Consider the following 115,343-nt stretch of genomic DNA (forward strand, 5'->3'; position numbering starts at 1 on the left):
GACGGAGAGGCGTGTTTTCTACTAATTCTTGGATGGTATCTTGGCGGGATTTAATGCCTTTAATCTCTATTAATGGTTGTAACAACCATCTTCTTAAAGCTCTGCTACCCATAGCGGTGCTAGTTCTGTCTAAAGCCCATAGTAGAGAGCCGTGAAACGTACCATCGCGGACAGTTTGGGTAATTTCTAGGTTACGGCGAGTTTGATGATCTACTATTAAATAATCAGTGAGGGTATAGGTGCGTAATAATTGCAGGGAGACGGGATTGGCTTTTTGTGTGTCTTCAATATATTCTAAAAGACCACCAGCAGCGCGAACTGCGAGGGGAAGATGTTCGCAACCTAAACCTTCGAGCGATCGCACTTTGAATTTCTGCAATAATTTACTTCTAGCTTCTGCTTGGGAAAAGGGGACTTGCGATCGCAAACTATAACAAAATGATGGTGGTAAACATTGGGGAAGTGATGGAGAGGTTTCCCCTGGACGCAGTAAACTACCTAAATCGGGGGCGTTTGTGGGAAACAGGACTTCGGAAGGTTGCAGTCGCATTAACTCTTGGGTTAGGTGTTCTAAATCACTACCCTGAGATGTGAGAAATTCCCCTGTTGATATATCTGCATATGCTAATCCCCAATGATTGACGGCAATTACCACAGCCGCTATGTAGTTATTACGACTAGCTTTGAGCATTCCCTCTTCTAGCAATGTCCCTGGGGTGAGAATACGCGTTACTTCTCGCTTTACCAAACCAATCGCATCCGCAGAATCTTCCACTTGGTCACAAATTACCACAGCATAACCTTTTTCTACCAGTTGGGTTGTGTAGCGTTCCCAAGCGTGATGAGGTACACCCGTCATGGCGACACGACCAACTTCGCCACCGTGTTTACTGGTTAAGACTAATTCTAATTCTCTGGAGACAGTTACAGCGTCTTGGAAAAAGGTTTCAAAAAAATCTCCGACTCTATACAGCAGCAACGCATGAGGATGTTTATCTTTTACTTCTACATAATGCTGGTACATCTTACTCAGCTTACTACGATCTTCTACCAGATTCGTATCGGTAAGTGATGTGTTTGCTTGATTGGGTTCTGGTGTCGTCATGATAGATGCTGAGATTCTAGGCACTCTATTCGATGATAGCTTGATTTGTCAGGGGCGATCGCTTAAAGTTTATTTATTTTTAATCAGGGTTACTGGTTGATCCAGCCATTTTTGCTGTTAGTGTGGTAAAAAGGCGATCGCAATATGGAGAAGCTTGACAAACTTTATCTACATCTAACAATTCTAACAGTTTATAGGCGTGTTTGATTTTGTGATATTCTCCCTTGGTGGTATTAGCAGTAGCCGTTTTCAGAGTAGATTCTAAATTATCTTTGGCAATAGTTTCCACATTAGCATTTTTAGGAATAGCATTTTCTTTAAATCCTTGTCCATAAAACTTTTTCAGCGTTTCCAGATCAGCAATAAACCAAGCCTCCATTGTTTGTACCATTAAATGGCAGTTATTATCATTAACTCCTGCTGGTTTATCCCAATTATCCCTAAATTTCAAATGTTCCCAAGGCGAATTTTTCTTCACAGATGCTTCTGAATCAACCAACAATATATTAAAAGCTTCTGGATAATCTTGTAAAGCATTTTGAAAATCTCGGAAAGCGTTATTACGAGAACCACAAATAATAATATTCCAGCGAATTTTCTGACTACGAGCTAGATCAATCAAAGGCGTGAAAAATTTACTAAATCCTTGTCTAATAAAATCTTTTTGATCTTTTTTATCACCACCACCTTCTATATAAATCCGAATCTCCTTTACCATCTATTTCCTCCAATTTCTCCCATCCGCCAAAGTTCACCAAGAGTATAGTTTTCTAACCATTTTTTAAGTCTTCCTGGATCAAGCCGACGCAGGTGAGTTCCTGTATTATCTCTTTCACAAACTATCACTGATTCAGGATATTCACTCAATGCAGAAACTAAAGTATCAGAGTGAGTAGTTATAATTAATTGTGTTCTCTGAGATGCTTCTATTAACATTTCGGCAATGGTTGGTAAAATATCTGGATGTAAACCTATTTCTGGTTCTTCAATGCAAATTAGTGGTGGTGGATTTGGATCTAAAAGTAACGCCATTAAAAACAAATATCGCAATGTTCCATCTGATAACCGATTTGCAGGAATTGGTTTAATTAAACCTTCTTCACGAATGATTATCTGTACTGTACCACCATATATTTTTACATCTAATTCTTCCGCTGGTTCATAGAATTTTTTTAGCTTTTCAATAATTTTTCTACTACCTATTTTAGATTTTAAATCATTTAAAAATAGACCTAAATTACTTCCATCCTCTTCTAAAGGATGTGGAAGTAAGTCAGTAGGTTGAGATTTGCGGGGTTCTGAATATCGCCCAATTTGCCAATCACGATATAAACCTATTTTATAAAATTCTGTACTCAGATAATATAATTCAGGATATAATTCTGGATCTCTTCTTTGCGATAAAATTGACTGATCTTTTACGAGATTATCTGGATTAATTTCATAGTGTGGTACTATATCAGCATATTTCCCTTGATAACGTCTTAAAACTGGTTTTCCACTGTTATAACGGTAGTAGAAGTTATCATATATGTCCGATATATCATCGCTAGGGTATGTATATTTATTATCTATTACTTCATTTATCAAATCTAGTCTTAAACCATTATTAGAAAATACTAATTCATATAATAATGGATTAACGCCAGGGTTATCTACTATAGCCTCAATTTTTGCTAATGGATATATACTTTTTGATGTAGAACTAATTTCTTTTGTACCTTTCCATAAAAACTCATCAATACCTCCACCTTCACGAAATGGTTTTGATAAATCTGTTGGTGTCGCTTTTAAAATTCCCATTGCTTCAATAAGATTAGATTTACCAGATGTGTTAGCACCAATTAACACATTTAGCGGTTGTAATTCGATTTCTTCTCCCTCACTTCCATAGGAAAGAAAGTTTGTTAATTTAATTTTGTGAATAAATCTTTTACCTTCCATTTAATTCTCCTAATTATCAATTATTGATTTTATCATTGACGGCGACTACTACGACGGGTTGGTGGAACTATAATTGATTCATAAGCTTTTAATTCACTATCACCCGTAAAAATTTCCACAGGAGAACCTGTTTTAGCATAGAATAGAGCTACATTTTTGATTGTGGCATCTCCTAAAGAGATATTACGAGATGCTAGTACAGGCCATTCTAAGGCTAAATCTTTCAGCTTTTCTTTACTCCAAAGTTCATCTAATTCAGTAGTAAAAACAGCCCAAGGTATGATTCCCTCAGCTACTTTTATCAAAATGTCAGCAAAAGCTTGAGCAATTTCATATCGTTTTGAATTAGCTTGGGCAATATGATTGCCAGTCTCTATAATTGTTGCTAATGGCAATATAAAATCTGTCCCTTGTTTTTCTTCTTCTAGAAAACGAGCGTCAACTCTTTTTTTATCCCATTTATCATTATCATCACCACAGGTTTCTTTACCAGGAACACTTAGATAAACACAAAGTATTGATGTGTCAATAATCAGAACTTTTTTCATAATCTGCTTTATTTTTGATTAGAAAGACTTTTTTCAATTGCACCTTTAGTTGCTAATTTTCCTAAAGTTCCTGATGCTAGTAATAGGGGCAGATTTTCAATATCTTCTAAAAGTGTAAGTTTACTTTCTCCTGTTTCCGAATCTCGATGTGCAACAACTACAAAGGGAACAATTTCGGGACCAAAAGCATCCAATAAAGCTGGGTTATGGGTAGTGAGTAAAATATCAATTTTGCGTTTACTGCCAATTTCTTTTAATATTTTCACCAATAAAGCTGCACGGGAAGGATGTAAACCATTATCTATTTCTTCGATGACAATTTGACTACCTTCAGGACGAGTGAGTAATGCTGTAAGAATTCCTAAAAAGCGTAATGTTCCATCTGACATAGTTCTAGCGTCAATTTCTGTAATTTCTCCTGGTTTCCATTCTTCTTCACAATAAAGCATAGCATCTGTTTTAAGTCTACCAACTGGTTCTGCAAATACTTTTTTGATATCACCTTCTGGTAAATCTTTAATATAGGAAGATAGATTTGATTCAACTTCTGTTCTTTGTTCTTCTGGTAATGCTGCTAATACACCAGCTATATTTGAACCATCACTTTCTATATTGTCAGAAAGTCGTGAGTAATTACGCATTTTAGAAGGAAGGGGATTTAACACTAAAATATTGCATAAATTACCAATAGTAGACAATGTAGCTATTTTTGGTAAGGTCGAATATTTTCTATTTTCCTCTTCTACATCTGTTGTTTGTTTTATTATTTTTTCATCATTTTTTTGCGTTTTTGATAGTTTCCAAACTCTTTTATCTTTGAAGTGCAAACCACTCTTTGCTTGAGAAGATAAATCCATAAGTTTAATCTTTAGTATATCATTATCGTTCATATCTATAATTTCAATATATTCTTCACAAAGCTTGGACGAAGGTAATGTTTGTGTTTGTAAAACATATAAATAATCTGTTTCATCATCCTCACCTGAAACTAATACCTTTAACGTAAATTCATTTCCCGGTTTTCGTGCAGCCCATTCTACACCACCACGAATAGAAGAAAGTGTTTTATCTCCTGCTAAAGCAGTTTCAATATTTTCACCACTAGCGATTCTTTGCAAAAATTCCAAAGCTTCAACCACATTAGATTTACCACTTGCATTAGTTCCAATCAGCACGGTTAAAGGGTCAAGTGGAAGTTCAGCATAACGGAAACTTTTCCAATTTTCGAGAATGAGTTTTTTCAACATAATCAATTCCCAATTTTACTAAATCAATAACTCACTTAATAACACAAAACAGTGATTATATCCAATCGTAACTTGATAAAGTATAACTTAAGATTTAATCATCTCTTGATGAATTTGACAGAATCACTATCTTTTTTGCACAAAACAGCATTATGATCAATAGCAAGTAACTTGTGTAACCTGGAGATAAAATCGGCAGTAATGCAAAAATTCGCTCAATCTATAGCTTTTATGCCACAAGCAAAAATTGCTACTGCAAGATTATTTCAGTGGGGATTATCTTTTTCCCTGATAATGGGACTTCATGCTTGTGGTAAAGAGGGAAATTCTGGTATCAGTATGAAAAATTTCCATATTGGTGCTAATGTCACACCGATTCAAAAAATTACCAAAAAAAATCAAGATACTACAGTTTACATTCAAGGTAAAGTAGAAAAAATTGCTCCTTTAATTCAGAAAAAAGCATATCAAATTAATGACTCAACTGGAAAAATCTGGGTGATCACAAATCAAGGCAATTTCCAAATTGGAGAAGAAGTAGTATTAAAGGGTAATGTGCAGTACAAAAGCGTTCCTTTGGCTGGTAAAGAATACGGAGAAATTTATTTAGAGGAAAAGTAATTTATGAATAATCAATTAGTTCATGTAGCCGTTGCTATTCTCTATCGAGAAAATAAATTTTTGATGCAATTACGGGATAACATTCCTAATATTATCGCTCCTGGTTGCTGGGCTTTGTTTGGTGGACATATTGAACCGGGAGAAACTCCAGAAATAGCAGTTCAGCGAGAAGTTATGGAAGAAATTGCTTATGAGTTAACTGATTTTACTCAATTTGGCATTTATAGCGATGAAAAAGCTGTGCGTTATGTCTTTCAAGCCCCATTATTAGTACCAGTAAACCAACTCGTACTATCTGAAGGTTGGGATTTGGATTTATTAACAGCAGCAGATATTGAAAAAGGTGAATGTTATTCTGCAAAAGCCGGACAAGTAAGACCTTTAGCAACTTTACCTCAAAAAATTATGCTGGATTTTATCAAAACCCCATAGTCGCATTATTCGATTTACAAGCTTTGAAAATTTTCCAGCGATTTTGCAAAAATTATATTATTAATAAATTCCATGCAGCCAGTTACCAATCTACCAAATTTACCTAAATGGTTAAACATAGGATTAGCCTTTCCTGTGATTCTTCTTAATGGGTGGTTATTAATTCAATTTATTAACTATTTTCAACCTTTAGTTAGTGTTGTTTCTGTGGCTATTCTCTTAGCTTTTGTCCTAGATTATCCGATTAAACTTCTCCAGAAACGTGGAGTACCTCGCATTTTAGCAGTGATACTAGTATTACTATTATCTATTATTATTTTAGGTGCTATAGGTGTTATTTTAGTACCGCTAATTCTCGAACAATTAAATGAGTTAGCTAATCTTCTTCCCTATTGGATTGAATCGGGAACTCAACAAATAGAAGCTTTACAAAATTGGGCATCTACACAACAATTACTAGTAAATTTAAGTGGATTAGCTGGTGAAATATTAGGAAAAGTATCTAGTCAACTGCAATCCTTTACTGGAAAATTTTTAGGCTTTGCTTTCGATACTATTGGCAATTTATTGAACTTACTAATCACCATAGTTTTAACTATTTATTTAGTATTGAATGGTGAACGCTTATGGGATGGAATTTATCTGTGGTTTCCTGCTCAAATTTCTAAAAAAGTTAGAGAATTACTCCGGGAAGATTTTAATAATTATTTCATTGGTCAAGTTACATTAGGAGCTATTTTAGCTGTGTCTATTACATTGGCATTTGTAGTTTTACGAGTGCCTTTATCACTACTTTTTGGGCTGGTAATTGGCTTCTTTTCTCTATTTCCATTTGGGACTGGAATTGGTATTGGTATTGTGAGTTTATTAGTAGCTTTAAAAGATTTTGGACTAGGAATAGAAGTTGCAGCTATAGGTGTAGCTATTGACCAAATTAATTCTAATATAATTGCCCCACGGATTTTAGGAAATTTAACTGGCTTAAATCCTGTATGGGTGGTAATTTCTTTATTAATAGGAGCAAAATTAGGAGGTGTATTGGGTTTATTAGTTGCTATTCCTCTCGCTAGTTTTATTAAAGATACTGCTGATAGTTGGCGTAATGGTGAATTTAATAAAACCTCTGTTGATAGTGAGTCTCTACAAGAGTTTTAACTAGCATGGCAATTTAAGCACTAAAATATTTATATCACCCACAGGAGGCAATATGAGCCAGATATATGAGGGCGTACGCTGGACAAGCACAGACCTAGAATTATTGCCAGATAACGGCAATCGGTATGAAATAATTAATGGAGAATTATTTGTGACAAGAGCGCCGCATTGGAAACATCAAAAAGCTTGTACGAGAATTGCTAATGTACTCGATTCTTGGTCATTATCAACGGGATTAGGAGAAACTGTAATTACCCCCGGTATTATTTTTACTAATGCTGATAATGTGATTCCTGATGTAGTTTGGGTAAGTAATGAAAGATTAGCAACCTTATTAGATGATTCTGGACATTTAACAGGTGCGCCCGAATTAGTAATTGAAGTGCTTTCTGCGGGTGGAGATAATGAACGCCGCGATAAAGAAGTTAAATTAAAACTTTATGCTTCTAGAGGTGTACAGGAATATTGGATTATTGATTGGCGATTACAACAAATAGAAGTTTATCGGCGAGAAAGAGCAAATTTAATATTAGTAGAAACTTTGTTTGCTCATGATGAATTAATATCACCTTTATTACCTGATTTCAGTTGTATTGTTGAAAGTGTATTTGGTTAGATTGATCAAAATCATCTAAATAATATTCTCTAGATATAGGCAAAAAATTAAAAACCTGATTACAATACTCAAGGTGAAATCTAATTCCTTTGTGTAGTTAATCATGGAAAATTTTGTTTTTTACAATCCTGTTAAAATCTTGTTTGGTAAAGGTCAAATCGCCAATATTGCTCCAGAAATCCCCGCAGATGCTAAAATTCTCATTACCTACGGTGGTGGTAGTATTAAAGCCAATGGCGTATATGATCAAGTAAAATCGGCATTGGCTGGTAGGAATGTATTTGAGTTTGGTGGCATTGAACCCAACCCCCATTTTGAAACTTTGATGAAAGCGGTAGAATTAATCCGCAAAGAGGGTATTGATTTTCTCTTAGCTGTGGGTGGTGGTTCAGTTGCTGACGGGACTAAATTTATCGCCGCTGCTGTTCCTTTTGTCGGCGACCCTTGGGATATTTTAGCAAAAGCTGCTCCGGTAACTGCGGCTTTGCCAATGGGGGTGATTTTGACTTTACCCGCGACCGGTTCGGAAATGAATACAAACTCTGTTGTTACCAAATGGGAAACTAAGGAAAAGTTATTTTTCGCTAGTCCCTTTGTGTTTCCTAAATTTTCTGTTCTTGACCCAGAAACAACTTTCTCCCTGCCTCCTCGGCAAATTAGCAATGGGATTGTTGATGCTTTTACTCATGTAATGGAACAGTATTTAACCTATCCGGTAAATGCGCCATTACAAGACCGCATGGCTGAATCAATTTTAAAAACTTTGATTGCTGAAGGACCAAAAACTTTAGCAAATCCTACAGATTATGATGCCAGAGCAAATTTAGTTTGGTCGGCAACAATGGCATTAAATGGGTTAATTGCTGCTGGGGTTCCCCAAGATTGGACTACTCACATGATTGGTCATGAGTTAACAGCTTTGCATGGTTTAGATCATGCTCAAACTTTGGCGATTGTCTTACCTAACACTTTAACAATTAGACGCGATCGCAAATGGCAAAAACTTTTACAATATGCAGATAGAGTTTGGGAAATTGTTAGTGGTTCGGAAGAAGAACGGGTAAATGCAGCAATTACTAAAACTCGTGATTTCTTTGAATCAGTTGGTGTTCGCACTCACTTATCTGATTATGGTGTGGGAGTCGAAACTTTTCCCGCAATCATCAAGAATTTAGAAAAGCATGGAATGACATCTTTGGGAGAAAATAAAGATGTTAACCCGCAAGTTGTTGAGCAAATTTTAGCTCTTTGTGCTTAGGAATTAAAGGCTGATCACGGATTTAAAGGATTACGCGGATTACACTGATTTCGTAGGGTGGGCAATGCCCACCAAAATACCGCTTTGCCCATTAACCAAATGTTAAATTAATTAAGTTTCATGACTCGTTTTATCCATGACCAATTCGCTAAACAATATCTGACAGAACTATTAACACCTTATGGTCAAGTAGAAACTAGTCAAGATGTTATCTTGTGAGGTTAGACAAATTGATGTCCTATTTACTCCTGCATCACCATCTCCAGATAGAATAGAATCACTAGGACTATTAGGCAGAATGGCAGCATATTCAACTTATGCTCTATTTGAGCCATTCCGCAATCCTGTGGATAAAAGTGAAATTCGCAGTTGTATAGGTAAATTATTTGACTTCCATGCAGACCTAGAACGGCAAGCAAAACGTAATAATACCAGAATAAATGAAGATGAGTTACCATATTTATGGATATTGACTCCAACTGCATCAGTAGATATACTAGAGAGCTTTACTGATACTCTGGATGCAGAAAATTGGGGTCAAGGGATTTATTTTCTCAAGAAAGGATTAAAAACTGTAATTATTGTTATTCATCAATTACCCATTACACCAGAAACACTGTTTTTGAGGGTATTAGGTAGAGGAAGAGGACAACGACAAGCAGTGGAAGAATTAGAAGCACTAGCTAATAATAATCCATTTTTTGAGGATATTATCAAGTTAGTACATGACTTAATTACTCTGTTATCTGCACGTAACCGAAAAGAACAAGATATTGATCAAGATGATCGGGAGTTGATTATGAAACTGTCAGAAATGTATCAACAACTATTAGAAGAAATTAAACAAGAAGGAAGACAAGAAGGAGAACAAAAAGGAAGACAAGAAGGAGAACAAAAAGGAAGACAAGAAGGAGAATTGCTAGGAATTGATAGGGGTATCCAAACAGAACGTCGCGCTATGGTTGAAAGTATTCTACAAGTACGGTTTGGAGAAATTGATTCACAGTTAGCTACAATTATTGATCAAGTAATTGCTATGACTAGGGAAGAATTTACTCCTATGCTTCTACAATTATCTCGTGAAGAGCTATTGGTAAAATTTACACCCTAATATTGCAACTAGATCCCCGACTTCTTCAAGAAGTCGGGGATCTGAATATAGTAGGTCGCACAAAATCAGACTGTGATCACAAGAGCGATCGCACTAACTGCCCATCAATAAAATGTTAAATTAATTAAGTTTCATGACTCGTTTGATCCTGGATGCAGAAAATTGGGAGCAAGGGATTTATTTTCTCAAGAAAGGATTAAAACTGTAATTATTGTTATTCATCAATTACTCAGTACACCAGAAACACTGTTTTTGAGGGTATTTAGCACCATATATTTTTGCCTCACTGACACCAGAAAAAATTTGATTTTGAAAAATGTAGTCTGATAGTGGCTAAAATTGTTACGATAACTTCAGATTAGTTGTTGAAACCTTGATTCAATCTGAAACCTTAGAATTACTAGAGTGGCCCCGTCTGTGCCAGCACCTTTCCACCTTTGCGGCGACTAAGTTAGGGTCAATCGTTGCGCGTAACCTGCCGATTCCTGAAACTCAGGCAGAAAGTGAACAGTTATTAGCGCAAACCAAAGAAGTTTACGAACTGGAAATTCGTTTACATCCAGGATTATCCTTTGAAGGAATACAAGATATTGGTGATTCCCTAGAACGGGCAGCACTCCAAAGTATCTTACCTGGAGAGGAACTGTTAGCGATCGCTACCACCCTAGCAGGAACAAGAAATTTACGCCGTGTCATTGATAATCAGGAAAATGTCCCAGTTTTAGCCGATTTAGTGGCGCAATTGCGGACTTACCCAGAATTAGAACAGGAAATCCACCGTTGTATTGATGAACGCGGGCAAGTAACTGACCGCGCAAGTCAGAAAATGGGGGAAATTCGGGTAGAATTGCGGAAAGTCCGCAGCCAAATTACTCAAAAACTCCAAAATATTATCCAAGCCAAATCGGGGGCAATTCAAGAACAGTTAATTACCCAAAGAAGCGATCGCTTTGTCATCCCCGTGAAAGCCCCCCAAAAGGACGCAGTTCCCGGCATCGTTCACGACACCTCAACCAGTGGCGCAACCCTATATATAGAGCCAAACAGTGTCGTCCCCTTGGGTAATCAACTCCGGCAAATTATCAGAAAAGAACAAACTGAAGCCGAAGCAATTCGCCGGACTTTAACGGATAAAGTAGCAGAAGTTACCCCAGATTTAGAAAGGTTATTAGCCATTGTCACCACCTTAGATTTGGCAGTTGCGAAATCTCGTTATAGTCTGTGGATAGGTTCTAACCCCCCGCGTTTTGTCAATCGGGAAGACAATGAAATTATCACCTTGCGAAATCTGCGCCACCCGTTGTTAGTATGGCAACAGCAGCACGAACAAGGAAATCCCGTAATTCCCGTAGATTTATTAATCAGTCCCCAAATTCGGGTAGTCACAATTACCGGACCGAATACAGGGGGAAAAACTGTAACATTAAAAACCTTGGGATTAGCCGCTATCATGGCAAAAGTGGGTTTATTTGTTCCTGCCCGTGAACCCGTAGAAATGCCGTGGTTTTCGCAAGTTTTAGCTGATATTGGCGATGAACAATCTTTACAACAAAGTTTATCTACATTCTCAGGACATATTCGCCGCATTAGTCGAATATTAGAAGCATTGGAGGAGTCAGGAGGTAGGGGCGCAGGGCCTGCGCCCAGTCAAAAATCAGAGGAAGAGGGAACTCCTGAATCTTTCTCCCAGAAATTTCAGGGCGCAGGGCCTGCGCCCAGTCAAAAATCAGAGGAAGAGGGAATAAAACTACCAATTACCCATTCCCAATCCCTGGTATTACTGGATGAAGTTGGTGCAGGTACAGATCCGGTTGAAGGTAGTGCATTAGCGATCGCTCTACTTAAATACCTTGCCAACCATACCCAGCTAACAATGGCTAGTACCCACTTTGGCGAACTCAAAGCCCTCAAATACGAAGATACCCGCTTTGAAAATGCTTCCGTAGAATTTAACGAAACCACTCTTTCACCTACTTATCGGCTGTTGTGGGGGATTCCTGGTCGTTCTAATGCCTTGAGTATTGCCTTGCGTTTAGGGTTAAAACCAGAAGTAGTAGCCGAGGCAAAAACTCAAGTTGGAGAAGCCACAGACGAAGTAAACCAAGTCATTGCTGGTTTAGAAGCCCAACGCCGCAATCAAGAAACCAAAGCCGCTGAAGCCCAAAGTTTATTACGTCAAGCCGAAAAATTATATAAAGAAGTTTCTGACAAAGCCACCGCTTTAGAAGCCAGAGAAAAAGATTTACGCGCTTCTCAAGAAATCGCCGTTGCCCAAGCAATTACCCAAGCCAAAGGGGAAATTGCCCAAGTTATCCGCCGCTTGCAAAAAGGCACAGCCAACGCCCAAGATGCCCAACAAGCCACCGCATCTATTAATCAAATTGCCCAGAAATATGAACCTGCACCCCCAGCGAAACCTAGTCCTGGGTTTATGCCCAAAGTAGGTGATCGCGTGCGAATTCCCAAATTAGGGCAAACCGCTGAAGTTTTAACAATTCCCAATGCTGAAGGCAATTTTACCATTCGCTTTGGCATCATGAAAATGACGGTTCAACTCCAAGACATAGAATCACTAGATGGACAAAAACCCGAACCCATAGTTAAATCTAAACCAGCCCCAGCCGTAGTTCCACCCCCACCAGCCCCAGCAATTCGTACCTCTAAAAATACTGTAGATTTGCGCGGAAAAAGAGTATCTGATGCCGAATATATCTTAGATAAAGCCATCTCTGAAGCCGATGGACCCCTATGGATTATTCATGGACACGGTACTGGTAAACTTAAACAAGGGGTTCACGCTTTCTTACAACAACATCCCAGAGTTACAAACTACGAACCCGCAGAACAATCTGATGGTGGTACTGGTGTCACAATTGCTCATATTTAAAGGGAACAGGTAATAGGTAATAGGTAATAGGTAATAGGTAATAGGTAATAGGTAATAGGTCATAGGTCATAGGTCATAGGTCATAGGTAATAGGTAATAGGTCATAGGTAATAGGTAATAATTTTTTTATGACCACTGACCACTGACCACTGACCACTGACCACTGACCACTGACCACTGACCACTGACCACTGACCACTGACCACTGACTACTGACCACTGACCACTGACCACTGACCACTGACCACTGACCAATGACTAATAACTAATCTCGTTTCCAAATAAGTAACAGTCACAGCTTCTTTCAGCCTAATCATCTATGCTAAAAGTTATGCACTCAACCGCTAAATCCACTATACCAAAATCACCTTGGGAGGATTTAAGCCAAATCCCCGCCCCAAACACAATTCAATGGGAAAATATTAAAACTCAGTTAGATTTAGTGCTAATAGCCCTAGAAAGTCTAACTGGAATTGGTTCAGAAGCAATGCTGTCAGCCGCAGTTAATCTCAACCTAGAATCAAAAGTACCAGATCGGGTGGCTTTATGGCGATTGCGGCAATCGAATCCTCTTCGCAAAAGTCAAGGAGGACGAAAAAAGTTAGACGTAGAAGAAGCTCGATCTCTAGTTCTAATTATCTGTCATCTCGCCAAACAGCACCAAGAAATAATTCGCCGAGCTGTAGGTTTACTAGAACAAATGACAGCAAATAAACAGAAACCTCACCAAACTGCGTTATTGGGAGACTATATAGATGCTTTTTGTAATACTTACCAAGAACGTATGGAAGAAGAAGAAACAACCTCAACAGATTTACTTAGCCACTTAGCCCTAAAACTGTTAATAAATTTACTTTTTTATAGTGCCTCTGGTGGACACCGCCGTTTGTGGTTAGCGCTCATAGATCCTTCCGCAAAATAATTTTCGATTTTCGATTTCCATTCTCAATCTAAAATCCAAAATTCCCTATTTTTTTCTTTGCAATTGTTGTTATGTCTCCATCAAATTCTGTCATTCGTCGCTACACCCCCCCGACTTGCACACTAGAAATATCGGCGCAAAACTCCCCCTTGTCCCGCTGGACAGATACACCCATTATTAATGATCTCAGTTTTCGCCTGCAATTTGATGATCCACGACTAGCAGAAGAACAGAAAATTCTCATTGAAGGTGATCACCAGCAACTAGAAGTTTTATGTAATATCGTTACCACTTATATTCAAAAACTTCTGCAACAATCTGTTGAAGATTTTAGTATTACCTTATCAGAAAATAATCATCCCAATACAGAATCAGAAGCAGAATTACAAGACATTCCTCCTAGTGTCTTTCCTACCCAGAATTTATCATCCTTTAAAACTCAAACTGCCCAAACAAAAGTTTATTTAGAACCTAGTCATAATTTAACTCACAAACTCTATTTTGGTGATCTTGTTAACCAGACATCTGGACAGCTAATTGAACTGAGTTTGCTGCAACTATTTGATTTAGCAACAGCTTTAGATGAATACTCATCTGATATGCTTGTCCTACCAACTACCAGTCATCAAACTGTTAGTCCAAATCTACCTAAGTGGGCACCTATAGCTGCCGTTTTAGTATTAGCAGCAGGTTTAACACCATTTACCTGGCAATATGCCAGCAATATTCAGAAAAATCGGCAAAAAGTAGCAAAAAATACTCCTGAATCCCTAAAACCAATTGCGATAGCACCTTCTTTACAAGACGCTACACCAACACCGTCATTTAATTTAATCACTCCTCAACCCCAACTGACACCACCACTTCCTAACTTTAGTACCCCTGCACCACCGCTGTCCTTTCCTAATGCAACTATTCCTGCGGCACCAACAACAAAATCTCAGCCTCCCTTAACCATACCTGCCGATATTTCTGCCAATCCTCTGACTCCGCAAATTCCCCCATCCGGGACAATACTTAATTCTGATGGTACTATAGTCACAGGGCTTAAACCTAAGTCTCCCAAGATTCTGGCTAAAAAAGGGATTAATACCACTAAATCTCAGAATTTGCCATCTAATCCTTCCCAACCATCTCCGTCTATTGCTACTCTCCCCAACAACAATTTTAGTAATATTCCTAACCCAATGCCCACGCCTCCTGCCGTGGAATTACCGTCAGATATTATAGGAAATACCCTCCCCAATCAGGCATCTCCGGCGGAAAATCAAGATAATTCAGCGAGTAAATTAAGAACTGCAACTAAAACCACTTCAGGTACAGAAGTTCCTAATAATAATAAGACTTTATTTGATACTCCCCAAGTAGCAGAAGCCAGAGAATACCTCAACAAGCGTTGGCAACCACCAACTGGACTTTCTCAAACTCTAGAATATAGTTTAACATTGGGAGTTGATGGCACAATTGAAAGAATTTTGCCCTTAAATCAAGTTGCCAGACAATACATTGATAGTAGTGGCATTCCACAAATTGGTAAACCTTTTGTTTCTACTAATAAATCTGGGCAAAACGTAAGGGTACGAGTTATCCTTAGTCCTGATAGTAAGGTACAAACATTTCCAGAAACACCATAAAATATTAGTAGGGTGGGCATTGCCCACCATCAATAATATTCAATAAGTACCATCAATAAATAGGGCTTGCTGAAATAAATTTGAAGAAGGAGTCACCGAGTCAGTAGCCACCGAGTCAGAATCAATCAGTCGAGGATTCAGACCTGCGACTGATTAAAGACCACCAAATCTGCGATTTAGTGGGGGTGCAAAAACGCCGGTTATTCATCCGCCACTCGCACAGAATACCCAACTGAATTCTGACTCTGTGACTCCTGAATTCTGTTTGATAAAATAATATTTTTGACTATGGTGGGCTAGAAGTCCACCCCACAATAAGTATAATACAGCACTTCCTGCTGTTATGAGGTACATCATAGCCCCCTCCTTGTCTGCCAAGTCTAGCCCTATTATAAATCTCAATTTCAGAGGGAACAGGGAACAGGAAAAACTCATGTTTAAAAACATGAGATTGAAATAATGACACTGTTTTTTTTCGGGCTACGCATCTTAAAAAACATCTTTTTTTTGACTGAAGCTCTAAACTGGTGCAAATGAGTGTTTCTTATTTCCAGTTAAGAGTTCCCTTCTTTTGTAAAAAACCTACACCTGTCAGGGTTGGGGTTCATTTTTATACACAATTAATTAGAAACTTTTTAAGTATAGAAATATTATATTATGAAGGATAAAAAAGATTTAAAATATAAAAAATATTTTTAGGCAAAGTGACTCAAACAGTTGTCAATCACAATGCGATTATGCCACAAATCACGTATTATTCCCTCCTAGAACTGCATCCTTCAGCATCAGTAATTGATATCCGTCGGGCTTATCGAGAACTCAGTAAACTCTATCATCCAGATACGACAGAATTACCTGCTAATATCGCTACTAATCAATTTCGGCAAATCAACGAAGCCTATGCTACCCTTAGTAACCCAGAACAGCGGTTAAGCTATGATTTAAAAATTGGCTATTCCCGTTTTGGTATAATTCAAGTCCCACATGATTTAAACCACCCCGCGCATAAGCCCTACGATTTTTCCAAATCAATGTATCTAGATGCAAGCGAGCGCCCTCTATCTTCTGGGGAAATATTTGTATTATTTATTTTGGGGTTGACCATTGTTGGTTGTATGCTATTAGCGATAGCGATCGCTATCCTCCGTGGAGAAGCAATTAATTAAACTCAACTTCCCACCTCTAAAATAACCAATAATTTTGAATTACTTATGCTTCCCGCCGATAAACCCCTATATAGTCATCCTTTACCACAAATCGAAGAATGGCTAAAAAACCAAGGTTGTGAACAAGACGAAACCCAGCTACATTGTTGGCACATAGAACGATCTAGCTGGGAAGCAGAACTTTGGTTAGATACTGAACAAATTACCGTTCGGTATTCCCAATCAGGAGAAAATACTCAAGATATTCAACGTTCCTTTAAATATTCCCTGAGTCGGGAAGATATTGAACAAGCCGTTTTTGCTGGTCCCTAATCTAATTTTGGATTTTGGATTCATTACCAATTACCAATTACCAATCCCCTAAATTTTCCCAAAACGGCGTTCTCGTTGTTGATAAGTAGATAAAGCTCGATGAAACTCATGACGGTCAAAGTCAGGCCAGAGAGCATCAGTAATATAAATTTCTCCATAGGCCATTTGCCAAAGTAAGAAATTTGATAATCGCATTTCTCCACTGGTACGAATTAATAAATCTGGATCTGCCAATCCGGCTGTATATAAATGAGATTCAAATACTGCTTCTGAGATTTCTTCAGGCTTGAGTAAACCTGCTTTGACCTTTTGGGCGATCGCTCGACAAGCTTGTAAAATCTCTTGCCTACCGCCATAATTAGTAGCAATAGTAAACAGGATACTGCGATTATCCTGAGTTTCTGCCATAGAAAGAGAGATTTCTGCCTGAAGTGCCTGTGGCAAAGCTGACAAATTACCCACAAACTGAATTCGCACATTTTCTTCCATCATTTCCCGCAGTTCTTGCCGCAGAACTCGCTGGAATAGAGTCATTAAAAATTCTACTTCTTCCTCTGGTCTTTTCCAGTTTTCTGTAGAAAAAGCATAGGCAGTTAGTGCTTTAATTCCCCAATCTTTACAACATTGTAGTAAATCCTTAAGAGCATTTACACCGGCTTTATGACCCATAATCCGGGGTAAACCTTGACGTTTTGCCCATCGGCCATTGCCATCCATAATTACGGCAACGTGCTGTGGTAGTAATTCTGGTTTTAAATCAGGGGGTAAATATTGTAATTCAGTTTGTTGTGTTGTCATTTTTTATCTTGAGAAGCGGTCGTACCCCTACGGGTAGCGTGTCGAAGACAAGGTAATCCCAGTAACCGGGAAATTAATTTTAGTGATTGATCACGAAGTTGACGAACTAAACCTAAAAGACCAGGTGCATGAGCTTCCCGATCTACAGTTGGGGAAAATCGAGTCTCTAAAGACTCTTTGAGCTTTTTAATAGTTAGTGGTCTATATAGAGTTCCTTTTTCCGCTAAGGAAATAGAACCCGTTTCTTCAGATACAACAACACAAATACAATTTTCAACCCTTTCAGTAATTCCCATTGCTGCCCGATGGCGTGTTCCCAACTGGCGCGAGGCAGTACGTCCTGACAGTGGTAAAATTATACCAGATGATACAATCCGTGAACCACGAATTAACGTTGCTCCATCATGTAACAAAGTTTTCGGCTGAAAAATAGTTTGGATTAGTTCTTTAGAAACTTCAGCATTTAGCTTCACCCCTGGGACTGAGAAATCTTGTTCTTCAATGGGTCCTGTGGTTTCTAAAATTAGTAAAGCGCCAATACGATTTTTTGATAATTCTTTAACTGCATCAACAATTTCATCAATGACACTATCTGACTTAGGAATTGCACTAGCATTGTTACGAAACAACTGCCAAAATTCCCCGCGTCCCAATTGTTCCAAAAAGCGGCGAAATTCTGATTGTAGTGCTACAGCCATAGCCACCGCACAACCAATCACCAATTTTTCGAGAACAAAATTTAGCAAAGGTAATCCTAATTTGCCACTGAGTGCCGAGCAGAGCATTAAGACTATAAACCCTCGCACCATCCATAATGTGCGCCGTTCACTAATAATCACCAGGATCATGTATGTTAGTGCCAGCACCAACATCATGTCCAGAGTCCCAAGGAGCAAGGACTGCGACCAATCTCCCAGGTTTATCAGCCATTGCTTCCACCAATCTCTCATAAGACCTCACGGTATGCGGGAAACTCAGTGGCTTCAGCCCTGAGAGGGAAGCGACACGAGGGATTATAATCCCCGTGGTATTTTATGTTAAAATCGGATTGTGAGTAAGAACAAAAAACATCTACGCGTTGAAGCATCCTAGTCCAGAGAAATCCCAGATCCTGTGAAGCAACAGTGAGGTTTTAGTCCTAGCGCAGTATGACAAGAAAGAGCAGGCATTAGTCATTAGAGAACTCCACAAAAAAAATGAACTGCTTGCAGCAGCGCTAGTTCCATGCTATCCAATCTTGGGGGATGGGCATCTGGCCCCTCCTTGTATTATTAACAGGCAAGATGCCTGCAACACAAGAGAATTTGGGATATTTTTTTATTTGGAAGTCTCTTAGTCATTAGTTCTTAGTTCTTAGTTCTTAGCTAATCACTAATGACCAAGGATTAATAACTATTTCAGTCTTTCCGGTAGGCAGTCTTGTCGAATCAAGTCTTGATAAGTTTCGCGCTGCAAAATTAAATTTGCTTCGCCATTTGCCACTACAACTGCTGCCGGTCGAGGGAGGCGATTGTAATTAGATGCCATACTGTAATTGTATGCACCAGTTCCCATAACTACGAGAATATCATTTGCTTCAGTTTTTGGCAGTTGGGCATTTTTAATCAGAATATCTCCTGATTCGCAATGTTTACCAGCTAAAGTGACTATTTCGGTACAAGGATCAGATATTTTATTAGCAACTACCACCCGATAAACTGATTGGTAGGTAATAGGGCGGGGATTATCTGACATTCCGCCATCAATCGCTATGTAGGTACGAATTTCGGGAATAACCTTGGTAGCACCAACAGTATAAGCAGTGACGCAAGATGTGGCAATGAGCGATCGCCCTGGTTCACAAAGTAACTTTGGTAAAGGCAGATTTTCTGATATACAAGCAGCTTGTACAACTTCACAAATCGCCTTTGACCATTCAAGAATGCTTGGGGGATCATCAGATTCCGTATATTTAATCCCTAACCCACCACCAACATTTAATTCTGTCACCTTTAAGCCATGTTTAGCCGCATCTCTTAACCACTGCACCATCACAGCAGCTAAATCTCGATGTGGTTGACGTTCAAAAATTTGTGAACCAATATGAGCGTGTAACCCCACACAGTTTAAACTAGGCTGCTTACTAACAAAAGCAAACACTTCTTGTAAATCATGAGGATCAAAACCAAATTTACTATCTAAGTGTCCAGTCCGAATATATTCGTGAGTATGACATTCTATCCCTGGAGTTAAGCGTAGCATCAGCCGAATCGGTGAAAGAGAAGAATTTTCTGTTTTCTCCCCTGCTATCTTCACCAGCAGATCTAATTCGTGCCAGTTATCCGCTACAATAGTACATCCAGACTGGATTGCTAAAACTAACTCATCATAAGATTTGTTATTTCCATGTAAGTATATTTTGTCAGGACTCATACCCGCACTTAGCGCAGTATAAAGTTCGCCACCAGATACTACATCAATTCCTAACCCTTCTGAAGCCACAATGGCACAAACGGCTAGACAACTCCATGCCTTAGAAGCATAGAGTACCTGCGATTCTCCTTGGTAATATTCTTTGAATGTATCTCGATATTGCCTACAAGTTGTCCGCAGGGTTTCTTCATCTAAAATATATAAAGGTGAAGCAAACTGTTCAACTAAGGTTGTGACATCACAGCCACCGATTTCCAGATTGTCATGATCATTAACTCTTGCTGTCAAAGGTAAGAGTTGTTGGTTAGGAGAAATATCAGCACTGTCACCAGTTGTTGACGGTAAATATTGACGGCCAGAAAGTTGAACTTCGACGGGGTAAGTCGATACCATAACTAATAAGAGTTCTCTTTGTGAAAAATCAGGGCATGAGTATATGTCCTGATTTCCAGTTTACCCTCTCATTGGTAATTGGTAATTGGTAATTAACCGATACTTTTTTGCTAACAAAAGCTAACAAATACATAAGTTGAGATTTCTCTCAACCAAGGCGTATCAACCAATGCACGAAGCATTCTTCGCGCACTTAACTAGTGTTTACTGTGCTTGGTTTTCGCACTTAAAGCAAACTGAATTAAAGGCATTTTACTTTTTTGATGCAGTGACTATCTTGATTTACAGAGGAATAGTTTGCCAAAATGGTATTTCACCAGATACTTTTAATCCTGAACAGCTTAGAAGCTGTAAGCAAAGAATAGCACAAATTTTTATTTTGCTCACAAATAATGCGTTGGTATTTACGATCTTCGTATACCGTAGTATTTGTTAAGAAAAATAAGCAAATAAGCAAATAAGCAACTAGTTATCTACCTTCCTCAATCTTGAAAAATTGTGATTTCATCCAACTTAAAAATTCAATCTTTAACCACAGACAATTTAACTGAACTGTTGGAACTGGATAAAGCCTGTTTTGATGGCTTGTGGACTATGGAAGGCTACCTGCGGGAGTTAGAAAGTCCGAATAGTCATTTTTTGGGTTTATTTTCCCCTTTTAATCACGCCGATTTGTTAGGAATGGGGTGCTTTTGGTCAATTTTAGAAGAAGCACACATTACAATCTTAGCTGTTCATCCCCAATATCATGGTCAAGGGTTAGGAACAGCTTTATTGTATTCGTTGCTGCGAAGTGCTAGTGATCTTGGTTTGGAGAGAGCTACTCTCGAAGTCCGCGATTCTAATCACGTTGCTATTTCTTTGTATCAAAAGTTTGGTTTCAAAACTGCGGGAAAACGACGAGGTTATTACAAAGATAACAATGAGGATGCCTTGATTCTCTGGCTTTCTGAACTCCAACAGCCACATTTTCTCAAAAATCTAGATCAATGGGCAAGTGTAATTAATTCACCCTTCTAGATTCCAACTAACAACTGACAACTAACAACTAACAACTGACAACTAACAACTGACAACTGACAACTAACAACTGACAACTAACAACTGACAACTAACTAATCTTCCACTGATTGGGCTTGAACTTCAACCGCTGTCACATCAATTGTCCCTTCTGGTGTGAAGCGTTGAAATTGAAAGTTTTTAACTAATAGCTGTTCACCACAGTTAGCACATTGTACTTGGCTGTTATTTACCCCTGTTAATTCATATCCACATACAGGACAGTTATTAGTGACTAGATTTTTTTGTAACCACCAGCGAAACCCAAAGAACGCTACCACAGGTAAAAAAAACAATAACCCCAAAATAATTACTAAGGAATTAACTAACCAGCCCAAGCCCAATGATGCTAATAGCCAGGCAATTGCTAACAGGGTCAGCCAAGGGCGGATTTTTTCAAAATTGAATTGCAAGTTTTTAAAGCTCATGTCTCAAATTGGTGCTGCTGATTCTAGGATAGCGAGTTTAGTTCTTGATTATCCGCCAATAATACAGGTATTTCACAAGCCATTGCTTCTACATAGACAATCATCAAGCTTTTTCACGAAGTGATGATACAGGAATCAATTAGACAATCATAAAATATTAATTCTTCTTTAAATATTATTTTTAATGGGGTATAAAGTTACTTTCACATCACCTGATAATAACAACTATTAGATAATAGTGTAAATTAACCAATGATTAAAAATTGCCTAAAAAGCCCAATCTCTAATTATTTTGATTTTTGACTTCTACTCAGTAGTACTAGTACAGTACGGCGTAAGTTAATGAACCATTCCAAATCCGTGAAAAGCTTATGCTGTATTCATTCTAAATTCTAAATTCTAAATTCCGAGAAAGCGGTACTAGTCTCTAATGTTGTTGTTCTTCTAGACGATATTTAACAATTAACAGACAATTTCTAGTATCTGAATCGCGTTCATATACAACTCTATCTGCCAAGCGACGAAGTAAAAACCATCCATATCCACCTACTTGTAGAGTCCCTGGTTCTGGCTCAGTTATTACATCAGGATTAAATGGTTTTCCATAATCCCAAATTCTCATTTCCAGCCTATCTGTCCATAAACTTACTTGAATTTCTATAGTTGTTTCCGGTGGTAAAGAATGATGAGCATGACGAACTGCGTTGGTAAAGCCTTCTGCTAAAGCTAGATTGAGACGATAAAGTTGGCTGTCTGACCAGCCATATTTAGGTAAATATTGCTGACAGAATTCTTCAAACCATTGTTGTACTGGGACTAAGAGCTTAAGTTCGCTCCTCACCATTCTATGGTCTTGCTGCACTATGCTAAGCATTGACCGTGACTTGAATAGAAATTAATTGAACAGTATTTTTGACACTCTGCGGTCTAAAGACACACAGATTCTTTAAAACTTGCTTAAAAGGAATAGTCAATTATCCCGCTACACGCTCAAAACAACTACCAGTACGACAGGTATTGCAATTGCGCTGACTTTTATGTTTTTTGCTTTTGTGAGTCCATCAAATTTTGGCGGTATTACACTCCATATTTTACCTTTACTTGTTTACCCAGGCTACAGTCAAATGCTGAGACGAGATAAATCAGGGGTTTCTCCTTATTAAAATACTTCTTCGTGTAGATGGTTGTTCTTACTTGCAGTTCAATTGTATCATATTCTCGGCGAATAAATTCTAAGTTGGCACTTCCTCCACTGTCTGAAGCCAAGTGGCTTCCGTGCCGTTCGTTCTCTCTTGTGATTTTAGAGGGAAGTTATGTTTGTTTTAACTCTATCTTGATCACTAATCTCAAAACCTTTTTCCACAGTTCCAGAATAGTTAACGCCTGTTTATCTTCAAAAGCATATCTCTGTGGAAATATCAGGAACAAGTAGACTATCAAAGACTGATGGCTATTTATTTGTTAGATATTATCCCGTATACGCTCTTGAAGATCACAGACGTTATCTAGCTTTAGTATGAACTGGAAGTACCTTAGAACAATCCTAAAGTTAAGGATTTATCTAATGGAAGTGCCGCACCTATACCTAGCCATATAGTAACAAGAGTACCAAATAAAAATACTGTTGTTGCGACAGGACGACGGAAAGGGTTTTGGAACTTATTCACGTTTTCCAGGAAAGGAACGATAATTAGCCCCAAGGGTACAGCAGCCATTGCTAACACACCTAATAGTTTACTAGGTAGTGAGCGGAGAATTTGGAATACAGGATATAAGTACCACTCTGGCAAAATTTCCAAAGGGGTAGCAAAAGGATTGGCTGGTTCACCTATCATAGAGGGTTCTAGAACTGCTAGAGCCACAATACAGGCAAAAGAACCCATAATTACGACAGGGAATATATACAGCAAATCATTAGGCCAAGCAGGTTCACCATAGTAGTTGTGACCCATGCCTTGGGCAAGTTTAGCTCTTAACTGGGGATCGCTTAGATCCGGTAATTTTTGCGTTGACATTTTTAAATGCGCTCTCCGGCTGAAGTGAAGTTAAAGCATTGGTGAAAACTATCAGCTATACAGGCAATTTGTTGCTGGCAACTAGCTCAGGTTTCAGATATTAGTCGATGTTTAGAACTTACAAGTTATTTTCTCTTTAGTTTAAAACAAAGTCCGATGATCTGGAAACATAAGTTATGCCCTGTTTGCTAATAACTTGAATTACAAAGGTCCAGAAATACCTTGTTTGCGAATCATCAAGAAGTGGAACAACATGAAGACGGCAATTAACCAAGGCAGAACAAAGGTGTGAGCGCTATAGTAGCGGGTGAGTGTAGCTTGACCAACACTAGAACCACCACGGAGTAAATCGGAGATGAGAACGCCGACTACGGGAATTGCTTCTGGTACACCACTCACAATTTTTACAGCCCAGTAACCAACTTGATCCCAAGGTAGAGAGTAGCCTGTTACACCAAAAGAAACTGTGATAACTGCAAGAATAACACCACTAATCCAGGTCAGTTCACGGGGCTTTTTAAAGCCACCGGTGAGATAAACGCGGAAAGTGTGGAGAATCATCATCAATACCATCATGCTGGCTGACCAGCGGTGAATGGAGCGAATTAACCAACCGAAGTTGACTTCATTCATGATGTACTCTACGGAGGAGAAAGCTTCGGTTACGGTGGGTTTGTAGTAGAATGTCATCGCAAATCCAGTTGCAAATTGGATCAGGAAGCAAACTAAGGTAATTCCACCCAAGCAGTAGAAAATGTTAACGTGGGGAGGAACGTATTTGGTGGTGATATCATCAGCAATTTCTTGGAGATCCAAGCGTTCCTCAAACCAGTCATAAACGTTAGCCATACAATCTTAATGTCCTAAAAATAGATTGCGGTTGATAAGTTTTGTTATGCGAAGCTTAATCGTGGCTGACTATTCAACTAACCTCAGTTAGAGGGTTCGCTTCTCGCTTCTTCCAAAAGAATGGGCTTCTATTTGTCCACGAGCGTGAATTTGGGTGTAACTCACCCTATTTTTAGGAAATCTCCCTGTCTTGTCGTCTTTGCCAGCCAACGTTAACAATGTTGACCCCAAAGAAGATTTTATCGTTGATCACCGAAGAATAAACATCTCATAAATTTGGACTAGCAATTTTATGAGAAGAATGCACTTCTTCTATAAGAAAAGTAACATAGTCGAGAGATAGATTTCATCAGCAACTGAGCATTACAGAAAATTTTAGGAAATTTGAGTCTGAGATGACAATGAAATTAGGGTTCATTCACAAACGGGTTTGGCGGCTAGGATGCTTACTACTATTGCTTTTTTGCTTGGTGTTTGGCGGATATATTCCTCCGGCCTCAGCTTTCACCCCAGAACAGAAGCTAGTTTATGAAGTATGGCGAATTGTAAATCGCTCTTATCTGGATGGGACTTTTAACCATCAAAGCTGGGTTGATGTGCGACAAAAAGCTCTAAAGAGTCGTTTTCCTAACCAGGAAGCTGCTTATGCCACAATTGGGGATATGCTTAAGAGCCTGGATGATCCTTTTACCCGTTTTCTTGAACCTGAGAAATATCGCAGTTTGCAAGTTAGCACTTCTGGAGAATTAACAGGTGTGGGATTACAAATTATGCTCAATCCCCAAACTGGTGTTTTGGAAGTAATTACACCGATTGAAAATTCTCCAGCCGAGAAAGCGGGTTTAAAACCACGCGATCGCATTTTGAAGATTGAGGGCTTATCTACAGAGAATTTGACTCTTGATGAAGCTGCGGCGCAAATGCGGGGACGAATGGGCAGCGTTGTCACCCTTCTAATTGGCCGAGAAGGAGAACAGGACAAGGAAGTTATCTTGGTGCGCGATCGCATTTCTCTTAATCCTGTTGTCTCTGACTTGCGATTATCCCCCGCAGGAACCAAGATTGGCTATCTCACCTTGAGTCAATTTAGTGCCAATGCTGTTACTGACTTGGCACAAGCTATTTCTATTCTAGAAAAAAAAGGCGCGTCTGCCTATATTCTTGATTTGAGAAACAATCCCGGTGGACTCCTACAAGCTGGAATTGAAGTGGCTCGTTTGTGGTTAGACTCTGGCACAATCGTTTACACTGCCAATCGTCAAGGCATTCAGGGAACTTATGAAGCCTTTGGCCCTGCCCTCACAACAGATCCTTTAGTTATTCTAGTTAATCAAGGAACTGCCAGCGCCAGCGAAATTCTCGCAGGTGCATTACAAGATAATCATCGCGCCCAGTTGGTGGGAGAAACTACCTTTGGTAAGGGTTTAATTCAATCTTTGTTTGAATTATCAGACGGTTCTGGTTTGGCGGTGACAATTGCTAAATATGAAACTCCTAACCATCGAGATATTAATAAGTTGGGAATTAAGCCTGATCAAATTGTTCCCCAACCATCACTTAACCGGGAGCAAATCGGCACAAAGACAGATGTTCAATATCAAGCGGCTATCGAACTTTTGAGTAAAAATTTGGTAATGAATAATGAGTATTCAGGAAAAAAATAGGCATTGCTAAATTTAGGGTACAAATTAGACATCTGGTGAAAAAGAATGTAGGGACAATTCATGAATTGTCCCTACAAGGGTTTCAGGCTACGCATATTTAATTTTTGGAGATGTCTATTGAAAACGACACAACGGAAGCAGAATGTCTGGCATTATTGCGATCGCAAATTGCCGCAATGGTAGCCAAAGGTAACAGACAAATCTGGCGCAACCGACAAATAGCCGGACAATTAACAACCTATCTCAGTCAAATCTTGCAGATTGGAAAACAGGCGATCGCCGCAGTAAAAATGAGTGAAACTGAACGCCAACAAGCCTGGCAAAAAGCCAAAAAAAAATTGTCCAAAGCGCACCTAGACTGGGATGTGATTCAAAATCAATTAGAACGACGGCGGATTGAGTGCGATCACTCTTATTGCGTCAACAACAATTACAATGGGAAATTGAGAAACTGCAAGAAACTCAACAAAAACGCCGGGAAGACTTAACAGCACTACAAAACCAACTGCGAGATTTAGGTGCAGAATTACCCAGTCCCCTCCCAGAAGTTCCCAACAAAGTTAATTTAGAAGAATTACAAAAAGAATTGCGGAGTTTAGGCAAGCGCTTACAGGCAATGGAACCTGTAAATATGTTAGCACTGGAAGAATTTGATAAAGTCCAAGGTCGTCTCCAAGAACTTACCGAAAAATTAGAGACTTTGGAAGGGGAACGGACAGAATTATTATTAAGAATTGAAAACTTTACCACCTTACGTCAAAAAGCATTTAAAGAAGCCTTCGACGCAGTAAATGAAAATTTCCAATCAATTTTTGCTATTCTTTCCGATGGTGACGGTTATTTACAACTAGATAATCCTGAAGATCCTTTTAACAGTGGTTTAAACCTAGTCGCACACCCCAAAGGTAAACCTGTACAACGGCTTGCTTCTATGTCAGGGGGAGAGAAATCCTTAACTGCATTAAGTTTTATATTCTCCCTGCAACGTTATCGTCCCTCTCCATTTTACGCCTTTGATGAAGTGGATATGTTTTTAGATGGGTCAAATGTGGAACGATTAGCGAGAATGATTAAAAAACAAGCAGAACAGGCACAGTTTATTGTAGTGAGTTTACGCAGTCCGATGATAGAAGCAGCACAGCGGACAATTGGTGTAACTCAAGCTAGAGGTGCTTATACTCAAGTTTTGGGTATTAAATTGAAATCATCTGACCATTGATAGGTAAGAGCTAAGAAGGGTAATAAAAATTTATCTTTTCAATTACCCATTACCAATTGTCAAGTTTCTGTTAGAAATAGTGATATACATACATAAACCGGATTCAAAATTTCCTACGGCACAACGAACAGGACATATATGATGATACGATATACTTAATTTTTATGAGTTATTCAAATGCCCAATTTTACGTACAAATAACGCTATGCAAGTAAAAATCATTGGACAAGCAAAAGATTTACGGACAGATACAGATATTCTTTATGCTCAGTTATCCATACAAGACTATTTATGTTTAGTTGGGGATAACTTTGATGATTATGAACCTCAAAGAAAGCGCGAAAAATATAAAGCATATGAACGCATGAAAATTGACATCATGAATGGTGCTTTGTTACCTTCGATAACTCTCGCAGTAAAACCAGAATTAGTGAGTGATATCTTACCCATTGTACAAAAAGATAACTGGCAAGAACTTGAAAGGGCGTTAAGTAAACCAGGACAAGTAAATATTTTAGATGGATTACAACGGACGTTTATTTTAAATGACATAGCTAAGGAGAATATTGAATTTAAATCAGAACAGAAAGTTCTTGTTGAGTTCTGGCTTGAAAGTAACATCAAAAATCTTATTTACCGGATTATTGTCCTAAATGCGGGACAGAAACCTATGTCTATGAAACATCAGATCGGTCTTTTGTTCATCACTCTAAATGACACACTTAAAGCCGAAATACCAGATATTGAAATTTTCAAGGAAAAAGAATCTGCACGCCGAACAAAGGCTAGGAAGTACCCTCTCGATAGAATTGCCACCGCATATCAAAGTTTTATAACCAAAAGTCCAGAAACACAGAGACAAAATGTTGTCGCACAGAAATTAGTGGAAGAAGAAATTTTAGATTCTACAGAAGAACAACTTGGAGATCAGTTTGAAGCTTTCAAAAACTATCTGAAAATTTATGCTGATTTAGATGTTGAAGTATCTCGAATATATATAGGAAATGCTGATAAAGAAATACCAAATGGTATAAAATGGTTTGGGGAAGAAAGTGTTATAAACTCTTTTTTCGCCGCCCTTGCCCTTGTATCTAGCAATAATTCAGAGCGAGTACAAGAGGCTTTAGATACTCTTCTAAAATTACTTAGAGATGCAAAAGAAGATGATGATCCTCTCGCGTTAGAAAAATTACAGGAGTTAGAAAGTGGATTTAATGCCCGTAAGGTAAGTCTGGGCTTTGCAAAAAGGAAACTTCTGACAAATGGATTCAAAGAATACTTTCGTGAGGCAGGAAAAGAACGTTTTGTTAATTGTTGGATAACAGCAGCAGAGTAACTATGAAATATGATGATTTAAAAGAACTTGATGATAGTGATCTTCGCTATGATATAACTCAGTTTTCTGAGCATGATGGTATTTGCACTCTCAACGGAATGATACCGATACCAGTAGATGCAGTATCCTTTTCGTACGCAGGTGATGAGGATATTGAAATTTATGATGAGAGGGGTAATTATTTGGGAGTTCTCTGTATATGTAAAGCTATTACGTTAAATATATTGCTACAATGCAATATATGAAGGCCACTCTAATCGCCAAAGCAAAAGAAGTTCATGACGACGGATCAATCGTCGAAGTTGTTATATGGGAATTACCAGAACCAACAGCACCAAGCACACATAAATACAAATACAGATTATTTTACGGGCAGAATGGAAAATGTAGAATTCGATATGACAACGAACGCACAAAAAGGAGATCATAAACATATAAACTCACACGAAATAGATTACAAATTCACAAGCATTGATAAATTGCTTGACGATTTTGAAAAAGACATTGAAACCTGGAGTGAATCATGAAAGCAATTATTGAAGTAGCCAAGGGTGGTTCTGCAATCCGAGCCGCTCGTCAACAAATTAAAGACTCCGAAATTGGAAAGCCAGTAAATTTTAGACTTTCATTTGAATCTGCAAAATCACTTTTTAGCGAGCTAACACCTGCTAGACTTGATTTGCTTGATACTTTAAGCAAAATAGAGCCATGCAGTATTTACGCGCTGGCAAAAACAGCCGAAAGAAACTATTCAAACGTACACACAGACGTAAATCGCCTGGAAGAACTGGGATTAATTGAACGGACAGAAGAAGACAAAATATCTGTACCGTTTGAATCCGTTGAAATATTCATGCCACTAGCGAAAGCAGCGTGAGAAATTGACAAAGTGCGATAGCGAAGCGCGACCTAGGAATCGCTATTTATTGACGAAAGTGCGAATAGGTTAGATTGATAAAGTGCGATAGGGAACAGTGATGTTATGCTTTTCAAAGCAAGCTTTAGAGGATAAGACACGATGAAAAATCGCATCTTTACAGTTATTTTGTACAAAGAAGATGATGTTTACATTGCTGAATGTCCAGAAGTTGGCACAGTAGATCAAGGGGAAACGATTGAGCAGGCGATCGCTGGTTTGAAAGAAGCCACACGGCTTTACCTAGAGGAATTTTCTTTACCAGAAACATCTCCGAGATTTGTGACTAGTATTGAGATTAGTTATGCCTAAGCTGCCACGAATTTCAAGTAAAGAGGCAATTCGATCGCTTGAACGCTATCGCTTGAACGCTATCGCTTGTAGGTTGGATTGAGCAAGTGCGAAAAACTCAATAACACGCTAGAATTATCATATATCTACAAAATCTACTAGGTAATTAAACATGAGGTTAAAAGCAACTGAACAAGGCTTATTTATCCCTAAAGAACTATTAGGGGAAGCTCAAGAATTTGAAATTATTGCAGACCACGAAAAGCTGATAATTACTCGGATCAAAAAATCATCGTCAATCTGGGACTTAGGCAAAAATCCTGTAGAATGTGATGTACAAGATGGAGCGGTTAATCATGATCATTATTTGTATAACAAATGAAAAACATACATTTTTTAGATACAAGCTATATTCTAGCTTTAGAGATAAAAAATGAATATGCTCATCACCAAGTAATACAAAACTGGTCTACTTTAGCGATTTCAAAACCCATTTTAGTCACGACAACTTATGTTTTTGATGAAATAGTCACTTTTTTAAATAGCCGAAATCTTCATCATAAAGCTGTTGAAATTGGTAATCAGTTACTAGAGAGTCCAGACATAGAATTAGTCGAGATAGATCAGGTTTTATTCAACCAAGGATGGGAATATTTTCAAAAATATCAGGATAAGTCTTACTCTCTCACAGATTGTTTATCCTTTGTTGTAATGCAAGATCGAAAAATTTCTACAGCCTTGACCTTAGATAATCATTTTCGTCAAGCAGGATTTAAAATTTTACCATCATAATTTTATGTTTTCGATTCTTCGCCGATTTGTGCGATTAGTGCAGAAAGTGCGATAGCGAAGCGCTCCGCAGGAATCGCTTGTAGTTTAGATTGATAAAGTGCGATAGCGAAGCGCGACCTAGGAATCGCTTGTAGGTTAGATTAATAAAGTGCGTTCAATTGTACCGTTATACAGAAAAATTCTGGATAAAACCAAGGAAGAATTCTATCCGACTTTGAACGGAGAGACATCATGCAGGAATCCACTGTTTATCGTTCGATCGAAAGAGATGCTCGGAAAGAGGAGAAGCGGGCGATCGCGCTTAATCTTAAGATTCTTCCTGCTCCACGTATTTGATTCCGTATCGCTCACAGAGAGCTTTCAGTTTAAATCTAAAGCTGCTGTGGGGAATCTACACGAAGTTCTGATTATTGCGAGAACCAATATTAATAGATTGCTTCATCTCAATATTGAAGCCAACTACCAGCTTATCAATGCGATGCTCAATACAGTGGTTTACCATCCAAAATAAAGGATGCCCCATTGGTATCAATACAAGTCGCTAGATTATCAAGTCCCAAATCAATACTAATAGCACTTTCGGCTTTAGTCTCAATCGGTGTTTCTTCAGCTTCAATGTTTGTTGAGCAAGGTCTAAAGACACGCTCGTTTCCCACTTACCGAGAGGTGTTATGAAAATTTACTTTTAGCTCGGTTTTCCAGTTATTCTCAACAATTAAGATTTATTGAGAATATAGTCTCTCTAGCTAAAAGCCTCTAAACCTTTTGAAGACTCATTTATAGCTGATTTTCTTACACCGAACTCAGGTGGGCGCAAGCCCTGCGCCCCTACTTGTTTTGGATTTCCCGTAAAGCTGCTAAATTCAAGTTTGTAATTTTTTGGTAAACTTGATCTATACAGGGTTTACCTCGAAGGTAGCCTGTATTAGCACCGGGGCATAAATAAGTTAAAGTGTGTGGTGTAAAGCGATCGCTTAATAATTGAACGCTTTTGAGTTGTCGTGGCCAATGAAAAGTTTTAGAAGTGCGTAGTGGCACAGGTTCGCCATGCTGGTTAGGGAGTAAATGCCTTCCAGAAAATAACACGCCGTCAAATTCACGATAGTATAAACAAGAAGAGCCTGGAGAATGGCCTGGTGTCCAAATAATTTGTGTTGTGTCATTAAGAGTGAACTCGTCAGTAAAAGTGGTAACGGTTAAACCAGGCAATAAATAAGCTTCTTGTTCTTGAATCAGGATTTCGCAATTTAAGATTTGCTGATATTCTGCGGCTTTGCCAATAGCACCACGATGACTGATAAAAAACCACCTAACTCCCCCATGCAAGGACAAAAAATCCTGGTTTATTTGTTCTAAAGCTGGGCAATCTATCAGGATATTCCCTTCATTTGTGACAATGAAGTAAGATGTTGCTCCTAAAGTGTCCCGATTAGGTGGAAAGGCAGAAATACTGCTGGTTGTCAAAGTCTGGGAGTTTCCCTGTATTGACGTGCTTTGTGGAAATATGGAACGTGGTTGTTTAGTCTTATGACTGGACTCTTGAGCAAAAGAAGACATAAATGCAAAAAAGAAAACTGTAGGAGTGGTGAACAATCAGGTTACAGTGTATTTACTATGACTGTAAAATGTGATTGAGAAATCAAGGCGTGCAGTCTTGTTTGTGATCAAAGTCTGTAACAGAAATTATAGGTAAGGCATTCTATCAAAGATAGTGAAAATAATATGGCATTTTGGTTTCTCCTCCTTTTGGGGTCATTGACTTATTTAATGATGCAGTACAGTGTTGCACGGGCTACAAGAACCCCTGTATGGTTATTGTGGCTGGTTTTAATGACACCTGCATTTATATTAACTGGTTGGACGCTGGTATATGGTATCAAACAAACACCCCCTTCAGCGTTAATTCTTTGGGTGTCAGCGGGTTGTTTAATATTATATTGGTTATTGTTTAATAGGGGACGGCAATTACCCGTAGATCCACAAAATCAATTGGCAGAAAATCAAGAACAATCAAATAATAATTCTACAGTAGAAACGGCATCAGTCCGCCCCATTGACTCAGCAGAAGAGACCCAACTGCGAAATTGTTTTCCCTGGTCTGTATATTACGTTCAAAAGATAGAGTATCGTCCCCAATCAGTAATTTGTCGGGGACATTTACGAACTATGGCTAGTGCTGCTTATGAGCAAATTAAAGCTAATATTGAAAGCCAATTTGGCGATCGCTTTTTAGTCATATTTCAAGAAGGAATGAATAGTAAACCCTTCTTTGTTTTAGTTCCCAATCCTCAAGCAGTTAGACAAAATAATCAAAGGGATGCCGAAAATATTACTCAACCTGGTTTAGCACTGATATTGTTAGTAGCCACTTTATTCAGCACTACCTTTGTCGGGTTAAAAATCGCGGGTTTTAACATCACACAATTAGAATCAGATTTCACATTATTTTTTCAGGGTTTACCTTATGCTTTAGGGTTAATGACCATATTAGGGACTCATGAACTAGGTCATTATTTAACAGCAAGATTCTATAAAATTCGCGCCACATTACCTTATTTTATTCCTATACCTTTTTTCTTAGGAACATTTGGTGCATTTATTAAAATGCAGAGTCCCATACCTCACCGCAAAGCCTTATTTGATGTGAGTATTGCTGGCCCCCTGGCAGGATTTATTGCCACTATACCTTTATTAATCTGGGGTTTAGCTCATTCGGAAATAGTAGCTTTACCGGAAAAAACCGGAATGTTAAATCCCAATGCCCTTAATCCTAAATATTCGGTTTTATTAGCTTTACTGGCAAAATTAGCTTTAGGAAGTGAATTAACTGCAAAATCTGCCATTGATTTACATCCAGTTGCTGTAGCAGGTTTCTTAGGATTAATTGTCACAGCTTTGAATTTGATGCCCGTGGGACAACTAGATGGGGGTCACATTGTTCATGCTATGTTTGGACAACGTACCGCTGTAATCATTGGTCAAATTGCCAGATTATTATTACTAATGCTTTCGTTTATCAGAGAAGAATTTTTATTGTGGGCAATTATTTTATTATTTGTGCCGTTAGTTGATGAACCTGCTTTAAACGATGTCACAGAATTAGATAATAAACGGGATTTTATGGGATTAATATCAATGGCTTTATTATTGTTGATTGTTTTACCATTACCCCAATTTTTAGCTAATTTGTTGCAGATTTAAAAACGAGAAAGAGCTTATTTACCATTTTTGTGATCTTCAGATTAGTTAAATTCATACAGGAATATTCTATCTGCGTTCATCTGCGTTTATCCGCGTTTAATTATTAGTAAATATGTCCATAGGTGGGCATTGCCCACCCTACTATTAATTAGCGGCTTCCGTGGCCTTTTTAGAAGCCTCTGTGCTACCCATCCGAATTTCGGAAGTAAAGGAAGCCATACTAAAGCCACCAAACCGTTTAAGAACACTTACCCGCATCCGCAAATTAGGACTGGCAAACCATAGTCTTTCTTCAGACCACATGGTTTCATACTCAGTAATCAGCGTTAAAGCCCCATCATTACCGATTTTATAGCTACCAGCAACGGGGGCTTTTTCGGCATAACCCATTTCCCGGAGTAACTTACCTTCATCTGGGTTATCTGTATTGGGTACTGTGGCTAAAACAGTAGAACCTTCATGTTTTTCCTCGTCCCATTCCATTGTGCCATTCCAGGTAACTCGCGCCCCGCAGGAAGCTGTATTAGGCTCAATTTCATACTGTTGACACAGTTTAATGACTTCTGGATGATCAGCCGCTAACATCTCAATCACGATGTCTGATTTGCCGTCCTCTGACTGCTTAAACGCTAAATGGTGACTAGTCCGATGGGAAAACCATTTACCAGCACTTAATTCAAAAAATTCCTCAATATTCATAAATGAAGTTGTCCTGCATCACAATATCTCTTTTATTATTAAAAACTAGGAAGCGACTTTAAATTCAACTGAGGTTGTTGCTTTCTTCTAGTCTTTGCAGAGAAATCCTCGCTGCTTGGGCAACGTTGTTATGACTATCTTTCTCTAGATATTTTAAAGCTGAGACACTTTTAGGAGTCGGTAAATTGCCTAAAGCTTCCGCTAGACGTTGCCGCACTAACCAATCCTCTGATTGAGCAAAACGCAGAATATGTGTTACAGAATCTAGATCACGGATTTCTCCCAAAGCCGAAATAGCTGCTTGTTGGATGACTATTTCTTTACTATCTAACGCCTGGATCAGAATATCATGGGCGCGAGGGTCTTTAATATTACCTAAAGACACAGCAGCACTAAACCTAACTAGCCAATCTGTATCTTCATAAAATGCCCGTGATAACACTTCCACGGCTCTATTATCCTCCAGATATCCCAACGCCCCAGCAGCGTCAGCACGGATACCATAATCTGGATCTGTTTCTAAAATTTTTACCAGAATAGGATAGCAGTCTGGGGTTTTTTTGATGCCGAGAGCAAATATGGCCATTGAGCGCAGTTGCAGGGATTCATCATCTAACACCTTTTTAATTAAAGGAACTGCATCAGCAGCAGGTATATGACGCAAACTAGCAAGAGCTATCATGCGATCGCGCAAATTGGGACTTTCTAACTGAGCCGAAATTACTTCTAAACTTGGAGCAGCCATTTATTTGACAGCACTTTCTTAATTTATCTTTACTTTAACGTAATTATTGAGTCTGAACTGTGATTTTTGGGATTTTGATGATTTTGATGATTTTAGCGGCAACAAATCAGACAATCATCTAAATCAAATAAATCACATAAATCATAGTTCAGACAATCAAATAAATCAAATAAATCACATAAATCATAGTTCAGACAATCATCTAAATCAAATAAATCACATAAATCATAGTTCAGACAATCATCTAAATCAAATAAATCACATAAATCATAGTTCAGACAATCATCTAAATCAAATAAATCACATAAATCATAGTTCAGACAATCATCTAAATCAAATAAATCACATAAATCATAGTTCAGACAATCATCTAAATCAAATAAATCACATAAATCATAGTTCAGACAATCAAATAAATCAAATAAATCACATAAATCATAGTTCAGACAATCATCTAAATCAAATAAATCACATAAATCATAGTTCAGACAATCATCTAAATCAAATAAATCACATAAATCATAGTTCAGACAATCATCTAAATCAAATAAATCACATAAATCATAGTTCAGACAATCATCTAAATCAAATAAATCACATAAATCATAGTTCAGACAATCATCTAAATCAAATAAATCACATAAATCATAGTTCAGACAATCATCTAAATCAAATAAATCACATAAATCATAGTTCAGACAATCATCTAAATCAAATAAATCACATAAATCATAGTTCAGACAATCATCTAAATCAAATAAATCACATAAATCATAGTTCAGACAATCATCTAAATCAAATAAATCACATAAATCATAGTTCAGACAATCATCTAAATCAAATAAATCACATAAATCATAGTTCAGACAATCATCTAAATCAAATAAATCAGACAAATCATAGTTCAGACTTGGAATAAATCAGTGTGGACATAGGGTTAATGGAACGACTGTTAAAGACATAAAGACAGCGATATCCCATTAGGAGAATAATCATGGTTTTAAGTATTTTAGGAGAACTTTGTAGAGACGTTCCATGGAACGTCTCTACACGGTTTGCTGAAAATGTCTAATTAAAAAACTCAGTCTAAATATAATGTTTAAACTGAGTTTTTTTATATAGTAAAATTCTCAATTTTTAGAGAATTTGGGGACTTCGATATTCAGATTTTTACCAATCAAATACCAAAAACCTACAAACTAGGAGGCAGAATCAATACATCAATTTGATGGATAACTCCGTTACCACCCTGAATATCTGCCTTAGTTACCTTTGCATCATTGACTAGAACACCATTACTATCAACTTTGACAGTAATAGGGTCTCCTTGTAGGCTTTTTACTTCCCCAGATTTTAAATCACTTGAAAGTACCTTACCAGGGACTACATGATATGTTAGAACTTTCACTAATACTTCCTTATTTTCTGGCTTTAACAACTCTCGTAATGCGTCTTGTGGTAGTTTTTTGAATGCTTCATCTGTGGGGGCAAAAATGGTAAAAGGACCAGTCCCTTGTAAAGTTTTTGTAAGTCCCGCTGCATCTAAGGCTTTGAGAAGGGTCTTAAAAGATCCATTAGCTTGAGCCAAATCTACTATGTTTCTGGTTTCTTTTGTTTCAGTTATGGGTGTTGTTGGGGTGGATTGAATAGGGGGAACTTCTGTTTCTGACTCCGTGGGTTTGGTGACAGGTGGAGTTTCACTAGGTTTTTTGCTACGATTGTAAGGCGGTTCGTTGAAAATACTTGGCTTAGTATTGCGGACTTCTTTGGCTGGAGATGGGATAGCAGTCAAAAGACTGATACTAATTAATCCCATGATGGCAGTGATTCTGGTCAATAATTTGCTGTAATTAGCCTTCATAAATTTTGTTTGTACTGATTGCATACAAGTTATATCAAGATTTATAACATTTTGCCAAATAAAAAAATTTATTTACTTAGTGAACAAGAGCTTTATCAAAAATTAGGTAACACTATCGAAGAATTTAGGAATCAGTAGTCAGAATATTTGTAAAGTCTCGCAGTTTTATGATAAATTATAATTTGTACATTGGCTAAATTGACTAAAAATACTAAATACGGGTATTGATTTTATTTGTTATACATCCTTATTTGTTCGCTAGAAAACCCACGCCACAGATCATGTGCGTCATAAAGGCATAAAAAAAACAAAATTGAGACTGGGTTTGCACCGTGCATAAGTCCTATAAATTATTTTAAAAATACAAAACATCTTTTGTAGTGCTAAATCAATCTATCTATTGGTAGAAAAATCCTAGTTAATTAGGACAGAAATTAGAGTAATTTTTAACTTGATTGGCAGCAACTCAACCCAAAAAATGGTAAATTAATCGGAAAAATGCTAAGAATTAAAGATACAATCATAAAATTGACAACCAAGCAAGGTGCAAAATATACAATATGCTAGAACTATATCAGTGGGAACTATCTCAATTTTCCGAAAAAGTCCGACTCATTCTCGATTATAAAGGGCTAGAGTATCGCAAAATTGAAGTTGCACCAGGAATTGGACAGTTAGAATTATTTCGGATGACTGGACAGAAACAAGTCCCAGTGCTAAAAGATGGTAATAGATATATTGCTGATTCTACAGAAATCGCTAAGTATTTAGATTCAGAATACCCAGATCGGCCACTGATACCAACAGATCCCAAAAAACGCGCTTTGACTTTATTATTAGAAGATTGGGCAGATGAGTCAATAGGTGTTAAAGGTAGAAAGGCTCTATTTGCAGCCATTAGTCAAGATCAGAATTTCCGTAAGTCGTTGTTACCAGTTTCTACTCCAGATATTCTCAAAAGTTTTGTAGAAGGTGTTCCTGGTGATTTTCTGTCTGCGCTCGGTTTTGGTGTAGGTTTTACGCCCGATGCGGTAAATGCGGCTATTAGCAGCTTAAAACAAGATTTAGACATTATTACCCAATTGTTGGTAGGTAGTCCTTATTTAACAGGTGATGAACCAACGTTAGCTGATCTAACGGTAGCTAGTTTGTCAATACTTTTGAAGTTTCCTGATGGCGCTTACTTAGATTTACCAGTATCTCTCAGAGGAAAGGGGTTATCTAGCATAATTAATAATCCTGAGTATGAAGCATTTTTCGCCTGGCGCGATCGCATCTACTCACAATTTAGGAAACCATTACCAGGAATCACACCACCAACAGGAAATGCACCCACAAGCATTCAAATTGATTAAGTTATTAGTCATTAGTTCTTAGTTCTTAGTCATTGAAGAACGGACAAATGACAAATGACCAATGACAAATGACCAATGACAAATAACTAATGACAAAATTAACATGAATTTGGGACAACCATTAGGTTCAGTTATTCAAGGTTCTCTGACTGGAGGTTTGGAAGTCAGATTACACCCAGACATTTCTGTCGAAGATATGCGGGTGGGTAAATTTCTCGTGGTACAGGGAATGCGATCGCGTTTTTTCTGTATGCTAACAGATGTATCCTTAGGAATGGCAAATGACCGCATTACAGCTAGTCCTCCCAATTGGGAAGATAGTTTTTTGCGCGAAGTCTTAGCTGGTAGCGGTACTTATGGGATGATCAACCTAGCACCCATGTTGATGTTTACCCCTGAATCTCAAGAATCTGGTTTTTCCAGCAATGGTAAATCCCCTAATTCTTTTATACCATCGTCTACGGGTTTAGCCTCCTTTCAACCCCAAACTAGTACGACGATGGAATTATTGCCTGTTAAAACTATTCCTAGTCACTTCAGCCAAGTTTACGAAGCCAAGGAAGAGGATTTCCGTAAAGTGTTTGGTTGGGAAGATGATCCTCAACGCAACAACTTTTCTATCGGTAAACCATTAGATATGGATGTGCCGATTTGTATTGATTTAAACCGCTTTGTCGAACGAAGTAACGGGATTTTTGGTAAATCTGGGACTGGTAAATCTTTCCTGACTCGCTTAATTTTAGCTGGTGTAATTCGCAAAAATGCTGCTGTCAACTTGATTTTTGATATGCACTCAGAATATGGTTGGGAAGCGGTCGCAGAAGGAAAAAACGTCAGCACTGTTAAAGGCTTAAAACAGTTATTTCCCGGACAAGTAGAAGTATACACACTTGATCCAGATTCAACTAAGCGGCGAGGAGTTAGGGACGCGCAAGAACTCTATCTTAGTTATGAACAAATTGAAGTTGAAGATATTAAATTATGTAATCGTGATTTAGGACTTTCAGAAGCGGCTTTAGATAATGCCAATATTCTATTTAGTGAATTAGGTAAATCTTGGATTATTAAGTTACTAAATATGAGTAACGAAGATATTGAGATGTTTTGTGACGAAAAGCGAGGACACAAAGGCTCAATCATGGCATTACAGCGTAAACTATTACGTTTAGATAATTTAAAATATATGCGGAGCGCTTGTCCGCAAAATTATATTAAAAATATTGTCCAATGTCTGGAAGCTGGAAAAAACGTAGTTATTGAATTTGGTTCCCAGTCAAATATGCTTTCATATATGTTGGTAACAAATATGATCACCAGACGGATACATGAGCATTATGTCAAAAAAGCCGATAAATTTCTCCAAAGCAAAAATCCTTTAGATCGTCCCACACCATTAATGATTACAATCGAGGAAGCACACCGCTTTCTTGACCCAGGAGTAGTACAAAGTACAATTTTTGGAACTATTGCTAGGGAACTGCGAAAATATTTTGTCACACTTTTGGTAGTTGATCAACGTCCATCGGGGATAGATAATGAGGTTATGTCCCAGATCGGTACTCGCATTACGGCTTTGCTAAATGACGAGAAGGATATTGATGCTATTTTTACTGGTGTATCTGGTGCGGGTGGTTTACGCTCAGTCTTAGCTAAGTTAGACTCTAAGCAACAGGCTCTAATTTTAGGTCATGCTGTTCCTATGCCGGTGGTTGTGCGTACCCGTCCCTATGATTCCACCTTTTACGCCGAAATTGGTGCTATCGCTTGGGAAGAAAAGTCAGATGAGGAAGTATTCACCGCTGCTGAACTAGCAAAAGCAGACTTAGGATTTTAGTTCAATAAACAACCGTCAACCGTCAACTTCGTAACATCCCTCCTTTTACAAGTAACTCAAGTTCGGTTATCCGGCTACTTGAAAGCAACTTGAGAGGGTTCTTTCGCGTCACTATGAATATACCAGCACAGTTTTTTGGAAGTTAAAGAAAAATAGTTATCAACTTTTTAGATTGATTACTGAAATATTTATCATCTGGGAACTTTACTATTCGCTCTGTTTGTCGTAACATAAAACCAAAGTAAACTCATACTGACTCCGTTTTTTTAAACCGACTACTAGATAAATAAAAAAAACAATTCTAGAAAACAGTCCAATGTACTTTTGCTAAAACTCCAAAATTAAGGAAAGATAAGGAGACATATTTTTAGAGTACCAACACCTTAATAAAGGCTTGATCAATGTAATTATTGATGGTAGCTTTTTATATCCAGTAATGTATATTGTTAGGCTTCCGAATTGCCTTTGTTAAAAAAATATTGATTATGTTTAAGGAGTAGAGGAAAAGCGCCAATGCCTACAGCTAAAAATCATACAGAAAATGTCAATGCCAAATTCACAGCGGATATGGTGCGAACCTATCTGCGGGAAATTGGCCGTGTACCCTTGTTAAGCCGTGAGCAAGAGATTATTTACGGTAAACAAGTACAGCAAATGATGGCACTGCTAGAAGCTAAAGAAGCTTTAAGCAAAGAAATTGATCATGAACCTAGTCTATCAGAATGGGCTGCCCGTGTTGAGCAATCCGAAACAGAACTAAATCATTTGATGACGCAAGGTAAACGAGCCAAGCAAAAAATGATTGAAGCGAATTTACGCTTGGTTGTAGCTATTGCGAAAAAATATCAAAAGCGCAATATGGAGTTTCTGGATTTAATTCAGGAAGGAACTTTGGGCTTAGAACGGGGTGTGGAGAAATTTGATCCTATGCGGGGTTATAAGTTCTCAACCTATGCTTACTGGTGGATTCGTCAAGCAATTACCAGAGCGATCGCCCAACAAGGCCGAACAATCCGCTTACCAATTCATATTACCGAGAAATTGAACAAAATTAAAAAAGTTCAACGGGAATTAGCCCAAAAGTTAGGAAGATCACCCTCACCTACGGAAATCGCCAAAGAATTAGAGTTAGAACCTGCTCAGATTCGTGAATATCTGAATATGGCTCGTCAACCAGTCTCTCTAGATGTGCGTGTCGGTGAGAACCAGGATACTGAGTTGCAAGAAATGCTGGAAGATGATGGGCCATCACCAGAGTATTACACTACTCAGGAATTCTTACGTCAAGATTTGAATAGTCTGCTTGCAGAACTCACACCTCAACAGCGCCAAGTTGTAGCCTTACGTTTTGGGTTAGAAGATGGAAATGAACTGTCTTTGGCAAAAGTCGGTGAACGGTTAAACCTCAGCCGGGAACGAGTCCGTCAACTAGAACATCAAGCTCTTGCACATTTACGTCGCCGTCGAGCTAATGTCAAAGAATACATCGCCAGCTAGAAATGCTAACGCGCAACATTGTATCTCAAAGCATCTCCCTCGGTGATGCGCCTCCTGAGTCCAAAACAGGGGGCAATTTTTTTTGGGGAGAAAGCAGGAAGGGTTTTTAATTTATTTTGCGAAATCGGTGAATTAGCAGTTGTATGTACTTTTAGTTCCACACCAAAATTAAACAGATTAGATATATCCCAAAAATGCACATAAGAGACTTCCAAATAAAAAAATATCCCAAAATTTCTTGTGGTGCAGGCATACTTCGACAAGCTCAGTACAAGTCTTGCCTGCTAATAATATCAGGAGGGAACCAGATGCCCATCCCACAAGATTGGATAATCTTTTTTGTGGAGTCTTCTAATCACGATGACAAAGTATAAAAATTTTTAATCTTTATTTTACATCCCCCAATTGGATGATTTTGTTATGTGAAGTATAAATTTATTAACTAATGATAATCTGCAATTATTCCCTAAAATCACATAAACAGAGAGTTTTTGCTGAATTTGAAATTAAATATATAGATAAAACTTTTGAGGGAATCTTCTGTAATTACTATTTAGTTATTATTGCAGGAATCCAGGAAACAACCATACTTAACTTTATTGCGGGAGAAATCCGGTGCTTAATCATATTTCCAAATTAATGACTTCCAGTAAATTTCAATTTCCCGTCGTTGGCTTGATTATTTCTATTGGTGTTTTAGGTATTAATTATTCTAGTCAACAACATTACAAACTCCTCTCATCAACAGCTATGGCTGCTAATTATGTAGTACCTCACCATCAAAGTCAGATTAAATCTGATCCGGCTCTTTTATCACTAGTCCAAGAGATAAAACAGAAAAGTATTCAACAATCACCAGTTAATAGTTATTATCAGGTATCTACTGATAAATTGACAAAAAATATCACCACATTAGCTACAAATACAAGAGAACTAGGTAAAAAAGGAAAAGTTGAATTTCCAGAACAAGATGGGATTTATCTTTATGGACAATCAGCAACACCAAATCAATTAGGACAAGGTTACATTCTCTTTCAAAAACAGCAAAGTAAAATCATTGGGGCTTTATATGTTCCTCAATCCGAATTTAGTTGTTTTCAAGGAACTTTGGCTGAGTCAGGAGAATTAGCAATGACGGTGAAGAGTTCCCCCGGTGAAGTCGGTGCAATTGAGGTTTCTACAAGTAGCACAATACCTAAAATCAGTGATGATGAATCAACAAGTTATGCTCACTCAATCAGTTTGCAAGACTATCATCAATTAAATTTTTTGAGTCCTAATGATAGAGAAATATTGCAAATGTGTAAACAGGACGCTAATGGTGTTAGGTAAGCTTTTACAAGATTGCCAATATAGTTTAAAACATCTATAATAAGGATGGACAAAGTATTCTTTGTTAACAATGATATTGAACGAAATCTATCAGGATTTATCAAACTCATTCAAGAAGGTAATAGCTTGATTATTACTCAAGCGAATGAACCAATTGTGATAAATCAATCTCTGAAAAAAGCCTCGTCCTATTGGTCTATGTGCAGGTGAATTTGTTGTTCCTGATGATTTTAATGATCCTCTTCCTGAAGAGATTATTAATCTGTTTGAAAGTCCATGAAACTACTGTTAGATACTCATATTTTTCTGTGGTTTATTACTAATAATAACCGACTATCACAAAAATATTGTGATTCTATTAGTGATGCAGATAATGAAATTTATTTGAGTGTAGTTTCAGTTTGGGAAGCAATGATTAAATATCAATTAGGAAAATTAACTTTACCAGAATCTCCTGATACTTATCTTCCCAAACAACGTGAAAAGCATTTAATTTCTAGCTTATCTATTAATGAAACTACGATTGCTCAATTAGCCAAACTACCACCCTGACATCATGATCCCTTTGATCGTCTTTTAATTTGTCAATCTTTAGAGCATGATTTAATGATGATGACAGAAGATAAAGCAATTATTTCCTATCCAATGGCTAAAGGTTTTTGAATATTTACAAATCCCATTAATACTCAATTCCCGCTTGAGCTTTCACACCTTGATCCTTAAAAGGATGCTTAACTAATGTCATTTCCGTGACTAAATCTGCCTTTTCAATTAGTGGTGGTGGTGCGCCTCTTCCCGTGAGAATTACGTGCTTGTCTGCTGGTTTTTCGGCTAAACCTGCTAATACTTCTTCAACTTGTAAATAACCCAGTTTGAGAGCAATATTAATTTCATCTAAAAGAACTAATTTAAAATCGGGGTTTTTGATAAATTCTAGGGATTTTTCCCAAGCAGCAGCAGCTTTATCGAGATCACGATCACGATCTTGGGTTTCCCATGTAAAACCTTCACCCATTGCGTGAAATTCTAGTTGGTTTTCCCAATGACTAAAAGCGCGTTTCTCTGCTGGTTCCCATGAGCCTTTGATAAATTGAACTATTGCTACTTTATATCCATGTCCAAGCGATCGCAAAACCATTCCCAAAGCCGCAGTAGTTTTACCTTTACCATGACCAGTATTGACAATAATTAAGCCTTTTTCGGGTATGGCTTTAGCTATGCGTTGATCTTGGACTTCTTTCCGTCGCTGCATTTTTTGACGATACTTATCATCAGACTTATCATCAGGTTGAGATGATGATATTACCTCATCAATTAACCGAGAAATTTCTTGATCTGTGTTTAATTCTTCTGGAGTGTCGTTTTTCATAAACCCTGTTGATAAATAACTGTTAAGACTAAGAGAATGAAGTATAATTTCTCTGCTTCGACAAATTCATTAGTCATGATAAACCAGAAATCATATAAATTCTGTTAGCTGCGATCTTAATAATTTGTTTTATATTCTACTTCAAATCGTTGACATTCTTCTTGATATCGAGTGAATTCAATATCTAGTGATTCCTTATTAGCATAATAATAAGCCAACGCAGTGTAAATACCTGCAATTGTCAAATAAGGTTTATCTTCCATAATTTCTTCTGGAGTCATACCAGATTTAATCTCATTCATAATATACTGAACAGTAATGCGAGTGTCAGCAATTCGCGGACGACCACCACAAGTATCTGGTGTGCTAACAATCAAAGTGGAAATATCTGTGATGGTTGGCATCGGTTTCTGACTTAATCCTCTGGAATAATCTTATTGTAAACCGAAAAGAGCGATCGCTAATTGCTATTTAGTAATCACTTAAATTATTCCATTGAGCATTACCACTAATTTATATCGCTACAAAATATTTTAGTAACTTCCGTACATTTGAATACGATAACATTGTATTCGGCATATTTACTATTCAGGATTTCCCAAAAATGTCACAACAACAAGGTAAGAAAATTGCCCCTATCCCAATGTCTAACAATGTTAGCGTGGTTGACTTGATTGATACCTATTTTACCGCTTACAACTCAGCCCGGTTGCGGGAAGCCTGTCAACTGCTGACTCAGGAAGTGTTTCAAGAGGGTGTCACTGTGGGAGTTAGCCTTTCCGGGGCTATGACACCCGCAGGTTTTGGCGTTTCTGCCCTTGCACCCCTAATTCGCAATGGTTTTATTGATTGGATGATTAGCACTGGTGCGAATCTTTACCATGATATGCACTATGGTTTAGGTTTTGAACTATTTGCTGGTAGTCCCTTTTTAGATGATGTCAAATTGCGAGAAGAAGGGACAATCAGGATTTATGACATTATTTTTGGTTACGACGTACTGCTAGAAACTGACGCTTTTATTCGTAAAGTTCTCCAAGCAGAACCTTTCCAAAAACGCATGGGAACGGCTGAATTTCATTATTTACTGGGTAAGTGCGTCTGGGAAATAGAAAAGCAATTGGGTGTCAAAAATTCCTGTCTATTGGCGACAGCTTATGAATGTGGCGTACCTATTTATACTTCTTCTCCTGGAGATAGTTCCATAGGGATGAATGTCGCTGCTTTGGCTTTAGAAGGTTCAAAGTTGGTAATAGATCCCTCCATTGACGTAAATGAAACAGCAGCGATTGTGTATGGGGCGAGAGAAAACGACGGTACAAGTGCAGCGGTAATTATTGGTGGTGGTAGTCCTAAAAACTTTTTATTACAAACACAACCGCAACTTCACGAGGTTTTAGGATTGGAAGAACGGGGACATGATTTCTTTGTGCAGTTTACTGACGCACGTCCTGATACTGGTGGTTTGTCTGGGGCGACTCCCGCAGAAGCTGTGAGTTGGGGGAAAATTGATCCAGATGAGTTACCTAGTGCCATTGTTTGTTATACCGATAGTACAATTGCTTTGCCTTTGGTGACTGCTTATGTCCTGAATCAATGTCCACCTCGTCCCCTGAAGCGGTTGTATGATGGACGTGAGGCTTTACTAGATACATTGCAAAAAGACTATCTAGCAGCTAAAGATCAGCCTGTTGAGGGTACCAAAGAAAAAGTCGCTACTTATCCCTGCGGTACACCAGTTAAAAGTTAATCAGGTAAACCTTTTAGCCTTTTAATATTCCACTCTTGTGGTGCGGGCATCTTGCCCGCTTTTGACATAAAATACTAAGAGAACTACACAAAAAAGATGAACTGCTTGCAGCAGCGCTTCGCTATCCAATTTTGTGGGATGGGCATCTGGTCCCTCCCTGTATTATTAGGGAACCAGATGCCCGCACCACAAGAAATTTTGGATATTTTTTTAATTGAAAGTCTCTAAAGAAACAATAATACTTTTGAAAGCAACTTACCATAACCAATTAAATTATACAATAATACCCTTAGTGTTAACGCCAAAAAAGAAGAATAAGGGGGTTGACATCCGGTTAAAAATTTGTTATGGTAAACTTGATAAGGAAGAACTATCTGTCAATTCATAGAAGTTGAAAACGTAAACACAAAAATGGGCGTGCTTTTTTAATAGTGTCAGAATCAAGATCATTATAAATTAGAATCAGTTGATGTTCTACATAAATCCATTGATTAACGCACTTTTATCCGCGTTTATCTGCGTACCCTTCGGGAAGCAAGCTACATCCACGTTCCATTATTCTTATATTCTTTCCAAAGATTGATTTTTACATAAATTAACTAATTACAAATAAAAACCAATTATCTCTAAAGATTGATTCAATCAATGTTTAATTCAATTACCATGCAGTATTGAAGCAAGAAATAAACATAAAATATCAAATGAAAATTCTTGATTTTGCTATATCTAGATTACAGTTAGCATCCAGACTTTTATTTGTGGTCTTTGCCTGTGCCTTCCTATTTTTAACTACTGCTTTTCCGGCATTAGCTATCAGTAGTTATCAAAGTAACCCCAGGGAGGGAACAACACAACTATTAGAAACCCAACGCCAAACAGATAAAGCCGCTAAAGCTGCGCCGTTGGGACTGAAAGAAACTCAAGAAAAAACAAAAAAAGGACTTAATGAAGTTCAGGGAGATGCTGATATTGATAAAATGAAGAATCCCGAAAATTCACAACGTGCAACTTCAGCAACGGAGGAAGTAGAAGGCTTCTTGGAAAAAATTACAGGCAATAAAAAGTAAATATCATTTATAAAAGATAAGCACCATATCCCCATTTTCTTCAAGAATTTGGGGATATGAACGATTTTCACAGTCGGCTTGATTATAAAAGAAAATAATCAACATATTCCTAAATATATAAAAGTAATGAAACGTTAATCTTACCTTTGATTGATGTTAATTATATCAATATTAAGAAAACTTATATTAAGCTATTTACGTGCTAATCGGGATAAACAATTATGACCATACATAAAATAAACATTGGTTTGACAGAAGAACAGCGCCAGGGTGTCATGAATTTATTAAATCAAGATTTAGCAGATGCTTATGTACTGCTAGTGAAAACGAAAAAGTATCATTGGGATGTTGTCGGTCCTCAGTTTCGCACCCTGCACAAACTTTGGGAAGAACACTATCAAGAACTGACAAAAAATATTGATAAAATCGCGGAAAGGATTCGGACTTTGGGGTGTTATCCAACTGGCACAATGGAAGGATTTTTGAATCTTGCTACCCTCAAAGAACATAGCGGGGAAATTCCGACAGCAACGGGAATGGTAACTCAATTGGTGGAAGATCATGAGCAGGTTATTCGCAACTTAAGAAACCATATAGATCAGTGTAGTGAAGAATTTCATGATCAGGGTTCTGCTGACTTTTTAACTGGTTTGATGGAAAGACATGAAGAAATGGCTTGGATGTTGCGCTCATTTATTGAAGGAGAAGCAGTAGCACCAGATGGTAAAAAACAACCAGGAAAAACCAAAGTTCCGGTCGGTGTGTAATTGATAATTGTCCACACAAAATATGAGGATTAAAAAAGTGCCAGAAGTATATCAAGCAGAGCGTACCATCTCCGCCGTATTTAAAGAAGAGAAACAAATTGACAGTGTAATTCGGCGGTTACTAGATAGAAATGTTCCCAAAGATAATATTTCAGTAATGGGGCGAAATTTTCAGTCAGAAACGCGAATTTCTGGTTTTATTACGAAGCGAGATGTAATTTTAGGAGGTTTGCGAACAGGAGCAATTTTTGGTTCTTTGTTTGGTTCTTTCCTGAGTTTACTTACAGGTGTAGGTGTATTGTTTGTTCCCTTTGTTGGGCCAATTGTGGCAGCAGGTCCCATTGGGGCGATATTATTGGGGGCTGCAAGTGGAGCGCTCGCTGGTAGTGCTGGTGCAGGTTTAGTCTCAGTTCTCACGGCTTTGGGAATGTCAGAAGATAAAGCTACACTCTATCAAACCCGCTTAGAAGCTGGTGAATTTTTAGTCATGGTAGAAGTACCAAGCGATCGCACAGGTGAATTTCAATTAATCTTAGAAAGTGCAGGTGGTGAAGAAATTAATACAATTGGAAAAACACTACCTCACCCTTGTCCTGGAAAATGCAACAGTGCAGATGATTTATCTCCTGAAGTTCGCACCCATCTTTCCCCAGAAGCCCAGCGGGTATTCATGCAACGTTATAACACTGCACTAAATGAAAATATGGACGAACTTACATCTGAACAAATGGCTTGGGATGAAGTTCACAAGCGATTTGATGAAGATGAAAATGGAGTTTGGTCAAAAGAAAAAGTTTTGCGCTAGGAATATGCAAACAATAAATTGCACAATCTAGCAAAAAAATATTTACCCAGTCATTAATCTGGATAAATACTCTTGTGGTGCGGGCATCTTGCCCGCTATCTAGATATAGGAACAAGTTAATTGCCCCTATATATATTCATCAAATATCTATTTACTACTTTGCTTTTTGATTGCTTGTTTCACCACTTCGATATCTAACTCAAATATACGAGCAATTTGTTCTACAGTTAGCCCTTCATTTAACAGTCTAGGAATCGTTGTTAACTTAGTTTCTAACTCCGTCTCTTCTTTTACTTCTTGATAAAATCGGGTTTGCTGCCATTCTGTTAATCCAAACATTGCTTCTAACTCCTGACGGCTATAGGATGAAAATTTGTAAACCAGCATTCTTTCTACTAATTCTAAAAGATTTCGACTCTTGGCCGCATCTGCTTTTTCTACCAAATTGATCAAAGTTTTTGCTTGTTGGATAGCCTCATTTTCAGGCACAACTACTAATTTAATAATACCTAAACCAATTGAAGATGATGTATCGGTTAATTCATCTAAGTAAACGACATGAATTAGCCCAGCACTTAGTAAAGTTTGATATGCTAAGGGTATACCAGGATCAAGATCCCGATTTGCCCACAATACTACAGCTTGCCATGTTCTTTGAGGTTTATATTGGTTTAAGTAAAGAAATGCTTCTGTAATTAATCGCCAGTATAAATTATCATCGCTTTGAAATTGTACTTCCACAAAATAAATTGGGTCTTGTGGGTACTCTGGTTTTGGTAAAAATAAGCCATCTATCCGTCGGGCTAATTCTTTGATTTCCACAGAGGAAAATTCGTAGTGTAAGGCTAGTGTGGGGGGCTGTTCTAGCAGTTCAAATAACACACTGGGGAGATTTTGCAGTAATGTGTAAAATATCGTGTCTGTCTTCATATCTTGTTGCTAACTATTATTCTAACGGAAAACTGCCATATTTTTCAATAATTATATCAATATCTTCCATAATCTTAATCGTCTCTGATATGATAGAAATAATATTTTGATAATGATTAATATCATCAAAATTCAATTCTCTTCCTTTTCTATCTTTCAGCCATTTTTGACAAACTTGATAACCACCAATATAAAAATTCCATATTTGCGGAGGAACTTGATCAAAATATTGTTCAGAATTTATCCAAATTTGTTGATGATTTTCATTATATTTGACTTGTTCCACAATATCAGAACCAGGAATAGGATAAGTAGAAATTTCTGTTCCTGTTTCTTTCATTAAATGATATTTAACTAATTTATCACCTTTGATTACTAACTCCCAAAAAAGCGCGGAATTGGAAGTTAAGGGAACACGCGGAAAATCAATCTTTAAAAATTCGGCGTAACGTTGACGGTAGTTAGGAGAATGAAAGATAGCGTAAATGTAATTAAAAATATCCTCTGGTGCAAAGGTTTTAGTTTTATCTCCTTTTCCATCAGAAATAAATTCTAAACCTAGTTTTTGGGAAAATTCAGTAATAAATTCTGGGGATAAATTCGGTTTACGTCCTCCAGGTGCGTTAGTTGGTGGAGAATCAAATAAAGTTGGGGTATTTGTTGGGTAAAGATAAAGAGGGAAAATGTTTGTTCCACGATCATGAGAACAAGTTTTCATCTCAATTATATATTCGGTACAAAGTATATGAGAAAACGTTAAGCTAGTAATTTGACGAGTAGCTATTAAACCTAAGTTATCGCAATTAATTATATGCTGTATTACATCTTGTCGTGGTAATTCGACTACATCTTGATGGTGATAATATTCTCTAAAATCAAAAGGACGATATAAACATTTAGTAAAATATTTTTTCCACTCATTATTCTTAGATAAAGATTTTCTTGTATGATTTATTTGCCAATCTCTCGTATCTTTAAGATTATATTTTTCTTCAATTTCTTTATCCCTAATATCCAAATTCCTGAAATCTTCTATCCTTTTTTGTAAATCTCCTGAATCAAAACTGATGACAAAATGATCTCTGTGAGTTTTTACACCTGTAGAATTAGTTAACATAATTTCTGTTATTTTCCACCCCTGTTCATATTCTGGTAATAAATCGGTATTCTGAGGACTAAATAAATAAAATTCCTTTTGAGGATTTAAAATTTTCCAATCAGTTGAACTAATATCATTTTCCGATAACCAATGATATTTACCACCAACTAACTCTTTATTTTCATAAACCTCTCTCATACCCCATAAATCAGCATGATAAACAGATGCTAATTTTTGCTGACTATTTTCATATTTAATAAAAATACTAATTGCTACACCTTGCTGAATATCAAATACATTTTTATCCTGTGAACCGTCAGGACAAACTTCTTTTTTCTTACTATTACCATGTAAATCTAAAACATAAATTTCATCAAAAGTTTGCATCAAATTTTGACGCATACCTCGAAAAGTCGGATTATCTAAATAACCATGATTCGTAATTAAAGCCACAATACCATAACCAGTTTCCGAAACTCGATGTTGAGCAAAACGGATAAACTTTACATAATCATCTAATAATCCTTTCGGGTTTCTTTCTCCTAAAGGTTTCCCGTCCACTTGATAATAATCTCTAACTAATCCCACAATCCAAGGGTCAGTATTTATAGATTCATAAGAATAAGGAGGATTTCCTAAAATCACCATCACAGGAACATCTTGTTTTACATCCTTTGCTGCTTCTGCTTCATCTCGAATCCTATTCATAAAACCATCAGCAGCAGGAATCTGAAAAGCTTCTTGTAATGTATTAGTTAAATAAATCCTTAACCGCTCCTCAGAACTAAAATCATAACCCAATTCTTGCAACTGTAACCCCAGTTTCATGTGTGCTACAGTATAAGGTGCCATCAACAATTCAAACCCAAATAAACGGGGTAATAAATGTTGACTAACATAACTTGACCACATCCCTTTTTGAGATTTAAACTTATCATAAATAAAATCAATCACACTGTGCATAAAAGTCCCTGTTCCCACCGCAGGATCTAAAATCAAAACTTGATGGGTTTCTATAGTTCCTTCCCCTTTAGGATTAGGAATTTTAATTTTTTTAGAATCTGCTAAACCTTTACTAATATTAAACTTATGTTTGAGAATATAATCCACACTTTTAACAATATAATCAACCACAGGTTCAGGAGTATAATAAACCCCTCTTGATTCCCGCATTTTCGGATCATATTCTGCCAAAAACGTCTCATAAAAATGGACAACAGGATCTTCTCTGCGAGTCCGTTTACCAAAATCTTGGAGAATTTCTGCCATTTCCGTTTGTTGCAGAATATTCGCTAAATTATCCACAGCCCAACTAATTCTATCATCTAAATCAGGTCCGGCTATTTGTCCAAAAATACTCCTCAAAAATGGATTAGTTTTTGGTAATTTAAAAGCTGCTGTTTCCCGCGAAAAAGTATGAGGATTATCAGTATTACATCTGGCTGCAAATAATCCATAACAAATAGTTTGGGCGTACATATCTGCAAATTGTTCTACCGTCAAATCCTTAATTAATACTCGTTGAAATGACTCTAACTGCTGACGTAACATTCCCCCATTATCTACATCCTGTAAAGCACTTTTGATAGCATCTCTCATTAACTGCGCTAAACTAGCCATACGTTTAGCTAAATCCTTCGGTGTGGTGACTTGGGGAACTTTAGCTAATAAAAATTGCCGTAAAAGTTGGTCAACCTCTTGTATTCCTTCCTTATCAACTTTGATTTTTTTGTTTTTATCAATTGTTCCTAAAGAAGCAGATAATTTTAATTCTCCTTGAATATACCAACGAAATTCTAAATAATCAGTTAAAATCAAATTACCTAAAGCCTGAAAATAACGCCCCATTTGGGCAGTTTTTTCTACTTTCTTGAGAGAAATACCAATATCTTTAGCTTCAATATGTCCAACTTCCAAAATACCATTTTTCACCACAAAATCTGGCGCACCGCAAGCGATTCTTTTCGGTTCATTAATAGCTTGAATTTGAGAATCTAAAGAATCTATTAACTTCTTTAATGCTGGGCGATATGTATGTTCTGTGGCATTTTGTTGTTGATAAATTTGTGTAACTTCTTGGATGTAGGTTTGTAGATTATTCATATAATGTATAGGATTTGAAAACAATTTAGATTGAATTAAGTAATAAGTAACTTAACTTTAAAGGATTTTTGTAGGTTGGGTTGAACGATAGTGAAATCCAACAAATGCCCGTAAATGTTGGGTTTCGTTCCTCAACCCAACCTACGTATTTTCGTTTTTTAGCTTTAACCGAACAGTATTGACTAAGATATGATTAAGTTAGAATTGAATTCCCACCAGATCCAAGAGTAATATAATCATGGATAGACTAGAGTTTCCCGTAGAATACAGTTTTGATATTGATAGCAACATGGTAATTGCTACCATACCCCAACTCAATTATATTTCTTCCTTTGGTCAAGATTTTGCTGAAGCAGAAAAAAATGTTACTGAAGCAGTATTAGCTTATTTAGAAGCATTAGAAAAACAAGGTTTACCTATTCCCAAAATCAAGAAAAATTCTGGAACAGTTCTAATTGTCGAGTTAGTTTCATGAGTGATAAATTATCTGCTATTACTCCTAAAAAAGCATTACGTAAATTAAAGAAAGCCGGATTTATAGAAAATCATCAAAAAGGTAGTCATTTAGTTTTAGAACATTCCGATGGCAGAATGGTTGTATTACCAATGCACAGTAAAGATATTCCAATTGGCACATTACACGCTATTGTAATTCATCAAGCTAAATTGAGTTTAGAAGCATGGCAAAATCTCTAAAATGGGAGATCAAGGGGGTTGACATTTGCTTTTAAATTTGTTATCATAAAGTTGATAAGGAAGAACTATTTTAACCACCATAAAAAATACCCATCCAGTCATGGTGCTGGGTGGGTATTAATCAGTAGGGGCGGGGTTTCCCCGCCCTCAATAAGAATTTATGACTATTTGCTTTCAGTGAAATCAGCATCAATGACATCATCACCAGAGGGAGCAGAACCACCGCTTGGAGGTTCATTACCAGCAGCACCAGCATCACCACCAGCTTGTTGATAGATATTGCTACCAATCGCAAACAAAGCTTGTTGCAATTCTGGCATTAACTTCTCGATTTGAGCATCATTTTCTTGAGCAACAGCTTCTCGCACTTCCTTGATTAAACCTTCAACCTTAGTCTTATCAGCAGCGGGAACCTTATCACCCAACTCTTCCAACTGCTTTTCAGCTTGATAAGCTAAAGAATCAGCTTGGTTTTTGCGTTCAATCTTCTCACGACGTTCCTTATCAGAAGAAGCATTTTGTTCAGCTTCTCTAACCATGCGTTCTACATCATTCTTATCGAGAGTAGAAGCACCGGTAATACTGATAGATTGTTCCTTACCAGTCCCCTTATCCTTCGCCGCCACGTTGAGAATACCGTTAGCGTCAATATCAAAGGTCACTTCAATTTGAGGAACACCACGAGGAGCAGGAGGAATACCATCCAAACGGAAAGTTCCTAAACTCTTATTATCGTTAGCAAATTCTCTCTCACCTTGGAGAACATGAATTTCCACATTGCTTTGTCCGTCTACAGCCGTAGAGAAGACTTCTGATTTCTTAGTAGGAATTGTGGTGTTGCGAGGAATAATCTTAGTCATCACCCCACCCAAGGTTTCTACACCCAAGGATAATGGTGTTACGTCTAACAACAAGATACCTGTAACATCACCAGCCAAAACACCCGCTTGAATAGCCGCACCAACAGCTACAACTTCATCAGGGTTAACAGTTTGGTTAGGATCTTTACCTAACACCCGTTTGACCACATCTTGAACAGCGGGAATCCGGGTAGAACCACCAACGAGAACCACTTCATCAATATTGGTCTTATTTAATTTCGCACCTTTGAGCGCGTCTTCTACAGGAATGCGGCAACGGTCAATTAAATCAGAACAAAGTTCTTCAAACTTAGCGCGAGTGAGAGTTGTATCTAAATGCTTGGGACCCTCTTGGGTAGCGGTAATAAATGGCAGGTTAATTTCTGCCTGACTAACGCTAGAAAGTTCAATTTTAGCTTTTTCTGCCGCTTCAGTCAGTCGTTGTAAAGCTTGTTTATCTTTACGCAGGTCAATACCTTCGTCTTTTTTGAACTGTTCAGCTAAGAAATCAACGATTTTTTTATCAAAGTCGTCACCACCAAGGTGAGTATCACCGGATGTTGATAATACTTCAAATACACCGTCACCTACTTCTAGAACGGATACGTCGAAAGTACCACCACCCAAGTCAAATACCAGAATGGTTTCATTGCTCTTCTTATCAAAACCATAGGCTAGGGAAGCAGCAGTAGGTTCATTGATAATGCGGAGAACATCAATACCGGCGATTTTTCCAGCGTCTTTTGTCGCTTGGCGCTGAGAGTCATTGAAGTAAGCAGGAACGGTAATTACAGCTTGGGTAACAGTTTCACCCAGATATTTACTAGCATCTTCAACTAATTTGCGAAGAACTTTCGCTGAAATTTCTTCAGGAGCAAATTGTTTACCAGCACCGGGAGAATCTACCTTAACGTTACCGCCACTACTGAGAACTTTATAAGAAACTTCTGTAGCTTCATTGGTAATTTCCTCAAAACGACGACCAATAAAGCGTTTCACCGAATAAAAAGTATTTTCTGGGTTCATTACCGCTTGGCGTTTAGCGATTTGACCCACTAAATTGTCGCCATTTTTAGCAAACGCAACCACTGAGGGTGTTGTCCGAAAACCTTCCGCATTAGCGATAACAGTGGGTTTACCGCCTTCCATTACTGCCACGCAAGAGTTTGTCGTCCCTAAATCAATTCCAACTACTTTTGCCATTTTGGGTGTTTACTCCGTATAAAATTACTAAATGAATTCAGAGAGAATATAAAATTGCATTAACTAACTGCTAATAACAATCAGTTGGGTTAGGCTTTGCTGGGAATAAAATCTCCAACTTGGCTAATATCATAAAAACTCACTGGTAGCCATCCATGAAGGGTGGTTTACCGAACCGTTAGGGGAACGGTGAATTTTATAAATTATGTCTAGTGGTTTTATGGATGAATGTGCCTTCACATTGACTAATGTATGGGAATTAATACTTTCAGGAATTGGGGTGAACCGTAACTTTATAGTCGTATTTGCCGTCAAACCCTGTTGGGAATTAAAAATTAAGAATTAAAAATTAAAAATGATACTCCTTACTCCGTAATAAAGGCATTGGTGATTGGTGATTGGGAAACATAAGGTAGGGTGGGCAATGCCCACCAAAATTCATCTATTTTGAAGTTTGAATTTTTTAAGAAGCAGGTATACCAGAGCGTTCTCCTTGTTGAAACTTCAGCCATGCCTGTTCTAGAAATTTAGGGGCAGGATTAGTGGCATCATAAATAACAATTACATTAGTTAAAGGTCTACCAGCAGGAACTACAATATTAGTTTTGCTGGCTAAAGCTCTAGATGCTCCACCATCTAAATTCATAGCTTCGTAACAACCGATTGCTTTCATGGCTTCAGCCTCTTGCCGTAAAGAAAGATTAATTTCAAAGTTCGCTAGAATCAGTTTTGTGCGATCCTGAGTAAAACCAATGGCTGTTCGGGCGCTATTACCTAAAACATTGGGATCTTTAAACCCTTCAATACTGGGGTTTAGCCATATTTCCCCTTGTCGCAATAATCTCGGTCCACAAGTTAGAGAAAACCAATGTTTATGCCATTCTGGTTTGCCCTCTACTCTTGCTGTCACCATTTCTGGTTTGTTGCCAACTCCTAATCCCAAGGTAGTACCAAAGTTTTCCCAATGACTGTATTTGACAAATTTGCCCCCGGCTACCATATTACCCATAACTGTTTTTTGAGGATTTTTGGCAAAAAATGTGCCGTTAGCAACTACGGCAGCCTTATAACGCGCCACTAATTTACTAAATTCTTCATCACCACTGGTTTTTTGAATTGTGTTAGCAAAGGCGGCATTTTTGGCTAACCCCATTGTGATAAAAGTCTTTGGATCTGTGAGGTCAACTATGGTTTGATAAAAAGGGATACCATTAATTTGACTTTTGTTTACCTGTACAACTTGGGCATGACTAGGTAATGTTAGGGTTAACCCTTGTGCTAAGGTTGCTCCACCAAGAAATAAAAAGGATCTGCGGCTGATTTTGCTAATTGTCATAATAGATGTTTATCAAGTAGTCGAACAAAATTAAATTAATTCGTAAAGTCAGGGAACAGGGAACAGGGAACAGGGAACAGAGAACAGAAAAACAATGTGTGTCATTAATTATGTAGCTATAGATACAAGAGACGTTCACTCCTAACTCCTAACTCCTGACTCCTAACTCCTAACTCCTCCCATATTTTATGAATAATCGGTATATTATTTTTCACAAACCCTATGGCGTTTTAAGCCAATTTACCCAAGAAAGTCCTAAACATATTACTCTTAAAGAGTATATAGATGTTCCCGATGTTTATCCTGTAGGGCGTTTAGATTGGGATAGTGAAGGGTTGCTGTTATTAACAAATGATGGACAGTTGCAACATCGTCTGGCACATCCGCGTTTTGGTCATCAACGTACCTATTGGGCGCAGGTAGAACGTATCCCCGACGTTGATGCAATTCATAAGCTACAAACTGGGGTAGAAATTCAAGATTACCGGACTCGTCCTGCTCAAGTTAGGTTATTGTTAGAAGAACCATCGGTAGTCCAACGCATTCCACCCATTAGATTTCGGAAAAGTATTCCCACGGCTTGGTTAGAAATGACTCTGACTGAAGGTAAAAATCGCCAAGTCCGTCGGATGACGGCTACTGTGGGTTTTCCAACTTTGCGGTTAATCAGAGTCAGTATTGGTAATATTCAATTACACGATTTAGCACCAGGACAATGGCGAGAACTCAATCTCTTAGAAGTTACAAGGCTGAATTATGCGCCGGAGAGCTAAGTTAATGTACTGTAGTATCAGTATAGCGTAGAGTGTCAACTATGCCATCCAATTCCCATGTTACACAATTTTAATTCAGTCAGCTAATTGTGGCACTTGTAAATATTAATGACTAGAAAAGCACCTTAGCAGGAAAATCAAGGAAGTCCCACTATGCTGATCTGCCCCCAGTGTAAATTTGAAAACTCTAATAGTAATAAGTTTTGTCAAAGCTGTGGTATATCCCTAGCTCATAAAATCTGTCCTGAATGCAGTAATGATGTAGCTCTAAATGCACAATATTGTCATAAATGTGGTGCAGAATCTGGACCAGTTTGGTATGCTCTCATTACTCAGGTAGTACATAAGGTAGTTTCTGTTATGGCGGAAACTGCGGAATTCAGCCAAAATTTAGAAAATATAGCAAATGGGGGCGGTGATTCTGGTCTGTTCTCCAAGTTTGTTTTAGATTCTTATTTAGATTTCCAGCAGCGTTATCGTTTATTGGCATCTCCACTAACTCCAGAAGTGATTGGGAATCATAGTGAGATAAAAGTCAGGGTTTTAGATTGCCAACCTTACGAAATATCACTAATTGGGGCAATGCTTCTGTCTGAAACCAAGATGAATACGACTACAATTCCGGATCTAGCACAAGCTTATCTAAAATTGCAGATGGAGATGCACTTAGGAATACCCAAAATTCATGATGCTTGGCAGCAAGATCATCTTCAAGTAATCTTGTTGGCAGATAGATCCAATTGGCCAATGTTGCTTGATGTTTGGCAAAGAGACACAACCAGTACATTGGAAATTTTAGATTGGTTGTATCAGATGACTCAACTTTGGGAGTTGCTAGAAGGTGTGAGTTGTCGCCAAAGTTTGTTAGAGTTGTCAAATTTGCGGTTGGATGAAGACCAATCCGTGGTACTACAAAGGTTATATGTAGAGCCATTAATTACGGAATTACCACAAGATAAACAACAAACTTTAACTCTCAAAAGTTTGGGTCAGATGTGGCAAACTTTGTTCACAGAATCCCAACGCACTCAATTTGGCTATGTGCTACAGGTATTGGCGGATATAGAATCTGGGCATATTCAAACTCTGACACAGTTGCTATCACACTTAGAAAAAATAGCCACAGAAATAGAAGCAGTCTCTACTCAGGAAAAACCCAATTTTTCTGCAACTATCTTGCAACCAGGTAGTAAAATAGAAACCAAACATGATGATGCCCCAACTATGGTTCTATCCACATTCCTAAGTAGTTTGGAATATGCAGCATATACTAATGTTGGTCGTCAACGAGATCACAATGAAGACTATTTTGGTGTTGATAGTAAAGTCCACAAGCTAGAATTACCAAGAGATAGCACGGTGACAGCACAAGGTTTGTATATTCTTTGTGATGGTATGGGTGGTCATGCTGGAGGTGAAGTAGCCAGTGAATTAGCTGTGAAGACTATCCGTAAATATTTCCAAGAAACCTGGGTAGATACAGAATTACCTCGGAAGGAATCTATTCGTCATGCCGTTTACTTAGCTAATCAAGCTATTTATGAGCTTAATCAAAAGGAAGCTCGTTCCGGTATTGGTCGCATGGGTACTACTTTGGTCATGCTGTTACTTCAGAATAATCAAGCTGCAATTGCTCATGTGGGAGATAGTCGTCTTTATTGCCTGACTCGCAAGCAAGAACTAGAACAAATAACTATAGATCATGAAGTTGGTCAAAGAGAAATTGCTAGGGGTATAGAACCCAGTATCGCCTATGGACGTGCAGATGCTTACCAACTTACCCAAGCATTAGGTCCACGCAATGAAAATTTCCTTCATCCTGATGTGGAATTCTTTGATATTGATGAAGATATGCTTTTGATATTAGTATCAGATGGTTTATCAGATAATGACTGCCTAGAGACTCATTGGCAAACTCATCTTCAACCTTTACTGAGTTCTGCTAGTAACTTAGAAGTGGGTATTCAAAATTTAATTGAATTGGGCAATGAACATAACGGTCATGACAATCTTACAGCTATACTAGTACGAGTAAAAGTCCGGCCATCTCAGCAAAGTTGCTTCTAAAATTAGTTTTTGATCTTAAATTTTAGGTTGTATTGTGATTACTCTGACCCTATTAGAAAAAGCACAAAAAATACCGCTCAAACAGTGGTGCTTTGAGGGTTCTACCGTCATTCGCATCGGTCGGGCGGTAGATAATCACGTTATTTTGGCTGACAATTTAGTTTCTCGGTATCATTTAGAACTGAAATTAGTTACTAATGCCAGAGGAGATGATTGGGAATTAATTAGTCAAGGGACTAATGGCACTTTCCTCAATGGCTCGTTAGTTTCTAAATGTATCGTTGCTGATAATTCTTTACTGCAATTAGCTCAGGGTGGTCCTGTTCTCAAGGTACAAATTCAGGAATCATCTCCTCTAATTACCCAATCCTCACGGTCAGAGGGTGATGAAATTAGTTCAAAGATGATACCAGAACACTCCAGCACTAGTTGTACTCATGAAGGGAATCATCCCCAGAATGTATTTTGTGTTCACTGTGGTCAACCTGTTTTGGTACAAAAGACTATTCGCCATTATCAGGTATTACGCACTTTAGGCAAGGGTGGTATGGGTACTACCTATTTAGCTTGTGATGGTGCAAGTAAACTTACTGAAGTACCACAATTACTAGTCATCAAACAGATGAATGCTGACATGGTGAAAATTCCCAAGGCTCAAGAGTTATTCATTCGGGAAGCTAGTATTCTCAAGCATCTTAATCATGCTGGAGTTCCCAAATATTATGACTTTTTTGTAGAAGATGGTAAAAAATACTTGGCCATGGAATTAATTCACGGACAGGATTTAGACAAACGAATTCGCTCAACCGGACCTGTAACACCAAAACAGGCGATCGCTTGGATGGTGCAAACTTGTGATATTCTCGATTATCTTCATCACCAACAAACACCACTAATTCACCGGGATATTAAGCCGGCTAATTTAATGGTGCGGAGTGGTAATAATAGTATTGTGGTTTTGGATTTTGGTGCTGTTAAGGAAATTGGCACGAAACCAGGGACAAGAATCGGTGCAGAGGGTTTTTGCGCCCCTGAACAGGAACGGGGACAACCTCTTACCCAATCTGATTTGTATGCTATTGGTCCGACCTTGATTTTTTTATTAACTGGGGAAAATCCTTTAAAATTTTATCGGCAAAGGGGACGCAATTTTCGTTTTGAGATCAAAGGTATCCCGACAATTACTGATCAATTGAGACAGGTAATTGATTGTGTGACAGAACCTTTACCACGCGATCGCTATCATACTGCAAAAGAATTAGCTCAGGCATTAATGTCAGTCCGCAGTTAGCAAAATCTGGTTAGCGGTTAAGTTCAATTCAGGAAAAATATGGGAAGTTATTTGCTCATAACTTACTTACATTTATCAAAACCCTTGGTTAAGATAAGATACTGAATCCGAGATCATTATTGTGCTAAATCCATAACAGAATTATGGCGGAATTTCACCTACCATAAAAACAAGGACAAAGTTTTACCCTTGCTATTATAGGTGAAAGTAGGTTTATTCACGCCAATCTGTGCTAAAGATAGCCGATATAATTTAGATATTTAATCGTCATCCCAGTTTTCTACCGCCAGTAAATCGCTAATTGGATCTTGGGTGCTAAATCCAAAGTCTAGCAACTCTTGTTTCCAATGCTGCCATTCATCGCCGTAGAGTAAGGCAATTTTCCAAATTTTATCATTGGGTTTGATAATATTGGATTCTACGAGTGATTGCACGTTGCGCTGCAATTTCACCATTGGGTGAATTAATTGCTGAATCATAACCTCGGTGTATTTCAGATTTTGGTGTGTAAATTCTTGATTAAAACAGCTTTCCGTTGGCAATTATTACCTGTGCGTAGAGCAATTATGGTTTTGCAAAGCTAGTTCTAACTTCTTTACTATACCATAACTAACAATAGTAAGTTGCTTGGGAATTCGGTTTTGTTCGGTAATTACCACTACTAACCGCTATTGATGCTGAACAGTGGTGGCAAAATGCAGTTTACAAGGTTTTTAGGCTTGCCATCGCTATCATAACGCAACTAGAGAAGATTGACACAAATTTCTCAATTTTAATTTTGCGATTTTATTGCAAAGTGCTTATATCTAAAACATATAATATTGATACAAGTTAATGCATATAGTATTCATCTGGCAAGTTAAGACAGACAGTGATCATATAGCGGTATGCCTCAAGTTCTTTTTTTACGAACCGCAGAGGGAGGAAAAATTTATACTGTTCTTTTATGAACCTGCCGTTATGATCATGTTTAATTTTTAATTGCTATTAAGTGAATATCGTCTGTTTAGTTACAGTTATGATTTGACAAATTAAGTAAAAATAAAGATTCATAATTCAATTCTGACTCGGTGACTTCTGAATTCTTTCTTGATAACTGATATGTAGCCTTTTATATAAATATTATGTTGCGGTTTTATGAAACCTCGAATTATTGTTTGTGGACTAGGAAGAACTGGATATAAAATTTTTCGCTTACTCAGACAACAAGGGGCTTTAGTAGTAGGTATTCATCGCAAACCCGTTTCTGGTGAAACTGCGGCGAATGTCATTGTTGGTGAGTTACAAGCAGCTTCTACTTTGCAAGCAGCGGGAATTGCAGAGGCACATACTTTGGTAATTGCAACTTCTGATGATGCGGTAAATTTGTCAATTATGATGCAAGCACGGGTACTTAATCCCCAAATTCGGATTATTAATCGTTTTTATAATACGAATTTAGGTGAACGTCTTGATCAAACCTTATCAAATCATTTAAGTATGAGTGTTGTGGGTTTAGCAGCCCCAGTATTTACTTTTGCTGCTTTAGGAAATAAAGCTATTGGCCAAATTAAATTACTTGAACAAATTTGGCCAATTCAAGAAGAATATATTCACGAAAATCATCCTTGGAAAGGCAGAAAAATCAGCGATTTATGGGAAGATCCCACGCGGATGCTGATTTATTATGTAGCTGTGGAAGGAAAACTAAATTTAGTGTCTGCGGTACTATTAGAACAACAATTAAGAGTAGGTGATCGCTTAATTATTGGTACTCAACCCCGCATTCGTCCACAACGTAAATCATTAGTCAGAAAACTTCTCAAAGTCTTTGCCAATATTCGGGAGTTTCAGAAACACGCCCAATCAGTTGTCGGGATGGCGATCGCTTTATTCGTAATTATTTTACTATCTACATTTACATATCTTGCTAGTAAACATAGTATCTCTTTTATTGATGCTTTATATTTCGCTGTGGGGATGATTACCGGGGCTGGTGGTAATGATAAAGTTGTCGAAAATGCACCTGATAGCATTAAATTATTTACCGTTGTGATTATGCTCGTTGGGGCGGCAGTAATTGGGATTTGGTACGCTATGCTGACGGACTTTATCCTGGGTAGTCGCTTAAAACAATTTTTGGATGCTGCGAGAATTCCTCAACATCATCATTATATTGTTTGTGGTTTAAGTGGTATCGGCATTAGAATTGTTCAACAACTACATCTGAGTGGCCATGAAGTGGTAGTAATTGAAACAGATGCTAATAATAGATATGTGACTACTGCTAGAAGCATGAGTATTCCTGTGATACTTGCTGATGCCAGTTTTCGCGCTACTTTACAAGCTAGTAATATCAACACCGCTACCGCAGTTTTAGCTGTCACTGGTAATGATGCGACTAATTTGGAAATTGCCCTCAAAGCTAAGGCTTTAGCCCCAAAAATTCCTGTAATTGTCAACTATGCTGATCCCGATTTTGCTAGTATGGCACAGCAAGTATTTGACTTTGAAGCTGTATTTAGCCCTGCTGAACTCGCTGCTCCTGCTTTCGCTGCGGCTGCTCTCGGTGGTAGGATTATCGGTAATGGCATTATTGCTGATAATTTATGGGTAGCTTTTGCAACTACAATTACACCAATCCACCCTTTTTGTGATGAGTGGGTGAAAGATGTGGCTAAGTTTGCGGATTTTGTGCCTTTGTACGTGGAAATTAACCACGAAATTGTCCAAGGCTGGGATTTATTAGAAACTATTCTCACCCCTGGAGATGTTCTCTATTTAACTATGCCTGCTAACAGGTTAAATCAGTTATGGCGGGAAGAAGGAAAAGGCATTGGAGTGTGAATTACTGACTCCAAGCCTAGAGGCAGCGACCCTTGGTGGTACGTAATTTATTGACATCTCGTGTTTTTAAACTACTTCCTTCATATCACATAAAATGTCTAATATGTTGAATATGTCTAGCAAATTATTGTCCTATCTTTAACTCCTAGTTGCCTAAGTTTGAGGGTAATGAACAGACTATTTGCCATGCTTAGATTTAAATTTAGGAAATCCAGCACAGCACTTTACCACAATACATATTTGTGATAAAGTACCGAAATAAAATAATTGGGAATTATTCATCCATCCAAAATTTGTTTTTACTGTTGGTTTAAAATCAGTTCCAGATCCAATCCTCATTCCCCGCTCACAATCCCCACTTTATGAGTACATTTAGGGTGGGGAATTCCGCGATATGTTAAATGAATACCAAATTTTTTTCTCAATACGATTTTCTATATCGTTTTATAAAAGCTGCTACTGTCAACGCAGCGTCAAACATGATGATTCCCTTGGCAGGTGCAATTAGCGTAGCTTTCATGGGACATTTACCCAATATTAATTATTTAGCAGGGGTAGCATTAGGCGCGATTTTGTTTAGTTTTCTCTACGAAAGTTGTTCTTTCATCAAGTCAGGAACAACGGTTATGACATCTCAAGCAGTCGGTAGAGATGACAGAGAAGCAATGCTTTTAGCAGGGCTACAAAATGGTTTAATCGCTTTAGGATTAGGTCTACTTTTCCTGCTGTTGCAATATCCCCTAGGTAAGCTAGGCTTTATGTTATTGAGTGCTACAACTGATGTAAAACTTGCCGGAATTGCTTATTTTAATAGCCGGATTTGGGGAGCGCCTGCGGCTTTAGTTAACTTAGTCTTAATAGGATGGTTGCTGGCCAGAGAAAAAAATCGTCAAGTTTGGTTACTAACTATCATTGGTAATGTTGCTAATGTTGTTCTGGATTACCTTCTTATTATCCTTTGGGATTGGTCAAGTATGGGTGCGGGATTGTCCCAAGCTATCAGCCAATATCTAACTTTATTTGTAGGAATGGTAATGATTAGCCGTGAAGTTTCCTACCAAGAAATTGCTAATTTAATAGCAAAAGTTTGCAATTTTTCGGCTTTAAAAGCTATTTTTGTGATCAATGGTAATCTCTCTGTGAGGTCTACAGTTATAGTATCTATTTTTGTCCTGTTCACTGCTTTTAGCTCTACACTGGGAACCGATGTTTTGGCAGAAAATGTTTTACTGCTGCAAATAGTCGCATTGAGTATGTATATGTGTGATGGCGTAGAATATGCCACCGTAACTTTAACTGGTAACTTTCAAGGTCAAGAAGCAAAACATAAATTTGTGCCACTTTTGCAAATTGCCTTAGTTATTAATTTAGCGATCACTTTAGTAATTGGTTTGCTGGCTATCTTGTTTCCTGACCCTATATTTCAGATATTCACTAATCATGCTGAATTAATAGCAACAATTAAAGTTTATATCCCTTGGGTAATCCTGGTTATAGTTGGATCTGGATTTGCTTATATTCTTGATGGATATTTCGCCGGTTTGGGTGAGGGAACTATTATTCGGAATACTTATTTGATCAGTGGCTCTCTGGGATTTATTTCTCTAACTTTATCAACATTTTATTTTCATAGTAATCATGGTTTATGGTTATCTTTATCCATATTTATGATATCTTCTGCTTTAATTCTGGGAATACAAATACCCATGACTTTGCCATCAAATGAAGATAAGGAAGCTGTAACAACGAATGAAATACAGACAATTGGGTAATAGCAAACTACATATTTCTGAAATTAGTCTTGGTTCTTGGGGCGTTGATGAAGGTGTAGCTAAGGAAAATGCCAAGGCTTGTATTTACAAAGCCCTTGATCTGGGAATTAACTTCATTGATACTTCTAATTCTTACGCTGCCGGTGGTGCTGAGTCATTTTTAGGGGAAGTATTAACAGGAATTGAGCGATCATCTTATCTCTTAGCTACCAAGGTCTTCTATCCCACTTCACCCACTGATCAAGGATTATCAGCAGCCCAGATTAAAAAACAAATTGATGCTTCCTTAAAGCGATTGCGTACCGATTATGTTGACCTGTATCAATGCCATAACTACGATCTCAATACACCCTTAGAGGAAACCATGACAGCACTGACTGAGGTGGTACGTCAGGGAAAAGCTCGTTATATCGGCTTTAGTTGCTGGAGTTCTGAGCAAATTCAAGCCGCGTTTAATATTGCTGATGTGGAATATTTTGTTTCTAGTCAACCTCAGTATTCTCTACTGTGGCGCGAACCAGAAACGGCAGTTTTTCCACTGTGTGCAGCTAATGGCGTTGGTCAAATTGTTTGGTCGCCATTAGCTCAAGGTGTACTTACGGGCAAATACCAGCCAGGACAAGTTCCACCTGAGAATTCTCGCGCTGCTAATGCCAAAATGAATTGGTATATGCTGGAGGAGTTGTTTAGCGATCGCATTCTCACAGCAGTACAAAAACTCAAACCCATTGCTGAAGATTTGGGCTTGACTATGGCACAGTTAGCTCTGGCTTGGGTACTCCGTTCTGAATACGTATCTTCAGCCATTATCGGGGCTAGTCGTCCTCAACAAATTATTGATAATGCTACAGCATCAGGAGTAAAACTGAATACAGAGGTATTAGCAACAATTGACCAAATACTAATACAGCACTTCCTGCTATTATGAGGTATATCATAACCCCCTCATCGCTTGCCTACGGTGTACACACAAGTGATCTAATTATCCAAAAAAAGCCCTGGCGACTAGAAGTCGCGGAACCACACAAACAAAGTCCACCTCCGTGGACTAAGAAAAACTATTTGTTTTCAACCCACGCAGGTGGGTTTTGCCTGTGTAGATGAGGTTTCTAACCGCCGATTTAATATTAATAAGACTTGTGTGTACACCGTAGCATTGCTTGCGAGGAGGGGGTTGGGGGCTGACAGGTGTAGGTTTTTTACATTGAGATTTATAATAGGGGCCAGACTTGGCAGACAAGGAGGGAAAGTGGACAAGGAAGAAGAACAAAGAAGAATTAAAACCCATGAAGATTTAGTGATATATCAAAAAGCGTTTAATGCAGCGATGAAAATCTTTGAGTTATCAAAACAGTTTCCGGTGGAAGAAAGATATTCACTGACTGACCAAATACGTCGTTCCTCCCGTTCAGTTTGTGCAAATTTCGCAGAGGCGTGGAGAAAAAGAAGATATCAAGCATCATTTATAGCTAAATTGAATGACTGTGAATCAGAAGCAGCAGAAACTCAAGTGTGGCTGAAATTTGCCGTAAAATGTCAATATATTTCTGTAGAGGAAGGAAGGGATTTATATAGTACATATAATCAAGTTTTAAGTGGATTAGTAAAAATGATTAATCATCCAGAAAGTTGGCTAATTGGTAACAAGTGATTATTGCTGCCACAGGGAACATATCGAGCAGAATTTTCCGGTTCTTTCTCTTCAAACTCCCTTGTCTACTTTCCTTCCTTGTCTTCCAAGTCCTGCCTTCACCCAATTGTAAAAAACCTACACCTGTCAGGGGGGTTGGGGGTGGGGTTCATGTACCTCACTCAATCAAAAACCGCTGTATCAGTTATTCGCTAGTAAGGAAAGTATTTATCAATGCAACTTAATCCATTTTTTCAAAAAGTTTTTAAATTTCTGATCGGTGGCGGTATCACCACCTGTTTTAATTTATTATTGATTTTTCTGCTAGTTGATTGGTGGGGATGGAATACTCCTTTATTGCACAATATAGCCAATGCTATTTCCATTGAACTCTCTGTATTATTAAGTTTTTTCATTTATCGCATTTGGGTATGGACTGATGGCGAATGGAATATTAAAGAAGTTTTATTTAAACAACTTCCTCTGTTTCATTTAGCAGCAGGAAGTGCAGTAGTTGTGCGAATTTTTTTCCTATTTCCCCTGCTAGATTATTTGAGTATTGATTTTATACTGAATACCTTGGCTGGAGGTTTATTTGGAGCAGGAATCAATTATATTATGAGCGATCGCCTGGTTTTTAAAAGTAACAATGATCAACAAACAGACTTAATATAACTTTTGAACAAATCGTTAACATCTATCAGGTATTAATACAAATGGAATCTCAAATGTACCAGGAAATGATGGAAGTCGAAGACAAACATTGGTGGTTTGTGGCCCGACGATCAATCATTGAACAAGTTATTAAAAAGTTGAATTTACCCGCAAATGCAGAAATATTTGAAGCGGGTTGTGGAACTGGAGGTAACTTAGCTATGCTTAGTCATCATGGAAAAGTCTATGGTATGGAGTTAGATGAAACAGCACAAAATTTTGCTAATGACCTGAAAATAGGAGAAATTCAGCCCGGTTTTTTACCAAATAATATTCCATTTCCTGAACAAAAGTTCGACCTCATAGTATTATTAGATGTCTTGGAACATCTGGAAGAAGATACTGCATCTTTGCAAGCTTTGTCTGCAAAACTGAAGCCGTCTGGATGGTTGTTAATTACTGTTCCTGCTTATCCTTGGCTTTGGTCTAAACATGATGAGCTTCTTCATCATCAACGGAGATATTTACTCAATAACTTGCGGCAAATTGTTGGTAGTGCTGACTATAATATAAATTTCGCCAGTTATTTTAATTCTGTATTATTTCCTGTAATTGCAGTTGCTCTCCTATTACAAAAACTATTTAATAAAGGAGGTAATGAACAAAATATACCACCGAAGTTAATTAATCAAATCTTAACCTTCCTGTTTGGAATTGAGCGTTATTTGATAGGACGTTTATCTATCCCCTTTGGTGTATCAATCTTACTCTTAGCGCAAAAAAATGAAATAGTATCTGTAGGGTGCGTTAATGAAATGTAACGCACCATTAATCAAATTTACTCAAAATCAATCAGGGAATTATTTATTTATGGTATTACCAAATCAGTTAGTTAGAAATATTGTAATTTTAGCCATTATTACTTTTATCGCTCATTTTTGGCATTATCAAAACTTAGGATTATATGAAGATGATTATTTTTTAATCGCTCAACCAATGTCCATGAACTTTCATGATTTTGGTGATTTCTTTAAATGGCATATTCTTCATTATGATGCTACAGAAGGTCGTCCTTTACTCTACATTATTGAGTTTTCAGTGGGTTTTTTAGGTAAATTAATTGGAAATTTCCAATCTCTTTATTTAATCAATTATTTAGTTCTTTTAATCAACAATATTCTAGTATATCTATTTCTCAGTTCTCTTTGGAGACAACCCATTTTTATCATCACGGGAACTCTAGCTTTTACTCTATTTCCAGCAGACACTAATCATGCCTATTTAACTCATATATTTCTATATTCATCTTTTACATTTCTATTGTTAGCTTTTCTCTCCTATTTATCTGGTAGACAATTATTATCATACTTACTGATTTTCGCATCTCTTTTATGTTACGAAACAATGTTACCTCTATTTATTACCGCTCCATTATTTAAAAATCAGTGGAACAAAAACTTAGTTAAGGAAATGCTCAGACATACTCTAATTTTAGCAGCTATGTTAGGGACGATTGCAATTATACGCAAGATAACAGGTGAAGCTAGAGTTGATGGTTTAGATATTATCAAACTTATGCTGATTCCCATTCGCCAAATGCTAATCGGACCCTTTGTGAGTTTAAGTATGTTTTTCTATCGTCCTGCTCAAACTCTGCTAAATTTGAAAGGAGAATTATTAGTTTTTATACCTCTATGTATTTTAGGTTTTACATTACTTTTGTCTAATCTAAAAATTGAAGCAGAAGACAATAAAACTGAAGATGATTTGCCTATTTTATCACCGATTAAAAAGTTAGCATTTTTGGGGTTAGCGTTATTAATTTTATCTTATCCTTTATTTTTTACCGTTGCAGCCACTGAAATTAATGGCCGTAATTCGCGGGTTCATATGACAGCAGCATTAGGAGCTTCAATCCTCATTGGTTTGTTCTGTTATCTAATTATTAATCTCTGCCATAATAATAACTTGGCAAAAAATCTCGCTAATACAAGTTTAGCTGTATTGTTCTCCTTAATATTAGGATTTGGCTTAATCGTACAGCAAGAAAATCAGAAAACCTGGGAATACCAACGAGCTTTTTGGACTGATATTGTACATCTTGCTCCAGATATTGAACCAGACACAATAATTTTAGTTGATAGCCCTCATTTAAACACTGGGAAACATCTACACTCTTTTATTGAGTGGGGTGTACCTATGACATTGAGACAAATTTATCAATTTCCAAAAACATGGGAACGTCTGGATGAATTACCTCAAAGTGAAGATAAACCTAGATGGTATTTTTGGCAGAAGTACACACTTTATCCTAAAGTATATAGGTTGAGTGTTAACTGGCAGGACACAATAGTAAATCAAGGTAAATTTGATTTTAACCCTAATAGCAAAGCATTTGATTATTTTCTACAATGGGAATTACCTCGCCTTATTGACAGTCATAATATTATTTTGTTGCAGGAACAGAATGGAAAATTATTCCGTAGAACTGAGCCTTTGAAAATTGCCAATCAAATCTTTAATTTTAAACCCATTTCTGAGTCAACACTTGATTTTGAAAAAGGTGCTTTATATAGTTCCTTGATTAAACCAGATGATGAACTTTCTCCTAGTTATTTTGATAGTAAGATTGTGCTGACTCCCAAAGAAAAGAAATTAGAAGAATTGGGAATAACAACAAATTTTTTGAATTGATGTTGTTATAGAAATTTATTAAAAGTGGGAAATCAATATGACCAAAGAAACAATAATTATGCTAAATTAATAGAAATCAATCATTTAGGGATGTAACAATGTTGAATTTTTTCAGTGATTCTGAAGCTAAGAATGACTTAGATAAGTCATTTTATGCGGTTACTACACCATTTTTATTTTTGATTCTTGGGATATTTGCTATATCTTCCACTGCTATTTTTATCAAACTTGCACTTAATGAACTAAGCGTAGAAGCTATAATTTTTGATCGTTTATTGATTGCTACAATCACATTTGTTTGTGGGAATTTAGTTTCACATCTTTGGAAATCTCCAACGGATAATGATAATGATACTATTTCTCCAACAGCAAAGGAAGCTAATCAAATAAATTGGATTATTGTCGGTTTGATGATACTAGAGAGTATCACTCATTTAACAGGACGCTATATATGTGGGCATTACAAAACACTACTGCGGTGAATGCTCTGACTTTATCCAACTTCACACCAATTTTCACATTCTTAGTGGCTTGGTTATTTATTGGTAAGCAGTTTGATCGCCGTTTTTTGATGGGATTAGCGATTGCTGTAGGAGGAAGCATTTGCTTAACCCTAGAAGATTGGTTACATTCAGAAAATCAATTATTTGAAATAAAGGCAATACTAGGAGATGGAGCAGCCTTATTGTCTGCTATGGTTTATGCTTTAGCTATGTTACAGATGGAAAAATTGCTAAGATATTTACCAAATATCACTTTTTTAACATGGCGTTGTATTATTAGTTTGATTTTGATTACACCATTTGTATGGATTAAAGGTGATTCAATTTTTCCTAGCACTACTACAGGATGGTTAGCAATTTTAGGTTTAGGATTAATTTGTGAAGTAATTGCCCGTAGTTTAATTACTTATAGTTTTAAACATTTTTCTTCTACTTTTTTGACTATCTTTTTTTTGATAGAACCTTTCCCAGTTGCTTTTTTTGCTTGGATTTTCGTAGGGGAATTTCTCTCACCATTCAATGTCATGGGATTTGTTCTAATTGCTGTGGGTATTTATTTAGCTAAAACTGGGAAAGGTTCTGATCGTGACAATGACTAACTCTCTTTTACTTTATTGAGGACTATTAACTATTTCGACCATTCATTATTAGAAAGTGTTTTTGCTAATACATATCTTTGTTTTTCTAATGGATTCACAAAAAAATGAATAATAACCACAGAAGCTAATATTGTTATTAGTGCAGATATTTTACCTAGCCAAGATTCTGATATACTACAATAGGGAATTATAATCTGTGAAATTTTAATAACTATTGTATGGATTAAATAGATTGGATATGACAAATTTCCAATGTATCTATCTAATTTATTATTAGCTGTTAGTTGAAATAATATAGGAATGATTGCCATCCAAATTAAGTAGGAAATTAAATAAGCATAATTCATCTTAATTATGCTCCCTAGTTGCTGGGTTGCAAATTTTGTGAGAAAGAAGAAAAGCAAAATAAAACCACAATAAAAAATATAGTATTTGTTACTAATCTGCAAGTTTATAGGCAATTTTTTGGTTAAATTAATTAACCAATTTGAATACAACCTAAAGCTGAAAATTCCCATTACAAATAAAGCGATCGCACATACAAAAAACCTATGAATCCAACCATTATACTTCACTCCAATCATTTCGTAAAAGAAAATACGGATTGTCAATGAAGATAGCAAGATTAAAAGTAATTTTTTGTTGGTAAATTTCACTATAACTGGAGCGAAAAAATAAAAAATTAATTCAACACTAATTGACCAAGCTGGTGGATCGAGTAGATATTTATAAAAAGGATATTGTCCCTCTGAAAGATCAATACTAAAATTTAATGCCGAAGGTAAATCATAGCTTAAAATAAAAACTAAATCCTGAAAAAAGATTGTTAAGTTAGAAAAGGTTGCAAATATCATTAAGAAAGTCGCATACAAGCTATTTTTTGCTACAGAGAAATTAATAAATGGCTCTAATTCTAACCATTCTCCCCACACAATGCCAAATATTAGACTCAGCGTTAAAATCATTCCACATATTAAGAAATAGGGAATAAAAATTCGGAGGAATCTGTTGAAGTAAAATTCCATTACATTAGAGTATTTTGGCAAAATCATAGCCATATAAAAACCAGAAATCATAAAAAATATTTCTACTGATTCTAAACCATCATGGACAAGCCACGGAAGTACAGAATTTGAGTGTTCTGCAATCACACATAATGCTAAATAAAACCTTAATATTCCCATGTCGTTTAATCTGTATTTTTTATTTTTTTAAACCCAGGAGATTGCTTATAAAATAGTTAAATTTTATTTCCGTCAGAGGATGCTTAAAAAATTTTTGGCGCATATAATAGAGCCTCCAGCACACTCCGCAAACGCTACTACATAAGTCCATGAGATATAATATCATTAAATAATGTGACTTTATCAGATGACTTAATGATAAAATATTCGTATAAAATTTTTATACCTAAAACAAAAATGAACCGAAAAATAAAACTGACCTATATCTTTACTCATCAAATCCGTTGGGTTCAGTTTGAGTGGGTTGCCCAATATACCGATAATTCTAAGTTTGACATTGATTATCTGATTTTAAATGAAGGTGATCCCATAGTTGATTTTTTACAACAGATGGAAATTCCTTATAAAACAACCTTTTACAACGATTATAGAAATACCCCTGAAGTTGTTAAATTTATTTATGATCATTTAGTAGAAAACAAAACAGATATAGTACATACCCATTGGTTTGCTGGCCATTTAGCAGGATTACAAGCTGCTTACTATGCCAAAGTTCCAGTCAGGGTTTATACGACAGAAAATACAGGTATAAAATGGACAAGACACGCTCGCAGTAAATATGAGTTAATTTGGCAATTTGCCACTAATGCGATCGCCGTTACAAATCAGGTAAAAGCGGGTATGATTGCCGATGGTGTGCCAGAAGATCAAATAACAGTCATTCCCAGTGGATTTGATCTCACACAGTATGAAAATATAGATCCCCAAAGAATTAAACAACTTCAAGACAAATATCTCAAAAATCACACTGGACCAGTTATTGGTGTATCGGCAAGGTATGTTAAATGGAAAGGAGTTGAATATATAATTGAAGCATTTAAAAAGGTACTAGAAACTCATCCTAATGCCCTTTTACTGTTATCAGGAACTCATACAGATACAAAGAATATACAAGAGCAATTCCAAAACATCACAAAAGATAGTACCAATAAACCTAACTATGCAGAGGCTTTGAGTGTAGTAGATAAATTGGCAGAATTACCTGCTGATAGCTATGTTGAAATCTATTTTGAAGAGGATCTTTTTGCCTTATTTCGTCTCTTTGATATCTTTGTTCATGTTTCTGATCCCATGATCGAAGCATTTGGACAATCTCCTATTGATGCAATGTTATCGGAAGTTCCTTCTGTGATTACAGCAACGGGTATTGCTCAGGATTTTGCGATCCACAAAGAACACGCTTGGATTGTTGATTATCAAAATAGTCAACAAATTGCTGAGGGAATTTTAACCTTATTAGAGGATAAGTCATTGAGGGAAAAAATCAAACAAAATGCTCTTATTTCTGCAAAAAATTATAGTATTCAAAATAAAATGCTCAAATTGGAAGAACTATATCTAAGAGGATGTTTTAAAAGTTCTTGATGATGTATCAAATATTTATTACCCCCCTTAATCCCCCCTTATCAAGGGGAGAAACAAGAAAATGAAAAAATGGCACAATGAACCACCAGATTGGAAACATCAGGAACAAACACTATCAGTCACTTCGGGACTGAAAACAGACTTTTGGCGCAAAACTCATTACGGTTTTATCCGTGATAACGGACACTTTTACTATCAAGAAGTCACAGGTAATTTTAGGGCTGATCTGAAAATTATCGGCAAGTATGAGGTGCTTTATGACCAAGCAGGATTAATGATCCGCGAAAACGATTTAACATGGTTAAAGTGTGGAATTGAATTTGTAAACGATGTACAATATGCCAGTGCTGTAGTTACACGGGATTATTCTGATTGGTCTGTAGTGCAGCTACCTCAAAACACAGCTTACTTGTGGCTAAGATTGGAACGATTTGAAGGTGCTGTGGAGGTGAAATATTCCCTTGACGGTGAACAATATACAATGCTCAGACTAGCGTATTTGAGTGAAGCACAAACTTTACAGGTTGGCCCTATGTGTGCATCACCTGAACGGGAAGGTTTTCAAGTAATTTTTGAAGATTTCCAAATTACACCATTAACTAATGTATAACTTATTCTTTATCCGCTCCTTTGCCTGTTTTTGCCAGATATATACCTTGTAAGATGAAACTAAGCGCTAAAAGGTTAACCAAACTTAGGCTTTCTGAAAAGATGAACCAAGCTAAAATTGCAGTCATGACTGGTTCAAGTAGCAGAAATATTGTCACGAAGGATGATGATAAATACTTGAGACTGTAGACTACTAATCCATGTCCTAGAACTTCGCAAATAGCAGCTAATCCAAATACCGTGAGCCAACCAAACCAGGAAATAGGAAAAATTTGCTCTTCAAAGGTTAGCACCACTGGGAGGATAAACAAAGTACCTAAAAAGCAGCGCCATACAAGTATATTTTGTACAGGTAATCTAGTTCGCAGTCGTTCGATCATCAGGAAACTAGCTGCATAAAACACAGACGATAACAAAGCAGCCGCGTCACCAATAATAGCTTTTTGGCTGATTACCAGATTTTCAGACCAGAAGAAGTCATCTAATCCTAAAGTAAATGCCCCCGCAAGGGCAATTACCATCCCAATCACGAATCTGCGGTTAAAAGTTTTACCTAATATCAACCAAGCCCCTAACGTGGTGAATAATGGGGGGAGATTCGACAGTACAGTAGCATTAGCAGCCGTGGTTTGAGTCAAAGACCAACTCCAGAGAACTCGACCCACGACATGAACAACAGCTACTGCGACTAAAAGTATGATGTCTCTTAATTGGTAAGGTTCTTTGGGTATAATCTGATCATCTAATTTTTGGTCGGTTAATTTTTTGGTGCGTAATTCATTAATTCCATTCCATAACCCAAAAATAATTGTTGCTATCCACAGACGATTAAATACTGTGGCGTTAGCACTAATTTCGCGGACTGATAGCTTAATAAAGATTGCTGTAAAGGATAGAGCAATTAAGGCAACAGATAATAAAATAAATGCCATCACATTTGATGACTTCTCTATATTTAACTCTGTTGATTCCGGCTTTGTTAATTCGAGTTTATTCGTTGTCATTGATTCTCAATTATATTATTAAAATCATTAAAATAGGACTTACGTATTGATAGAAAATACTAAATATGGATTATGATAAAAATATGTCTCTACTGAAACAAGCTATTTCGGTAAAAGTATAGCATGATTAATTTGTAAAGTGAGTAAGTTCTCAAGAAATTCAATGAAAAAAGATTCAAAGCCTTTATTACCGCCCGTGTCGTTTCCCTCTCACCGGCTTTAGCCGCTGAGTTTCCCACTTACCGGGTATTCTTATGAAGAAAGATAAGATTTAGTTATTAGTGATATAATTAAAAATCATTTATCATTATCAATGACTATTTGTTGCAGGAGTATGATTATGATATTGTATAATCCTGAACAGACTAACAATAGTTTATTTTGAAAAAATAAGTTAAATATTAATTATAAACTCAGAAGTCAGAACTAGTTAGCTTTCAATTAAGATACACCAATCAACTAAATTGTTCTGCACTAAGTTTTCAATTTGATGCAGGCTTTAAAGTTGTTTATTTATTACCAGTTGTAAATTATCAAACTAACCATGATTATTCAAGTTGAACCTTGGATTGATGAAAAAGAGTTCGAGCAAGTTAAGCGCGTTATGGACTCTACATACCTCACAGAAAACAAAGTTACTGCTGAATTTGAAGCAGGAATCCAACAATTAACCCAGTCTAAACATAGCATAGCTACTTCCAACGGAACTACGGCTTTATACTGTGGATTAAAAGCCTTAAATATTGGTAATGGTGATGAAGTAATTGTTCCGAATTTTACATTTGTTGCTTCATCTAATGCTGTAATTATGACTGGAGCTAAACCTGTATTTTGTGAAGTAAAACCAGGTACACTTTGTATTGATGTTGAGGCAGCAGCAGAATTAGTAACAGAACGAACTAAAGCGATAATGCCAGTCCATTTATATGGGCAAAGTGCTGATATGGTTGCAGTGATGGAATTTGCTCAACAGTATAATCTGAAAGTAATTGAAGATGCTGCTCAAGGAATTGGCGTTAAGTTTAAGGGAGAACACGTAGGATTAAAAGCTGATGTCAGTGCGATTTCATTCTATGGTAATAAAACCATTACCTGTGGTGAAGGAGGAATCATACTCACCCAAAGTGATACAATTGCCCAAGCTTGTCGGCGCTTAAAAAATCACGGCCGCGATACCAGAGGTACATTTGTCCACGAACATATAGGCTTTAACTTCTCCATTACCGAACTACAATCAGCAATTGGTGTGGCACAACTCCAGAAACTGCCAGAAATTATTCGTCGTAAGCAGGAGATTTGTGACATTTATAGTCAAGCATTAGCAGATATACCTCAACTACAAATACTGCCAATAGATGAACGCTGTGAACCTGTGTATTGGTTTACTTCCTATTATGCCCAAAATCGAGCCGAATTAGCAAACTTTTTGTTAACTAATGAAATTCAAACACGGCGCTTTTTCTGTCCTCTGCATTTACAGCCTTGTTACCAAGATATAGTTGATCCCAATCTCAAATATCCTATTAGCGAAAAGGCTTATGAACAAGGAATTTCTTTACCCTCAGCTTATGGATTAAAGCCAGAAGATCAAGCTTATGTAATTGAAAAAATTAGAGAATTTTATTTAGGTTAATGAGCAATTTTGAATTTACTCAATGCCTAAAAAAACTTGTTGCCCAACTAGTAAATTTACCTAATGGTGAAGTTTTAGCTGAAGCTTTGGCAATGGGAAAAGACTATATCACACTACTTGATTACCAAGAAATTCAAGGCATCACAGATATTAGTATTATTAGCGGACAAGCTCCTCAAAATATTGGAGGAGAACCTGTAAATACTAACTTTCATGAGTACCTAAACAACATTATTCAACCGCAAATTGTATCAGGAGAAATTTCTGATGGCACACAAAGTAAATATGATGATAGAAAAGTCAGATGGTCTGGAGCAGGTATCAGAGGAAATTGGTTTTGTAGAAATGAAGTTTTATATTTAGAAGTTGGACCGGCAACCTATCCTAGATATCGTCAAGATATTGAAAGAACTAAAATTGAGTCTTTAGCATTAATGCTCAAAGGGTTAGAGAAATATCATGATCCCTTTGTGTATTTTGCTAGGACAATGGGTGTAACTGTAATTCCTATAACTAAACAAGGTAGCATTTACATTGGAGAACGATCTGCAAATGTTGATTGTCCTGGATTACTCAATTTTGTAGCTGGTTTGGCTACATTTAATAAAATTCCGGAAAATATTAACTTTTATGCTGATGCTCAACAAGAGTTAAAAGAAGAAGTTGGTATTTGTATGAAACTGAATAATTCTAATGCTCGATTGATTGGCATTGCGGGAAATCCTTTTACTAGTGAAAATGATTTAGTTTTTGTCGTGCAAAGTTCTGTTAATGAAGACCATTTTGAATCACAAAGATTGAGTGAACACTCTCGACTTGTACGTTTAAATAATAAATCTGATGCTCAGAAATTACTTGAGCAAGAATTGCTACCGGGAGAAAAGACCAAAAAAGCGATCGCTTATGGTTCTAGAATAGGATTAGAATACTGGGTTAAAAATATATTGTGAAATTATGTTTTTAAACAATCTATAGCGATATGCACTTGCATGAGATACATCCTAAGCCCCCTCTCGAAGAGCGGGGTGGGGGTTGCTGACAAGTGTAGGTTTTTTACATTGTCTTGAGGACAAGACTTGGTGGACAAGGTAGACAAGGTGACAAGGGAGGAAAACCGGACAAATGAATGTATAATTAGTAACAAAACAACCCATGAATTGAGTATTTTGTGGATAAAATCCTCCTTGTCTACTTTCCTTCCTTGTCTTCCCGGTCTGGCCTTTACAGAGAATATTAAAAACCTACACCTGTCAGGGTGGGGGTTGGGGGTTGGGTTCTTGTATCTCACTCAACAAAAGAACCGTTATAGTATAAATCAACTTAATTGTAAATAATACGATGATCACAATTGAAGCTATTGCCAATATAACAAAAGATTCTCAAGTGACAATTACAGTTCCCGATAATATTCCTCCAGGTATTCACAAAATGGTACTAACTATTGATGAGCAATCAATAGATAATCAAAGACATCCAATTAAATCAAACTTGGATTTTGTAGAGTTGTCTATAGTAGTACCTTTACACAATGAAGAAGATAATATTGATCACTTATTTGAGCGGATTACTTCAGTTTTGAATAAATTAAATATTACCTATGAAATCATCTGTATAGACGATGGTAGTAAAGACAATACTTTGAAATATTTGATCGATCACTGCGATCGCAATCCAGCTATTAAAGTAGTGAGTTTCTCCCGTAATTTTGGGAAAGAAATTGCCTTAACAGCAGGAATTGACTACGCACAGGGAAAAGCGGTTATTCCCATTGATGCCGATCTTCAAGATCCCCCAGAACTGATTGAGCAACTTATAAATAAATGGCGTGAAGGGTATAATGTGGTTTATGCTCAACGGCGTTTACGATTAGATGATAGTTGGATAAAAAAATTAACAGCATCATCATTTTATTGGACTATATCCAAACTAAGTCCTGTGGATATTCCTGCAAATGTAGGTGATTTTCGATTATTAGATCGACGAGTTGTAGAAGCATTAAAACAGATGCCAGAAAGAACTCGGTTTATGAAAGGTTTATTTGCTTGGGTTGGCTTTAAACAATGCCTAATTTCCTATGATCGTCAACCGCGTTACCAAGGACAAACCAAGTGGAATTATTGGAAACTGTGGAATTTTGCCCTGGATGGAATTATTTCTTTTAGTCTGATTCCTTTAAAGATTTGGACTTACTTGGGATTAACTATCTCAGTTTTGTCATTCTTATATGCAGCTTATTTAATTATTTTGACGATCATAGAAGGAATTACAGTTCCAGGTTATGTTTCATTAATGGTTGTTTTACTTTTTCTCGGTGGTATCCAGTTGATAGGATTAGGTGTAATTGGAGAATACTTGGGACGAATTTATGAAGAAGCTAAACAGCGCCCATTGTATTTAGTTCAAGAATCTCATGGCTTTAATAATAATTCTCTAGATATAGAATCCAAAAAAACAAATTTACAATGTACTAGCTTTCATGTATGATTTACCTATCCTCTTAAAATTTGCATAAAATCCTATGAATAATTTAACTAATAAGGAAGTTGTGAGACTATTTTTTGAAATCTATAATCATCAAGATTACGAAGCCGCATATAAGTATATTGCGCCAAATTATATAGATCATGGATTACCTCAAGTGCGAAGCGTCGAGGATGCAATTGAGATATTGAAAAGTACACATAAATCCTTTCCAGATATTAAAGTTGTGATTGATGATCTGATCGAAGAAAATGACAAAGTTGTATTTCGGGGTCACTTTACAGCTACGCATTTAGGTGAGTTTGTTAGTATCGCTCCCACTGGAGTAAAAGTAGAATTTGAGGCGTTAGAAATCTTCAAGATTGAGAATCAGAAAATTACAGAATCTTGGGGATATTGGCCAATGTTAGCCATTTTAGATCAGATTCAGGCTTGTTGAGAAGCTTCATCTGTAATCCTATTTTTAAACATCCTCTAATGATAATGTCAAGAAAGATAGTCCTGATTTCAGAGGTTGTTTTAAAAGTATTATTCTGTAATTTTTATCACAGTTATACCCCACCCCAACCCTCCCCTTTTGAACTACGGTGTACACACAAGTCTTCTAGAGTTGCCCCACAACGTTTAGATCCCCCCAACCCCCCTTAAAAAGGCTACGGTGTACACACAAGTCTTCTAGAGTTGCCCCACAACGTTTAGATCCCCCCAACCCCCCTTAAAAAGGGGGGCTAAATTCTTCAAAGTCCCCCTTTTTAAGCTATCCATTACCCACATCTTTCTTAACAATCTTGAAACATTTATGTGGCAACGGTTTCAACGCTTGAAAATTTCCCTACTCTTGACAAAATGTACCTTATTCTTCTTGATAAAACCCTGATTTTATTGAGAATCATCAACGGAGGATTAAGGTTTGGGGTTTGAGAGCGATCGCTCTTATCGAATGTTAAGAAAGATCCCGGTAATGGATAGCTTTTTAAGGGGGGCTAAATTCTTCAAAGTCCCCCTTTTTAAGGGGGATTTAGGGGGATCGGATCACGTTTAGCATCCTGTCTAGAGATGTGTGTACACCGTAGCTTAAAAAGGGGGGCTAAATTCTTCAAAGTCCCCCTTTTTAAGGGGGATTTAGGGGGATCGGATCACGTTTAGCATCCTGTCTAGAGATGTGTGTACACCGTAGCCCCTTTTGAAGGGGAGGGGACTAGATTTTCTTGTTTCCCCCCTTCACAAGGGGGGATTAAGGGGGGTAATAAATATTTGATACATCATCAGGGACTTTTAAAACATCCTCTCAGGTTGTCCCCGTTTCTTGTTAAAATTTTTTAATTGGCAGAAATTGTTTTTGAATTTTAAAGTTTGAATTTTTATCTGCTGTTGTATTCCCAAATAAAAAATAAAAAATAGCGTGTCAATTCAAGAACATAAAATTACAGTAAATTCCCTAGAATGGTTTTATCGGGAAGCTGAACCGATTGGTAGAACTGATTTAATTCCTGTATTATGCTTACATGGGATAGTTTCTCAAAGTTATAGTTGGAGAAATGTTATTCCCAGTTTAGCAGCACAGGGAAATAGAGCGATCGCACCTGACTGGATTGGTTACGGATTTTCCAGTAAACCAGAAAAACAGGATTTTGCTTATACTCCCGACGCATTTATTACAGCTTTGGAAGGATTTGTTAAAGCCTTAGAATTAGAAAGATTTTCCTTAGTTGTCCAAGGCTTTTTAGGTTCAGTTGGGTTACAATACGCCTTACGTCATCCTGAACAGGTTGCTAATATAGCTATTTTAAATACACCAATTTCTACTTCTGCAAAAATCCCTTGGAAAATCAAACAAATGGGTTTACCTTTAGCTGGAGATATCATTACCCAAGATCCTTTATTGGTTGATAGAACCTTGGAAGGGGGTAGTCGTTACCGCATTGAAGATGAAGATTTAGATATTTATAGAAAACCATTTTTGAAAAGTTCTGCTTCTGGAAGAAGTCTATTAGCAACAATTCGCAATTTCCAACTAGAAAAAGCGATGATAGAAATAGAAAATGGCTTTAAAGGATGGCAACAACCTATTTTAGCACAATGGGGAATGATTGATCCTTGGTTATCTGTAGATATGGCGGAAAGTTTTGTAAAATCTGTAGCTAATGGTGAATTAATCAAACTTAATAATGTGGGACATTATCCCCAAGAACATTATTATGAAGTGATTTTACAAGATTTACTCCCATTTGTCCGGCGTTCCCAATCGAATTAGTTATAAACCTGTGTTTCTTACTATCCCTTTTTTAACAAATAGGAATATTGTTTAGAGGTTGTTTGATAGCGAAGCGTGGCGTTAGCCATAAAGTATTATATGAAACCGATAATCTCCAAAAACCTAACCCCCCTACCCCCCTTCCCTACGAGGGAAGGGGGGTTTCAAAGCCTCTCCCTGCTTCGGGGAGAGGTTTACAAGAGGGGTTTGTTTATACATTAAAAACTTGTTCATTCATCCTCTTAGAAGAAGGATAGTAAATTTAAAACCATATATTATTTCTTGAATTTGTTTTATTTATTCATCAAAAATAATGATTGAACATTATAAAAATCGACAACATACTATCTTTCATGGTGATGCTATTAGCATTTTATCAAATCATATTCCTTCAGAATCAGTAGATTTAATTTTTATCGATCCTCCCTATAATATAGGTAAGAAATTTAGTAATTTCCATGATAAATGGGAATCAGAGGAAGAATATATTAATTGGTCATATCAATGGCTTGATGAATGTATTCGCATTCTTAAACAAAATGGTACAATTTATGTGATGACAAGTACCCAAGCAATTCCTTATTTTGATATTTACTTAAGAAAAAAATTAACTATTCTCAGTCGCATAATATGGCATTATGATAGTTCTGGAGTTCAAGCCACAAAATACTTTGGTTCAATGTATGAACCTATTCTTCATTGTGTGAAAGATAAAAACAATTATATTTTTAATGCAGATGATATTAAAGTTGAAGCCAAAACAGGTTCACAACGTAAATTAATTGATTACAGAAAATCAGTTCCTACTCCCTATAATACAGAAAAAGTACCTGGGAATGCTTGGTATTTTTCCCGTGTGAGATATCGCATGGAAGAATACGAAAACCATCCTTCACAAAAACCAGAGTCATTACTAGAAAGAATCATTTTAGCAAGTAGTCATGAAGGAAGTTTAATACTTGACCCTTTTGCTGGAACTTTTACAACTGCTGCTGTAGCTAAACGTTTAGGTAGAAAATCTATCAGTATTGAATTAGAAGAAGAATATCTAAAAATTGGCTTGAGAAGAGTTTTAGAGTGGACAGAATATCAAGGAGAAAAACTTTTACCAGAACAGAAAAACCATAATATCAAAAATAAAAATGGTAAAAAAGTAGATTTAGATTTTATCCAAGGGAGTATCTTTGATGAAAATACTACAGCATGATTTCACGAAAACAATAATTAATATTCTTAATAACTATTTTCCTGGATATGGAAATATTATTTTAAGTAACAGTCAATTATTAGAGTATATTAAAACTAAATATAAGATTTACACTTCTTAACCCACCGACATCCTTGCTGTGAAATCACCTTAACCCGATAATGAGAGTAGATGCAATCATTTGTAAATTGATTAAAGTAGGTTAAAATTCATGGCGTATTCGTGGTTTAAAGCATTTCACATTATTGGCTTTGTGGTTTGGTTTGCGGGGTTATTTTACCTTGTCCGTCTGTTTATCTACCACGTTGAAGCTAACCTTGAACCAGAACCAGCAAAAACGATACTGAAAAATCAGTATCAACTCATGGAAAAGCGTCTTTACGATATTATTACCACTCCAGGTATGTTCGTAACCGTAGCAATGGCTATTGGTATTTTATCAACCAATATGGAACTGTTAAAAGAACCCTGGTTACATTTTAAATTAGGGTTTGTAGCTGTTTTAATTGGCTATCATTATTACTGCGGTAGATTAATGAAGCAGTTAGCAGCGGACGAATGTAAATGGAGTGGTCAAAGTTTACGCGCTTTAAATGAAGCCCCAACACTTCTATTAGTTGTAATTGTCATGTTGGCTATCTTCAAGAATAATTTACCAACTGACCTCACTGCTTGGTTAATTTTTGGTTTAGTGATTTTTATGGCTGTGAGTATTCAACTTTACGCCAAAATCCGCAGACGCAACAAAGAAAAGCTGACAGCAGAATTAAATCAAATTCCCCAAGCGTAATCATGTATTTCTTCCTTTGCGTCTTTGCGCGAAACAAAAATAATGATCCGGTTATCGAACACTTCCAGCTTCACAATCTCGTAACCATAGTTTAACACCTTGAGCGATCGCACCATTACTACTATCTCTAGGTGGGGCAATAGGTGGTTTAACTGGATAGGCGCTAGTTTGGGTAAACATCATTACCACAGTCCAGCCTATATTAGTTTTTGTCAAAAATAGCCTGTGGAATTCTTGCAATTCTACAGCTTTTTTATGAATATATTTTCTTTCTAAGGTAGTAAAAAAAACTTGTTTTACTCCTTCTGCATTATATTTATCTCCATTATCAATACCGGGATTTAATGGTAAAGATTGAAACTCTGGTTTACCAGCAGCCAATATGTAGGAAAAAGTATCAACACTCCGTTTCAGACGACGCGCACGTTGAATAGAACGATTTGCATAGCTAGGCAAATCTAACATTAACTGAGTTGTTAATGTTTCTAAACTTTGCTCAGAACAAGAATTACTAATCTCTGGATTTACAGGTTTGGGAGGAATATTGTTAGCATAAGCAGCATAGTGAAATCCAGGAGAGATAAATAGCCAGCAATTATAGGCTATTAAATATAAGCACCAAAAAGCAGGAGAGAAATTTACTTTCTTCTTCCTGCTTCTTTTTTCCTCTTGAATTCCTAAACTACAGTCAGGGTTTAGCATTGCTCATTTTTACTACAATTGGTGTTTAACTAACATAAACGTAAAACCGATTTGATTTGAATAATTTATTTGCTCGTTATTAAATTACCTCCAACAAAAGCAAAAAAATAGTATTAAGGGGGGTTGACAATTGATTTTGAATTTGTTAGGATGAAACCGACGAGGAAGAACTATCTTGATAATTAATTTTAGGTACTTAATAGAGAAGAGTCTTTAGACCAGGGAATAAATTCCCTGTCTCAGAAGTAAAGCCCGTTAAAAGCGACTAGTTGTAGTCTATTTCATGCAACTATTTCTAACTCCTGAACAATTTGATTCCAAGCTAACTCAGGTTCAGCCGCAGCGGTAATAGGACGACCAATAACTAGATAATTTGCACCCGCTGTGATAGCTTGGGAGGGAGTAAGCGATCGCTTTTGATCTCCTTTATCAGCCCAACTAGGACGCACTCCTGGACAAACTAGCAAAAAGTCATTTTCACAACTTGTTCTTAATTGTCGCACCTCTTGGGGAGAACATACCGCCCCATTTAAACCTGAGTTTTGGGCTAAAAGTGCCATTTCTAAAGCAAATTCTGGCAATTCTAAGGGAATTTTTAAATCAAACGCCAATTGTCGCGCCGAAATACTGGTTAACAAGGTAATAGCAATTAATTTTGGTGGTTTTGTTCCAACTTTTTCCGCTCCAACTTGTACTGCCTCCGCAGCAGCCTTGAGAGCATCAGTACCACAAGTTGCGTGAATTGTCAATAAATCTACTCCATAACCAGCCGCAGCCCGACAAGCACCAGCAACAGTGTTGGGGATATCGTGAAACTTCAAATCGAGGAAAATTCGCTTTTCTTGAGATTTGAGGATTTCCAAAATCTTTGGACCAGAGCTGGTAAACAACTCCAAACCAACCTTCCAAAAAGTAACTTGGGGAAGTTTTTCAATTAGAGCGATCGCACTATCTAAATCTGGTACATCTAAAGGAACGATAATTTTATCAACAGTCATGATGAAAAAGGAGATCGAGGAGTGAGGATATCAATAAATTTTCAAAAAAGATCTTAAACATAGTCGGTTTTAACCGACTTTAGCTATTAGACAGGGAATTTATTCCCTGGCTTGAGGCTGGCTTGAGGCTGGCTTGAGGCTGACGGCTGATAGCTACTTTACTAAACGCACAAAATTCTTCTTACCAACCTGTAACACCTGATCATATAAATCACTAGGTTCAGCAAAAGTCAAATCCACATCAGTAACTTTATCACCATCTAGGCGAACACCACCTTCTTGAATTTTCCGCTTACCTTCAGCATTACTTTTACACAAACCAGTAACACCGAGGATATAAGCTAATTTAACGGGAAATTGCAAAACAGCAGCTAGAGAAAATTCCGGCAATGCTCCCTCCTTCCCACCACTTTTTGCCGCTTCCTTCGCCTCATTAGCCGCTTGTTCACCGTGATACTGACGGACAATTTCCCAAGCCAAACATTCTTGGCGATCGCGGGGGTTTTCTGGCAAACTATCTAAAGGTAAATCTGTGAGCAGTTCAAAATACTGTGACAGTAAATTATCTGGTACAGCTTGTAGTTTTTGATACTTTTGGGAAGGATGTTCACCCAATCCCACATAATTACCTAAAGACTTAGACATTTTTTGTACACCATCAGTCCCAATCAAAATTGGTAACAACAGCCCAAACTGAGGTTTTAGACCAAAATGGCGTTGTAGATCTCGTCCCACAGCAATATTAAATTTTTGATCAGTCCCCCCCAATTCCACATCAGCTTCCACAGCTACAGAATCATAACCTTGCATCAGTGGATACAGGAACTCATGGAGAAAAATGGGACTCTCTTGTTTATAACGTTCTGCAAAACCTTCCTTAGCTAACATTTGGCCTACTGTCATAGTCGAAAGTAACTCCAAAGTTTTCCCCAAATCTAGAGAAGAAAGCCATTCCGAATTATAACGTACCTCTAACCGACCAGGAGTATCAAAATCTAAAATAGGACGCACTTGGTCAAGATAAGTTTGGGCATTTTGTGCTACATCAGCTTCTGTTAACTGACGACGAACCTCTGATTTACCAGTAGGATCACCAATACGGGCTGTAAAATCACCAATAATGAGAACCGCTGTATGACCAGCATCTTGAAAAGCTCGCAATTTTCGGACAGGTATGCTATGACCGAGATGAATATCTGCTCCAGTAGGGTCAATACCGAGCTTGATCCGTAACGGACGGTCAGAATTGAGTAACTGCTTTTCCAGACTTTCCGTGTCATTACCAACATCATGGGGTTGTGGAAAAATTTCTGCCACACCACGATGCAACCAAAAGAAATTTTGCGTCATACTAAGAAATTCACTATTAACTATACTTTCCACTCTAAAAGTTAAATCTGTTATGTTCACCAACCTATTATCTGTTCTTTGCTCTGTCAGACTACTATAATTGCAAAAAATTAACTGTCTTTTTCCATTTAATGAATTACATTTAAATTTACAAGTGAGGAAGTGAGATCGCCGTGTCGTCTAGGACTTTTGCAAACAAACAACCACAAGAGCAGGATTCATCTGGATTTGAGTTTTTTAAAGGAGTAGGTCAGATAACTGGTGGTACTCTACTATCCATGACACTCCTAACCAGCTCTATTGTCGCGGGAACACTAGTGGGTTTAGCCATTAGTTTCCGTAATTTACCAGATGTTAGACAAATAAAAAACTTTTTCCCCTCGGAAACAACTTACATTTATGATATAAAAGGCAAACTTTTAACTGGTATTCACGGAGAAGCTAACCGAGAAGTAGTCCCCCTGAATAAAGTTTCCCCTAACCTGAAACGCGCAGTTTTAGCCAGTGAAGATGGTCATTTTTACGATCATCATGGCATTAACCCGACGGGTGTAGGCCGTGCTATCGTCGTCAACATGGTAGCAGGTGGCGTGAAAGAAGGTGGTTCTACTATTACCATGCAGTTGGTAAAAAACCTATTCTTATCTCAGAAACGGGCGTTTACGCGGAAATTAGCAGAGGCTGTACTAGCAATTCGTTTAGAACAAATTCTTAGTAAAGACGAAATTTTAGAAATGTACCTCAATCAAGTGTATTGGGGTCATAACAATTACGGTGTACAAACAGCAGCACGCAGTTATTTTAATAAATCAGCAGAATATTTAACTTTGGGTGAATCAGCAATGATGGCGGGTTTAATCCAAGCACCAGAAGAGTTTAGCCCTTTTGCCAGTATGAAATTGGCCAAACAGAAACAAAAGGAAGTTCTGGGGCGAATGATCGAGTTGAATTGGATTACCCAAAAAGAATATGATGATGCCCTAAAACAACCAATTAAACTGGGTAAAATCAGGTCTTTTCAAGGTAGTGCCTCACCTTATATTACCAATACTGTAGCTCAAGAGTTGGCGAAAAAATTTGGACGTGATGCCCTGACCAAAGGGGGAATGCGTGTACAGACTACGGTTGATGCTAAATTCCAAATCATGGCTGAAGAAACTGTCAAAGAATGGCATGAAAAGCTTCAGTCTCAAGGGTTATCTAAAAATCAAATGGCCTTGGTAGCAATTGATCCTCGCACCCATTTTGTCAAAGCCCTAGTTGGTGGTGTAGATTATAAAGTCAGTGAATTTAACCGCGCTACCCAAGCTCAACGGCAACCAGGTTCTTCATTCAAGCCTTTTGTTTATTATACTGCCTTTGCTACTGGCAAATATGCACCAGATAGTACAGTTGTCGATGCGCCAGTGAGTTATCAAGATGGTAATGGTTGGTACTACCCAAGAAACTACGATGGTGGCTTTTCGGGAGCAATGTCAATTCGCAAAGCCCTCGCCCAATCTCGCAACATCCCAGTGATTAAACTTGGTAAAGCGGTGGGAATGAATAAAGTGATTGAAACCTGCCGCACTTTAGGGATTATGAGTCCCATGGAACCCGTTACCTCTTTACCTTTGGGTGCTATTGGTGTCACTCCTTTAGAAATGGCTAGTGCCTATGCTACCTTTGCTAATTATGGCTGGCAGTCACCACCGACTGTAATTGTCCGCATTACTGACAGTGCTGGTAATGTAATTCTCGATAATACACCCAAACCTAAACAAGTTCTTGATCCTTGGGCATCAGCAGCGACCATTGATATCATGACTTCGGTAATGACTGAAGGTACAGGTAAAGGTGCTGCAATAGATCGTCCTGCTGCTGGGAAGACAGGAACTACATCCTCTGAAAAAGATATTTGGTTTGTCGGTACTGTGCCGCAGCTAACCACTGCTGTCTGGGTAGGCAGAGACGACAGCAAACAACTAGCTAGTGGGGCAACTGGTGGTGTTATGGTAGCTCCTATTTGGCGGGACTTTATGATGAAAGCACTCAAGGATGTCCCTGTAGAGAAGTTTAAGCCTACTTCCCAGTTCACACGTCCTAAATCAAATTAATGGGTAATTGGTAATTGGTAATGGATAATTGGTAAGATTCAAGCCAGTCACCAATTCCCAATCCCTAATCATTTTGTTTTTTCCAATTCCGCTTTCATCCTTTCTAAGGTTACGTTCATTTGCTCAAACATTTGTTGTGGAGTTACGCCAAACTGATCTAGTTGAGTTTTTAGTTGCTGTATGGTCATTTGGGCCATGAAATCCTCTGATAGCTCGAAACGCTTCATAAAGATGCGATATCTATCCATCATGGATTCCATTTGCTCAATAAACAGCTTCTTGCCCTCGCGGTCAAATTTGCCGTAGCTGTTGCCAAGCTGAATTAGTGCTTGATAATCTTCAAACAACTGCTTGGCTTCTTGCTGCACTATTTCAGAGTCGAAGAATCCCATTTTGCTTCTCTTTAACTGAGCGCTATTACTTCAGGAGCTTTAATTTTTGTATCCATATCCTATTTTAGTCTAGAGCATTCATCTGGGGAAACTACTTCGGTTAAAGTGGGGGTTTTTACCGAAATTTCACTACTTGACCTTAAGTGTATGGAGTTAGGGTAAATGTCAGTAAAGTTTCTGCGATAAAAACTTACTTAATAAAGAAGCAATACCCACGGCTTTTGACATTGATTGAGACGTAACTGGTTCATTAACTTTAATTTGCAAGAGGGCGGCATATTTCAAAGCCAGTTGTTGTTGAGGATTAATTTTTAATGCTTGACGAATATAGACTTTAGCCATACCTAAAAATTTCTGTTGAAAATGTACTACGCCTAATAGTGCATAGTAATCAGCATTGGTTAAGTCTAATTTAATAGCATCTCGCAGTTCTTGTACTGCTAAACTCCAGTTTTCTTGGTTATAATAGTCTACAGCTCTCTCATAGTACTGTTGAGCATAGTTTATTGGCTCTGATTTTGACTCTGTTTGCAGAATTGTGTTTGGAGATGAGGTGTCTGGAAGTACCTGGTTTTCTTCTGCGGGGATGACAGGTTTATATTCATTAGTCAGTTGTTGATATGATAAGTAGACTATATTTAGAGCCCTTAACTGTTGTATCATCTGATATGATTGATGCAGTGAATAATATTGAGAAGACGCATAGGATGCAACTACGTCTTCATAAAATAATTCTGCTTCTCCAGCAGACATTGTTGATATTGACTGAATGATAGAAATTTGGATGCCAACTGCTGTCTGTGGATCTAAAACTTGGGCTTCTGAACGCAGTAATGCTATAGTATTTAGACGTTTTTGTGTTTGCTTAAGTTTTTCATAAGCTGGGTTAATCAATTGTGTAAATACTATTTGAGCTAATTCTTGTTTCGGTTCGTTCTTATTTATATAGTTGTCAGGGTGTAACTGTTTGGTCAGAATATAATACCGCTTACTAATCTGACGATCATCAGCATTAACAGAAACCCCTAGTACTGCATAAGGATCAATAAGCAGATTTAGCCATTCTGTTGATAAGGAATTAAGTGACATTGTATGATTATTGATGAAATTTTTGACTGCTACTGGGTTTTATATTGAAATTTAAGTCAGTATGGTAATCATGATTTTTGAGTATTTACTAATATAGTTTTAGTAAACATGAATGTATGAAAGTAGATTTAATCAATTCCTGGTAAGTAAAATATTTTGATTAATTTTACTATATGAGTAATATATCCGTTATAAAGTATTCTTTTTAATATCTTTGATTTTATGAGTTTATTGTGATGTAACATTTCAATCAGATGAACTACCCACAGTTGGCTTCGCCTGAACTGTGAGTTTCTATATCCGTTCTATAAAACTTACCCAAAATTACCAAAGTCTGTTTCGCCTTAGTCCCTGACTCTAAATAAAAAGAATCGTGCTGTCCTTTTTTCTTGAATCGGGGTGGTTTCGATGTTTTGGAAAAACACCTATTCCATGCTTGGCGTAAGTCAAGCTAAAACATTAACTGTAATAGATGCGTACCATTTACCATTACGGAAAACGATGGTACAAGTAGTTGGTTTTCCCCAATATTTAGCTTGCCCACAGTGTTTTTATCTCCTGCGATTATGTTATATATTCTATAATATTGAGATCCTCTAATTAATTAAATATGGATTAGTTATTTCCGCTTCGCTGCAATAAACCTCTCTAACCCCTAGCATATCAGTACATTAAGAGTAGGGACTGCCGCGAGTAGTTCAAAATCCAGTAGAACGGCTATGAATAAAATGATATTAACTAAACGAAAAAGCCGTGCCATTGCTACTGTTTTGGCCTTTTCGGGGATACTTCCAATTTCGGGTTTACATAAATTTTACTTGGGACAGCCACTTTGGGGAATAGTCTATGTTTTGTTATCTGTATCCGGTACACCTATTGCCATGATAGCTAGTGCTATTGAGGGGGTTTGGTATTTAACTCAAGAGGAAGAAACTTTTGATCGGTATTTTAATTTAGGTGAGTCACCAACAAAGGTATCTCCTCAAGTTGGTAATCAGGTAGAATCAGTGGCTAATGCTTTGCGTGAGTTAGAAGCACTCCGTCAAGATGGATTAATCTCTGAGTATGAGTTTGAGCAAAAACGTCGTCAGATGTTGGATCAGATTTAGGAAATTCGTAATTGCTAAAAGGATCGGTGTGAGAATGAATAAGTGGCTACCTTTAAATCTGAAATTGCAAAAGCTGCGTGCCAAGTTGCTAAGTGACCCCTATTATCGTTTACAATCTGGGGAAGAAATTCAAATGGCTGCTGAATTGGGTTTGGGTATTGATGCTAATCAAGCAACAGTGGATGATTGGCTACGTTTACCTGGGTTATCAATTCATCAAGGGCGATCGCTTGTGGAACTTTCCCGCGCTGGTGTGGTATTCTACTCTATTGAAGATGTAGCTGCGGCTTTGGGTTTGCCTTTACAGAGATTAGAACCGCTAAAACCCATGTTAAATTTTAATTATTATGATGATAGTTCTTTAGATAAACCTCAACCAGTTAATCCTAATACGGCTTCGGTAGAGAGTTTATCGAAAATTCCTTTTATAGATTTATCTCTAGCGCAAAAAGTTGTAGAAAATCGTTTAGCTGTTGGTTATTATAAAAATTTAGTAGATTTTCAACAAAGATTAGAATTATCAGGGGATGCGATCGCTCAGTTAATGTATTATCTAAGATTCTAGTTAAAGATTTATGCTTTTCCCATAAAATTTCATAATATAAATAATGATCTAAATACAAACTTTATATTATTGTTTTGCTACTAGTCGAAGTGTGGAACACACTTTTGCTTGGTTGATGGGGTATTGCCCTTTGGTCAGAGATTATGAGTTATAGCGGTTTTCAGTCGGATAAAGAAGGAGTCAGGAGTCAGTAGCCACTGAGTCAGAATCAATCAGTCGAGGATTCAGACCTGCGACTGATTAAAGACCACCAAATCGCAGATTTGGTGGGGGTCTTAAACCCAGTTATTCATCCGCCACTCGCACAGAATACCCAACTGAATTCTGACTCTGTGACTCCTGAATTCTGTTTGATAAAATACAATCTAGGTCGCGGAGACACCGTCTCTAAAGGGTTTCACCTAAATGTATACCACTATATTGCCGGAAACATCAAAGACTTGCGTATATTGTGCTATAATCTGTATTTTAGTGAAACAACTTACTCAATTTTTAACTCTATCAAACTTTTCAAATAGCCTCTGAGACTTATTCTGCATAATTAATTACTTCATTTGTCTCTAAACGATGAAACTCTACACACCAACTGAAATAGAAAAAATCCAGCAAGATCTTCCTTACTTAATTGAAATTACAGCATGGGTAAATGCTTTTTTAGCAAGAGATCATCCCGACTTAGGTAGATCTGGAGCAGTTTGCCCTTATATACCTCATGCGCTCAAGTGTAATAACATTCAAATGTCAGTTATTCGGACTCAAAATTTAGATTTAGCGCAAATAGAAGATATTGTCGAAAACTACCGATCTGTTTTTTTAGAAACAGCCGCTACAGCAAAAGAAATAGCAGTATATAAAGCTTTCTTGCTGATTTTTCCTGATGTTGATATAGAAGCAGCAACTCAAATAATTGATCCTATTCAACAAAAACTGAAACCTTTATTTGTGGAATCAGGATTAATGATTGGGGAATTTCATAGACGGACTGAAAGTCCTGGATTACATAACTCTAACTTCCGTCCCCTCCGCAGTCCTACTCCGTTATTAGCTATCCGGTTCATGAATGAATTGGATTTACCATTTTTGCAAAGTCCAGATAATCCACATTTACGCATTAGATATCTTGAGGCTTATTTAAAGCAGTTTCATAATCAAATTCAAGATCAAACAAAGTTACAAAAGATTTATGAAAATTTAGCTTTAGCCAAAGCAGAAGTTCAAGCAGAAAACTTAGTGAATTATTAATTTATCAAAGATGAAAATAAATACCACAATTTCAACATTGAGCGAACTTGAAATATTGAATTTTCAGATAAATAATCAGGTTCTGTGCATTCATCAAATGTTTGAGATGCAGGTAAATTTAACTCCTGATGCTATTGCTGTAATATTTGAAAAAAGCCAACTTACCTATGAGCAATTAAATCAAAGAGCCAATCAATTAGCAAACTATCTGCGTGGATTAGGTGTAGGTAAAGATGTATTGGTGGGTGTTTGTTTAGAACGCTCTTTAGAGATGATTGTGGGACTATTGGCAATTCTCAAAGCAGGAGGAGCTTATGTACCTTTAGATCCTGCATATCCCGCAGATAGATTAGCCTTTATTTTGGAAGATACCCAGACACCAATTTTACTTACCCAAGAGAAATTTTTTCGGACTTTACCACCTCATCAAGCGCAAGTAGTTTGTTTAGATGTAGATTGGGAAATAATTGCTAAAAACAGTCAAGAAAATCCAGTTTTTGAAACTAATCCTGATCACCTAATTTATGCAATTTATACCTCTGGTTCGACAGGTCAACCTAAAGGTGTAATGATTACTCATCGAGGTATTTACAATCAACTTTCATGGCGACAAACAACTTTTCAACTAACATCAAATGATAAAGTTTTACAAAACATTTCTTTTAGTTTCGATCCTTCTGTCTGGCAAATATTTTGGCCTTTGTGCTATGGTGCAAAATTAGTTTTGGCTAAACCAGGAGGACATCAAGATACTGGCTATCTCATTAAACTTATAGACAAAGAGCAAATTACCGTCATTGCGTTAGTACCTTCCTTATTGCGGGTTTTATTAGAAGAACCAGACATTGAAAAATGTCAATATTTGCGACACATTACCTGTGGTGGTGAAGCATTATCAGTAGAACTCATAGAACGTTTCTTTGTACGTCTGAATTTAGATAATGTTTTGCATAATTGTTATGGACCAACAGAATATTCTATTGATACCACTTTTTGGACTTGTCAACGCCAAACTAATCACACAATTGCACCAATTGGTCGCCCTATAGCAAATACACAAATTTATATTCTCGATGAAAATTTAAAACTTTTACCTATTGGTGAAGCAGGTGAATTATACATTGGTGGTGCAGGGTTAGCACGGGGTTATTTAAACCGTCCTCAACTCACACAAGAAAAATTTATTTCTAATCCATTTGAGAGTTCAAAGTTATATAAAACCGGAGATTTAGCACGTTATTTACCAGATGGAAATATTGAATTTTTAGGTCGTATTGACTATCAAGTTAAAATTCGTGGGTTTCGGATTGAATTGGGAGAAATTGAAACTTTACTTCATCAACATTCAGGATTACAACAGAGTATTGTAATTGCGAGTGAAGATGTTCCAGGTAATAAACAACTAATTGCATATCTTGTCGCTAACCCAGAACAAATTCTCAGTTCAGGAGAATTGCGCGACTTTTTACGAAAGCAATTACCTGATTATATGATTCCTGCGGCTTTTGTTTTCTTGGATAGTTTACCATTAAATCCTAACGGAAAAATAGATCGTCGTGCTTTACCTGTACCAAATTTATTTGATTTTGGTGATTCAACTAATTTTGTAGCGCCAAGTAATCCTACAGAAGAGTTATTAGCAAATATTTGGAAAGAAGTTTTATCTTTAGAAAAAGTAGGCATCCATGACAATTTTTTTGCCTTGGGTGGACATTCTCTATTAGCAACAAAAGTGATTTCTCGGTGTCGTCAAACCTTCGCTGTGGAAATGCCTTTACAAATTTTGTTTGAAAATCCTACTATAGCTGATTTAGCTGCCGCCATAACTGCAAGTCAAATTCAACATCATCAAACTATTCCCCAAATACCTAATCGTCACTCAGCACCGTTATCTTTTGCCCAATATCGGTTATGGTTTTTAGAACAATTAGAACCCAATAATCCGGCTTATATTATTTCTAAAGCTTTACGCTTGAAAGGACAGTTAAATGTCAGTGTTTTGCAAGAATCTTTGAATGAAATTTCTGTCCATCATGAAGCACTAAGAACTAATTTTATCTCCTCCTCTGATGGTAGCCCCATTCAGATTATTAATTCACCCCGTCCAGTCGAACTCACAATAGTTGATTTAACACAAGAATCAGAAAATCAAGAGCAAATCCAAAATATTTTACATCAAGCCGCACAACGACCTTTTAACCTCAAATCTGACTTGATGTTGCGAGTTACTTTACTGCAAATAAACCAGGAAGAATATATACTTTTGCTAGTTGTACATCATATTGCTGCTGATGGTTGGTCATTAGGGATATTGTGGCAACAATTAGCCGCAGTTTATGACGCATTTCTGCATGAAAAGCCTTCACCTTTGTCAAAACTTCCGATCCAATATGCAGATTTTGCAATATGGCAACGCCAACATTTATCTGGTGAGGTACTCGAAAAACAACTTACATATTGGAAAACTCAATTAGCAGATGCTACCACGGTACTAGAACTACCTACAGACTATCCACGGTTACCCAGTCAAACTTATCGAGGAGCAGCCGAATGTCTTTTATTATCGCCCACTTTGGCCACATCTTTGACGACCCTTTCACGTCAAACAGGTGCAACTCTTTTCATGACATTGTTAGCAGCTTTTGGCACTCTATTACATCGTCATACAGGACAAGAAGATATTTTAATTGGTTCTCCTGTAGCTGGACGCGATCGCACTGAAATTGAAGGATTGATTGGATTTTTTATTAATACTGTAGTTTTACGAACTAACTTTTCTAAACATCCCAATTTTCAATCATTGCTAAGTCAAGTTCGACAAATGGCTTTAGCAGCTTATGCTCATCAAGATACACCCTTTGAAAAATTAGTAGAAGAACTACACTGTCAAAGAGATTTAAGTCGTAACCCACTATTTCAAGTCTGGTTTAATATGTTGAACTTGGGGGACATTCAACTAGAACTATCGGGGATGTCTGTAGAACATTTCCCCCTCTTAGAAACTACAGCAAAATTTGATTTAACCCTGTATGTTACTGAACAAAATCAGGGTATCCAACTGGAATTAGTTTATAATGCTGACCTGTTTCACGCCGATACAATGCAGCAAATGTTGATCCATTATCAAACATTGCTTGAAAGTATTGTTGCCAACCCAGAACAGTGTATTTCAACTTTACCACTACTACCAAAAACAGCAGATAATGATTTATTAAATTCATCAAATCGGCGAAATTTAGTTAGTCCAACCAACTCGTTTATTGAATTTAGAAAACAAGATATTGAACAATCAATTTCTGCAAGATTTGTTGAACAAGTTAGGAAATATCCTCAAAATATTGCTGTCAAAACCAAAAATTATCAGTGGACTTATCAAGAATTAGATCACCAAAGTAATTGTATAGCCAAAGAACTTCTCAAATATAGTGCATCTCAAGGAGAAAGAATCGCTCTTTTATTTGAACATGATGCCCCAATGATTGCAGCAATTTTAGGAGTTCTTAAAGCTGGTAAGATATACATTCCTTTAGATCCTGAATATCCCCGTGATCGAGTAGAATATATTCTCGAAGATGCTCTATCTAGTGCAGTTATTACCAATAATAAAAATCTCATTCGCGCTCAAGAATTAATTCAAGATAGTTTGCCATTGATTAATATTGATGAGATTAACTTAACTGAAAATTCTGCTGATATTAAACTAGAAATTTTACCAGATACTATTGCCTATATTCTCTATACATCAGGTTCAACAGGTCAACCAAAAGGGGTAATTCAAAATCATCGCCATGTTTTGCATTTCATTAGAAACTATACTAATAATTTGCATATTAATGATCAAGATAGCTTGACTCTGTTATCATCCTATAGTTTTGATGCTGCCATCATGGATATTTTTGGTGCAATCTTAAATGGTGCTACTCTCTACCCCATAAATATTAGGGAAGACGGTCTAACTTATTTAGCTCAGTGTCTACTTAAAGAAAACATCACTATTTATCATTCTACACCAACGTTATATCGCCACTTCGTTAGTGTTTTAAGTAGCAGTCAACAATTACCAGAAATTCGTCTAATCGTCTTAGGAGGAGAAGAAGTAGTTCATAGAGATGTGCATTTATATCAAGAATATTTTGCAGATAAATGTATCTTTGTGAATGGTTTGGGTCCAACAGAATCTACAGTTACCTTACAGTATTTTATCAACAAAGAAACGAAAATTACTCGTAATTCTGTTTCAGTTGGTTATCCTGTAGAAGAAACTGAAATCTTATTGTTGAATGAATTTGGTGAAAAGACTGATATCTATGGGGAAATTGCCATTAGAAGTCCCTATATTGCTTTAGGATACTGGCAAAAACCTGAATTAACAACAGCGGTTTTCCTTCCTGATTCAGCAGGTGGTTCAAGACGAATTTACCGCACAGGAGATATGGGTCGTTTAAACTCAGATGGTAGTATTGAATTTTTAGGAAGAAAAGATTTTCAAGTCAAAATTCGTGGTTTTAGAATTGAGTTAGGTGAGGTAGAATCAGTTATCAATCAATATCCTAATATTGCTGAAAATGTAGTCATAGCTAGAGAAGATATACCCGGAGATAAGCAGCTAGTAGCCTATATTGTACCTGAATCAAAACAGGTATTAACTGTTGAAGAATTACGACGGTTCATAAAAAAGAAACTACCTGACTACATGATACCGACAAATTTTGTAATTCTCAACAGTTTGCCTCTTACTCCTAGCGGTAAAATTAACCGTCTAGCTTTACCCATACCGGAAACAAATCCAGAATTAACAAAAAATTTTATTGTTCCTCGTGATGAATTGGAACGCAAATTAATCCAAGTTTGGCAGAAAATTTTGGGGTTAGATTCTATTAGTATTCAAGATAATTTCTTTGAATTAGGGGGACATTCCTTACTAGCAGTTAAACTGTTTTGGCAAATTGAACAAATATTTGGTCAACGTTTGCCTTTAGCAACTCTTTTTCAATCAGGAACTGTCGAAGATTTAGCGCAAATTATCCGCGAAACAAGCAATAATCAATCAGGAATTGAACAACAGAATCAATTAAACAATTCTTGGACATCTTTGGTAGAAATTCAACCATTGGGTTCTAAACCACCATTCTTTTGTATTCATGGATTAGGTGGAGAAGTCCTATGTTTCCGTGATTTGTCCAAGCATTTAGGGACAGATCAACCATTTTATGCACTACAAGCACAAGGACTGAATGGAAATCAACCTTTTAATACCAAGGTTGAAGATATGGCATCTCACTATATTCAAGAAATCAAGACCATTCAGCCCCAAGGCCCTTATTTTTTAGGAGGTTATTCCTTTGGTGGTCTGGTTGTTTTCGAGATGGCTAGACAACTCCATGAACAAGGAGAAAAAATTGCTTTTCTGGCGGTTTTGGATACTTGTCTCGTTAATCATATTCAACGAGATTCTTTCTTGAAAAGAATATTATTGCATTTTCATAATATCCAGCAAAAAGGACTTAGCTACCTTTTCCATAAAATTATTGACTGGAGTAAACTCGGTAAAGACCAAATCGAAAATAGTTATATGCTTTATTTGGAATCAATAAATGCTTTACCTGACAACGATAAGCATTTATTGATTACTAGCATAAATATAGAAGTTGCTAGTAAATATATAGTCCCTGTTTATCCTGGGCAAATGACTCTACTTCGCACTGAAGATCAGAGTCGTACATCGGCTGTAGGTTTTCGATACGATCCTCAATATGGCTGGGGTGATTTAGTTATGGGAGGATTAAATATCCAATATGTTCCTGGATCTCACCATTCGCTATTGGAAGAACCCCATGTACAAGTGGTAGCTGAAAAATTGAAGGATTGCTTAGAGACTTACAAATAAAAAAATATTCCAAAATTTCTTGTGGTGCAGTCATAAACAGCTTGTTAATAATACCAGGACGGGCAGGATGCCCATCCCACAATATTGGATAATTTATTTTTTGGAGTTCTCTTAGATTAAGCCAATGCGGTCGAGTGGCCAAAAGCGAAATGTAGCCCGACCGATGAGATTTTTACTAGGGACAAAACCCCAGTAGCGCGAATCATTACTATCATTGCGATTGTCTCCCATGACGAAAAATGAGCCTTCTGGAACTTTTATTTCTGGAAATGCGCTGTTTGGTGGTTCGGCAATATAGTCTTCTGTTAAGGCTTTACCGTTGAGGTAAACTTTGCCTTGAGTGATGCTAATTACTGATCCTGGTTCACCAATTACCCGTTTAATAAAGGCTTGGTTTTGAGAATATCCGCGTCTTTGTAATTCTGGTGGTGAGTTAAAAACGACGATATCACCTATTTTGGGAGGGTGAAGACGATATGATACTTTTTCTATAACTAAGCGATCGCTTGTGTGCAAGGTAGGATACATTGATTCTGATGGAATCAAACGTGGTTCAGCAATAAATGTCCGAATTAGGAGAGCTAAACACAGGGCAATAGTTATTAAAACTAAATTTTCCTGCCAACTACTCCATATTTTTGTTTGCCCAGAAGTATCTTTAATATCACTTTCGTGAGGAGTCATAATTAACAGTGTAAGTAGGAGTTCAGGAGTCAGGAGTGGGAATAGTCGTAACATCACCATTATCTGACTTAGCGGTAATAACTTCTGCGGGACGGAGGACTTTTTCACCCCATTGAAATCCGCGACGGACAATTTTAGTAATTGTTTGGTCTGGGATATCGGTTCTTTCTTCTCGATCAATGACGCAACACAAGTTAAAATCTGGTTCTGTGCCTTCCTGTAATTCTATAGGTAAAAGTTGGCGTTTTCCTAATACACTCAGAAACTTGCGATTAACTGCACCAATGGATTTGGGTAAGCGGTCTATAAATTCTGGACTAGGACTAGGATTGTTTTCTAAATAGTCTAATAAAGCTTCTAAGGCATCAGCAACTTCTAAAAGTTCTAAGAATAAATCTTCTGTTTGGGCTGTGGTTTGGATTTGCTGTTCTCTTAAAGACTGTTGTAATATCACATTGTCTTTTTGCAGAACGCCAAGTTTTTGTACGAGTAATTCTCGTAATTCTGAGCTAATGAGATAGTTTGGGGATGAGTCAGGCACGGGAAATCTCTTTAGATAACATAATTAAAATTTTGTTAGCCCAAGTGTTGACTTGGGAATGGGGATGATTACTTAAAAGCTGACAACAGAGCAATGCCTAAGGATATTAAAGCGATAGCGAAGCACTGCTGCAAGCAGTTCGCGCTTTGCAATTGTCCACCCATTCGATAGGCTTTAATTAGCAACATTTGGGCTTGAATATAATTTTTCTTGGTTATTGCCCTCTTGACAACCGTAACAGTAATTTTTTAACTATTTATTTTAGTTTTCAGCTTTTTCATTAGCTTGTTGGAAGTTGTCAACTATACTCATGAAGTTTTTCCTTTACAGCTACTAGGAATTTTTAACACCTGATCTATATCTAATTTATTTTCCCGTTTTTGTAATTCGGAGTTAGCTGCAACGATTAATTGCCAATCAGTAGGTTTACTACAAAACTTTTTGGCAATACTACTCAGAGTATCTCCTGATTTAACGGTATAAGTAGCTAGTAATGGGGCTGGTTTGGGGATAACAGGGGTAATAACCTGTGGAGTCAGATTAGGATTAGTAGTAACTGTAGGCTTAGGGACAGTTGCGGTATATATAGCTGTTTGCAGAGCAAAAATACTACCTGCTGCACCGATAGTCAGTCCGATGATCAGCATTAAGATGGCAATTCCTGTTGTCCAAGATTTTGGCCGCTGAGGCAATTCTTCTAAGGAGCGAATTAAAGAAACATCCGTATCACAATTAGGACAGGTATTGCTCTCAATTCCTTGATAGCCGCAAACAGGACAGTCAATTTTAGTTTTAGTGTTCATCGTGTAAGTCCCAAAGTTCTCGTCTGGTTTCTTTACTGTGATACTCCACAGAGGAGATATTATTAGTATTAATAGCAAATTGTAATTCTTGACTCAACTTTTGTAATCGTTCTTGCTGAAGTTGGGGAATTATCACACCGCAAAAATTGATCAGGCGATCGCTTTGCTTACATTAAGCATCATATCAACCAAATACTCTGCTTCTAAGCGTTCAGGCGACAAAAATTTACCTAATTCAGTTGCTACTACTGAGCGTGTAAGTTTTCTATCTGGGGGTGTGTTGTCATTAACTGTGACTACAGAATTTTTTTAATTAGAGTGCTGATTCTTTTCAAGAGTTTTTTATCAGTTTCCTGAAACCACAAATAATCCTTCCATGCAGCTTCTGTAAATGTGAGTTTCATTCTTCAATTAAGTCTCTCTCAATAAACTCACCCACTTTTGATGATTGAATTGAGCCAAGAAGATGCTTGGCGTTAAAAGGATTTGACAATAAATACAATGTTTCTTGCCATGATGAAAACTCGTCTAGAGAAATTAAAATAGCCTTGTTGCCCTTATCATTACAAATGATAGTCGGTTCTACGTCTGCAATCACGCGATCTATCAAACCATCCAAGTCATAACTTGCTTGCTGAGTAGTTATTGCATCCATTTTATCCTCCTTTATTTGTTAAGTAATTAGTTAAATTTTAGCTTAGAAATTTTAGGATTAAAATAAAAGTGAGGAAGAAATAGTGTTAGGTTTCTTTATAGCAAACCAACCAAAAATATCAGCAATCACTCTGAAAATTCCTATATTTTCTTTTAATTATTGGTGATTGGTATTTAGAAAGCTTTGCAACACAAGCTTCCTCTTCGGCACTTGTTTCGTTTTCTGTTTGAATTTTCCAAGCATTGAGTATACCTAAAAACAACAAATGAACTTCTTTAGACTCGTTATGGAGTTTGGTTAAGAAAGCATCCGCAGCCATGCACCCTTCTCTTGTTTTCAAGTTCCATTCTGGAACTTCTTCGAGATTGTGGACGAAAGCATTCCGGTGGTTCAAAAACCTTTCAAGCAATTCATCAACATCTGAATTTAAATCCGCTCTGAGTCGACGTGCTTTCAAAAAGTGGCCTAATGGCTTCTTTCGCTCCTTCTCGTTCAATCTATCAAGTACATTTATAAAAAAGTCTTGTTCATCAGGTAAAGCAATTTGTATACAAACCTTGATTGTTTTTTCTGTCGATTGCAGGTGAAGGAGTAAATACCCAATTTTTCGTAAGATACTGCTGGCTGCTTGTGATATATCCATATACACTTATATGCTATGTGCCTAACCATCTTAGCTAATTTATGGGAAATTATGCGTATTATTTATACTAAGAATTTCCATTGATTAGACATGAATAACTCAGGTAGTTAAAGAATTACAACTATTTTATCTTTTAACGATACTATAAATTTTCCAGATAATTATGAAGCCATTGGCAAACACTTGAGAATAGAGAGTCTAAAATAAAACCTATCATTTCTCGACAAGCGATCGCGGAGCGCTGTTGTGGATGGAAGCCAAGAAGATTAATCCTCTACTTCCGGTTCACCGATTGTCTTCTGTGCTGCATGACGAATGTGGAGAATTCTCACCGTGGCAATAGTCTGGTCTTCAAGAACCGTGAATAGAATGCGATAGGTTTGTTTTCCTTGACGGTAAAGAAGCTGGCGAATTTCTTGGGTAAAGAAGGCATCCTCACGGGCGATCGCACAGCGCTGAGGCATTTTTTGCAGGGAGACGATTGCATCAATCAGTCCTTGATACCAGGTTTGGGCGCGTTCTCCTGTCGTAAACTGAGAAAGAATTAAGAAGGCAGCATCCGCTTCAGCTTTCGCAACACTAGAGAAATCAATATGGTACGTCATGCTTCCAGAGACAGTCCATATTTTTGGTTTTGTTCGGCAATAAAATCCTCTAAACTCGAAAATTGCCCTCTTTCAAAATCATCAAGCCCGTGTTGGATTCCCTTTAAAGCCTCAAAAAAATCATTATCATCCAAACTCAGCCCCAAAGTCAGAACCGCGATCGCCATTTGCGAAATATCTTGTCCGGTGCTTTCAGCCCGCTGTCGCAGCAGCCCCTCAATTTTCGGTGGCAGATCGAGTGTAATGGACATTGTTGATTTTTCCTCAGTGATACTGGTTTTATTATAGCGATCAGCTTCTTTAGGTGTTTTAGATGGGATATATTGCAGATTAAGTTAATTAACGTAAAGTTAAATTAATAATTATTGACAAAATTAAGAGATAGTGCTTTGTACTATATTCCAAATTGCTTTAAAGTAACGGCGATCGCCCAGTAAAACCCCAACTATAGAAACGCTTGCAAAGCGTTCCATCAATAGTTACAATTTTTAAAATATTCTCATTTTTGTTTAGCGATCGCCCCAACACTCAAATAGCTAATTCTTGACAAAAGAACTTAAACTATGGTAGTGCGTCGGTATTGCCAAACTCAAAATCAGCAATAATAAAACTCACAAGATACCTCTCATTAGCGGTTTCCGTTTTTTGGGAATCTCAGTAAGAAAATTGCTTTGTAAACATAACTATCCAGGAGGCTTGTAGTCAATGGGACTACCTTGGTATCGAGTACATACAGTCGTTCTCAACGATCCAGGTCGGCTGATTTCTGTCCACTTAATGCACACCGCTTTAGTAGCTGGCTGGGCAGGTTCAATGGCACTGTACGAACTAGCCATTTATAACCCTAGTGATCCAGTTCTCAACCCCATGTGGCGACAAGGGATGTTCGTACTTCCCTTCATGGCCCGTTTAGGTGTTACCGAATCTTGGGGCGGTTGGAGCGTAACTGGTGGCACAGCAGTAGACCCCGGCTTTTGGTCATTTGAAGGCGTTGCTGCTGCTCACATTGTTCTTTCCGGTTTATTATTCTTGGCTGCCGTTTGGCACTGGGTTTTCTGGGATTTGGAACTCTTTAGAGATCCTCGCACTGGTGAACCTGCGCTAGATTTGCCAAAAATGTTTGGTATTCACCTGTTCTTATCCGGTTTACTTTGTTTTGGCTTTGGTGCTTTCCACCTGACTGGACTATTTGGACCAGGAATGTGGGTGTCTGATGCCTTTGGTGTCACTGGCAGCATTCAACCAGTAGCTCCCGAATGGGGTCCGGCTGGGTTTAACCCCTTTAACCCCGGTGGTGTGGTTGCTCACCACATTGCGGCTGGTATCGTCGGTATTATCGCTGGTTTATTCCACCTGACAGTTAGACCTCCTGAAAGGCTCTACAAAGCCCTACGGATGGGTAATATTGAAACCGTACTTTCTAGCAGTATCGCTGCTGTATTCTTCGCTGCTTTCATCGTAGCTGGAACTATGTGGTACGGTAACGCTACTACCCCAATTGAACTGTTTGGACCTACTCGCTACCAGTGGGATCAAAGCTACTTCGCGCAAGAAATTGAGCGTCGTGTGCAAACGAGTGTTGCCGAAGGTGCAACTCTTACCGAAGCTTGGGCGAAGATTCCTGAAAAGCTGGCTTTCTACGATTACGTTGGTAATAGCCCCGCTAAAGGTGGTTTATTCCGGACAGGGGCAATGGTGAATGGTGATGGTATTGCTGAATCTTGGCAAGGTCACGCTGTGTTCACAGATGCCGAAGGACGGGAATTAACGGTTCGTCGTCTGCCTAACTTCTTTGAAACTTTCCCAGTTATTTTGACCGATAAAGATGGTGTTGTCCGTGCTGACATCCCCTTCCGTCGGGCAGAATCTAGGTATAGTTTTGAACAAACTGGCGTAACTGTCAGTTTCTACGGTGGTAATCTGAATGGTAAAACCTTTACAGATCCCGCTGATGTCAAAAAGTATGCCCGTAAGGCTCAAGGTGGAGAAATCTTTGAATTTGACAGAGAAACCTTGAAGTCTGACGGTGTATTCCGGACATCTCCCAGAGGTTGGTTTACCTTTGGTCATGCTGTATTCGCTCTATTATTCTTCTTTGGTCACTTGTGGCATGGTTCACGGACAATCTACCGTGATGTATTTGCCGGTGTGGAAATTGAAGAAGAACAAGTTGAATGGGGTCTTTTCCAGAAGCTGGGTGACAAGACAACTCGCCGCAGAAAGGAAGCTTAAAACTGGGATGAGGTGTGAAGTAGAAACATCTACTTCATGCTTTTTCTCTGGTTTGGTAAACTAAAATTACTGGCTCAATAGGCACAGATCTGAAAAATATGGAAAGTGTTGCTTACATCTTGATTTTAGCCCTAGCAATAGGTGTACTCTTTTTTTCGATTGCCTTCCGCGAACCCCCTCGGTTTGAGAAAAAAGAGAAGTAGGTTATTTATTCCCACTTTACTAGGGAATATATGCTAATAATATCCGTTGTTACTGATGATAGTAGCAACGGATATTTTAGTTTCAGTAGGGCTTGCATAAAAGAAAGCAATAGCGTTGATAGATAAAGGTTTACAGAGTTTTATCAGCAAACAGGTGCCAGATTATTGACAATAGATGTTTAAAACCCTTGCATTTTCACTCTTCAATAACCAGGTAAATTTGAGGACTCATTAACGGACCCGTGTCTTCCTTCTTCTTCCTTCTTCTTCCTTCTTCTTCCTTCTTCTTCCTTCTTCTTCCTTCTTCTTCCTTTCTTCTTCCTTTCTCCTGACTCGGTGACTCCTGACTCGGTGACTCCTAACCCATGGCTTACGCCACGCTACGCTATCACGAAAAGACCTATTTCTTATTGACTGCTATATATGATATAATTTTATGTCTGGAAGTTGATATGTGTTAAGACTAGCTATTTTAAGCTAGGATAAGACAGCAGTGTAAGTGGAAATTGTCCTCCCACTACTTACATATAAACTGAATTTATGACAAAACCTTTACGGAGACTAGACCCAGGAATACATTAGCATGGTCAATCAGAACTTAACCGCTACAGAAATTGGATTTACCCACGAAGATTTCGCTGCTCTACTAGATAAATACGACTATCACTTCAGCCCTGGTGATGTCGTACCGGGTACAGTTTTCAGTATAGAGCCGCGCGGCGCTCTGATTGACATAGGTGCGAAAACCGCAGCATATATACCCATACAAGAAATGTCTATTAACCGGGTCGATGCCCCGGAAGAAGTCTTACAATCAAACGAAACACGGGAATTTTTCATCCTTACCGATGAAAATGAAGATGGTCAGCTCACCCTTTCAATTCGTCGGATTGAGTATATGCGGGCTTGGGAGCGAGTACGTCAGTTGCAAGCAGAAGATGCTACTGTTCGTTCTGGTGTTTTCGCAACCAACCGTGGTGGTGCATTAGTGCGAATTGAAGGATTACGCGGCTTTATCCCCGGTTCTCATATTAGCACTCGCAAACCCAAGGAAGATTTGGTAGGTGAAGACCTGCCTTTGAAATTCCTAGAAGTAGATGAAGAGCGTAACCGCTTAGTTCTTTCCCATCGTCGAGCGCTCGTTGAGCGGAAGATGAACCGTTTGGAAGTTGGCGAAGTGGTCATTGGTACTGTTCGCGGTATCAAACCTTACGGTGCTTTCATTGATATCGGCGGCGTAAGCGGACTACTGCATATTTCCGAAATTTCCCACGAGCATATTGACACTCCTCATAGTGTATTCAATGTCAATGATGAAGTGAAAGTCATGATCATTGACTTGGATGCAGAAAGAGGACGGATTTCGCTGTCTACTAAACAGTTGGAACCCGAACCTGGTGACATGATCAAGAACCGTGATTTGGTTTATGATAAGGCTGAAGAAATGGCAGCTAAGTATCGGGAACAATTGCTTGCTAAACAGCAAGGTATTACTACACCTGTGGAAGCTACAGATGTGGAAGCTACAGATGTAGAAGCTACAAATGTGGAAGCCGTTGCTGAAGAAGTTGCACCTGTGGAAGCTGTAGTTGAGGAAGAAATTCCCGCAGCCACAGAGATTGAAGAAGAGATTCCCGCAGCTATTGAATAATAGATTGATAATTGTAAGTAATTACAACTCAGATTGTTAAAGTATATTAGGAAGAGGGAAAGCCCTCTTTTTTTTTACTTACAATCTAATATCTGCAATTAATATGAGGAGGGTGAGATATTTTGGTAACTATTAAATGTAAAAACATTGCATTTTCTAATATTGAAGCAATTTTATTTGATAAAAACGGGACTTTAGAAGATTCTGAGTCATATTTAAGAACATTAGGACAAAAAGGGGCGCGGATGATAGACGCGCAAGTTCCCGGTATTGGTGAACCTTTGTTAATGGCTTTTGGTATTAATGGCGATTTTTTAGATCCAGCAGGTTTAATATCTGTAGCGAGTCGCAAAGAAACGGAAGTTGCAGCAGCAGCCTATATTGCGGAAACTGGGAGAGGATGGTTTGAATCTTTAAAAATTGCCCGTCACGCTTTAGAAGAAGCAGATCAATATGTTGGTAAAACTCCTTCACCTTTATTTGTGGGGAGTTTGGAGGTATTAAAGTCTTTGTCAGTAGCGGGGTTAAAATTGGGGATTCTGTCAGCAGCGACGACTGAAGAGGTCAAGAAATTTGTGACTATTCACGAGTTAGGCGCTTATTTGCAACTGGAAAAGGGAGTTGATGAAGGTCCAAGTAAACCAGATCCAGCACTGTTTTTAGAAGCTTGTGAAGCCTTGGGAGTAGCGCCAGAGAGAACTTTAATGGTGGGCGATTCTGTGGGTGATATGCAAATGGCACGTGATGCTAAAGCCGCTGGATGTATTGGGATTACTTGGATTGGTAGGGCAGATCATGTTAAAGGTGCAGATGTGGTGATTAATCAACTTGATGAAATTCAGATAATTGGGGATTGAATTATTGTCTAATTTCACGTTGATGGAAATGAAAATATAAAAGAGGAGTGCTACATGATTCAATGGATAATACCGTGGATTATACCTGTGGTATTTATTCTAGCTGGCTTACTTGCTGGGATAATTGGCGAAAAAGTTATTTTCATAAAATTGAAAATATTTGTTGCTAATCAAAAAATTCCTGGTAGTGAAATTATATTTGAATCACTGCACAGAATGACCTTTATTTGGTTTGTTTTGGTAGGGTTTTTCTGGGCTATTCTCAGTTCTCCTATCAAGCCAGATATCACTAATGTCCTCCAAAAAATTCTCACTATAGTTTTACTGTATTCAGTAACTTTAGTCTTGGCTAGATTGACATCCGGTTTTGTACATTTATTTCTTTGCAGAACGGAAGGAGTTTCTACATCATTAATTTCTAATTTAGCTAAAGCTGCTGTTTTGGTTTTGGGAACATTAATTCTCTTACAAACTGTGGGTATTGAAATTACACCCATTATTACGACCTTAGGAATTGGAGGTTTAGCGGTAGGTTTAGCACTACAAGATACTTTAGCCAATTTATTTTCTGGTTTTTATTTAATTGTTTCTCAACAGGTAAGAAGTGGAGATTATATAAAATTAGATGATGGTAATCAAGGTTATGTCACAGATATTACCTGGCGTAATACTACGATCAAAGAAATTTCTAACAATGTCATTATTGTCCCTAATTCTAAGTTGGCTTCGGCAATTTTCACTAATTATCATCTTCCGGCTAAGGAAATTACTTTAACAATGAATGTGGGTGTAAGCTACGATAGTGATTTGGAATTAGTGGAAAGGGTAACGGTAGAAGTTGCGAAAGAAGTTATGCGGGAAATTGCACCGGAATTAATTGCAAATGAACCGTATATGAGATTTCATACTTTTAATGCTTATAGTATTGATTTTACTCTTTATATGCGTGTCAGTGAATTTTTTGATCAACGAATTGGTAAACATCTGTTTGTGAAGAAATTACACAAACGTTTTCAGAGAGAAGGGATTCAAATTCCTTTTCCTGTTAGAGATATTAGACATATTGCATAATTGTTTCTATGGTACGATAGAGGGTTTTATCTATTTTTGGTGCTCTTGGCGATCGCTTTTTTAGCTATTCTGATCAATTAACAATACTTGAAATCCTGGTTCTAAAGTATCATCTTCACAGACTTCATAACCAAGAGTTTGAAATGCTTGCCGAAAAGCGTTAATACTCTCCTCTCTAGGAACATCTGGTGGCCAATATTCTTCGTTTTGAGCATCTGGCCACCACCATGCTTGATCATATTCTGCTGCCCAAGCTATACAGTTATAGTCAATCGTATCTGGACTTGTAAGTTTATATCCGTAGACAATTAGGTTAGGAAAATCGCGCTCAACAAGTGTTCTTACATACCTAACCCAAGCATTATTACTTACCACTCATAGCCCCTTTGCTTACCCCATTCTAGCCATGCTTTAGTCATTTCTTTTGTATTTCCCCTATAATTTGGAGGTACAGGATCTTCTCGGGAAATAGATTTTAATGCCCAAAACCAACGTCCAGATTTTTTCTCTAATTCTCTGAGTAGTAAAGGTATTACAGCTTCATCCATGCCTATAATCTGTTGATATGCAGGGTGCATACACATTTGATTAGTTGATGATACACCACGATTTTCTTCACGCCACTGGTTAACAAGTGTAGTGAAAGTTGCTTCTATTTCCGCTTGTCTGGAAGAGGTTTGTAGTTTTTCCATATTATTTAGTTTTAAGCTACTCTCTTGGGCGACTACCTAACCAAAAGTTTACCATTTCTTCTTGCTGCGGAGATCGCATTATGATTAGCGGTAAAAACTTGAATACCAGAAACAGTTAAATAATCACTATCGTCTGTAATTATTTGCTTCACTCCAGCTTTATCCATAGCTTCTAATATGAGCAAGTCATAACCATCAAGTGGATGTGTTTGGAATCTTCTTCGTGATGTATTTGTAGTAGTTTCATCAACTATGATTTCCGTACAGGCTGCAATTGATATAACTTGACTCCAAGCAGTTTCAACCTCAGTTACAACTTTAGTCCTTTCTACTGGATAGTTATGGCGGTATTCTTTGGGTTTTAATGTAGGAGAAAAAATTACCCTTTCAGTTTGTTCAATCTGGTGTGCTAACTCTGCTAAAGAAAGACCACAATATAAAAGTAGTGATTCTGTAGATATGGCTTGTGCCAAATAAGAAGGATAATCCGTAATCTGATATGCTAGAGCTGATCTACTCGCATTAGTATAACTGTACCAATACCAGACGTTACTATCAACTAAAAAAAGGTCGTCCTGTTTAGGAGTGTCAGAACAGATATCAACTACTTCAGCTTGAACTATATAATTCACTGACATTAGAGGTTATTAGCCTGTTCACTTATTACTTGGTCTAATCTATCACGAAACTTAGGGTCAGAGTAATAGCGTTTTGAATTTTCAATCACCAGCTTGAGTGTTTGCCTACCAACTGGTTTAAGGTCAGAAAATTTTAATAAGCGGTTAAGATTGTCCGGTGAAATATCTCGCAATAGTTGTCCAATAGCAAAATTGAAAAACGGAGAAGCAAAAATTTCCACTCCGTTAAAGTCTAATTCTACAGGTTGATCAGCTTGTAATTCTGGATGAACTAAGTCATACACCTTTTGTCCATCAATAGGTGTAATACAGTTTTTACCTACTAGGGTTAGGATTTCGTGTTTCATCGTCTCAACCTCTCCCTTAAAAGAAAAGTTCATCGTCTGCTTCAAAGTCTAAAGTATAATATGATTCGTCACAAAGGAGTGTGATGTTTACCAGGGTTCCTGCAAAAAAAGTTTCTCGATTTTCGTAAACTTCTTGGTTTTCATTAATTATCGCATATCCATCATGACTGAAAATTTGAAGTTTTCCTTTATTTATTTGTACGAACTGTTTTAAAAAGTCAAGACCCATTCCACCTGTTACACTTCCAAGTCTTGTACTTGCCCCTGCTTGAAAAGCCCATTGTAAAGCTTGATCTGCTTGTAAGTTGGGGTTTTGTTGAAATTCACGTACATTGTGAGGTATTCCTAACCCAAAGTCTACTACAGTCAGTTTTAATTCCCCTAACTTGGGGTAATGTTGTCCACAGCTAAATATACCAATATCTGTTTTGCTATGCTCAAAAGCATTGGCGTAAATTTCCCAAGCTGTTCCTACAATACTTTGTTTCAACAAATCACTGATGCGAACCCAGCCTCTACCTAACCATTCTTCGGCTAGATAGTGAACTAAACTATCTCTATTTTGATATTTGTCTTCTCTGTAAGGAATAGAATTGCCTATCCAAGCTTCTTCCCCACTATTGAAAGCGTGTTTGAAGCCATTTTGACGCAAATTCATGCCAACATGATTTTTTACTGTGTCCCAATTAAAAATTACTGTACAGCCTTCAGACTCTATCAGTCTAGCTAAACCACCAATGAAGGCAACAGCGTTTTGTTGTAAAAAATAACACTTTGAAAAATCAAAAATTACTTCTTTTTCACCTGTTTGAATTTGCTGCCAAAGTCTAAACAAGTTATCAAAGTCTCTTGGACTATCGTTAATAGTGGGAACTTTGAGAATGAGACTCACAAATTTTTTTGAAAATTTTCAATTAAAATTATACCTCATAAAATCTTTAGGGGCAATTCAAGAATTACCATTACCTTTGAATCACGATAAAAAATCCCCCACCTTGCGGCAGGGGATTTTTAATTACTTACAACCAGTAGTTAGGATCAACCGAACTTACCAGCAGTAGAGGCAATGAGGAAGGCTGCGTAAGTGAGGATGTAGCCAACAGTGAAGTGAGCTAAACCAACCACACGAGCTTGAACAATGGAGAGAGCAACGGGCTTGTCCTTCCAGCGAACCAAGTTAGCAAGAGGAGTGCGTTCGTGCGCCCAAACCAAGGTTTCAATTAACTCTTGCCAGTAACCTCTCCAAGAGATGAGGAACATGAAACCGGTTGCCCAAACTAGGTGTCCAAATAAGAACATCCAAGCCCAAACAGACAGGTTATTCATACCGTAGGGGTTGTAACCGTTAATCAACTGAGCAGAGTTTGCCCAGAGGTAATCACGGAACCAGCCCATCAGGTAGGTAGAGTTTTCGTTGAACTGAGCAACGTTACCTTGCCAAATCCCTAAATGTTTCCAGTGCCAGTAGAAGGTTACCCAACCAATGGTATTCAACATCCAGAACATGGATAGGTAGAATGAGTCCCATGCGGAGATATCGCAAGTACCGCCACGGCCGGGACCGTCGCAGGGGAACGCATAACCGAAGTCCTTTTTATCGGGCATCAGTTTAGAACCACGAGCATCCAAAGCACCCTTAACGAGTACCAAGGTGGTGGTGTGGATAGCCAAAGCGAAAGCGTGGTGAACCAAGAAATCGCCAGGTCCAATTGTCAAGAACAAAGAATTTGTTCCTGAGTTGATAGCTTCTAACCAGCCAGACAACCAAACGTTACCAGCATTGGGGTAAGCGGTGTAAGCAATACTGTCGGGGTTAGACAACAGTACATTCAAGCCATACAGAGCTTTACCTTGAGCAGCTTGGATGAATTGAGCAAATACTGGCTCAATCAAAATTTGTTTTTCAGGAGTACCGAACGCAACAACTACGTCGTTGTGAACATATAAACCTAGGGTGTGGAAACCCAAGAAGAGAGATACCCAGCTCAGGTGGGAAATGATCGCTTCTTTGTGTTGTAACATCCGGTCAAGGACGTTACCTTTGTTTTGTTCGGGGTCGTAGTCACGAACCCAGAAAATTGCTGCGTGAGCAAAAGCACCAACCATCAAGAAACCAGCGATGTACTGGTGGTGGGTGTAGAGCGCTGCCTGTGTTGTGTAATCCTTAGCGATGAACGCGTAAGGAGGCAGAGCGTACATATGCTGCGCTACCAAGGAACAAACAGTTCCCAAAGATGCCAAAGCTAATGACAACTGGAAGTGCAGGGAGTTGTTGATGGTGTCGTAAAGACCTTGGTGAGGCAGGTTAAACTGACCTTCGCTTTTGCTACCAGGGATTAAACCGGCTTTGGAGTTGAGCATTTCTTTGATGCTGTGACCAATTCCGAAGTTAGTCCGGTACATATGACCAGCGATGATGAACAAAACTGCGATCGCCAAGTGGTGGTGAGCCATGTCAGTCAACCACAAGGATTCTGTTTGGGGGTGGAAACCGCCCAAGAAGGTAAGAATCGCAGTTCCTGCACCGGTGGAAGTTCCAAATAATTGGCCAGCGGTGTCAGGGTTCTGAGCGTAAACGCCCCAGTTACCTGTGAAGAAGGGGGTTAAACCTTCTGGATGAGGAGCTACAGTCAAGAAGTTATCCCAGCCCACGTGAATACCACGAGATTCAGGAATAGCAACGTGAACCAAGTGACCAGCCCAAGCTAGAGAACTAACACCGAATAAAGCCGATAAGTGGTGGTTTAAACGGGGTTCAGCACTCTTGAACCAAGAGAGGCTAGGACGGAACTTGGGTTGTAAATGTAACCAGCCAGCAAACAGGAACAATGCTGACAACAGGAGCAAACCAACAGAACCAGTATATAGTTCGGTGTTTGTCCGCATCCCGATTGTGTACCACCAGTGATAAACACCGGAGTAAGCAATGTTTACAGGGTTGCTTGCACCAGCTTGGGTGAAAGCTTCAATTGCAGGTTGACCGAAGTGAGGGTCCCAAATTGCATGGGCAATAGGACGGACGTGCAGGGGATCTTTAATCCACTGTTCAAAGTTACCTTGCCAGGCCACGTGAAACAGGAGGCTGGATGCCCACAGGAAGATGATTGCCAAGTGACCGAAGTGCGTAGCGAAAATCTTTTGGTAAAGATTTTCCTCCGTCATGCCATCGTGGCTTTCAAAGTCGTTGCCTGTAGCGATCGCATACCAAATCCGACGAGTAGTCGGGTCCTGTGCGAGATCCTGGCTAAATTTGGGA

General features: G+C 37.6%; 105 protein-coding genes and 6 pseudogenes (2 of these 111 only partly in view). 64 read left to right on the top strand and 47 right to left on the bottom strand.

Annotated elements, in window-relative coordinates:
• From mutS to EZY12_25695, 5 genes are all read right to left on the bottom strand, one after another.
• On the bottom strand, positions 1-1,105 hold the beginning of the coding sequence (gene mutS / locus EZY12_25675; GenBank protein QSX67969.1) for a DNA mismatch repair protein MutS. 1,481 nt of this gene lie to the left of the window's left edge; 1,105 of the gene's 2,586 nt are visible here — the first part of the coding sequence; it begins with the start codon at positions 1,103-1,105; its stop codon lies beyond the left edge, outside the window.
• Between the two features lie 79 nt (positions 1,106-1,184).
• A complete protein-coding gene (locus EZY12_25680; protein QSX67970.1) occupies positions 1,185-1,823 on the bottom strand; it encodes a DUF4276 family protein in 639 nt (212 codons plus the stop codon).
• Positions 1,817-3,049, bottom strand: a complete 1,233-nt coding sequence (locus EZY12_25685; protein QSX67971.1) for an AAA family ATPase — start codon at positions 3,047-3,049, stop codon at positions 1,817-1,819. Before EZY12_25685 ends, EZY12_25680 begins: the two co-directional genes overlap by 7 nt.
• A gap of 32 nt (positions 3,050-3,081) precedes the next feature.
• Positions 3,082-3,597 (bottom strand): hypothetical protein, encoded by a 516-nt coding sequence (locus tag EZY12_25690; GenBank protein ID QSX67972.1) that lies wholly within the window; start codon positions 3,595-3,597, stop codon positions 3,082-3,084.
• Between the two features lie 8 nt (positions 3,598-3,605).
• Positions 3,606-4,844 carry an AAA family ATPase gene (locus EZY12_25695; GenBank protein QSX67973.1) on the bottom strand — a complete coding sequence of 413 codons (1,239 nt, stop codon included), beginning with the start codon at positions 4,842-4,844 and terminating at the stop codon, positions 3,606-3,608.
• 231 nt (positions 4,845-5,075) lie between these two features.
• Between EZY12_25695 and EZY12_25700 the strand changes: the two genes are divergently transcribed.
• The 11 genes and pseudogenes from EZY12_25700 (at position 5,076) to EZY12_25750 (ending at position 16,958) form a co-directional block, all read left to right on the top strand.
• Entirely contained in the window at positions 5,076-5,465 is a 390-nt protein-coding gene (locus EZY12_25700; protein QSX70838.1) for a hypothetical protein, read from the top strand.
• Between the two features lie 3 nt (positions 5,466-5,468).
• Complete coding sequence (locus EZY12_25705; GenBank protein QSX67974.1) at positions 5,469-5,897, top strand: NUDIX hydrolase; 429 nt, start codon at positions 5,469-5,471, stop codon at positions 5,895-5,897.
• 72 nt (positions 5,898-5,969) lie between these two features.
• On the top strand, positions 5,970-7,052 hold the full coding sequence (locus EZY12_25710; protein ID QSX67975.1) for an AI-2E family transporter: 1,083 nt from the start codon (positions 5,970-5,972) through the stop codon (positions 7,050-7,052).
• A gap of 52 nt (positions 7,053-7,104) precedes the next feature.
• Positions 7,105-7,668 carry a Uma2 family endonuclease gene (locus EZY12_25715; GenBank protein QSX67976.1) on the top strand — a complete coding sequence of 188 codons (564 nt, stop codon included), beginning with the start codon at positions 7,105-7,107 and terminating at the stop codon, positions 7,666-7,668.
• Positions 7,669-7,771: 103 nt separating this feature from the next.
• Positions 7,772-8,926: an iron-containing alcohol dehydrogenase gene (locus EZY12_25720; protein QSX67977.1), complete on the top strand. Its 1,155-nt coding sequence runs from the start codon at positions 7,772-7,774 to the stop codon at positions 8,924-8,926.
• 120 nt (positions 8,927-9,046) lie between these two features.
• A pseudogene (locus EZY12_25725) lies at positions 9,047-10,037 on the top strand (hypothetical protein).
• A 373-nt stretch (positions 10,038-10,410) separates the two neighbouring features.
• A complete protein-coding gene (locus tag EZY12_25730; protein QSX67978.1) occupies positions 10,411-12,924 on the top strand; it encodes an endonuclease MutS2 in 2,514 nt (837 codons plus the stop codon).
• A gap of 319 nt (positions 12,925-13,243) precedes the next feature.
• Positions 13,244-13,846: a DUF3038 domain-containing protein gene (locus tag EZY12_25735; protein ID QSX67979.1), complete on the top strand. Its 603-nt coding sequence runs from the start codon at positions 13,244-13,246 to the stop codon at positions 13,844-13,846.
• A gap of 71 nt (positions 13,847-13,917) precedes the next feature.
• Complete coding sequence (locus EZY12_25740) at positions 13,918-15,480, top strand: DUF4335 domain-containing protein (protein ID QSX67980.1); 1,563 nt, start codon at positions 13,918-13,920, stop codon at positions 15,478-15,480.
• A 737-nt stretch (positions 15,481-16,217) separates the two neighbouring features.
• Positions 16,218-16,646: a J domain-containing protein gene (locus EZY12_25745; GenBank protein ID QSX70839.1), complete on the top strand. Its 429-nt coding sequence runs from the start codon at positions 16,218-16,220 to the stop codon at positions 16,644-16,646.
• Positions 16,647-16,691: 45 nt separating this feature from the next.
• Positions 16,692-16,958 (top strand): DUF3143 domain-containing protein, encoded by a 267-nt coding sequence (locus tag EZY12_25750; protein QSX67981.1) that lies wholly within the window; start codon positions 16,692-16,694, stop codon positions 16,956-16,958.
• A gap of 48 nt (positions 16,959-17,006) precedes the next feature.
• Here the strand turns inward: EZY12_25750 and EZY12_25755 are convergent, their stop codons facing one another.
• From EZY12_25755 to lysA, 3 genes are all read right to left on the bottom strand, one after another.
• On the bottom strand, positions 17,007-17,756 hold the full coding sequence (locus EZY12_25755; protein QSX67982.1) for an isoprenyl transferase: 750 nt from the start codon (positions 17,754-17,756) through the stop codon (positions 17,007-17,009).
• A complete protein-coding gene (cdaA, locus tag EZY12_25760) occupies positions 17,753-18,706 on the bottom strand; it encodes a diadenylate cyclase CdaA (protein ID QSX67983.1) in 954 nt (317 codons plus the stop codon). The genes EZY12_25755 and cdaA overlap by 4 nt, the downstream gene beginning before the upstream one ends.
• Before the next feature lie 442 nt (positions 18,707-19,148).
• Positions 19,149-20,561, bottom strand: a complete 1,413-nt coding sequence (gene lysA / locus EZY12_25765) for a diaminopimelate decarboxylase (protein QSX67984.1) — start codon at positions 20,559-20,561, stop codon at positions 19,149-19,151.
• A gap of 498 nt (positions 20,562-21,059) precedes the next feature.
• Here lysA and rimI point away from each other — a divergent pair, with 498 nt between their 5' ends.
• Positions 21,060-21,581, top strand: a complete 522-nt coding sequence (rimI, locus tag EZY12_25770) for a ribosomal protein S18-alanine N-acetyltransferase (GenBank protein QSX67985.1) — start codon at positions 21,060-21,062, stop codon at positions 21,579-21,581.
• Positions 21,582-21,676: 95 nt separating this feature from the next.
• On the opposite strand, the gene EZY12_25775 is transcribed toward rimI, so the two are convergent.
• The 4 genes from EZY12_25775 to EZY12_25790 form a co-directional block, all read right to left on the bottom strand.
• The gene (locus EZY12_25775) at positions 21,677-22,048 is read right to left on the bottom strand and encodes a hypothetical protein (protein QSX67986.1); all 372 of its coding nucleotides are present in this window, start codon (positions 22,046-22,048) and stop codon (positions 21,677-21,679) included.
• Positions 22,049-22,475: 427 nt separating this feature from the next.
• Positions 22,476-22,922, bottom strand: a complete 447-nt coding sequence (locus EZY12_25780) for an anti-sigma regulatory factor (GenBank protein QSX67987.1) — start codon at positions 22,920-22,922, stop codon at positions 22,476-22,478.
• A gap of 658 nt (positions 22,923-23,580) precedes the next feature.
• Positions 23,581-24,063 (bottom strand): cytochrome b6-f complex subunit IV, encoded by a 483-nt coding sequence (petD, locus tag EZY12_25785; protein ID QSX67988.1) that lies wholly within the window; start codon positions 24,061-24,063, stop codon positions 23,581-23,583.
• Between the two features lie 201 nt (positions 24,064-24,264).
• Entirely contained in the window at positions 24,265-24,912 is a 648-nt protein-coding gene (locus EZY12_25790) for a cytochrome b6 (protein QSX67989.1), read from the bottom strand.
• Positions 24,913-25,307: 395 nt separating this feature from the next.
• Between EZY12_25790 and EZY12_25795 the strand changes: the two genes are divergently transcribed.
• The 9 genes and pseudogenes from EZY12_25795 (at position 25,308) to EZY12_25835 (ending at position 31,130) form a co-directional block, all read left to right on the top strand.
• Positions 25,308-26,576, top strand: a complete 1,269-nt coding sequence (locus tag EZY12_25795; protein QSX67990.1) for a PDZ domain-containing protein — start codon at positions 25,308-25,310, stop codon at positions 26,574-26,576.
• 110 nt (positions 26,577-26,686) lie between these two features.
• Positions 26,687-27,064: a hypothetical protein gene (locus EZY12_25800; protein QSX67991.1), complete on the top strand. Its 378-nt coding sequence runs from the start codon at positions 26,687-26,689 to the stop codon at positions 27,062-27,064.
• Positions 26,977-27,795: pseudogene (locus EZY12_25805) on the top strand (AAA family ATPase). The gene EZY12_25800 and the pseudogene EZY12_25805 overlap by 88 nt, the downstream one beginning before the upstream one ends.
• A gap of 205 nt (positions 27,796-28,000) precedes the next feature.
• Positions 28,001-29,131: a hypothetical protein gene (locus EZY12_25810; GenBank protein ID QSX67992.1), complete on the top strand. Its 1,131-nt coding sequence runs from the start codon at positions 28,001-28,003 to the stop codon at positions 29,129-29,131.
• Positions 29,132-29,133: 2 nt separating this feature from the next.
• Positions 29,134-29,376 carry a hypothetical protein gene (locus EZY12_25815; protein ID QSX67993.1) on the top strand — a complete coding sequence of 81 codons (243 nt, stop codon included), beginning with the start codon at positions 29,134-29,136 and terminating at the stop codon, positions 29,374-29,376.
• Between the two features lie 278 nt (positions 29,377-29,654).
• Entirely contained in the window at positions 29,655-30,008 is a 354-nt protein-coding gene (locus EZY12_25820) for a MarR family transcriptional regulator (GenBank protein QSX67994.1), read from the top strand.
• A gap of 141 nt (positions 30,009-30,149) precedes the next feature.
• A complete protein-coding gene (locus tag EZY12_25825) occupies positions 30,150-30,359 on the top strand; it encodes a type II toxin-antitoxin system HicB family antitoxin (GenBank protein ID QSX67995.1) in 210 nt (69 codons plus the stop codon).
• Between the two features lie 151 nt (positions 30,360-30,510).
• Positions 30,511-30,720, top strand: a complete 210-nt coding sequence (locus tag EZY12_25830) for a hypothetical protein (protein ID QSX67996.1) — start codon at positions 30,511-30,513, stop codon at positions 30,718-30,720.
• Positions 30,717-31,130, top strand: coding sequence for a PIN domain-containing protein (locus tag EZY12_25835; GenBank protein QSX67997.1), 414 nt, complete (start codon positions 30,717-30,719; stop codon positions 31,128-31,130). The genes EZY12_25830 and EZY12_25835 overlap by 4 nt, the downstream gene beginning before the upstream one ends.
• A gap of 310 nt (positions 31,131-31,440) precedes the next feature.
• Here EZY12_25835 and EZY12_25840 read toward each other — a convergent pair.
• Positions 31,441-31,744 (bottom strand): annotated as a pseudogene (locus EZY12_25840) (transposase).
• Positions 31,745-31,958: 214 nt separating this feature from the next.
• Positions 31,959-32,687, bottom strand: coding sequence for an MBL fold metallo-hydrolase (locus EZY12_25845; protein ID QSX67998.1), 729 nt, complete (start codon positions 32,685-32,687; stop codon positions 31,959-31,961).
• 165 nt (positions 32,688-32,852) lie between these two features.
• On the opposite strand from EZY12_25845, the gene EZY12_25850 reads away from it, so the two are divergent.
• The gene (locus EZY12_25850; GenBank protein ID QSX67999.1) at positions 32,853-34,331 is read left to right on the top strand and encodes a site-2 protease family protein; all 1,479 of its coding nucleotides are present in this window, start codon (positions 32,853-32,855) and stop codon (positions 34,329-34,331) included.
• A gap of 144 nt (positions 34,332-34,475) precedes the next feature.
• Here EZY12_25850 and EZY12_25855 read toward each other — a convergent pair whose 3' ends face one another.
• The 4 genes from EZY12_25855 to EZY12_25870 form a co-directional block, all read right to left on the bottom strand.
• Positions 34,476-35,030, bottom strand: a complete 555-nt coding sequence (locus tag EZY12_25855) for a phycobiliprotein lyase (protein ID QSX68000.1) — start codon at positions 35,028-35,030, stop codon at positions 34,476-34,478.
• 64 nt (positions 35,031-35,094) lie between these two features.
• A complete protein-coding gene (locus tag EZY12_25860) occupies positions 35,095-35,775 on the bottom strand; it encodes a HEAT repeat domain-containing protein (protein ID QSX68001.1) in 681 nt (226 codons plus the stop codon).
• A gap of 92 nt (positions 35,776-35,867) precedes the next feature.
• Positions 35,868-36,671: a hypothetical protein gene (locus EZY12_25865; protein ID QSX68002.1), complete on the bottom strand. Its 804-nt coding sequence runs from the start codon at positions 36,669-36,671 to the stop codon at positions 35,868-35,870.
• Between the two features lie 296 nt (positions 36,672-36,967).
• Positions 36,968-37,636, bottom strand: coding sequence for a fasciclin domain-containing protein (locus EZY12_25870; protein ID QSX68003.1), 669 nt, complete (start codon positions 37,634-37,636; stop codon positions 36,968-36,970).
• 560 nt (positions 37,637-38,196) lie between these two features.
• On the opposite strand from EZY12_25870, the gene EZY12_25875 reads away from it, so the two are divergent.
• The 5 genes and pseudogenes from EZY12_25875 (at position 38,197) to EZY12_25895 (ending at position 44,317) form a co-directional block, all read left to right on the top strand.
• Positions 38,197-38,991 (top strand): glutathione S-transferase family protein, encoded by a 795-nt coding sequence (locus tag EZY12_25875; GenBank protein ID QSX68004.1) that lies wholly within the window; start codon positions 38,197-38,199, stop codon positions 38,989-38,991.
• Between the two features lie 103 nt (positions 38,992-39,094).
• Positions 39,095-40,825: an ATP-binding protein gene (locus tag EZY12_25880; GenBank protein QSX68005.1), complete on the top strand. Its 1,731-nt coding sequence runs from the start codon at positions 39,095-39,097 to the stop codon at positions 40,823-40,825.
• Positions 40,826-41,338: 513 nt separating this feature from the next.
• A complete protein-coding gene (locus EZY12_25885; protein ID QSX68006.1) occupies positions 41,339-42,322 on the top strand; it encodes an RNA polymerase sigma factor, RpoD/SigA family in 984 nt (327 codons plus the stop codon).
• A 615-nt stretch (positions 42,323-42,937) separates the two neighbouring features.
• Positions 42,938-43,654: a hypothetical protein gene (locus EZY12_25890; GenBank protein ID QSX68007.1), complete on the top strand. Its 717-nt coding sequence runs from the start codon at positions 42,938-42,940 to the stop codon at positions 43,652-43,654.
• A gap of 276 nt (positions 43,655-43,930) precedes the next feature.
• Positions 43,931-44,317, top strand: a pseudogene (locus EZY12_25895) (type II toxin-antitoxin system VapC family toxin).
• Between the two features lie 16 nt (positions 44,318-44,333).
• Here EZY12_25895 and cobO read toward each other — a convergent pair.
• Together cobO and EZY12_25905 are read right to left on the bottom strand one after the other, a co-directional pair.
• Positions 44,334-45,023: a cob(I)yrinic acid a,c-diamide adenosyltransferase gene (gene cobO / locus EZY12_25900; GenBank protein QSX68008.1), complete on the bottom strand. Its 690-nt coding sequence runs from the start codon at positions 45,021-45,023 to the stop codon at positions 44,334-44,336.
• Between the two features lie 116 nt (positions 45,024-45,139).
• Complete coding sequence (locus tag EZY12_25905; GenBank protein ID QSX68009.1) at positions 45,140-45,427, bottom strand: DUF433 domain-containing protein; 288 nt, start codon at positions 45,425-45,427, stop codon at positions 45,140-45,142.
• A 200-nt stretch (positions 45,428-45,627) separates the two neighbouring features.
• Here EZY12_25905 and EZY12_25910 point away from each other — a divergent pair, with 200 nt between their 5' ends.
• The 4 genes from EZY12_25910 (at position 45,628) to EZY12_25925 (ending at position 49,412) form a co-directional block, all read left to right on the top strand.
• Entirely contained in the window at positions 45,628-46,773 is a 1,146-nt protein-coding gene (locus tag EZY12_25910; protein QSX68010.1) for a deoxyhypusine synthase, read from the top strand.
• Between the two features lie 701 nt (positions 46,774-47,474).
• Complete coding sequence (locus EZY12_25915; GenBank protein ID QSX68011.1) at positions 47,475-47,840, top strand: hypothetical protein; 366 nt, start codon at positions 47,475-47,477, stop codon at positions 47,838-47,840.
• Positions 47,841-48,067: 227 nt separating this feature from the next.
• On the top strand, positions 48,068-48,607 hold the full coding sequence (locus EZY12_25920; GenBank protein QSX70840.1) for a DNA starvation/stationary phase protection protein: 540 nt from the start codon (positions 48,068-48,070) through the stop codon (positions 48,605-48,607).
• 37 nt (positions 48,608-48,644) lie between these two features.
• Positions 48,645-49,412 carry a ChaB family protein gene (locus EZY12_25925; GenBank protein QSX68012.1) on the top strand — a complete coding sequence of 256 codons (768 nt, stop codon included), beginning with the start codon at positions 48,645-48,647 and terminating at the stop codon, positions 49,410-49,412.
• A 147-nt stretch (positions 49,413-49,559) separates the two neighbouring features.
• Here the strand turns inward: EZY12_25925 and EZY12_25930 are convergent, their stop codons facing one another.
• Both EZY12_25930 and EZY12_25935 read right to left on the bottom strand, forming a co-directional pair.
• Positions 49,560-50,342 carry an Rpn family recombination-promoting nuclease/putative transposase gene (locus EZY12_25930; GenBank protein ID QSX68013.1) on the bottom strand — a complete coding sequence of 261 codons (783 nt, stop codon included), beginning with the start codon at positions 50,340-50,342 and terminating at the stop codon, positions 49,560-49,562.
• Between the two features lie 16 nt (positions 50,343-50,358).
• Positions 50,359-53,544, bottom strand: a complete 3,186-nt coding sequence (locus tag EZY12_25935) for an N-6 DNA methylase (GenBank protein ID QSX68014.1) — start codon at positions 53,542-53,544, stop codon at positions 50,359-50,361.
• A 238-nt stretch (positions 53,545-53,782) separates the two neighbouring features.
• Here EZY12_25935 and EZY12_25940 point away from each other — a divergent pair, with 238 nt between their 5' ends.
• Positions 53,783-54,019, top strand: coding sequence for a type II toxin-antitoxin system HicB family antitoxin (locus EZY12_25940; GenBank protein ID QSX68015.1), 237 nt, complete (start codon positions 53,783-53,785; stop codon positions 54,017-54,019).
• Entirely contained in the window at positions 54,016-54,240 is a 225-nt protein-coding gene (locus EZY12_25945) for a type II toxin-antitoxin system HicA family toxin (GenBank protein QSX68016.1), read from the top strand. Before EZY12_25940 ends, EZY12_25945 begins: the two co-directional genes overlap by 4 nt.
• Before the next feature lie 164 nt (positions 54,241-54,404).
• Here EZY12_25945 and dnaK read toward each other — a convergent pair whose 3' ends face one another.
• Both dnaK and EZY12_25955 read right to left on the bottom strand, forming a co-directional pair.
• Positions 54,405-56,303, bottom strand: a complete 1,899-nt coding sequence (dnaK, locus tag EZY12_25950; GenBank protein ID QSX68017.1) for a molecular chaperone DnaK — start codon at positions 56,301-56,303, stop codon at positions 54,405-54,407.
• A 463-nt stretch (positions 56,304-56,766) separates the two neighbouring features.
• Positions 56,767-57,639, bottom strand: coding sequence for a phosphodiester glycosidase family protein (locus EZY12_25955; GenBank protein ID QSX68018.1), 873 nt, complete (start codon positions 57,637-57,639; stop codon positions 56,767-56,769).
• 188 nt (positions 57,640-57,827) lie between these two features.
• On the opposite strand from EZY12_25955, the gene EZY12_25960 reads away from it, so the two are divergent.
• From EZY12_25960 to EZY12_25970, 3 genes are all read left to right on the top strand, one after another.
• The gene (locus tag EZY12_25960) at positions 57,828-58,412 is read left to right on the top strand and encodes an rRNA large subunit pseudouridine synthase E (GenBank protein ID QSX68019.1); all 585 of its coding nucleotides are present in this window, start codon (positions 57,828-57,830) and stop codon (positions 58,410-58,412) included.
• A 153-nt stretch (positions 58,413-58,565) separates the two neighbouring features.
• Positions 58,566-60,479 (top strand): serine/threonine phosphatase, encoded by a 1,914-nt coding sequence (locus EZY12_25965; protein QSX68020.1) that lies wholly within the window; start codon positions 58,566-58,568, stop codon positions 60,477-60,479.
• A 34-nt stretch (positions 60,480-60,513) separates the two neighbouring features.
• Positions 60,514-61,770 (top strand): protein kinase, encoded by a 1,257-nt coding sequence (locus tag EZY12_25970; protein QSX68021.1) that lies wholly within the window; start codon positions 60,514-60,516, stop codon positions 61,768-61,770.
• A 260-nt stretch (positions 61,771-62,030) separates the two neighbouring features.
• On the opposite strand, the gene EZY12_25975 is transcribed toward EZY12_25970, so the two are convergent.
• Positions 62,031-62,249 (bottom strand): DUF4327 family protein, encoded by a 219-nt coding sequence (locus tag EZY12_25975; GenBank protein QSX68022.1) that lies wholly within the window; start codon positions 62,247-62,249, stop codon positions 62,031-62,033.
• Positions 62,250-62,907: 658 nt separating this feature from the next.
• Between EZY12_25975 and EZY12_25980 the strand changes: the two genes are divergently transcribed.
• The 9 genes from EZY12_25980 (at position 62,908) to EZY12_26020 (ending at position 72,448) form a co-directional block, all read left to right on the top strand.
• A complete protein-coding gene (locus tag EZY12_25980; protein ID QSX68023.1) occupies positions 62,908-64,596 on the top strand; it encodes an NAD-binding protein in 1,689 nt (562 codons plus the stop codon).
• 401 nt (positions 64,597-64,997) lie between these two features.
• A complete protein-coding gene (locus EZY12_25985) occupies positions 64,998-66,368 on the top strand; it encodes an MATE family efflux transporter (GenBank protein ID QSX68024.1) in 1,371 nt (456 codons plus the stop codon).
• Positions 66,346-67,296, top strand: a complete 951-nt coding sequence (locus tag EZY12_25990; GenBank protein QSX68025.1) for an aldo/keto reductase family protein — start codon at positions 66,346-66,348, stop codon at positions 67,294-67,296. Before EZY12_25985 ends, EZY12_25990 begins: the two co-directional genes overlap by 23 nt.
• Before the next feature lie 321 nt (positions 67,297-67,617).
• Positions 67,618-68,019, top strand: a complete 402-nt coding sequence (locus EZY12_25995) for a four helix bundle protein (GenBank protein ID QSX68026.1) — start codon at positions 67,618-67,620, stop codon at positions 68,017-68,019.
• Positions 68,020-68,232: 213 nt separating this feature from the next.
• Positions 68,233-68,673, top strand: a complete 441-nt coding sequence (locus EZY12_26000; GenBank protein QSX68027.1) for a GtrA family protein — start codon at positions 68,233-68,235, stop codon at positions 68,671-68,673.
• 41 nt (positions 68,674-68,714) lie between these two features.
• Complete coding sequence (locus EZY12_26005; GenBank protein QSX68028.1) at positions 68,715-69,473, top strand: class I SAM-dependent methyltransferase; 759 nt, start codon at positions 68,715-68,717, stop codon at positions 69,471-69,473.
• Positions 69,463-71,346 (top strand): hypothetical protein, encoded by a 1,884-nt coding sequence (locus tag EZY12_26010; GenBank protein QSX68029.1) that lies wholly within the window; start codon positions 69,463-69,465, stop codon positions 71,344-71,346. The genes EZY12_26005 and EZY12_26010 overlap by 11 nt, the downstream gene beginning before the upstream one ends.
• Before the next feature lie 98 nt (positions 71,347-71,444).
• On the top strand, positions 71,445-71,828 hold the full coding sequence (locus EZY12_26015; GenBank protein QSX68030.1) for a hypothetical protein: 384 nt from the start codon (positions 71,445-71,447) through the stop codon (positions 71,826-71,828).
• A complete protein-coding gene (locus tag EZY12_26020; protein ID QSX68031.1) occupies positions 71,798-72,448 on the top strand; it encodes a DMT family transporter in 651 nt (216 codons plus the stop codon). Before EZY12_26015 ends, EZY12_26020 begins: the two co-directional genes overlap by 31 nt.
• A 29-nt stretch (positions 72,449-72,477) precedes the next feature.
• Here the strand turns inward: EZY12_26020 and EZY12_26025 are convergent, their stop codons facing one another.
• The gene (locus EZY12_26025) at positions 72,478-73,599 is read right to left on the bottom strand and encodes an acyltransferase family protein (protein ID QSX68032.1); all 1,122 of its coding nucleotides are present in this window, start codon (positions 73,597-73,599) and stop codon (positions 72,478-72,480) included.
• Positions 73,600-73,869: 270 nt separating this feature from the next.
• On the opposite strand from EZY12_26025, the gene EZY12_26030 reads away from it, so the two are divergent.
• Together EZY12_26030 and EZY12_26035 are read left to right on the top strand one after the other, a co-directional pair.
• Complete coding sequence (locus EZY12_26030; protein QSX68033.1) at positions 73,870-75,057, top strand: glycosyltransferase family 4 protein; 1,188 nt, start codon at positions 73,870-73,872, stop codon at positions 75,055-75,057.
• A 61-nt stretch (positions 75,058-75,118) separates the two neighbouring features.
• Positions 75,119-75,667 (top strand): DUF1349 domain-containing protein, encoded by a 549-nt coding sequence (locus EZY12_26035; GenBank protein QSX68034.1) that lies wholly within the window; start codon positions 75,119-75,121, stop codon positions 75,665-75,667.
• A gap of 1 nt (position 75,668) precedes the next feature.
• On the opposite strand, the gene EZY12_26040 is transcribed toward EZY12_26035, so the two are convergent.
• Complete coding sequence (locus EZY12_26040) at positions 75,669-76,670, bottom strand: DMT family transporter (protein QSX68035.1); 1,002 nt, start codon at positions 76,668-76,670, stop codon at positions 75,669-75,671.
• Positions 76,671-77,214: 544 nt separating this feature from the next.
• Between EZY12_26040 and EZY12_26045 the strand changes: the two genes are divergently transcribed.
• From EZY12_26045 to hemJ, 7 genes are all read left to right on the top strand, one after another.
• Positions 77,215-78,303, top strand: a complete 1,089-nt coding sequence (locus EZY12_26045; protein ID QSX68036.1) for a DegT/DnrJ/EryC1/StrS family aminotransferase — start codon at positions 77,215-77,217, stop codon at positions 78,301-78,303.
• Positions 78,303-79,253 carry a hypothetical protein gene (locus EZY12_26050; protein ID QSX68037.1) on the top strand — a complete coding sequence of 317 codons (951 nt, stop codon included), beginning with the start codon at positions 78,303-78,305 and terminating at the stop codon, positions 79,251-79,253. The genes EZY12_26045 and EZY12_26050 overlap by 1 nt, the downstream gene beginning before the upstream one ends.
• A 478-nt stretch (positions 79,254-79,731) precedes the next feature.
• Complete coding sequence (locus EZY12_26055) at positions 79,732-80,787, top strand: glycosyltransferase family 2 protein (GenBank protein ID QSX70841.1); 1,056 nt, start codon at positions 79,732-79,734, stop codon at positions 80,785-80,787.
• Positions 80,788-80,821: 34 nt separating this feature from the next.
• Positions 80,822-81,223 (top strand): ester cyclase, encoded by a 402-nt coding sequence (locus EZY12_26060; protein QSX68038.1) that lies wholly within the window; start codon positions 80,822-80,824, stop codon positions 81,221-81,223.
• Positions 81,224-82,186: 963 nt separating this feature from the next.
• Positions 82,187-83,038: an alpha/beta fold hydrolase gene (locus EZY12_26065; GenBank protein QSX68039.1), complete on the top strand. Its 852-nt coding sequence runs from the start codon at positions 82,187-82,189 to the stop codon at positions 83,036-83,038.
• A gap of 313 nt (positions 83,039-83,351) precedes the next feature.
• Positions 83,352-84,245: an adenine-specific DNA-methyltransferase gene (yhdJ, locus tag EZY12_26070; protein QSX68040.1), complete on the top strand. Its 894-nt coding sequence runs from the start codon at positions 83,352-83,354 to the stop codon at positions 84,243-84,245.
• Between the two features lie 211 nt (positions 84,246-84,456).
• Complete coding sequence (gene hemJ, locus EZY12_26075; GenBank protein QSX68041.1) at positions 84,457-85,035, top strand: protoporphyrinogen oxidase HemJ; 579 nt, start codon at positions 84,457-84,459, stop codon at positions 85,033-85,035.
• 51 nt (positions 85,036-85,086) lie between these two features.
• On the opposite strand, the gene EZY12_26080 is transcribed toward hemJ, so the two are convergent.
• The 3 genes from EZY12_26080 to EZY12_26090 form a co-directional block, all read right to left on the bottom strand.
• Entirely contained in the window at positions 85,087-85,737 is a 651-nt protein-coding gene (locus tag EZY12_26080) for a hypothetical protein (protein ID QSX68042.1), read from the bottom strand.
• Between the two features lie 281 nt (positions 85,738-86,018).
• Entirely contained in the window at positions 86,019-86,735 is a 717-nt protein-coding gene (pyrF, locus tag EZY12_26085; protein QSX68043.1) for an orotidine-5'-phosphate decarboxylase, read from the bottom strand.
• A 153-nt stretch (positions 86,736-86,888) separates the two neighbouring features.
• A complete protein-coding gene (locus tag EZY12_26090; GenBank protein ID QSX68044.1) occupies positions 86,889-88,085 on the bottom strand; it encodes a tyrosine--tRNA ligase in 1,197 nt (398 codons plus the stop codon).
• A gap of 173 nt (positions 88,086-88,258) precedes the next feature.
• On the opposite strand from EZY12_26090, the gene EZY12_26095 reads away from it, so the two are divergent.
• A complete protein-coding gene (locus EZY12_26095; GenBank protein ID QSX68045.1) occupies positions 88,259-90,181 on the top strand; it encodes a penicillin-binding protein in 1,923 nt (640 codons plus the stop codon).
• 68 nt (positions 90,182-90,249) lie between these two features.
• Here EZY12_26095 and EZY12_26100 read toward each other — a convergent pair whose 3' ends face one another.
• Together EZY12_26100 and EZY12_26105 are read right to left on the bottom strand one after the other, a co-directional pair.
• The gene (locus EZY12_26100) at positions 90,250-90,573 is read right to left on the bottom strand and encodes a DUF1825 family protein (protein QSX68046.1); all 324 of its coding nucleotides are present in this window, start codon (positions 90,571-90,573) and stop codon (positions 90,250-90,252) included.
• Positions 90,574-90,738: 165 nt separating this feature from the next.
• Entirely contained in the window at positions 90,739-91,662 is a 924-nt protein-coding gene (locus EZY12_26105) for a DnaJ domain-containing protein (GenBank protein QSX68047.1), read from the bottom strand.
• Positions 91,663-92,393: 731 nt separating this feature from the next.
• Between EZY12_26105 and EZY12_26110 the strand changes: the two genes are divergently transcribed.
• From EZY12_26110 to EZY12_26125, 4 genes are all read left to right on the top strand, one after another.
• Positions 92,394-92,771: an NINE protein gene (locus EZY12_26110; GenBank protein ID QSX70842.1), complete on the top strand. Its 378-nt coding sequence runs from the start codon at positions 92,394-92,396 to the stop codon at positions 92,769-92,771.
• Positions 92,772-92,805: 34 nt separating this feature from the next.
• Positions 92,806-93,336 (top strand): ComEA family DNA-binding protein, encoded by a 531-nt coding sequence (locus tag EZY12_26115; protein ID QSX68048.1) that lies wholly within the window; start codon positions 92,806-92,808, stop codon positions 93,334-93,336.
• Positions 93,337-93,903: 567 nt separating this feature from the next.
• Entirely contained in the window at positions 93,904-94,578 is a 675-nt protein-coding gene (locus EZY12_26120; protein ID QSX68049.1) for a hypothetical protein, read from the top strand.
• A 10-nt stretch (positions 94,579-94,588) separates the two neighbouring features.
• On the top strand, positions 94,589-100,465 hold the full coding sequence (locus EZY12_26125) for an amino acid adenylation domain-containing protein (protein ID QSX68050.1): 5,877 nt from the start codon (positions 94,589-94,591) through the stop codon (positions 100,463-100,465).
• A gap of 111 nt (positions 100,466-100,576) precedes the next feature.
• On the opposite strand, the gene lepB is transcribed toward EZY12_26125, so the two are convergent.
• The 9 genes from lepB to EZY12_26170 all read right to left on the bottom strand — a co-directional run bounded on the left by lepB (position 100,577) and on the right by EZY12_26170 (position 104,647).
• Positions 100,577-101,149, bottom strand: a complete 573-nt coding sequence (gene lepB / locus EZY12_26130) for a signal peptidase I (protein ID QSX68051.1) — start codon at positions 101,147-101,149, stop codon at positions 100,577-100,579.
• A 22-nt stretch (positions 101,150-101,171) separates the two neighbouring features.
• Complete coding sequence (gene grpE / locus EZY12_26135) at positions 101,172-101,690, bottom strand: nucleotide exchange factor GrpE (protein ID QSX68052.1); 519 nt, start codon at positions 101,688-101,690, stop codon at positions 101,172-101,174.
• Positions 101,691-101,998: 308 nt separating this feature from the next.
• Positions 101,999-102,493, bottom strand: a complete 495-nt coding sequence (locus tag EZY12_26140; GenBank protein QSX68053.1) for a LysM peptidoglycan-binding domain-containing protein — start codon at positions 102,491-102,493, stop codon at positions 101,999-102,001.
• Entirely contained in the window at positions 102,483-102,629 is a 147-nt protein-coding gene (locus tag EZY12_26145) for a hypothetical protein (GenBank protein QSX68054.1), read from the bottom strand. Before EZY12_26145 ends, EZY12_26140 begins: the two co-directional genes overlap by 11 nt.
• A gap of 160 nt (positions 102,630-102,789) precedes the next feature.
• Entirely contained in the window at positions 102,790-102,897 is a 108-nt protein-coding gene (locus EZY12_26150; GenBank protein QSX68055.1) for a type II toxin-antitoxin system YoeB family toxin, read from the bottom strand.
• Complete coding sequence (locus EZY12_26155; protein QSX68056.1) at positions 102,894-103,148, bottom strand: type II toxin-antitoxin system Phd/YefM family antitoxin; 255 nt, start codon at positions 103,146-103,148, stop codon at positions 102,894-102,896. Before EZY12_26155 ends, EZY12_26150 begins: the two co-directional genes overlap by 4 nt.
• Before the next feature lie 118 nt (positions 103,149-103,266).
• A complete protein-coding gene (locus tag EZY12_26160; protein ID QSX68057.1) occupies positions 103,267-103,791 on the bottom strand; it encodes a hypothetical protein in 525 nt (174 codons plus the stop codon).
• 266 nt (positions 103,792-104,057) lie between these two features.
• On the bottom strand, positions 104,058-104,396 hold the full coding sequence (locus EZY12_26165; protein QSX68058.1) for a type II toxin-antitoxin system RelE/ParE family toxin: 339 nt from the start codon (positions 104,394-104,396) through the stop codon (positions 104,058-104,060).
• Complete coding sequence (locus tag EZY12_26170) at positions 104,393-104,647, bottom strand: hypothetical protein (GenBank protein ID QSX68059.1); 255 nt, start codon at positions 104,645-104,647, stop codon at positions 104,393-104,395. The genes EZY12_26165 and EZY12_26170 overlap by 4 nt, the downstream gene beginning before the upstream one ends.
• 454 nt (positions 104,648-105,101) lie before the next feature.
• Here EZY12_26170 and psbB point away from each other — a divergent pair, with 454 nt between their 5' ends.
• From psbB to EZY12_26195, 5 genes are all read left to right on the top strand, one after another.
• On the top strand, positions 105,102-106,628 hold the full coding sequence (gene psbB / locus EZY12_26175; protein ID QSX68060.1) for a photosystem II chlorophyll-binding protein CP47: 1,527 nt from the start codon (positions 105,102-105,104) through the stop codon (positions 106,626-106,628).
• A gap of 98 nt (positions 106,629-106,726) precedes the next feature.
• Complete coding sequence (locus tag EZY12_26180) at positions 106,727-106,831, top strand: photosystem II reaction center protein T (protein QSX68061.1); 105 nt, start codon at positions 106,727-106,729, stop codon at positions 106,829-106,831.
• Between the two features lie 583 nt (positions 106,832-107,414).
• A complete protein-coding gene (locus EZY12_26185) occupies positions 107,415-108,482 on the top strand; it encodes a 30S ribosomal protein S1 (GenBank protein ID QSX68062.1) in 1,068 nt (355 codons plus the stop codon).
• A 122-nt stretch (positions 108,483-108,604) separates the two neighbouring features.
• Positions 108,605-109,339, top strand: a complete 735-nt coding sequence (locus tag EZY12_26190) for an HAD family hydrolase (GenBank protein ID QSX68063.1) — start codon at positions 108,605-108,607, stop codon at positions 109,337-109,339.
• Positions 109,340-109,393: 54 nt separating this feature from the next.
• Positions 109,394-110,410, top strand: a complete 1,017-nt coding sequence (locus EZY12_26195; protein QSX68064.1) for a mechanosensitive ion channel — start codon at positions 109,394-109,396, stop codon at positions 110,408-110,410.
• An 87-nt stretch (positions 110,411-110,497) separates the two neighbouring features.
• Here EZY12_26195 and EZY12_26200 read toward each other — a convergent pair.
• The 6 genes and pseudogenes from EZY12_26200 to psaB form a co-directional block, all read right to left on the bottom strand.
• Positions 110,498-110,785: pseudogene (locus EZY12_26200) on the bottom strand (hypothetical protein).
• A pseudogene (locus tag EZY12_26205) lies at positions 110,779-111,105 on the bottom strand (hypothetical protein). Before EZY12_26205 ends, EZY12_26200 begins: the two co-directional pseudogenes overlap by 7 nt.
• A gap of 29 nt (positions 111,106-111,134) precedes the next feature.
• Positions 111,135-111,740, bottom strand: a complete 606-nt coding sequence (locus EZY12_26210) for a hypothetical protein (protein QSX68065.1) — start codon at positions 111,738-111,740, stop codon at positions 111,135-111,137.
• Positions 111,740-112,087 (bottom strand): STAS-like domain-containing protein, encoded by a 348-nt coding sequence (locus tag EZY12_26215; GenBank protein ID QSX68066.1) that lies wholly within the window; start codon positions 112,085-112,087, stop codon positions 111,740-111,742. Before EZY12_26215 ends, EZY12_26210 begins: the two co-directional genes overlap by 1 nt.
• A gap of 16 nt (positions 112,088-112,103) precedes the next feature.
• Positions 112,104-112,979: a hypothetical protein gene (locus EZY12_26220; protein ID QSX68067.1), complete on the bottom strand. Its 876-nt coding sequence runs from the start codon at positions 112,977-112,979 to the stop codon at positions 112,104-112,106.
• Positions 112,980-113,125: 146 nt separating this feature from the next.
• On the bottom strand, positions 113,126-115,343 hold the 3' portion of the coding sequence (gene psaB, locus EZY12_26225) for a photosystem I core protein PsaB (GenBank protein QSX68068.1). 14 nt of this gene lie beyond the right edge of the window; only the last 2,218 of its 2,232 coding nucleotides appear in the window; the start codon falls outside the window, past its right edge; its stop codon occupies positions 113,126-113,128.

The organism is Dolichospermum sp. DET69, assembly GCA_017355425.1.
Taxonomy (GTDB): Bacteria; Cyanobacteriota; Cyanobacteriia; order Cyanobacteriales; family Nostocaceae; genus Dolichospermum.

Excerpts from the sequence above, each read along its gene's own strand:
- EZY12_25885 (QSX68006.1), top strand. The coding sequence starts at position 41,339 with ATGCCTACAGCTAAAAATCATACAGAAAATGTCAATGCCAAATTCACA.
- EZY12_25775 (QSX67986.1), bottom strand. The coding sequence starts at position 22,048 with ATGAGCTTTAAAAACTTGCAATTCAATTTTGAAAAAATCCGCCCTTGG.
- EZY12_26040 (QSX68035.1), bottom strand. The coding sequence starts at position 76,670 with ATGACAACGAATAAACTCGAATTAACAAAGCCGGAATCAACAGAGTTA.
- EZY12_26155 (QSX68056.1), bottom strand. The coding sequence starts at position 103,148 with ATGGATGCAATAACTACTCAGCAAGCAAGTTATGACTTGGATGGTTTG.
- EZY12_25735 (QSX67979.1), top strand. The coding sequence starts at position 13,244 with ATGCTAAAAGTTATGCACTCAACCGCTAAATCCACTATACCAAAATCA.
- EZY12_25755 (QSX67982.1), bottom strand. The coding sequence starts at position 17,756 with ATGACAACACAACAAACTGAATTACAATATTTACCCCCTGATTTAAAA.
- hemJ (QSX68041.1), top strand. The coding sequence starts at position 84,457 with ATGGCGTATTCGTGGTTTAAAGCATTTCACATTATTGGCTTTGTGGTT.
- EZY12_25700 (QSX70838.1), top strand. The coding sequence starts at position 5,076 with ATGCCACAAGCAAAAATTGCTACTGCAAGATTATTTCAGTGGGGATTA.
- EZY12_26080 (QSX68042.1), bottom strand. The coding sequence starts at position 85,737 with ATGCTAAACCCTGACTGTAGTTTAGGAATTCAAGAGGAAAAAAGAAGC.
- psbB (QSX68060.1), top strand. The coding sequence starts at position 105,102 with ATGGGACTACCTTGGTATCGAGTACATACAGTCGTTCTCAACGATCCA.
- lepB (QSX68051.1), bottom strand. The coding sequence starts at position 101,149 with ATGACTCCTCACGAAAGTGATATTAAAGATACTTCTGGGCAAACAAAA.
- EZY12_26125 (QSX68050.1), top strand. The coding sequence starts at position 94,589 with ATGAAAATAAATACCACAATTTCAACATTGAGCGAACTTGAAATATTG.
- EZY12_25845 (QSX67998.1), bottom strand. The coding sequence starts at position 32,687 with ATGTCTTCTTTTGCTCAAGAGTCCAGTCATAAGACTAAACAACCACGT.
- EZY12_25955 (QSX68018.1), bottom strand. The coding sequence starts at position 57,639 with ATGACAATTAGCAAAATCAGCCGCAGATCCTTTTTATTTCTTGGTGGA.
- EZY12_26165 (QSX68058.1), bottom strand. The coding sequence starts at position 104,396 with ATGACGTACCATATTGATTTCTCTAGTGTTGCGAAAGCTGAAGCGGAT.
- EZY12_26020 (QSX68031.1), top strand. The coding sequence starts at position 71,798 with ATGTGGGCATTACAAAACACTACTGCGGTGAATGCTCTGACTTTATCC.
- EZY12_25720 (QSX67977.1), top strand. The coding sequence starts at position 7,772 with ATGGAAAATTTTGTTTTTTACAATCCTGTTAAAATCTTGTTTGGTAAA.
- EZY12_26180 (QSX68061.1), top strand. The coding sequence starts at position 106,727 with ATGGAAAGTGTTGCTTACATCTTGATTTTAGCCCTAGCAATAGGTGTA.
- EZY12_25790 (QSX67989.1), bottom strand. The coding sequence starts at position 24,912 with ATGGCTAACGTTTATGACTGGTTTGAGGAACGCTTGGATCTCCAAGAA.
- EZY12_26015 (QSX68030.1), top strand. The coding sequence starts at position 71,445 with ATGTTGAATTTTTTCAGTGATTCTGAAGCTAAGAATGACTTAGATAAG.
- EZY12_25710 (QSX67975.1), top strand. The coding sequence starts at position 5,970 with ATGCAGCCAGTTACCAATCTACCAAATTTACCTAAATGGTTAAACATA.
- EZY12_26090 (QSX68044.1), bottom strand. The coding sequence starts at position 88,085 with ATGACGCAAAATTTCTTTTGGTTGCATCGTGGTGTGGCAGAAATTTTT.
- EZY12_25985 (QSX68024.1), top strand. The coding sequence starts at position 64,998 with ATGAATACCAAATTTTTTTCTCAATACGATTTTCTATATCGTTTTATA.
- EZY12_25715 (QSX67976.1), top strand. The coding sequence starts at position 7,105 with ATGAGCCAGATATATGAGGGCGTACGCTGGACAAGCACAGACCTAGAA.
- EZY12_25810 (QSX67992.1), top strand. The coding sequence starts at position 28,001 with ATGCAAGTAAAAATCATTGGACAAGCAAAAGATTTACGGACAGATACA.
- dnaK (QSX68017.1), bottom strand. The coding sequence starts at position 56,303 with ATGGCAAAAGTAGTTGGAATTGATTTAGGGACGACAAACTCTTGCGTG.
- EZY12_25930 (QSX68013.1), bottom strand. The coding sequence starts at position 50,342 with ATGAAGACAGACACGATATTTTACACATTACTGCAAAATCTCCCCAGT.
- EZY12_25910 (QSX68010.1), top strand. The coding sequence starts at position 45,628 with ATGTCACAACAACAAGGTAAGAAAATTGCCCCTATCCCAATGTCTAAC.
- EZY12_26035 (QSX68034.1), top strand. The coding sequence starts at position 75,119 with ATGAAAAAATGGCACAATGAACCACCAGATTGGAAACATCAGGAACAA.
- EZY12_25835 (QSX67997.1), top strand. The coding sequence starts at position 30,717 with ATGAAAAACATACATTTTTTAGATACAAGCTATATTCTAGCTTTAGAG.
- EZY12_25850 (QSX67999.1), top strand. The coding sequence starts at position 32,853 with ATGGCATTTTGGTTTCTCCTCCTTTTGGGGTCATTGACTTATTTAATG.
- EZY12_26140 (QSX68053.1), bottom strand. The coding sequence starts at position 102,493 with ATGAACACTAAAACTAAAATTGACTGTCCTGTTTGCGGCTATCAAGGA.
- EZY12_26185 (QSX68062.1), top strand. The coding sequence starts at position 107,415 with ATGGTCAATCAGAACTTAACCGCTACAGAAATTGGATTTACCCACGAA.
- EZY12_25975 (QSX68022.1), bottom strand. The coding sequence starts at position 62,249 with ATGATTCAGCAATTAATTCACCCAATGGTGAAATTGCAGCGCAACGTG.
- EZY12_25705 (QSX67974.1), top strand. The coding sequence starts at position 5,469 with ATGAATAATCAATTAGTTCATGTAGCCGTTGCTATTCTCTATCGAGAA.
- EZY12_25695 (QSX67973.1), bottom strand. The coding sequence starts at position 4,844 with ATGTTGAAAAAACTCATTCTCGAAAATTGGAAAAGTTTCCGTTATGCT.
- EZY12_25855 (QSX68000.1), bottom strand. The coding sequence starts at position 35,030 with ATGAATATTGAGGAATTTTTTGAATTAAGTGCTGGTAAATGGTTTTCC.
- EZY12_26100 (QSX68046.1), bottom strand. The coding sequence starts at position 90,573 with ATGGGATTCTTCGACTCTGAAATAGTGCAGCAAGAAGCCAAGCAGTTG.
- EZY12_25815 (QSX67993.1), top strand. The coding sequence starts at position 29,134 with ATGAAATATGATGATTTAAAAGAACTTGATGATAGTGATCTTCGCTAT.
- EZY12_26010 (QSX68029.1), top strand. The coding sequence starts at position 69,463 with ATGAAATGTAACGCACCATTAATCAAATTTACTCAAAATCAATCAGGG.
- EZY12_26170 (QSX68059.1), bottom strand. The coding sequence starts at position 104,647 with ATGTCCATTACACTCGATCTGCCACCGAAAATTGAGGGGCTGCTGCGA.
- EZY12_26120 (QSX68049.1), top strand. The coding sequence starts at position 93,904 with ATGAAACTCTACACACCAACTGAAATAGAAAAAATCCAGCAAGATCTT.
- EZY12_25745 (QSX70839.1), top strand. The coding sequence starts at position 16,218 with ATGCCACAAATCACGTATTATTCCCTCCTAGAACTGCATCCTTCAGCA.
- EZY12_25940 (QSX68015.1), top strand. The coding sequence starts at position 53,783 with ATGGATAGACTAGAGTTTCCCGTAGAATACAGTTTTGATATTGATAGC.
- EZY12_25965 (QSX68020.1), top strand. The coding sequence starts at position 58,566 with ATGCTGATCTGCCCCCAGTGTAAATTTGAAAACTCTAATAGTAATAAG.
- EZY12_25685 (QSX67971.1), bottom strand. The coding sequence starts at position 3,049 with ATGGAAGGTAAAAGATTTATTCACAAAATTAAATTAACAAACTTTCTT.
- cobO (QSX68008.1), bottom strand. The coding sequence starts at position 45,023 with ATGAAAAACGACACTCCAGAAGAATTAAACACAGATCAAGAAATTTCT.
- EZY12_25980 (QSX68023.1), top strand. The coding sequence starts at position 62,908 with ATGAAACCTCGAATTATTGTTTGTGGACTAGGAAGAACTGGATATAAA.
- EZY12_25880 (QSX68005.1), top strand. The coding sequence starts at position 39,095 with ATGAATTTGGGACAACCATTAGGTTCAGTTATTCAAGGTTCTCTGACT.
- EZY12_25680 (QSX67970.1), bottom strand. The coding sequence starts at position 1,823 with ATGGTAAAGGAGATTCGGATTTATATAGAAGGTGGTGGTGATAAAAAA.
- EZY12_25690 (QSX67972.1), bottom strand. The coding sequence starts at position 3,597 with ATGAAAAAAGTTCTGATTATTGACACATCAATACTTTGTGTTTATCTA.
- EZY12_26045 (QSX68036.1), top strand. The coding sequence starts at position 77,215 with ATGATTATTCAAGTTGAACCTTGGATTGATGAAAAAGAGTTCGAGCAA.
- EZY12_26210 (QSX68065.1), bottom strand. The coding sequence starts at position 111,740 with ATGTCAGTGAATTATATAGTTCAAGCTGAAGTAGTTGATATCTGTTCT.
- petD (QSX67988.1), bottom strand. The coding sequence starts at position 24,063 with ATGTCAACGCAAAAATTACCGGATCTAAGCGATCCCCAGTTAAGAGCT.
- EZY12_26215 (QSX68066.1), bottom strand. The coding sequence starts at position 112,087 with ATGAAACACGAAATCCTAACCCTAGTAGGTAAAAACTGTATTACACCT.
- EZY12_25945 (QSX68016.1), top strand. The coding sequence starts at position 54,016 with ATGAGTGATAAATTATCTGCTATTACTCCTAAAAAAGCATTACGTAAA.
- EZY12_26150 (QSX68055.1), bottom strand. The coding sequence starts at position 102,897 with ATGAAACTCACATTTACAGAAGCTGCATGGAAGGATTATTTGTGGTTT.
- cdaA (QSX67983.1), bottom strand. The coding sequence starts at position 18,706 with ATGAGAGATTGGTGGAAGCAATGGCTGATAAACCTGGGAGATTGGTCG.
- EZY12_25780 (QSX67987.1), bottom strand. The coding sequence starts at position 22,922 with ATGCTTAGCATAGTGCAGCAAGACCATAGAATGGTGAGGAGCGAACTT.
- EZY12_25860 (QSX68001.1), bottom strand. The coding sequence starts at position 35,775 with ATGGCTGCTCCAAGTTTAGAAGTAATTTCGGCTCAGTTAGAAAGTCCC.
- EZY12_25830 (QSX67996.1), top strand. The coding sequence starts at position 30,511 with ATGAGGTTAAAAGCAACTGAACAAGGCTTATTTATCCCTAAAGAACTA.
- lysA (QSX67984.1), bottom strand. The coding sequence starts at position 20,561 with ATGGTATCGACTTACCCCGTCGAAGTTCAACTTTCTGGCCGTCAATAT.
- EZY12_26030 (QSX68033.1), top strand. The coding sequence starts at position 73,870 with ATGAACCGAAAAATAAAACTGACCTATATCTTTACTCATCAAATCCGT.
- EZY12_25870 (QSX68003.1), bottom strand. The coding sequence starts at position 37,636 with ATGAAGGCTAATTACAGCAAATTATTGACCAGAATCACTGCCATCATG.
- EZY12_25825 (QSX67995.1), top strand. The coding sequence starts at position 30,150 with ATGAAAAATCGCATCTTTACAGTTATTTTGTACAAAGAAGATGATGTT.
- EZY12_25820 (QSX67994.1), top strand. The coding sequence starts at position 29,655 with ATGAAAGCAATTATTGAAGTAGCCAAGGGTGGTTCTGCAATCCGAGCC.
- EZY12_26005 (QSX68028.1), top strand. The coding sequence starts at position 68,715 with ATGGAATCTCAAATGTACCAGGAAATGATGGAAGTCGAAGACAAACAT.
- EZY12_25875 (QSX68004.1), top strand. The coding sequence starts at position 38,197 with ATGCTAGAACTATATCAGTGGGAACTATCTCAATTTTCCGAAAAAGTC.
- EZY12_25915 (QSX68011.1), top strand. The coding sequence starts at position 47,475 with ATGAAAATTCTTGATTTTGCTATATCTAGATTACAGTTAGCATCCAGA.
- EZY12_25795 (QSX67990.1), top strand. The coding sequence starts at position 25,308 with ATGACAATGAAATTAGGGTTCATTCACAAACGGGTTTGGCGGCTAGGA.
- EZY12_26105 (QSX68047.1), bottom strand. The coding sequence starts at position 91,662 with ATGTCACTTAATTCCTTATCAACAGAATGGCTAAATCTGCTTATTGAT.
- EZY12_26115 (QSX68048.1), top strand. The coding sequence starts at position 92,806 with ATGAATAAGTGGCTACCTTTAAATCTGAAATTGCAAAAGCTGCGTGCC.
- EZY12_25935 (QSX68014.1), bottom strand. The coding sequence starts at position 53,544 with ATGAATAATCTACAAACCTACATCCAAGAAGTTACACAAATTTATCAA.
- yhdJ (QSX68040.1), top strand. The coding sequence starts at position 83,352 with ATGATTGAACATTATAAAAATCGACAACATACTATCTTTCATGGTGAT.
- EZY12_26060 (QSX68038.1), top strand. The coding sequence starts at position 80,822 with ATGAATAATTTAACTAATAAGGAAGTTGTGAGACTATTTTTTGAAATC.
- EZY12_25800 (QSX67991.1), top strand. The coding sequence starts at position 26,687 with ATGTCTATTGAAAACGACACAACGGAAGCAGAATGTCTGGCATTATTG.
- EZY12_25750 (QSX67981.1), top strand. The coding sequence starts at position 16,692 with ATGCTTCCCGCCGATAAACCCCTATATAGTCATCCTTTACCACAAATC.
- EZY12_26195 (QSX68064.1), top strand. The coding sequence starts at position 109,394 with ATGATTCAATGGATAATACCGTGGATTATACCTGTGGTATTTATTCTA.
- EZY12_25960 (QSX68019.1), top strand. The coding sequence starts at position 57,828 with ATGAATAATCGGTATATTATTTTTCACAAACCCTATGGCGTTTTAAGC.
- EZY12_26160 (QSX68057.1), bottom strand. The coding sequence starts at position 103,791 with ATGGATATATCACAAGCAGCCAGCAGTATCTTACGAAAAATTGGGTAT.
- EZY12_25740 (QSX67980.1), top strand. The coding sequence starts at position 13,918 with ATGTCTCCATCAAATTCTGTCATTCGTCGCTACACCCCCCCGACTTGC.
- EZY12_25905 (QSX68009.1), bottom strand. The coding sequence starts at position 45,427 with ATGCCAACCATCACAGATATTTCCACTTTGATTGTTAGCACACCAGAT.
- EZY12_26000 (QSX68027.1), top strand. The coding sequence starts at position 68,233 with ATGCAACTTAATCCATTTTTTCAAAAAGTTTTTAAATTTCTGATCGGT.
- pyrF (QSX68043.1), bottom strand. The coding sequence starts at position 86,735 with ATGACTGTTGATAAAATTATCGTTCCTTTAGATGTACCAGATTTAGAT.
- EZY12_26055 (QSX70841.1), top strand. The coding sequence starts at position 79,732 with ATGGTACTAACTATTGATGAGCAATCAATAGATAATCAAAGACATCCA.
- EZY12_26050 (QSX68037.1), top strand. The coding sequence starts at position 78,303 with ATGAGCAATTTTGAATTTACTCAATGCCTAAAAAAACTTGTTGCCCAA.
- EZY12_25990 (QSX68025.1), top strand. The coding sequence starts at position 66,346 with ATGAAATACAGACAATTGGGTAATAGCAAACTACATATTTCTGAAATT.